Annotated in this window: 104 protein-coding genes and 7 tRNA genes (1 of these 111 cut by a window edge); 46 read left to right on the top strand and 65 right to left on the bottom strand. The window is 56.6% G+C overall.

Annotation, left to right across the window (positions count from 1 at the left end; all coding sequences use genetic code 11):
• Positions 1–404, bottom strand: partial view of a beta-galactosidase subunit alpha gene (ebgA, locus tag FHW74_RS13950; RefSeq protein WP_183170992.1) — the beginning only. Its footprint begins 2,689 nt before the window's first position; 404 of the gene's 3,093 nt are visible here — the first part of the coding sequence; it begins with the start codon at positions 402–404; its stop codon lies beyond the left edge, outside the window.
• A gap of 163 nt (positions 405–567) precedes the next feature.
• Complete coding sequence (gene ebgR, locus FHW74_RS13945) at positions 568–1,551, bottom strand: transcriptional regulator EbgR (protein ID WP_183170991.1); 984 nt, start codon at positions 1,549–1,551, stop codon at positions 568–570.
• 207 nt (positions 1,552–1,758) lie between these two features.
• On the opposite strand from ebgR, the gene FHW74_RS13940 reads away from it, so the two are divergent.
• The gene (locus FHW74_RS13940; protein WP_183170990.1) at positions 1,759–2,091 is read left to right on the top strand and encodes a tRNA-binding protein; all 333 of its coding nucleotides are present in this window, start codon (positions 1,759–1,761) and stop codon (positions 2,089–2,091) included.
• A 35-nt stretch (positions 2,092–2,126) separates the two neighbouring features.
• Here FHW74_RS13940 and fepC read toward each other — a convergent pair whose 3' ends face one another.
• The 3 genes from fepC to fepD are packed head-to-tail and all read right to left on the bottom strand — an operon-like array spanning position 2,127 to position 4,908.
• Entirely contained in the window at positions 2,127–2,918 is a 792-nt protein-coding gene (fepC, locus tag FHW74_RS13935; protein ID WP_183170989.1) for an iron-enterobactin ABC transporter ATP-binding protein, read from the bottom strand.
• Positions 2,915–3,904, bottom strand: coding sequence for an iron-enterobactin ABC transporter permease (fepG, locus tag FHW74_RS13930; RefSeq protein WP_183170988.1), 990 nt, complete (start codon positions 3,902–3,904; stop codon positions 2,915–2,917). Before fepG ends, fepC begins: the two co-directional genes overlap by 4 nt.
• On the bottom strand, positions 3,901–4,908 hold the full coding sequence (gene fepD, locus FHW74_RS13925) for a Fe(3+)-siderophore ABC transporter permease (RefSeq protein ID WP_183171023.1): 1,008 nt from the start codon (positions 4,906–4,908) through the stop codon (positions 3,901–3,903). The genes fepG and fepD overlap by 4 nt, the downstream gene beginning before the upstream one ends.
• Before the next feature lie 110 nt (positions 4,909–5,018).
• On the opposite strand from fepD, the gene entS reads away from it, so the two are divergent.
• The gene (gene entS, locus FHW74_RS13920; RefSeq protein ID WP_183170987.1) at positions 5,019–6,266 is read left to right on the top strand and encodes an enterobactin transporter EntS; all 1,248 of its coding nucleotides are present in this window, start codon (positions 5,019–5,021) and stop codon (positions 6,264–6,266) included.
• On the opposite strand, the gene fepB is transcribed toward entS, so the two are convergent.
• Entirely contained in the window at positions 6,261–7,217 is a 957-nt protein-coding gene (gene fepB, locus FHW74_RS13915) for a Fe2+-enterobactin ABC transporter substrate-binding protein (RefSeq protein WP_370528021.1), read from the bottom strand. The two genes, entS and fepB, sit on opposite strands and share 6 nt — an antisense overlap.
• A gap of 210 nt (positions 7,218–7,427) precedes the next feature.
• On the opposite strand from fepB, the gene entC reads away from it, so the two are divergent.
• The 6 genes from entC to FHW74_RS13885 all read left to right on the top strand — a co-directional run bounded on the left by entC (position 7,428) and on the right by FHW74_RS13885 (position 13,522).
• Positions 7,428–8,618 (top strand): isochorismate synthase EntC, encoded by a 1,191-nt coding sequence (gene entC, locus FHW74_RS13910; protein ID WP_183170985.1) that lies wholly within the window; start codon positions 7,428–7,430, stop codon positions 8,616–8,618.
• Positions 8,615–10,228: a (2,3-dihydroxybenzoyl)adenylate synthase gene (locus FHW74_RS13905; RefSeq protein WP_183170984.1), complete on the top strand. Its 1,614-nt coding sequence runs from the start codon at positions 8,615–8,617 to the stop codon at positions 10,226–10,228. The genes entC and FHW74_RS13905 overlap by 4 nt, the downstream gene beginning before the upstream one ends.
• Positions 10,229–10,239: 11 nt before the next feature.
• Positions 10,240–11,091: an isochorismatase gene (locus FHW74_RS13900; RefSeq protein ID WP_183170983.1), complete on the top strand. Its 852-nt coding sequence runs from the start codon at positions 10,240–10,242 to the stop codon at positions 11,089–11,091.
• On the top strand, positions 11,091–11,840 hold the full coding sequence (gene dhbA / locus FHW74_RS13895) for a 2,3-dihydro-2,3-dihydroxybenzoate dehydrogenase (RefSeq protein ID WP_183170982.1): 750 nt from the start codon (positions 11,091–11,093) through the stop codon (positions 11,838–11,840). The genes FHW74_RS13900 and dhbA overlap by 1 nt, the downstream gene beginning before the upstream one ends.
• Positions 11,841–12,254 carry a proofreading thioesterase EntH gene (gene entH, locus FHW74_RS13890; RefSeq protein ID WP_183170981.1) on the top strand — a complete coding sequence of 138 codons (414 nt, stop codon included), beginning with the start codon at positions 11,841–11,843 and terminating at the stop codon, positions 12,252–12,254.
• A 107-nt stretch (positions 12,255–12,361) separates the two neighbouring features.
• The gene (locus FHW74_RS13885; RefSeq protein WP_183170980.1) at positions 12,362–13,522 is read left to right on the top strand and encodes a pyridoxal phosphate-dependent aminotransferase; all 1,161 of its coding nucleotides are present in this window, start codon (positions 12,362–12,364) and stop codon (positions 13,520–13,522) included.
• A 7-nt stretch (positions 13,523–13,529) separates the two neighbouring features.
• On the opposite strand, the gene FHW74_RS13880 is transcribed toward FHW74_RS13885, so the two are convergent.
• Together FHW74_RS13880 and dsbG are read right to left on the bottom strand one after the other, a co-directional pair.
• Complete coding sequence (locus FHW74_RS13880; RefSeq protein WP_183170979.1) at positions 13,530–14,444, bottom strand: LysR family transcriptional regulator; 915 nt, start codon at positions 14,442–14,444, stop codon at positions 13,530–13,532.
• Between the two features lie 115 nt (positions 14,445–14,559).
• Positions 14,560–15,318 (bottom strand): thiol:disulfide interchange protein DsbG, encoded by a 759-nt coding sequence (gene dsbG, locus FHW74_RS13875; RefSeq protein ID WP_183170978.1) that lies wholly within the window; start codon positions 15,316–15,318, stop codon positions 14,560–14,562.
• Between the two features lie 381 nt (positions 15,319–15,699).
• Here dsbG and ahpC point away from each other — a divergent pair, with 381 nt between their 5' ends.
• Both ahpC and ahpF read left to right on the top strand, forming a co-directional pair.
• Positions 15,700–16,263 carry an alkyl hydroperoxide reductase subunit C gene (gene ahpC, locus FHW74_RS13870; RefSeq protein WP_183170977.1) on the top strand — a complete coding sequence of 188 codons (564 nt, stop codon included), beginning with the start codon at positions 15,700–15,702 and terminating at the stop codon, positions 16,261–16,263.
• A gap of 384 nt (positions 16,264–16,647) precedes the next feature.
• Positions 16,648–18,213, top strand: coding sequence for an alkyl hydroperoxide reductase subunit F (gene ahpF, locus FHW74_RS13865; RefSeq protein WP_183170976.1), 1,566 nt, complete (start codon positions 16,648–16,650; stop codon positions 18,211–18,213).
• Between the two features lie 67 nt (positions 18,214–18,280).
• Here the strand turns inward: ahpF and uspG are convergent, their stop codons facing one another.
• Positions 18,281–18,709 carry a universal stress protein UspG gene (gene uspG, locus FHW74_RS13860; protein WP_125294593.1) on the bottom strand — a complete coding sequence of 143 codons (429 nt, stop codon included), beginning with the start codon at positions 18,707–18,709 and terminating at the stop codon, positions 18,281–18,283.
• Between the two features lie 257 nt (positions 18,710–18,966).
• Between uspG and FHW74_RS13855 the strand changes: the two genes are divergently transcribed.
• Positions 18,967–20,208: a zinc-dependent alcohol dehydrogenase gene (locus FHW74_RS13855; protein WP_183170975.1), complete on the top strand. Its 1,242-nt coding sequence runs from the start codon at positions 18,967–18,969 to the stop codon at positions 20,206–20,208.
• Between the two features lie 39 nt (positions 20,209–20,247).
• Here FHW74_RS13855 and rnk read toward each other — a convergent pair whose 3' ends face one another.
• Positions 20,248–20,658 carry a nucleoside diphosphate kinase regulator gene (rnk, locus tag FHW74_RS13850; protein WP_183170974.1) on the bottom strand — a complete coding sequence of 137 codons (411 nt, stop codon included), beginning with the start codon at positions 20,656–20,658 and terminating at the stop codon, positions 20,248–20,250.
• A 272-nt stretch (positions 20,659–20,930) separates the two neighbouring features.
• Positions 20,931–22,307: a GntP family permease gene (locus FHW74_RS13845; protein ID WP_183170973.1), complete on the bottom strand. Its 1,377-nt coding sequence runs from the start codon at positions 22,305–22,307 to the stop codon at positions 20,931–20,933.
• Between the two features lie 344 nt (positions 22,308–22,651).
• Here FHW74_RS13845 and FHW74_RS13840 point away from each other — a divergent pair, with 344 nt between their 5' ends.
• Positions 22,652–23,482: an alpha/beta fold hydrolase gene (locus FHW74_RS13840; protein WP_183170972.1), complete on the top strand. Its 831-nt coding sequence runs from the start codon at positions 22,652–22,654 to the stop codon at positions 23,480–23,482.
• Positions 23,483–23,496: 14 nt separating this feature from the next.
• Here FHW74_RS13840 and rna read toward each other — a convergent pair whose 3' ends face one another.
• Together rna and dcuC are read right to left on the bottom strand one after the other, a co-directional pair.
• On the bottom strand, positions 23,497–24,303 hold the full coding sequence (rna, locus tag FHW74_RS13835; protein WP_183171022.1) for a ribonuclease I: 807 nt from the start codon (positions 24,301–24,303) through the stop codon (positions 23,497–23,499).
• A gap of 102 nt (positions 24,304–24,405) precedes the next feature.
• Positions 24,406–25,782 carry an anaerobic C4-dicarboxylate transporter DcuC gene (gene dcuC, locus FHW74_RS13830; RefSeq protein WP_161659709.1) on the bottom strand — a complete coding sequence of 459 codons (1,377 nt, stop codon included), beginning with the start codon at positions 25,780–25,782 and terminating at the stop codon, positions 24,406–24,408.
• Positions 25,783–26,485: 703 nt separating this feature from the next.
• Between dcuC and FHW74_RS13825 the strand changes: the two genes are divergently transcribed.
• The 8 genes from FHW74_RS13825 to cspE all read left to right on the top strand — a co-directional run bounded on the left by FHW74_RS13825 (position 26,486) and on the right by cspE (position 37,417).
• Positions 26,486–29,416, top strand: a complete 2,931-nt coding sequence (locus tag FHW74_RS13825; RefSeq protein WP_183170971.1) for an autotransporter outer membrane beta-barrel domain-containing protein — start codon at positions 26,486–26,488, stop codon at positions 29,414–29,416.
• Between the two features lie 243 nt (positions 29,417–29,659).
• Positions 29,660–30,067 carry a hypothetical protein gene (locus FHW74_RS13820; protein WP_255459918.1) on the top strand — a complete coding sequence of 136 codons (408 nt, stop codon included), beginning with the start codon at positions 29,660–29,662 and terminating at the stop codon, positions 30,065–30,067.
• A gap of 61 nt (positions 30,068–30,128) precedes the next feature.
• Positions 30,129–30,464: a copper-binding protein gene (locus FHW74_RS13815; protein WP_183170970.1), complete on the top strand. Its 336-nt coding sequence runs from the start codon at positions 30,129–30,131 to the stop codon at positions 30,462–30,464.
• An 11-nt stretch (positions 30,465–30,475) separates the two neighbouring features.
• The gene (locus FHW74_RS13810; RefSeq protein ID WP_183170969.1) at positions 30,476–31,735 is read left to right on the top strand and encodes a TolC family protein; all 1,260 of its coding nucleotides are present in this window, start codon (positions 30,476–30,478) and stop codon (positions 31,733–31,735) included.
• Positions 31,728–33,158: an efflux RND transporter periplasmic adaptor subunit gene (locus FHW74_RS13805; protein WP_183170968.1), complete on the top strand. Its 1,431-nt coding sequence runs from the start codon at positions 31,728–31,730 to the stop codon at positions 33,156–33,158. The genes FHW74_RS13810 and FHW74_RS13805 overlap by 8 nt, the downstream gene beginning before the upstream one ends.
• Positions 33,155–36,277 carry an efflux RND transporter permease subunit gene (locus FHW74_RS13800; RefSeq protein ID WP_183170967.1) on the top strand — a complete coding sequence of 1,041 codons (3,123 nt, stop codon included), beginning with the start codon at positions 33,155–33,157 and terminating at the stop codon, positions 36,275–36,277. The genes FHW74_RS13805 and FHW74_RS13800 overlap by 4 nt, the downstream gene beginning before the upstream one ends.
• Before the next feature lie 188 nt (positions 36,278–36,465).
• Positions 36,466–37,005 (top strand): lipid IV(A) palmitoyltransferase PagP, encoded by a 540-nt coding sequence (gene pagP / locus FHW74_RS13795; protein ID WP_269771839.1) that lies wholly within the window; start codon positions 36,466–36,468, stop codon positions 37,003–37,005.
• A 202-nt stretch (positions 37,006–37,207) separates the two neighbouring features.
• Complete coding sequence (gene cspE, locus FHW74_RS13790; protein ID WP_002436076.1) at positions 37,208–37,417, top strand: transcription antiterminator/RNA stability regulator CspE; 210 nt, start codon at positions 37,208–37,210, stop codon at positions 37,415–37,417.
• A 224-nt stretch (positions 37,418–37,641) separates the two neighbouring features.
• On the opposite strand, the gene crcB is transcribed toward cspE, so the two are convergent.
• Positions 37,642–38,025: a fluoride efflux transporter CrcB gene (crcB, locus tag FHW74_RS13785; RefSeq protein ID WP_183170965.1), complete on the bottom strand. Its 384-nt coding sequence runs from the start codon at positions 38,023–38,025 to the stop codon at positions 37,642–37,644.
• Between the two features lie 105 nt (positions 38,026–38,130).
• Between crcB and FHW74_RS13780 the strand changes: the two genes are divergently transcribed.
• Positions 38,131–38,919, top strand: coding sequence for a deaminated glutathione amidase (locus tag FHW74_RS13780; RefSeq protein WP_183170964.1), 789 nt, complete (start codon positions 38,131–38,133; stop codon positions 38,917–38,919).
• 126 nt (positions 38,920–39,045) lie between these two features.
• Entirely contained in the window at positions 39,046–39,249 is a 204-nt protein-coding gene (tatE, locus tag FHW74_RS13775; protein WP_183170963.1) for a twin-arginine translocase subunit TatE, read from the top strand.
• A gap of 86 nt (positions 39,250–39,335) precedes the next feature.
• Here tatE and lipA read toward each other — a convergent pair whose 3' ends face one another.
• The 10 genes from lipA to FHW74_RS13725 all read right to left on the bottom strand — a co-directional run bounded on the left by lipA (position 39,336) and on the right by FHW74_RS13725 (position 48,806).
• Positions 39,336–40,301, bottom strand: coding sequence for a lipoyl synthase (gene lipA / locus FHW74_RS13770; protein ID WP_183170962.1), 966 nt, complete (start codon positions 40,299–40,301; stop codon positions 39,336–39,338).
• Positions 40,302–40,499: 198 nt separating this feature from the next.
• Entirely contained in the window at positions 40,500–41,153 is a 654-nt protein-coding gene (gene lipB / locus FHW74_RS13765) for a lipoyl(octanoyl) transferase LipB (RefSeq protein ID WP_183170961.1), read from the bottom strand.
• Between the two features lie 97 nt (positions 41,154–41,250).
• Positions 41,251–41,514, bottom strand: coding sequence for a DUF493 family protein YbeD (gene ybeD, locus FHW74_RS13760; protein ID WP_183170960.1), 264 nt, complete (start codon positions 41,512–41,514; stop codon positions 41,251–41,253).
• Positions 41,515–41,618: 104 nt separating this feature from the next.
• Positions 41,619–42,830, bottom strand: a complete 1,212-nt coding sequence (dacA, locus tag FHW74_RS13755) for a D-alanyl-D-alanine carboxypeptidase DacA (protein WP_183170959.1) — start codon at positions 42,828–42,830, stop codon at positions 41,619–41,621.
• 140 nt (positions 42,831–42,970) lie between these two features.
• Positions 42,971–44,110, bottom strand: coding sequence for an endolytic peptidoglycan transglycosylase RlpA (gene rlpA / locus FHW74_RS13750; RefSeq protein WP_183170958.1), 1,140 nt, complete (start codon positions 44,108–44,110; stop codon positions 42,971–42,973).
• Between the two features lie 10 nt (positions 44,111–44,120).
• Positions 44,121–45,233: a peptidoglycan glycosyltransferase MrdB gene (gene mrdB, locus FHW74_RS13745; RefSeq protein WP_183170957.1), complete on the bottom strand. Its 1,113-nt coding sequence runs from the start codon at positions 45,231–45,233 to the stop codon at positions 44,121–44,123.
• Positions 45,233–47,131, bottom strand: coding sequence for a peptidoglycan DD-transpeptidase MrdA (gene mrdA / locus FHW74_RS13740; protein ID WP_183170956.1), 1,899 nt, complete (start codon positions 47,129–47,131; stop codon positions 45,233–45,235). The genes mrdB and mrdA overlap by 1 nt, the downstream gene beginning before the upstream one ends.
• A 26-nt stretch (positions 47,132–47,157) precedes the next feature.
• Complete coding sequence (gene rlmH, locus FHW74_RS13735; RefSeq protein ID WP_183170955.1) at positions 47,158–47,625, bottom strand: 23S rRNA (pseudouridine(1915)-N(3))-methyltransferase RlmH; 468 nt, start codon at positions 47,623–47,625, stop codon at positions 47,158–47,160.
• Positions 47,626–47,628: 3 nt separating this feature from the next.
• Positions 47,629–47,946: a ribosome silencing factor gene (gene rsfS / locus FHW74_RS13730; protein ID WP_125294564.1), complete on the bottom strand. Its 318-nt coding sequence runs from the start codon at positions 47,944–47,946 to the stop codon at positions 47,629–47,631.
• 239 nt (positions 47,947–48,185) lie between these two features.
• The gene (locus FHW74_RS13725) at positions 48,186–48,806 is read right to left on the bottom strand and encodes an adenosylcobalamin/alpha-ribazole phosphatase (RefSeq protein WP_183170954.1); all 621 of its coding nucleotides are present in this window, start codon (positions 48,804–48,806) and stop codon (positions 48,186–48,188) included.
• 96 nt (positions 48,807–48,902) lie between these two features.
• Here FHW74_RS13725 and cobD point away from each other — a divergent pair, with 96 nt between their 5' ends.
• A complete protein-coding gene (cobD, locus tag FHW74_RS13720) occupies positions 48,903–49,988 on the top strand; it encodes a threonine-phosphate decarboxylase CobD (protein WP_183170953.1) in 1,086 nt (361 codons plus the stop codon).
• On the opposite strand, the gene nadD is transcribed toward cobD, so the two are convergent.
• The 4 genes from nadD to leuS are packed head-to-tail and all read right to left on the bottom strand — an operon-like array spanning position 49,960 to position 54,818.
• Positions 49,960–50,607 (bottom strand): nicotinate-nucleotide adenylyltransferase, encoded by a 648-nt coding sequence (nadD, locus tag FHW74_RS13715; protein ID WP_183170952.1) that lies wholly within the window; start codon positions 50,605–50,607, stop codon positions 49,960–49,962. The two genes, cobD and nadD, sit on opposite strands and share 29 nt — an antisense overlap.
• Positions 50,600–51,631 (bottom strand): DNA polymerase III subunit delta, encoded by a 1,032-nt coding sequence (holA, locus tag FHW74_RS13710; protein WP_183170951.1) that lies wholly within the window; start codon positions 51,629–51,631, stop codon positions 50,600–50,602. Before holA ends, nadD begins: the two co-directional genes overlap by 8 nt.
• On the bottom strand, positions 51,631–52,221 hold the full coding sequence (gene lptE, locus FHW74_RS13705; RefSeq protein WP_183170950.1) for an LPS assembly lipoprotein LptE: 591 nt from the start codon (positions 52,219–52,221) through the stop codon (positions 51,631–51,633). Before lptE ends, holA begins: the two co-directional genes overlap by 1 nt.
• A gap of 14 nt (positions 52,222–52,235) precedes the next feature.
• Entirely contained in the window at positions 52,236–54,818 is a 2,583-nt protein-coding gene (gene leuS, locus FHW74_RS13700) for a leucine--tRNA ligase (RefSeq protein WP_183171020.1), read from the bottom strand.
• 228 nt (positions 54,819–55,046) lie between these two features.
• Here leuS and FHW74_RS13695 point away from each other — a divergent pair, with 228 nt between their 5' ends.
• Positions 55,047–55,529 (top strand): zinc ribbon-containing protein, encoded by a 483-nt coding sequence (locus FHW74_RS13695; protein WP_183170949.1) that lies wholly within the window; start codon positions 55,047–55,049, stop codon positions 55,527–55,529.
• Positions 55,530–55,578: 49 nt separating this feature from the next.
• Here the strand turns inward: FHW74_RS13695 and FHW74_RS13690 are convergent, their stop codons facing one another.
• From FHW74_RS13690 to miaB, 9 genes are all read right to left on the bottom strand, one after another.
• Positions 55,579–56,304 carry an amino acid ABC transporter ATP-binding protein gene (locus FHW74_RS13690; protein WP_183170948.1) on the bottom strand — a complete coding sequence of 242 codons (726 nt, stop codon included), beginning with the start codon at positions 56,302–56,304 and terminating at the stop codon, positions 55,579–55,581.
• Positions 56,304–56,978, bottom strand: a complete 675-nt coding sequence (gltK, locus tag FHW74_RS13685; RefSeq protein WP_183170947.1) for a glutamate/aspartate ABC transporter permease GltK — start codon at positions 56,976–56,978, stop codon at positions 56,304–56,306. The genes FHW74_RS13690 and gltK overlap by 1 nt, the downstream gene beginning before the upstream one ends.
• Positions 56,978–57,718, bottom strand: coding sequence for an amino acid ABC transporter permease (locus FHW74_RS13680; RefSeq protein ID WP_002436041.1), 741 nt, complete (start codon positions 57,716–57,718; stop codon positions 56,978–56,980). The genes gltK and FHW74_RS13680 overlap by 1 nt, the downstream gene beginning before the upstream one ends.
• 199 nt (positions 57,719–57,917) lie before the next feature.
• Complete coding sequence (locus FHW74_RS13675) at positions 57,918–58,838, bottom strand: amino acid ABC transporter substrate-binding protein (protein ID WP_183170946.1); 921 nt, start codon at positions 58,836–58,838, stop codon at positions 57,918–57,920.
• A 353-nt stretch (positions 58,839–59,191) separates the two neighbouring features.
• Positions 59,192–60,730, bottom strand: a complete 1,539-nt coding sequence (gene lnt, locus FHW74_RS13670) for an apolipoprotein N-acyltransferase (RefSeq protein WP_183170945.1) — start codon at positions 60,728–60,730, stop codon at positions 59,192–59,194.
• 4 nt (positions 60,731–60,734) lie between these two features.
• A complete protein-coding gene (gene corC / locus FHW74_RS13665) occupies positions 60,735–61,613 on the bottom strand; it encodes a CNNM family magnesium/cobalt transport protein CorC (protein ID WP_183170944.1) in 879 nt (292 codons plus the stop codon).
• A 96-nt stretch (positions 61,614–61,709) separates the two neighbouring features.
• A complete protein-coding gene (ybeY, locus tag FHW74_RS13660) occupies positions 61,710–62,177 on the bottom strand; it encodes an rRNA maturation RNase YbeY (RefSeq protein ID WP_125294550.1) in 468 nt (155 codons plus the stop codon).
• Entirely contained in the window at positions 62,174–63,235 is a 1,062-nt protein-coding gene (locus tag FHW74_RS13655) for a PhoH family protein (RefSeq protein WP_183170943.1), read from the bottom strand. Before FHW74_RS13655 ends, ybeY begins: the two co-directional genes overlap by 4 nt.
• A gap of 202 nt (positions 63,236–63,437) precedes the next feature.
• The gene (miaB, locus tag FHW74_RS13650; protein WP_183170942.1) at positions 63,438–64,862 is read right to left on the bottom strand and encodes a tRNA (N6-isopentenyl adenosine(37)-C2)-methylthiotransferase MiaB; all 1,425 of its coding nucleotides are present in this window, start codon (positions 64,860–64,862) and stop codon (positions 63,438–63,440) included.
• 147 nt (positions 64,863–65,009) lie between these two features.
• Between miaB and ubiF the strand changes: the two genes are divergently transcribed.
• Complete coding sequence (gene ubiF, locus FHW74_RS13645; protein ID WP_183170941.1) at positions 65,010–66,185, top strand: 3-demethoxyubiquinol 3-hydroxylase; 1,176 nt, start codon at positions 65,010–65,012, stop codon at positions 66,183–66,185.
• Between the two features lie 93 nt (positions 66,186–66,278).
• Here the strand turns inward: ubiF and FHW74_RS13640 are convergent.
• The 12 genes from FHW74_RS13640 to nagB all read right to left on the bottom strand — a co-directional run bounded on the left by FHW74_RS13640 (position 66,279) and on the right by nagB (position 73,165).
• Positions 66,279–66,353 (bottom strand) — tRNA-Gln (locus tag FHW74_RS13640).
• 38 nt (positions 66,354–66,391) lie between these two features.
• Positions 66,392–66,466 (bottom strand) — tRNA-Gln (locus FHW74_RS13635).
• A 5-nt stretch (positions 66,467–66,471) separates the two neighbouring features.
• A tRNA-Met gene (locus FHW74_RS13630) sits at positions 66,472–66,548 on the bottom strand.
• A 29-nt stretch (positions 66,549–66,577) separates the two neighbouring features.
• A tRNA-Gln gene (locus FHW74_RS13625) sits at positions 66,578–66,652 on the bottom strand.
• Between the two features lie 35 nt (positions 66,653–66,687).
• Positions 66,688–66,762 (bottom strand) — tRNA-Gln (locus tag FHW74_RS13620).
• Positions 66,763–66,782: 20 nt separating this feature from the next.
• Positions 66,783–66,867: transfer RNA gene (locus FHW74_RS13615), tRNA-Leu, on the bottom strand.
• Between the two features lie 7 nt (positions 66,868–66,874).
• Positions 66,875–66,951: transfer RNA gene (locus FHW74_RS13610), tRNA-Met, on the bottom strand.
• A 248-nt stretch (positions 66,952–67,199) separates the two neighbouring features.
• Positions 67,200–68,864: an asparagine synthase B gene (gene asnB, locus FHW74_RS13605; protein WP_125294546.1), complete on the bottom strand. Its 1,665-nt coding sequence runs from the start codon at positions 68,862–68,864 to the stop codon at positions 67,200–67,202.
• Positions 68,865–69,149: 285 nt separating this feature from the next.
• Positions 69,150–69,902: an HAD-IIA family hydrolase gene (locus FHW74_RS13600; RefSeq protein ID WP_183170940.1), complete on the bottom strand. Its 753-nt coding sequence runs from the start codon at positions 69,900–69,902 to the stop codon at positions 69,150–69,152.
• 61 nt (positions 69,903–69,963) lie between these two features.
• Positions 69,964–71,184 carry an N-acetylglucosamine repressor gene (locus FHW74_RS13595; RefSeq protein WP_183170939.1) on the bottom strand — a complete coding sequence of 407 codons (1,221 nt, stop codon included), beginning with the start codon at positions 71,182–71,184 and terminating at the stop codon, positions 69,964–69,966.
• 8 nt (positions 71,185–71,192) lie between these two features.
• Positions 71,193–72,341, bottom strand: a complete 1,149-nt coding sequence (nagA, locus tag FHW74_RS13590) for an N-acetylglucosamine-6-phosphate deacetylase (RefSeq protein WP_183170938.1) — start codon at positions 72,339–72,341, stop codon at positions 71,193–71,195.
• Between the two features lie 23 nt (positions 72,342–72,364).
• Positions 72,365–73,165 (bottom strand): glucosamine-6-phosphate deaminase, encoded by an 801-nt coding sequence (gene nagB / locus FHW74_RS13585; protein WP_183170937.1) that lies wholly within the window; start codon positions 73,163–73,165, stop codon positions 72,365–72,367.
• Positions 73,166–73,489: 324 nt separating this feature from the next.
• Between nagB and nagE the strand changes: the two genes are divergently transcribed.
• Both nagE and glnS read left to right on the top strand, forming a co-directional pair.
• On the top strand, positions 73,490–75,526 hold the full coding sequence (gene nagE, locus FHW74_RS13580) for an N-acetylglucosamine-specific PTS transporter subunit IIBC (RefSeq protein WP_183170936.1): 2,037 nt from the start codon (positions 73,490–73,492) through the stop codon (positions 75,524–75,526).
• Positions 75,527–75,702: 176 nt separating this feature from the next.
• Positions 75,703–77,370, top strand: coding sequence for a glutamine--tRNA ligase (glnS, locus tag FHW74_RS13575; protein WP_183170935.1), 1,668 nt, complete (start codon positions 75,703–75,705; stop codon positions 77,368–77,370).
• Between the two features lie 70 nt (positions 77,371–77,440).
• Here the strand turns inward: glnS and FHW74_RS13570 are convergent, their stop codons facing one another.
• The 5 genes from FHW74_RS13570 to ybfF form a co-directional block, all read right to left on the bottom strand.
• Positions 77,441–78,055 (bottom strand): helix-turn-helix domain-containing protein, encoded by a 615-nt coding sequence (locus FHW74_RS13570; protein ID WP_183170934.1) that lies wholly within the window; start codon positions 78,053–78,055, stop codon positions 77,441–77,443.
• A gap of 302 nt (positions 78,056–78,357) precedes the next feature.
• Complete coding sequence (gene fur / locus FHW74_RS13565) at positions 78,358–78,810, bottom strand: ferric iron uptake transcriptional regulator (protein ID WP_125294538.1); 453 nt, start codon at positions 78,808–78,810, stop codon at positions 78,358–78,360.
• Positions 78,811–79,102: 292 nt separating this feature from the next.
• The gene (gene fldA / locus FHW74_RS13560; RefSeq protein ID WP_167509311.1) at positions 79,103–79,633 is read right to left on the bottom strand and encodes a flavodoxin FldA; all 531 of its coding nucleotides are present in this window, start codon (positions 79,631–79,633) and stop codon (positions 79,103–79,105) included.
• Between the two features lie 150 nt (positions 79,634–79,783).
• Complete coding sequence (gene ybfE / locus FHW74_RS13555; protein ID WP_183170933.1) at positions 79,784–80,065, bottom strand: LexA regulated protein; 282 nt, start codon at positions 80,063–80,065, stop codon at positions 79,784–79,786.
• Positions 80,066–80,207: 142 nt separating this feature from the next.
• A complete protein-coding gene (gene ybfF, locus FHW74_RS13550; RefSeq protein ID WP_183170932.1) occupies positions 80,208–80,975 on the bottom strand; it encodes an esterase in 768 nt (255 codons plus the stop codon).
• A 181-nt stretch (positions 80,976–81,156) separates the two neighbouring features.
• Here ybfF and seqA point away from each other — a divergent pair, with 181 nt between their 5' ends.
• Both seqA and pgm read left to right on the top strand, forming a co-directional pair.
• Positions 81,157–81,699, top strand: a complete 543-nt coding sequence (gene seqA / locus FHW74_RS13545; RefSeq protein ID WP_183170931.1) for a replication initiation negative regulator SeqA — start codon at positions 81,157–81,159, stop codon at positions 81,697–81,699.
• A gap of 24 nt (positions 81,700–81,723) precedes the next feature.
• Complete coding sequence (pgm, locus tag FHW74_RS13540) at positions 81,724–83,364, top strand: phosphoglucomutase (alpha-D-glucose-1,6-bisphosphate-dependent) (protein ID WP_183170930.1); 1,641 nt, start codon at positions 81,724–81,726, stop codon at positions 83,362–83,364.
• Positions 83,365–83,420: 56 nt separating this feature from the next.
• On the opposite strand, the gene potE is transcribed toward pgm, so the two are convergent.
• The 10 genes from potE to kdpF all read right to left on the bottom strand — a co-directional run bounded on the left by potE (position 83,421) and on the right by kdpF (position 96,000).
• On the bottom strand, positions 83,421–84,734 hold the full coding sequence (gene potE, locus FHW74_RS13535; protein WP_183170929.1) for a putrescine-ornithine antiporter: 1,314 nt from the start codon (positions 84,732–84,734) through the stop codon (positions 83,421–83,423).
• Positions 84,731–86,929, bottom strand: a complete 2,199-nt coding sequence (gene speF, locus FHW74_RS13530) for an ornithine decarboxylase SpeF (RefSeq protein ID WP_183170928.1) — start codon at positions 86,927–86,929, stop codon at positions 84,731–84,733. Before speF ends, potE begins: the two co-directional genes overlap by 4 nt.
• A gap of 272 nt (positions 86,930–87,201) precedes the next feature.
• On the bottom strand, positions 87,202–87,306 hold the full coding sequence (speFL, locus tag FHW74_RS13525) for a leader peptide SpeFL (protein WP_106875989.1): 105 nt from the start codon (positions 87,304–87,306) through the stop codon (positions 87,202–87,204).
• A gap of 473 nt (positions 87,307–87,779) precedes the next feature.
• Complete coding sequence (locus FHW74_RS13520) at positions 87,780–88,175, bottom strand: cell envelope integrity protein TolA (RefSeq protein ID WP_183170927.1); 396 nt, start codon at positions 88,173–88,175, stop codon at positions 87,780–87,782.
• A 48-nt stretch (positions 88,176–88,223) separates the two neighbouring features.
• Complete coding sequence (gene kdpE, locus FHW74_RS13515; protein ID WP_183170926.1) at positions 88,224–88,901, bottom strand: two-component system response regulator KdpE; 678 nt, start codon at positions 88,899–88,901, stop codon at positions 88,224–88,226.
• Positions 88,898–91,582 (bottom strand): two-component system sensor histidine kinase KdpD, encoded by a 2,685-nt coding sequence (gene kdpD, locus FHW74_RS13510; protein ID WP_183170925.1) that lies wholly within the window; start codon positions 91,580–91,582, stop codon positions 88,898–88,900. The genes kdpE and kdpD overlap by 4 nt, the downstream gene beginning before the upstream one ends.
• Positions 91,583–91,584: 2 nt before the next feature.
• Positions 91,585–92,157: a potassium-transporting ATPase subunit KdpC gene (gene kdpC, locus FHW74_RS13505; protein ID WP_183170924.1), complete on the bottom strand. Its 573-nt coding sequence runs from the start codon at positions 92,155–92,157 to the stop codon at positions 91,585–91,587.
• Positions 92,158–92,167: 10 nt separating this feature from the next.
• Positions 92,168–94,216 (bottom strand): potassium-transporting ATPase subunit KdpB, encoded by a 2,049-nt coding sequence (gene kdpB / locus FHW74_RS13500; protein ID WP_183170923.1) that lies wholly within the window; start codon positions 94,214–94,216, stop codon positions 92,168–92,170.
• An 18-nt stretch (positions 94,217–94,234) separates the two neighbouring features.
• The gene (kdpA, locus tag FHW74_RS13495; protein WP_183170922.1) at positions 94,235–95,911 is read right to left on the bottom strand and encodes a potassium-transporting ATPase subunit KdpA; all 1,677 of its coding nucleotides are present in this window, start codon (positions 95,909–95,911) and stop codon (positions 94,235–94,237) included.
• Positions 95,911–96,000, bottom strand: coding sequence for a K(+)-transporting ATPase subunit F (gene kdpF, locus FHW74_RS13490; RefSeq protein ID WP_125294524.1), 90 nt, complete (start codon positions 95,998–96,000; stop codon positions 95,911–95,913). The genes kdpA and kdpF overlap by 1 nt, the downstream gene beginning before the upstream one ends.
• 302 nt (positions 96,001–96,302) lie before the next feature.
• Between kdpF and FHW74_RS13485 the strand changes: the two genes are divergently transcribed.
• The 9 genes from FHW74_RS13485 (at position 96,303) to nei (ending at position 103,635) form a co-directional block, all read left to right on the top strand.
• A complete protein-coding gene (locus FHW74_RS13485) occupies positions 96,303–96,509 on the top strand; it encodes a YbfA family protein (protein WP_125294523.1) in 207 nt (68 codons plus the stop codon).
• 292 nt (positions 96,510–96,801) lie between these two features.
• On the top strand, positions 96,802–97,302 hold the full coding sequence (tenpIN, locus tag FHW74_RS13480; RefSeq protein ID WP_203125035.1) for a type III toxin-antitoxin system TenpIN family toxin: 501 nt from the start codon (positions 96,802–96,804) through the stop codon (positions 97,300–97,302).
• 57 nt (positions 97,303–97,359) lie between these two features.
• Positions 97,360–98,316: a 2-thiouracil desulfurase family protein gene (locus FHW74_RS13475; RefSeq protein WP_183170921.1), complete on the top strand. Its 957-nt coding sequence runs from the start codon at positions 97,360–97,362 to the stop codon at positions 98,314–98,316.
• Positions 98,317–98,328: 12 nt separating this feature from the next.
• Positions 98,329–99,750 carry a deoxyribodipyrimidine photo-lyase gene (gene phrB / locus FHW74_RS13470; RefSeq protein WP_183170920.1) on the top strand — a complete coding sequence of 474 codons (1,422 nt, stop codon included), beginning with the start codon at positions 98,329–98,331 and terminating at the stop codon, positions 99,748–99,750.
• Between the two features lie 12 nt (positions 99,751–99,762).
• Positions 99,763–100,506, top strand: a complete 744-nt coding sequence (locus FHW74_RS13465) for a type 2 GTP cyclohydrolase I (RefSeq protein ID WP_183170919.1) — start codon at positions 99,763–99,765, stop codon at positions 100,504–100,506.
• Between the two features lie 14 nt (positions 100,507–100,520).
• On the top strand, positions 100,521–101,177 hold the full coding sequence (pxpB, locus tag FHW74_RS13460; RefSeq protein WP_183170918.1) for a 5-oxoprolinase subunit PxpB: 657 nt from the start codon (positions 100,521–100,523) through the stop codon (positions 101,175–101,177).
• On the top strand, positions 101,171–102,103 hold the full coding sequence (gene pxpC, locus FHW74_RS13455) for a 5-oxoprolinase subunit PxpC (protein WP_183170917.1): 933 nt from the start codon (positions 101,171–101,173) through the stop codon (positions 102,101–102,103). The genes pxpB and pxpC overlap by 7 nt, the downstream gene beginning before the upstream one ends.
• Complete coding sequence (pxpA, locus tag FHW74_RS13450; protein WP_183170916.1) at positions 102,093–102,830, top strand: 5-oxoprolinase subunit PxpA; 738 nt, start codon at positions 102,093–102,095, stop codon at positions 102,828–102,830. The genes pxpC and pxpA overlap by 11 nt, the downstream gene beginning before the upstream one ends.
• A 13-nt stretch (positions 102,831–102,843) precedes the next feature.
• Positions 102,844–103,635: an endonuclease VIII gene (gene nei / locus FHW74_RS13445; RefSeq protein WP_183170915.1), complete on the top strand. Its 792-nt coding sequence runs from the start codon at positions 102,844–102,846 to the stop codon at positions 103,633–103,635.
• A gap of 41 nt (positions 103,636–103,676) precedes the next feature.
• Here the strand turns inward: nei and FHW74_RS13440 are convergent, their stop codons facing one another.
• Positions 103,677–104,963, bottom strand: coding sequence for a citrate synthase (locus tag FHW74_RS13440; RefSeq protein ID WP_183170914.1), 1,287 nt, complete (start codon positions 104,961–104,963; stop codon positions 103,677–103,679).
• A gap of 639 nt (positions 104,964–105,602) precedes the next feature.
• On the opposite strand from FHW74_RS13440, the gene sdhC reads away from it, so the two are divergent.
• The 8 genes from sdhC (at position 105,603) to sucD (ending at position 115,265) form a co-directional block, all read left to right on the top strand.
• Positions 105,603–106,007 carry a succinate dehydrogenase cytochrome b556 subunit gene (gene sdhC, locus FHW74_RS13435; RefSeq protein WP_183170913.1) on the top strand — a complete coding sequence of 135 codons (405 nt, stop codon included), beginning with the start codon at positions 105,603–105,605 and terminating at the stop codon, positions 106,005–106,007.
• Positions 106,001–106,348: a succinate dehydrogenase membrane anchor subunit gene (sdhD, locus tag FHW74_RS13430; protein WP_183170912.1), complete on the top strand. Its 348-nt coding sequence runs from the start codon at positions 106,001–106,003 to the stop codon at positions 106,346–106,348. The genes sdhC and sdhD overlap by 7 nt, the downstream gene beginning before the upstream one ends.
• Positions 106,348–108,114 (top strand): succinate dehydrogenase flavoprotein subunit, encoded by a 1,767-nt coding sequence (gene sdhA, locus FHW74_RS13425; RefSeq protein WP_183170911.1) that lies wholly within the window; start codon positions 106,348–106,350, stop codon positions 108,112–108,114. The genes sdhD and sdhA overlap by 1 nt, the downstream gene beginning before the upstream one ends.
• Before the next feature lie 16 nt (positions 108,115–108,130).
• Complete coding sequence (locus FHW74_RS13420; protein ID WP_183170910.1) at positions 108,131–108,847, top strand: succinate dehydrogenase iron-sulfur subunit; 717 nt, start codon at positions 108,131–108,133, stop codon at positions 108,845–108,847.
• A 221-nt stretch (positions 108,848–109,068) separates the two neighbouring features.
• Entirely contained in the window at positions 109,069–111,876 is a 2,808-nt protein-coding gene (gene sucA / locus FHW74_RS13415) for a 2-oxoglutarate dehydrogenase E1 component (protein WP_183170909.1), read from the top strand.
• Between the two features lie 14 nt (positions 111,877–111,890).
• Positions 111,891–113,123, top strand: a complete 1,233-nt coding sequence (gene odhB, locus FHW74_RS13410) for a 2-oxoglutarate dehydrogenase complex dihydrolipoyllysine-residue succinyltransferase (RefSeq protein WP_183170908.1) — start codon at positions 111,891–111,893, stop codon at positions 113,121–113,123.
• Between the two features lie 109 nt (positions 113,124–113,232).
• Entirely contained in the window at positions 113,233–114,399 is a 1,167-nt protein-coding gene (gene sucC / locus FHW74_RS13405; RefSeq protein WP_125294508.1) for an ADP-forming succinate--CoA ligase subunit beta, read from the top strand.
• Complete coding sequence (sucD, locus tag FHW74_RS13400; protein ID WP_002435969.1) at positions 114,399–115,265, top strand: succinate--CoA ligase subunit alpha; 867 nt, start codon at positions 114,399–114,401, stop codon at positions 115,263–115,265. Before sucC ends, sucD begins: the two co-directional genes overlap by 1 nt.
• Positions 115,266–115,343: the final 78 nt, after the last annotated feature.

Here is a 115,343-nt window from a genome sequence, read left to right as displayed (position 1 = left end):
ACGCCGTCGAATTTAATAATCGTCTGTTTACCCTGCCAGTTGTCGCCGAGGGTAAAAGTGCGCTGATAGGCCCCGGTGGGGTTGTCGGTTGGCACAAATGGCACATCAATCGGGAACGGGAAACCTTCATCGGTGTACTGCAATTTTCCGTGGCCTTCCATCTGCCACATGCCCGGCACGGTGATCGAACCCCAGTCGTTAAGGTATTCCGAGGTAAAGTTTTCCGGCACCCGCAGCGGATGAGTGAAAAAACGGAAATTCCACTGCCCGCTGAGCGACAAAAAGCGGCTGCTGGTTTCACGTGCGAAGGTGCGAGCCTGCGCCAGCGAATCGTACGAGAAAAAGTACGCGCGCGGCGGCAGCCGGTTTTCATGAGTCAGTTGAAGATTTTCCCAGCGATTCATATCGCCTCCCTGAACGGCCTAAGTTATTGCTTGGTATTTTAGTAAAAGTTTTACTAAATAAAACCGTCAGGAATGATTTACTTTAACTCGATCACAGAATGCGTTTGCGGAGGGAACAGCAAAGCCGCCGGAAAAGCGCACGCTTTCCGGCGGGAAAGGGGGGTTAGCGGGTGGTGCCGCGCAGCTTCAGAACGCTTGGCACAAATACGGTCAGCGGCAACGCGCGGCCATCGCGGGCTTTTTCTACCAGCAGATTAACGCCCTGGCTTCCCATCATTTCTGAATGGATGCGCACCGTGGACAGCGGTGGGAAAGTAAACCGCGCGGTGGGAATATCGTTAACGCTAATCAGCGAGATATCCTGCGGAATGGCAAGCCCGCGCTCGTGGATGGCGCGCAGTACGCCGATGGCAATGGAGTCGGACGCGACAAACAGCGCCGGCGGAAAGTCCGGTTTTGCCAGCATGGTTTTCGCCAGTTCATAGCCGGAGGAGCTGGAAAAGCCGCCGCGCCAGATATCATCCGGGGATACCACGCCCTTCAACTGGCCATATTCGACAAACGCCCGTTCGCGGATATCGGCTTTGCCCGGCTCATCCTGGCCGCCGATAAACCCGATCCGGGACGCGCCCTGGCTGATAAAGAAATCGACCACTTCTTTGGCGATGCGCACCAGGTCGATATCCACCGCGTCATAGCTGCTGCCCGGCTCGTGGAAATCGATAAAGCAGATGTTATCGGTGTGCGCCGTGAGGGTTTCACGCAGGGTGCGGGCGGGCTTGCCGACAATCAAGACACCGCTAATTTTTTTTAAATCCGGCAAGCTGTTATTGAGATAACAATTGGTTAGCTCAATGCCCAGCTTTTCGCACTGCGTCTCGACCCCGTGGCGGATCGCCAGATAATAGGGGTCGTTAATTTCCAGCTCCTGCTGGTAGCTGTACAGCGCCAGAATATGGTGATGGCCCACGGCTGGCGCCTGGGTTTTACGCGACGTCGTGCTCTTGTATTCCAGCTTCTCCGCGATCTCAAGGATGCGGTGTTTGGTCTCTTCTTTGACGTTTAACGACGGATCGTCGTTTAAAACCCGTGAAACCGTCGCCAGTGAGACGCCCGCTTCGGCAGCGATATCTTTCAGTGTGGCCATCATTTTCCTTATCTGACGTTGCCCCTTTTCGCCCGCTCATTGTAAAGCAAGCCGCCATTCCTGCATCTGTTTTCAGTAAATAACCGTGCGGTTATTCATCACCGCAGGGCAATTGAAACCGTGATCGGATTAACACTTTTACCGGCAAATCGCGGGTTGGGGAAATTATGCTGGTATATTTTACTAAATTTTTACTAAGGAGGAACGATGGATACGGTAGCTTATGATGATTTTGCGAAGCTGGAGATGCGCACCGGCAAAGTGGTTGGGGTGAAGCGTCACGCCAATGCCGACAAGCTATACATAGCGCAGATTGACGTAGGTGAACGCACGCTGCAAACGGTGACCAGCCTGGTGCCGTATTACAGCGAGCAGGAACTGCTGGGTAAAACGGTGGTGGTGCTGTGCAACCTGGCGAAAGCAAAGATGCGCGGGGAAACTTCGGAGTGCATGTTGCTGTGCGCGGAAACCGACGACGGCAGTGAAAGTGTGCTGCTGACGCCGGAGCGCCTGATGCCCGCAGGTGTGCGGATCGTTTGATATAGGGCCCTCTGTACCCGGAGGGCCAAAGCAATTTATGCGCGCCGTCCCAGCGGCACCACCAGCGGCGTGCCCGCCACCGGATCGTCAATAATCATGCAGCGCATCCCGTAGATGCGTTCGATCAGATCCGCCGTGACAATCTCTTTCGGATCGCCTTGCGCCACAATCACTCCTTCGCGCAGCGCGATAATATGATTCGCATAGCGGCACGCCTGGTTGAGATCGTGCAGTACCGCCGCCAGGGTAAAACCCTGCTCTTTATTCAGCGCGCTCAACAGTTCCAGCAGATCGATTTGATGGCTGATGTCCAGCCAGGTGGTGGGTTCATCCAGCAGCAGAATCGAGGTTTCCTGCGCCAGCACCATGGCGATCCAGGCGCGCTGGCGCTGGCCGCCGGACAGGGTATCTACGCTCTGGCTGGCGAGGGCTTCAATACCGGTGGCCTGCATGGCGCGGCTTACGGCGCGCTGGTCCTCTTCGCGCCAGCGGGTAAACAGCGGCTGGTGTGGGTAACGGCCACGGCTTACCAGTTCCTGCACCGTAATATCGCCGGGGGCGCTGGCGTTTTGCGCCAGTAAGCCAATGCGCCGCGCCACGTCTTTGGTGGCGTAGCGTTCGATTTGCTCGCCGTCGAGCCACACCTGGCCGTTCAGCGGCTTCATCAGGCGGCTTAAGGTGCGCAGCAGCGTCGATTTGCCGCAGCCGTTCGGGCCGATAATGGCGGTAAATTTGCCATCGGGGATCGATACATTAAGCGACTCGGCAATGATTTTTTTGCCATAGCCGAGCGTCAGTGTTGCGCCATGCAGGCGGGACGGGATCATCTCTTACGGGACTCCTGAATCAACAAGGCGATAAGATAAATACCGCCGATACTGACGGTGACAACGCCCACGGGAAGCTGGTAGGGGGTAAACAGACGCTGGGCGCATAAATCAGCAGCCAGTAACAGGGTGCCGCCGCACAGCGCCGACTGCAATAAGCCAAAGCGCGAGGTCAGGCTTAAGCGCCGGGCGATATGCGGCGCGACCAGCGCGATAAATGAAATCGGGCCCGCCAGCGCGGTGGCGGCGGCGGTGAGCGTTACGGCGGTGAGCATCAGTAGCAAACGCGAACGTTCCACCGCCACGCCCAGCGCGCAGGCGCTGTCGTCGCCCATCTCCAGCAGCCGCATCCGGCGCACCAGCAGGGCTGCCGCCAGCATGGCGATAGCAATCAGCGGCACCGCCGGGAAGGTTTTGCTCCAGGTCAGGCCGTTAAGCGACCCGGCATTCCACATCTCGGCAGACAACGCGGTCTCCAGCGACGCCTGCAACAGCAGCCAGGTATTGAACGCCACCAGCATGGCGCGCATACCGATGCCGATAATAATCAGCCGGAAGGTGTCGATGCCGTTGCGCCAGGCCAGCGCCCACACCAGCAGCGAGGTCACGATGCCGCCGCCGAGCGCCGCCAGGGTGATGGCGCTTAAGCTCTGGCCGAACAGCACCATGGCGATCAGTACTCCGCTCCACGCGCCCATGTTAAAGCCCATCACGTCCGGGCTGCCCAGCGGGTTGCGCATCAGGGACTGGAAGATTGCGCCGCTGACGCCCAGCGCCGCGCCAATCACCAGCGCCATTAAGACCCGCGGCAATCGCCATTCCACGACCACTAACGCGATCTGGCGCGGGCCGTCGCCCAGCAGCGCACTAATCACCTGCGAGGCGGAAAGCGGCAGAGCACCGCTGGATAAACTCCAGACTGACATCGCCGCGGCCACCAGGCAAAACAGCGCCAGCACGATCAACAGGCGAGGGGAGAGGCTCATAGCGTCACTCCATTACGCCGACGGCGCACCAGATAAATCAGCACCGGCGCGCCGATAAAGGCGCTGACCACCGAGACACGAATTTCGCCCGGTACGATGACGCGGCCAATAATATCCGCCAGCAACAATAACAGCGGCGTCGCCAGCAGCGTGGCGGGCAGTGACCAGCGGTGATTCTGCCCCACCAGCCAGCGCGACAGGTGCGGCATCATCAGACCTATAAAGGCGATCGGGCCGACTAACGCGGTGGCGCTGCCGCACAGCAGGGTTATCGCCACCAGGCCGAACAGTTGGGTGCGGGCGACGCGGCTGCCCAGCGCGGTGGCGGTATCGCTGCCCATACTCAGGCTGTTTAACGGCCTGGCCAGCAGCAGGGCGATTAACAGGCCAGCCAGCACCGGGGCCAGCACCACTTTCAGGGTCATCAGGGTGCGGATATCCAGCGAGCCAGACTGCCAGAAACGCAACTGGTCATACACCACCGGGTTTAACAGCGCGATCCCGCTGGACAGCCCTTCCAGCACCGCCGCCAGCGCCACGCCCGCCAGCGTCAGGCGCACCGGGCTAAGCTGCCCGCCGCCTGCGCTGCCGGTAAAGGCGACGACCAGCGACGCCGCCATCGCGCCGCCAAAGGCAAGGGCCAACAGCATCATTGGGGAGGAGAGGCCTAACAGTGCGGTGCCCACCACGATGGCGAAGCTGGCACCCGAGTTAACGCCCAGCAGGCCGGGGTCGGCGAGGGGATTGCGGGTCAGCGTTTGCATTAGCGCGCCCGACACGCCCAGCGCGCAGCCCGCCAGTAATCCCGCCAGGGTGCGGGGGAGGCGCACATCGCGCACGATGGTGCAGTCGGGGCTTTGACACTGGCCGCTTAGCGCGTCCAGCACAACGGAGAATTCAATGGGCTTCGCGCCAATCGACAGGCTTAACGCCGCCATCAGCAGCAGCAAAATGAGCAGGCCCAACAGCGCAGCCGTGCGCCCTGGTAACCGGAAAAGCGACATCACAAATATTCCACAATTGGTAATGATAGTTATTATCACTCTTATTGGGGCTATGTTAGCATGACGCCCCCGTGATTCGGTAAGAAAAAATTCCGCTCTAAGGCCATGTAATGAACCAACATTCGCTGTTGCTAAATCTTTCCCTGCTGAAAACTAACCCGGCTTTCCGGGCGGTGTTTCTGGCGCGCTTTATTTCCATTGTTTCTCTGGGGCTACTGGGTGTGGCCGTGCCGGTGCAGATCCAAACGCTGACCGGCTCGCCGTGGCTGGTGGGGCTGGCGGTCACCCTGACCGGCGGGGCGATGTTTATCGGATTGATTTCCGGCGGCGTGCTGGCGGACCGCCACGAACGTAAGCGGCTGATCCTGATTGCCCGCTCCACCTGCGGCGTCGGGTTTATCGGGCTGTTTATCAACACCCTGCTGCCGGAACCTTCGTTAATGGCGATTTATTTGCTGGGATTGTGGGACGGCTTTTTCGGCGCGATTGGCGTCACGGCGCTGTTGGCCGCCACGCCGGGGCTGGTCGGGCGCGAGAACGTGATGCAGGCGGGGGCGATCACCATGCTGACGGTGCGGCTGGGTTCGGTCATCGCCCCGATGCTGGGCGGGCTGCTGCTGGCGAGCGGCGGCGTAGCGTGGAACTTTGGTCTGGCGGCGATGGGCACCTTTATCACGCTCATCCCGCTATTCAGCCTGCCGCGTATGTCCGCGCCGCAGATGCAGCGCGAACACCCGCTGCGCGCACTGTTGCAGGCGTTGCGTTTTCTGCTGAGTAACCCATTGATCGGCGGCGTGGCGCTGGTGGGCGCGTTATTGACCATGGCGAGCGCGGTGCGGGTGCTGTATCCGGCGCTGGCCAATCACTGGCAGATGTCCGCCAGCCAGATTGGGTTTTTATATGCCGCCGTTCCGCTCGGCGCGGCGCTGGGAGCGCTGACCAGCGGGCGCATCGCCCATAGTGCGATGCCGGGCAGAGTCATGCTGGCGACCACGGTTGCCGCCTTCCTGGCGGTGGGCGCGTTTGGCGTGATGCCGCTGTGGGGGCTGGCGGTGGTGTGCCTGGCGCTGTTCGGCTATCTCAGCGCCATCAGTTCGCTATTACAGTACACCCTGATCCAGACCCAAACGCCGGACGACATGCTGGGGCGCATCAACGGGCTGTGGACGGCGCAGAACGTGACCGGCGATGCCATCGGCGCGGCGCTGCTGGGGGCGTTCGGGACGCTGTTAACCCCTGCCGCCTCGGCGAGCGTCAGCGGTCTGGGGCTGGCGGTGATGGGGGTGCTGCTGGCGCTGTTGCTCAACGAACTGCGCCGCTTCCGTCAACCTGCGCCGCAAGCGGCGCAGTCATCATGATTTAAACAGCTGCGTCAGCCGGGTCAACAACTGGCTGGCGCTGTAGTAATCGAGACGGAAAGTTTCGGTGCCCAGCGGGTAGACGCGATGTTGCTGTACCGCGGGTAGATGTTTTAACAGCGGATTATCCGCCAGCGCTTTGGCGTCCCGCTCATCCCCGGCGAACAGAAACAGCGTCTCGCCATTTAATCCCGCCGCCAGATTTTCGCCGCCAAGCTGAATGATGTCATGGCGTTTGCCCTGCGACTGACTGGTTTGCAGATTAGCGGGCAGGGCGGCCTGGGTAAAACCGAGCTGCTGCAACAATTTCCCCTGCGCCGATTCCGGCGTCCAGAGATTCGCGCCGTGCGCCGCCGGGTTGTACACCAGCGCGCTCACGGGCTGCGGCGGCAGGGTGATCTGCGCTTTGGCTTCGGCTAATTGCTTATCGAAACTGGCGATACGCTCAGCGGCCTGTTTTTCGTGGCCGGTGATTTCACCGAGCTGGGTTAACAGCTGCTGCCAGCTTTTATCGTCGTAATTGATAATTAACGTCGGCGCGATGGCGGAGAGCTGATCGTAAAGGGTAATCGCCGAATCGCCGCCGGTGGCGCTGATCAAAATCAGGTCCGGCATCTGCGCCGCTACCGCTTCGGCATTGGCTTCGCCGATATACAGCCGCTGCACGTTACGCTGCTTCGCCACTTCGCCCCACTGTTTCAGAAAGCCCTGGGCATCCGCCACCCGGTTGCCTGGCGAAGTCGCGCCGCTGGCGACCACCGGCGCGTCAATCGCCAGCAGCGAGCCGGTCAGCGTGACGCTGGTGGAGACAATGCGCTGGGGCATCTGCTCAAGCGTGTGCGTGCCCCGGCTGTCCTGGATCTGGCGCGGCCAGTCGGCGGCATGGGTAAGTGAGGAAAATCCGAAAGCGAGCAGGGAGAGCAGCAGCCCAAAGGTGAAGCGTGATTTCACGGCGTAAAGTCCCACGTCAAGGGTTAGTAATGCTTCTCATTTTCAACATTGCCCGGTCCGGTTGCAAGCGTTGTGAACAACAATTGCCGCTGGCTTTATGCCCGAAATCGCTCGCGCTGCATTGACAATCAGGCGCTTTGCCCTTAGGTTACGCCACCAAACGCAAATGATAATAATTATTAAACACCTTATCATTCTATGGAGGAGCGTATGGAGGCGTCTTTGGCAGAGGAATCCCAACAGCACGCTGTCACCCTTTCATCTGACAGCTTTTTCTTTATGTCGCCGCATCGCAATCTGGTGACATCCGGCTGCCTGTCCCGGCTGACCACACCGGCCGCTGATGGCGAAGATCTTAACGGCGAATTCCAGCAGCAGCTGCGCGCCACCTTCGCCGCCGCCCGTGAGAGCGGCTGTTCAAGGCCGATTGTCGTCGGCGCAATCCCGTTTGATACCCGTAAACCCTCGGCACTGTTTGTACCGCGCGACTATCAGGCGTTTTCCCGCCGCGCGATGTTAGCCCGTGCGCGTACCGCCGCGCCGCCGCAACTACGGCTGACGGCGCAACAGGCTATCCCGGAAAAACCTCAGTTCATGACCATGGTGGAGCGCGCCGCCGCGCTGACCGCCACGCCCAAAGTCAGCAAAGTGGTGCTGTCGCGGCTGATTGATATCACCACCGCTGACGCGCCTGATCGCAATCAACTGCTGAACCGGCTGGTGGCGCTTAACCCCGCCAGCTACAACTTTCACGTTCCGCTGGCAGACGGCAGTGCGCTAATCGGCGCCAGCCCGGAGCTGCTACTGCGTAAACAGCAAAACCAGTTTTACTCGCTGCCGCTGGCAGGGTCCGCGCGCCGTCACCCTGACAGCACCGAAGATAAGCGGGTGGGGGATCGCCTACTCAATTCCAGTAAAGATCGCCATGAACACCAGTTGGTCACTCAGGCGATGCGCCAGATCCTTCATGGCCGCAGCCAACGCCTGCGGGTGCCGGAAACGCCCGAACTCATCACGACCCCGACGCTGTGGCATCTGGCGACCGCCATCACTGGCGAAACCTGCGCCGAACAGGAAAATGCGCTGTCGCTGGCCTGCTTGCTGCATCCGACGCCCGCGTTGAGCGGCTTCCCGCATACCGTCGCCCGTCAACTGATCGCCGAGCTGGAGCCGTTCGATCGCGAGCTGTTTGGCGGGATCGTCGGCTGGTGCGATGACGAAGGCAACGGCGAGTGGGTGGTGGCGATCCGCTGTGCGCGGTTAAACGATAAGCAGATCCGCTGTTTCGCTGGCGCGGGGATCGTCCCGGCGTCGGTGGCGGAATCGGAATGGCATGAAACGGGCGTCAAGCTCTCCACCATGCTCAACGTATTTGGCCTGAACGACAGGAGCGCGTCATGATTATTCCCTATACCCGTTGGCCGGATGATTTCGCCGCTCGCTACCGCGAGAAGGGCTACTGGCTCGATTTGCCGCTGAGCGACATTTTGCAGCGCCACGCCGACAACGACGCGGTGGCGCTGATCGACGGCGAGCGCGCACTCAGTTACCGTGCGCTTAACCAGGCCGCAAACCGCCTGGCGGCAGCGCTGTCGCGGCGCGGTTTACGCCGTGGCGAAACCGCGCTGGTGCAGTTGGGCAATGTGGCCGAGTTTTATATCGTCTTTTTTGCCCTGCTAAAAATCGGCGTCGCGCCGGTGAATGCCCTGTTCAGCCACCAGCGCACCGAGCTGGAAGCCTACGCCCGGCAAATCGAACCGGCGCTGTTAATTGCCGATCGCGCGCACGGGCTCTTCGCCAGCGATGATTATCTGGCGCAACTGCGTGAAGCGAACCCGTCAATCCGCCACGTTTTCCTTAACCGCGATGGCGGCGAGCTAAGCCTGACGCGGCCACTCGACGAACCGGCTGATGGCTTTATCGCCACCCCGACACCGGCGGATGAAGTGGCCTTTTTCCAGCTCTCCGGCGGCAGTACCGGCACGCCGAAGCTGATTCCGCGCACCCATAACGATTACGAATACAGCATCCGCCGCAGTAACGAAATCTGTCGGTTTGCTGCCGATACCCGCTATCTGTGCGCCCTGCCAGCGGCCCACAACTACCCGATGAGTTCGCCGGGCGCGCTGGGGGTGTATCTGGCAGGCGGAACGGTGGTGCTGGCTAATGATCCCAGCGCCAGCCACTGCTTCCCGCTGATCGCCCGGCATCAGATTAACGTCACCGCGCTGGTGCCGCCTGCGGTCAGCCTGTGGCTACAGGCGCTGATGGAAGGCGAAGATCGCGCGCAACTGGCTTCCCTGCGGCTATTGCAGGTCGGCGGCGCGCGCCTGTCGAATTCGCTGGCGGCGCGCATTCCCGCTGAGATCGGCTGCCAGTTGCAGCAGGTTTTTGGCATGGCGGAAGGGCTGGTGAACTACACCCGCCTGGATGACAGCGATGAGCGTATTTTCACTACCCAAGGGCGCCCCATGTGCCCGGACGATGAAGTCTGGGTGGCAGATGAAAATGGCGACCCGCTGCCTGCCGGGCAGGTTGGACGGCTGATGACGCGCGGCCCGTACACCTTCCGGGGCTATTACCAGAGCCCGGAGCACAATGCCCAGGCGTTCGATGCCGACGGCTTCTACTGCTCCGGCGATCTGATCGCCATTGACGAAGACGGCTACATCACCGTGCAGGGGCGAGAGAAAGATCAGATCAACCGGGGCGGTGAGAAGATCGCCGCCGAAGAGATCGAAAACCTGCTGCTGCGCCACGAGGCGATTATCCAGGCGGCGCTGGTGTCGATGGAAGACAGCCTGATGGGCGAGAAGAGCTGCGCGTTCCTGGTCACCCGCCGGGCGCTGAAAGCGGTGGAGATCCGCCGTTACCTGCGCGAGCTCGGCGTCGCCGATTTTAAACTGCCGGACCGGGTGGAAAGCGTGGCCGAACTGCCGCTCACGCCGGTGGGCAAAGTCGATAAAAAACAGTTGCGTCAACGGCTGGCGGAACGCCAGTCGGCATCATAAAGGAGAACACCGTGGCGATCCCTAAACTTAACGCGTACAGCCTGCCGGGCGCGGCAGATATTCCAGACAACAAAGTGCAGTGGGCTTTTGAACCGGCGCGCGCCGCGCTGTTAATCCATGATATGCAGGATTATTTCGTCAATTTCTGGGGCGAGAACTGCCCGATGATGGCCCAGGTGATCGCCAACATCGCCGCGCTGCGCCGCTACTGCAAACAGCAGGGCATTCCGGTGTATTACACCGCGCAGCCGCAGAACCAGAGCCCGGAAGATCGCGCACTGCTGAACGATATGTGGGGACCGGGGCTGAACAATCACCCGGAACAACAGCGCGTGGTGGCGGCACTGGCTCCTGACAATGACGACACGGTGCTGGTGAAGTGGCGTTACAGCGCGTTTCACCGTTCGCCGCTGGAGCAGGCGCTGAAAGAGTCGGGCCGCGACCAGCTGCTGATTTGCGGTGTTTACGCCCACATCGGCTGCATGACCACCGCCACCGATGCGTTTATGCGTGATATCCAGCCGTTTATGGTGGCCGATGCGCTGGCGGATTTCAGCCGCGAAGAGCACATGATGGCGCTGAAATACGTCGCGGGCCGCGCCGGGCGCGTGGTGATGACCGCAGATTTGCTGCCGACGCCGCAAAGTAAACAACATCTGCGCGCGCTGGTGCTGCCATTGCTGGATGAATCCGACGAGCCGGAAGATGACGAAAACCTGATCGACTACGGGCTGGATTCGGTGCGCATGATGGCGCTGGCTTCGCGCTGGCGCCAGGCGTATCCGGATATCGACTTCGTGATGCTGGCGAAAAAGCCGACTATCGACGCGTGGTGGGCGCTGCTGTCCAGGGACGCACGCTAATGGCCGGGATGTTTGACGGCAAAACGGTGTGGGTCACCGGCGCGGGTAAGGGCATCGGTTACGCCGCCGCGCTGGCGTTTCATCAACAGGGCGCGACGGTCATCGGTTTTGATGTGGCGTTTAACGGCGATTACCCGTTCGCGACGGAACAACTGGACATTGCCGACGCCGGGCAGGTCGCTGAGGTTTGTGAGCGGGTACTGGCAGCGCAACCGCGCCTCGATGTGTTGGTTAACGCGGCAGGGATTTTGCGTATGGGGCCGACCGATACGCTATCGCTGGCCGACTGGCAGCAGACTTTTGCGGTCAATGTGGGCGGCGCGTTTAATCTCTATCAGCGGCTGATGCCGGTATTGCGCGCGCAACAGGGCGGGGCGATCGTGACCGTGGCGTCAGACGCGGCGCACACGCCGCGCCTGGGGATGTCGGCGTATGGCGCGTCTAAAGCGGCGCTGAAAAGCCTGACGCTCACCGTCGGGCTGGAGCTGGCGTCCTTTGGCGTGCGGGTGAATCTGGTCTCGCCGGGCTCGACCGATACCGATATGCAGCGCACCCTGTGGATAACGGACGATGCCGAACAGCGGCGCATCGCCGGGTTCGCCGAACAGTTTAAGCTCGGCATTCCGCTGGGTAAAATCGCCAAACCGCAGGAAATCGCCAGCGCCATTCTGTTTCTTGCCTCCGATCAGGCCAGCCATATCACGCTACAGGATATTGTGATTGATGGCGGATCGACCCTGGGAGCCTGAATGATCTGGAAACGTGAAATCACACTTGATGAACTGAACGCCATGGGTGAGGGCACGCTGGTGGCCCACCTGGGCATTGTGTTTACCGAAATCGGCGCCCAGTCGCTGGTGGCGGAAATGCCGGTAGACAGCCGCACGCTTCAACCGTTTGGTCTGCTGCACGGCGGCGCGTCGGCGGCGCTGGCGGAAACCCTCGGCTCGATGGCGGGCTTTCTGACCACGAAAGAGGGGCAGAGCGTGGTGGGCACCGAGCTTAACGCTACTCACCATCGGCCCATCTTCGAAGGCAAAGTGCGCGGCGTTTGCCGGGCCATCCACCCGGGGCGGCAAAGCCAGTGCTGGGAAATCGTCATTTACGATGCCGACGGGCGGCGCTGCTGCACCAGCCGGTTAAGCACCATGGTGATGGGCTAAGGCAAACTCTGCGCAGGGAAGCGCATTTAGCCATCTAAGCGTCTTGATTGCCAAAGAGGGGCGTCGTGCTATAGTGGAATGATATTTTTCCCGCAGAGCACGCTACGATGAGCAATACTCCTTTGATTCCTCAGAGCAAACTTCCTTCACTCGGCACCACGATCTTCACCCGGATGAGCGCGCTGGCGCAGCAGCATCAGGCGATAAACCTCTCCCAGGGTTTCCCGGATTTTGACGGACCGCGCTTTTTGCAGCAACGGCTGGCGTTTCACGTCGCCGCCGGAGCGAATCAATACGCCCCCATGACCGGCGCGCAGCCGCTGCGCGAGGCAATAGCCGATAAAACCGCCGCGCTGTATGGTCATCGTCCCGACGCCAATAGCGAGATCACCGTCACGGCGGGCGCGACCGAAGCGCTGTACGCCGCCATTACCGCGCTGGTGCGCCCCGGCGATGAAGTTATCTGTTTTGACCCGAGCTATGACAGCTACGCCCCCGCCGTAACGTTAAGCGGCGGCGAGCTAACGCGGCTGGCGCTCCAGCCGCCGCATTTCCGCGTTGACTGGCAGCAGTTTGCCGACGCGCTATCGCCGCGCACCCGGCTGGTTATCCTGAATACGCCGCACAACCCTACCGCCACGGTCTGGCAAAAAAGCGATTTTGATGCGCTGTGGCAGGCGATTGCCGATCGGGAAATCTATGTGATCAGCGATGAGGTGTATGAGCACATCTGTTTTGCCGCCGACGGCCATGCCAGCGTGCTGGCCCATCCGCAGTTGCGCGAGCGGGCGGTGGCGGTCTCGTCATTCGGCAAAACCTATCATATGACCGGCTGGAAAGTGGGATACTGCGTCGCGCCTGCGGCCATCAGCGCGGAACTGCGCAAAGTGCACCAGTACTTAACCTTTTCGGTCAATACCCCGGCGCAACTGGCCCTGGCGGATATGCTGCGCGAAGAGCCGGCGCATTATCAGCAGTTGCCGGAATTTTACCGCGCCAAACGCGATCGCTTTGTGGATGCGCTCTCCGCCAGCCGTTTAAAACTGCTGCCCTGTGAGGGCACCTACTTTTTGCTGGCGGATTACAGCGCGATTAGCGACAGGGACGACGTGAGTTTTTGCCAGTGGTTGACTGAAGAAGTGGGCGTCGCCGCGATTCCGCTGTCGGTATTTTGCGCCGCGCCGTTCCCGCACCAATTAATCCGCCTGTGCTTTGCCAAACAGGACGCGACGCTGGATGCGGCGGCGGCGCGGCTGGTCGCGCTGTAAACGTGCTTTAAACCAGCGTGGCGAGCCGCTGGTTGATATTTTCCAGCAGCAGTTTGAAAGCGCTGCTTTGCAACGAAAAGCGGTTGTACATCAAATAAAATTCCAGCGTCGGTAAGTCCATCGGCGTGTCGACGCGCTTCAAATTGAACACCTCTTTAAACCGCTCATAACCGCGCTCGCCGATAATGCCTAACAATTCGCTTTGACCCACTGCCGACATAACAGTAATCGGCGAGTCGCTTTGAAAGACCACTTCACGTTCAGGAAAGGCTTCGGACGATTTAACCTGATACTGACGTAAGCCTTGTTCAATGCCGGTAATTCTGGCGAATTTTTCTTTTTGCAGATCTTCCAGGGTCGCGCTGTCGCCTATGCGAGGGTGATCCTTGCTGCATATCAGCGTCGGTTTGGTGATCAAAAACGGCGTACAAATAACGGAGTGGTTAATGACCGGCGTATTGCCGATAATCAAATCCGCTTTGCGGTAAGTCAGCAAGTCTTCAGCGGAATTGGGGGCAACAGCCATATCATAGTGCACCAGTTCATACCCTAACTGACGGCAAAACTTTTCCGCCAGCGGCGATAAAAATTCAAACCCCATAAAGGTTGAGCAGTAAACAATAAAGTTTTTACGCTGGGGCGCGCCCTGCACGACGCGAATGGTCTGCTCCAGCTGTTGCAGATTATCCTCAAGGTAAATATGCAGATTATCGGCAACGGTGGTAGGGCTGATGCCCTTGCCTTCACGCAGAAACAGCGGGTCATTCAACTGGTTGCGCAGTCGCTGGATCGACTGGCTGATGGCGGAGGGTGTCAGGAACAGCGCCTCAGCGGCTTTGCTGACGCTACGGTGTAAATAAACGCATTCGAAGATAACCAGCAGATTAAGATCGAATTTTTTCAGATCCTGAAGATTGGCCATCATTAACCCCGTTGCGCTAATAGCTCATGATTATGATATTAAATCAAATAATAGGCGGGGCAAATAAAATAGCAGCCATTTTTATGACTGCTATGACAAATATTTAAAGATAGTTTTAGTTTTTCTTGATCTCTCCGCCCATCATAACCGCCAGTTTCTCTGCATCGGGTAGGCCGACCACCTGCTGCAATTCATTAGCGTCATTCATGTAATAAATCGCCGGTGTGGCGTTGGCGCCTAATTCATCCATCAATTTCTGATTCACATTGAGGGCTTTCGCCTGCTCCGGGGCGAGAGTGGCGGGAATATTCAGCGCCATTTTTCCGCCGGACTGCTCAAAGTCGCGCCAGGTTTTTGCTGGATCCTTCGCGCCCATGATCGCCGCCGCGGTAGCCCGGCTTTCTGGTTTAATTACGCCAACCATCAGAGTGCGGATCTGCACCTTGCCGGCATCAACCCAGGGGCGCGACTGCTGCCAGAACTGGTGGCAGTAAGGGCAGAACGGATCGGCAAACACATAAATGGTGCGCGGCGCATCGGCCTTGCCATCCTGTATCCAGCTGGCTTTTTCCATCTGTTTCCACAACTCCCGGCCTGCGGGCGCATAAATCTCCTGGGCGATCAGTTTTTCGCTCAGGTTGGTGCCCTGTTCATCGTACAGATAGCCGGAAATGGCATGCTTGCCGTCCGGCGTCACGTAAATGGTGACGCCCATCTCCTGGAATTTGCCCAGATAACCGGTCATCCCGTTGGGACCGGGAAATGATTTGATAATGGTGATGCCTTGCTGCTCAAGCGCCTTTACCGGGGCAGGGAGGTCGCTGGCGTGAAGAAAGAAGGGCGCGAGGGCCAGCAGAAGTAAGCGTTTCGTCATGTCTGATCCTGAAATTGTCGGATGTTCGATAAAACCTATCGCAACCATCGGAAAGAGGGGCGGTTCAATGGATTGCCGTAATGGATCGGCAATGGTCTAATCAGGGCGCTGATACGACCCTGGTAAAGGTAAAGTAAAGCGCAACGCATTGCCAGTTTACTGGCGCTGGAACGCCTGCGGGCGCTTCAGGTAAGGAGGCCACCCAACCGGGTGGCCTTTTTATATGGCGGGTCGTAAAGACGCGTACTGCAGATGTTCAGCACAAAAAGGTCTAAGCTGGGTTGTTAGTTATTGCTTATTGATTTGATAACGCCAACCCATTAGCGCCGATTGTTCAGATTCGTTAACTTACACCTCAACGAAAACACGGAGGAAGTACAGATGTCCTTAATTAATACCAAGATTAAACCTTTTAAAAACCAGGCGTTCAAAAACGGTGAATTCGTAGAAGTTACCGAGAAAGATACCGAAGGCCGCTGGAGTGTGTTCTTCTTCTATCCGGCAGACTTCACCTTCGTTTGCCCGACTGAACTGGGCGACGTGGCTGACCATTACGACGAGTTCCAGAAGCTGGGCGTAGACATTTACTCTGTTTCTACCGATACCCACTTCACTCACAAAGCATGGCACAGCAGCTCCGACACCATCGCTAAAATCAAATACGCGATGATCGGCGACCCGACTGGCGCCCTGACCCGTAACTTCGACAACATGCGTGAAGACCAGGGTCTGGCTGACCGCGGTACCTTCATCGTTGACCCGCAGGGCATCATCCAGGCGGTTGAAGTTACCGCTGAAGGCATCGGCCGCGACGCATCTGACCTGCTGCGTAAAGTGAAAGCGGCTCAGTACGTGGCTTCTCACCCAGGCGAAGTGTGCCCGGCTAAATGGAAAGAAGGCGACGCGACGTTAGCCCCGTCTTTAGACCTGGTTGGCAAAATCTAAATTTCCGTCGTCTTTCGCGCCATAGCGGCGTTGGCGTCGCCTGCTCACCCCGGTCACTTACTGATGTAAGCTCCCGGGGATTCACAGGCTAGCCGCCTTGCTCTGACGCGAAATCCTTAGGAAATTACCCCTGATAAACGGGTGCTCAGGCACCCGATTCTTTAACCACCGTTTACGCAATCTCATTTAAGTCGCATCGCGGCGGCAACTGAGTGACAAATTCGTCGGGAACGAATTTGACCAGCCTCAGGCTGGCCTCCGGTGAGAGACAGGATGTCTCTCATTAATCCCCGAGAGCTTACTGATGTAAGCTCTCGGGGTGAGTGAAGGCAGCCAACAAAGAGGCGGCTTAAATGAGGAAGCGTAAAGCCCAGGAGATAACTCATGCTCGACACTAATATGAAAACACAGCTTAAGGCTTACCTTGAGCGACTGACAAAGCCTGTTGAGTTGGTTGCCACGCTGGATGACAGCGCGAAATCGGCAGAAATCAAGGAACTGCTGGCTGAAATTGAACAACTGTCAGACAAAGTCTCTTACCGTGAAGACAATGCGCTGCCGGTACGTAAACCGTCATTCCTGATCACCAACCCGGGCTCCAGCCAGGGGCCGCGCTTCGCCGGTTCGCCGCTGGGCCACGAATTCACTTCGCTGGTGTTAGCGCTGCTGTGGACCGGTGGTCATCCGGCCAAAGAAGCGCAGGAGCTGCTGGAGCAGATCCGCGATCTGGACGGCGATTTTGAATTCGAAACCTATTATTCGCTCTCCTGCCACAACTGCCCGGATGTCGTGCAGGCGCTGAACCTGATGGCGGTGCTGAACCCGCGCATCAAACATACCGCGATTGATGGCGGCGCGTTCCAGAATGAAATCACCGATCGCGGCGTGATGGGCGTTCCGGCGGTATTCGTTAATGGCAAAGAGTTTGGCCAGGGCCGTATGACGCTGGCGGAAATCGTCGCGAAAGTTGACAGCGGCGCGGAAAAACGCGCGGCGGATGCGCTGAATAAACGCGACGCCTACGATGTGCTGATTGTCGGCTCCGGCCCGGCGGGCGCGGCGGCGGCGGTTTACTCTGCCCGTAAAGGCATTCGCACCGGTTTGATGGGCGAGCGCTTCGGCGGCCAGGTGCTGGATACCGTCGACATTGAAAACTACATTTCCGTGCCGAAAACAGAAGGCCAGAAACTGGCGGGCGCGCTGAAAGCTCATGTTGACGATTACGATGTGGATGTGATTGACACCCAGAGCGCCACCAGACTGGTTCCGGCGGCGGTGGAAGGCGGTCTGCATCAGATTGAAACCGCGTCTGGCGCGGTACTGAAAGCGCGCAGCATTATCATTGCCACCGGCGCAAAATGGCGCAACATGAACGTGCCGGGCGAAGAGCAGTATCGCACCAAAGGCGTCACCTATTGCCCGCACTGCGACGGCCCGCTGTTCAAAGGCAAGCGCGTGGCGGTGATCGGCGGCGGTAACTCCGGCGTGGAAGCGGCCATTGATCTGGCCGGTATTGTTGAGCACGTCACGCTGCTGGAATTCGCGCCGGAAATGAAAGCCGACCAGGTGTTGCAGGATAAAGTGCGCAGCCTGAAAAACGTCGACATTATTCTCAACGCCCAGACCACCGAAGTGAAGGGCGACGGGACTAAACTGACCGGTCTGGAATACCGCGATCGCGTCAGCGGCGATGTGCATCACCTCGACCTGGCAGGGATTTTCGTGCAGATTGGTTTGCTGCCGAACACCAACTGGCTGGAAGGCGCGATTGAGCGCAACCGCATGGGTGAGATCATGATCGACGCCAAATGTGAAACCAGCGTCAAAGGCGTGTTCGCGGCGGGCGACTGCACCACCGTGCCGTACAAGCAAATTATCATCGCAACCGGTGAAGGGGCGAAAGCGTCGTTAAGCGCGTTCGATTACCTGATTCGCACCAAAACCGCGTAACAAAAGAAAGTAAGACACCTGCAAAAAAATCAAAGCCACCGAAAGGTGGCTTTTTTTGTTTAGGCGGTTAGCGGATCACAAATACCGGGATATGGGCATGGCGGATCACGCTGGAGGCGTTAGAGCCTAACAGGTGCGTGGTGATGGACGGATTGCGTGAGCCGATCACCACGACGTCCGCGTCCAGCTCATTCGCCAGGGTGTTGACGCAGTCGCGCACGCTGCCGAAGCGCACATGGGTTTTGATCCGCTCGGGCGAAATATTGAAATGGTCGGTCATCGAGGCCAGGCGCGTTTGCGCTTCCTGAAGCAGATGCTCCTCAAACCGGCGCACGTCCATGGCGAAACGGTGCATGCTGAGGTTGCCTGAACTGGGCAATACATGCATCAGGTGAATGATTCCCTTCTCCTGGGCCAGGAATTCTGCGTGACGCACCGCTTTGTCGCTCAGCTCCATTTCAAATACGTCAACCGGCATAATAATCGTGTTGTACATACTCACTCCTCCTTGGATTATGAAGTCAACGCCATCTTAAACCCATAAACCAAATAAATAGTTGCGCTGGGTTGGTAAAACGCGATTTTGGTCTTGATCAGGCGGGCGAAGCGGGAGAAACAGCGCTAAAAACTCCAGGATTGCTCTTAAAGTTTCCAGAAAATCTCTGCCGGGCAAAGGGGCGGCCTGAAGGTTGCTAACCTTGGTAAAGAGTCACTTTTCCTGCCCTTTCCCCTTTTCCCCCTTTGGAGGTCAGCATGAGAGCTTTGACGTACCATGGCGCGCACTCCGTTCGCGTTGATAATGTTCCCGACCCTGCCATTGAACAACCTGACGACATCATTCTGCGCGTAACCGCCACGGCGATTTGCGGCTCCGACCTGCATCTCTATCGCGGCAAAATCCCCCAGGTGAAGCATGGCGATATTTTTGGCCATGAATTTATGGGGGAAGTGGTGGAAACGGGCAGTGGGGTGAAAAACATTCAGCGCGGCGACCGGGTGGTGATCCCGTTTGTGATTGCCTGCGGTGACTGCTTTTTTTGTAAACTGCATCAATACTCGGCCTGTGAAAACACCAACACCGGCCCTGGCGCATCGTTAAATAAAAAACAGATCCCGCCGCCGGCGGCGCTGTTTGGCTACAGCCACCTGTATGGCGGCATTCCCGGCGGCCAGGCGGAATATGTGCGGGTGCCGAAAGGCAACGTCGGGCCGTTTAAAGTCCCGCCGGTGCTTTCAGACGACAAAGCGCTGTTTCTCTCAGACATTCTGCCCACAGCCTGGCAGGCCGTGAAAAACGCCGAAGTGACCAAAGGTTCCAGCGTGGCGATTTACGGCGCGGGCCCGGTGGGCTTACTGACTGCCGCCTGCGCGCGCTATCTCGGCGCGGAGCAGATCTTTATTGTCGATCATCATCCCTATCGGCTGGAATTCGCGCAGCAGCGTTACGGCGCGATCCCGATTAACTTCGATAAGGATGACGATCCGGCGGCGCTGATTATCGAGCAAACCGCAGGCAATCGCGGCGTAGACGCGGTGATCGACGCCATCGGCTTTGAGGCCAAAGGCAGTACCACGGAGACGGTGTTAACCACCCTGAAGCTGGAAGGCAGCAGCGGTAAAGCGTTGCGCCAGTGTATTGCCGCAGTACGCCGCGGTGGGATTGTCAGCGTGCCGGGCGTCTATGCCGGATTTATCCACGCCTTTATGTTCGGCGATGCGTTTGATAAGGGGATTTCATTCCGCATGGGCCAGACCCACGTCCACGCGTGGTTGCCGGAACTGCTGCCGCTGGTGGAGCAGAGGCTGCTGCGCCCGGAAGAGATCGTCACCCACTATCTGCCGCTGGAAGACGCCGCGCGCGGGTATGAAGTGTTTGAGAAGCGCCAGGAGGATTGCCGCAAAATCATCCTGGTGCCGGGCGCGGAATCCCCGGAGACGGCTCGGGAAAAAGTAACCGGCGCAGGGATTGTGAATAACGTGGTTCTGCCGGAATAAAACAAAAAGAGGGCGCATCGCGCCCTCTGTCTTTAGTGATTAGCGAAGGTACTCGCCCGCCGCTTCCGGCTGATACAGCAGTTCCAGCACTTCCAGGTGGGTCTCGTTGCCGTTAGGCAGCGTCCAGTGGATGGTATTGCCGACGCGCAAGCCCAGCAGCGCTGCGCCCACCGGGGCCATCACCGACAGCTCTTCCGCGCTGTCGCGCATCTGGGCCGGATAGACCAGGGTGCGGATATACTCTTCGTTGGTCGCCAGATCGCGAAAGCGCACCTTGCTGTTCATGGTCACCACATCGGCAGGCATCTCCTCCGGGCGGCACATTTGCGCGCGATCCAACTCTTCATTCAACGCGTCGGCCACCGGCAAACTGGCGAATGCCGGTTGCTCCAGCAGGCGGTCGATGCGTTCGGCATCAAGGTCATTAATAATAATGGCAGGTCTGGACATCGTTTACTCCATGTCATTGGCGCGCCATATCGCGCGGCACGAATTTTTCCAAAGAAAAACCCCCACCGTCAAAAGCGATGAGGGTTAACTAAGAGGATGATACTTATCCGGGCCGAACTAATGAAGTGATATTTCCCCGTCATACTTCAAATTGCGGGGGCGTTGGCATTCCTCGCTCACCCCGGTCACTTACTGTTGTAAGCTCCCGGGGATTCGCTGCGTCGCCGCCTGCCCGCCATTCGAATTATTCGGGCAAAACTCACGAATTCGGCTTACAGGATCATACTTCCCACGGCAGCCAGCAGGAAGGCGATGGTGCCCAGCAGGGTTTCCATCACGGTCCAGGTTTTCAGGGTGGTTTTCTCGTCCATTTCCAGGAAGCGGCCAACCAGCCAGAAGCCGGAGTCGTTCACGTGTGACAGCACCGTTGCGCCGCCCGCGATGGCGATAACAATGAAGCACAGGTCAAACTGGCTGAGCCCCGGGGTTGCCTGCACCATCGGCGCAATCAGCGCGGCGGTGGTGGTCAGCGCCACGGTGGCGGAACCTTGCGCCACGCGCAGTGCGGTAGAGATCACGAACGCCGCTACGATAATCGGTAAGCCGGTATCCGCCAGCACGCCAGCCAGCGCGTCGCCGATGCCGCTGGCACGCAGTACACCGCCGAACATGCCGCCTGCGCCGGTCACCAGGATGATGCCGCAGATCGGGCCCAGCGCGCCTTCACAGATTTTTTCCAGATGTTGACGCGTGTGGTTCTTGCTGAACACCGCCAGCGCGAAGAACACGGTGATCAGCAGCGCGACCGGCGTTTTACCCAGCATACGCAGGAAGTTCACCACGGTGTTGTCTGCACTGACCCAGCCCAGCACTTTGGCGGTGTTCAGGCCGGTATCAAGGAAAATCAGCACCAGCGGCAGCAGCAGGATGGTCAGTACCATGCCGAATGACGGCGGCTGGTGGTCGGCGTCAACTTCCACGTCGCCCAGGAAAGACTTAGGCAGTTTAACGTCGAATTTTTTACCGGCGTACAGGCCAAACAGGTAGCCGCCAAAGTACCAGGTCGGGATCGCGATCACCAGACCCAGCAGTACCAGCAGACCGATGTTGGCGCCGAGCAGTTCGCTCGCGGCAACCGGGCCCGGGTGCGGTGGTACCAGAGCATGCATCACCGCGAAAGCGCCTGCCGCAGGCAGGGCGTATTTCAGGGTTGAGCCGCCAAACTGTTTTGCCACGCTAAAGATAATCGGCAGCATCACCACCAGACCGGCATCAAAGAAGATCGGGAAGCCGAACAGCAGTGAAGCGATACCCAGCGCAAACGGCGCGCGGTGAGAGCCAAATTTATTAATCAGGGTATCCGCCAGCACTTTCGCGCCGCCAGAGACTTCCAGCAAACGTCCAATCATCGCGCCCAGGCCAACCAGCAGGGCGACGCCCGCCAGGGTGCTGCCGAAGCCGCTCAAAATGGTCGGGACAATTTTGTCGAACGGCACTTTGGTGACCAGCGCGACCACAATGCTCACCACCGTCAGGGCCAAAAAGGCGTGCACGCGAAAGCGCATGATCAACACCAGCAGCAGCGCAACGGCCCCTGCGGCGATACCAAGCAGCGTTCCCGCGCCGTATGCGTATGTCATTTCTGTCATCATCAATTTCCTCTGCATTCAATTCAGGGAGAAGGCAGGATGAGCGCCGTGTTCCTCACTGATACCGGTAACATGATACTGGTAACATCGGTAGGGATGTAAATAACTCTGGCGTGTTTATTAACATTTTGAGAGCGACATCAAACATCTGTAATAAATGCAATTCGCCGTATTCATTCACGAAACAAGATAAAACCAATTCAACATATTGATTTTAGACATCATCGCGAAACCTGCTTCAGCACCGTAAGCGAAAAGTATTTTTAACGACCTCGCTGCGTCATCCGGTAGCTATCCTTAAGGAGTTTGTCTGGCCAGTCATCACAACCTCCTGAGGAGTTCCCATGAGCGATATTGATAAAATCACGTTGAGCGACGGCAGTTATCTTTACTTCAAAGACTGGGGATCGGGGCAGCCGATCGTGTTCAGCCATGGCTGGCCGCTGACGGCGGATGCGTTTGAGGATCAGATGCTGTTTTTAGGGCAGCAGGGCTACCGCGTGATCGCGCACGACCGGCGCGGTCATGGGCGATCTTCCCAACCCTGGGAGGGGCACAATATGGATCGCTACGCGGATGATTTAGCGGAACTGACAGCGCATCTCGATTTGCAGGACGCGATCCACGTCGGGCATTCGACCGGCGGCGGCGAAGTGGCGCGCTATATCGGGCGGCACGGCACCTCGCGGGTGGCAAAAGCGGTATTAATCGGCGCGGTGACGCCGATTATGATCAACACCGATTTTAATCCGAATGGCGTACCGAAGTCGGTGTTTGACGGCATTCGCGACGGCGTCATCAGTGATCGCGCGGCGTTTTTTAAAGAGCTGACGCTGGCGTTTTATGGCTACAACCGCGACGGCGCTCAGGTGTCTGAAGAGGTGCGCAATAGCTTTGTTCGCCAGGGCATGCAGGGGTCGATTAAGGCGCTTTATGACTGTATTAAAGCCTTTTCGGAAACCGATTTGCGGGAAGATTTGCGTAAAATGACGATACCGACGCTGGTGATCCATGGCGACGACGATCAGATTGTCCCCTTCGAAACCTGCGGTAAAGTGGCGGCGGAACTCTTGCCTGACGCCACCCTTAAGGTTTACGAAGGGGGATCGCACGGGATCTGCACCACCCACAAACAGCAAATTAACCAGGATTTGCTGGAATTTATTAGCCGTTAACGGTAACACTGTCTTTAATACCCGACTTCATCCAGGCGAAACTGCTTGCCGCAATTGCCGGGATGGGGTTGGGGGCTAAACGAGGCGGGGCTCAGCGGCGCATTGATGGCGGCGGCGTTCAGCGAAATCTGCATCTCGGTAAGATAAGCCGGGTTGCCGCTGCATATCAGCTTAAAGGCCTGAACGTTCTGTTTGCCGAACGACGTTGCCACCGCATTATCAAACGCTTTGCGCGAAATGGTTTCCCCATAGTGGGCAGCGATAAACGCGCCCAGCGGGCTCTGTTTCACTTCGCTGTTCATGCGCACCATGGTAGTAAAATAGGCGTCCGGGTCGAAGCCGAAGCAGACGCCGTGTTTGGCGAACTCATAACGTTCCAGGCAGGAGGTGCCGCCTGCGGCTGGCATCACGCTGCTGAGTTTGGCGGCGGCTTCCAGCGACATACCGGTTTCGGCGGCGGCGCATTTCTGTCCGATGCGGGCCTCCGGCATATTCGGCACCGGGCGGGTGGCGCAACCGAAGCGCATCCAGCGCTTTTCGTCGACGCCGCGTGCGGAGATTGACTTCGGCAGGCCCGGCCACAGCCCGTGCACGGTTAAAAAGGCGCGCTTATCGTCCTGCTCTTTTTGCAGCCGGCATTCATCGGTTTCATTGCGGTTACGGTCGTGCTGATCCTGGCAAAAACCGGTCTGCCAGGAAAGCGCCAGCACGTAGCGATCAAAATCGCCGTAGCGTTGCGCCACCAGCGGCGCTGTTTGCGCGGCGGCGAAAGGGGAGATCAGCACGCTGCAAACCAGTGCGGCGGCTGCGCTGTTCATCATTTTTAGCATTAATGTATTCTTTGATTTCATTTAGTCACGGTATTAAACCATAAAAAAAGCGCCGAACCGGCGCTTTTTCACTGTGACAAGCCGGTAACGGCGTTACGGCAGCAGTGCCGCCGATGGCACCAGAATTTCGGTGGCGATAATCACCACAATCAGGCCGACCAGCACGGGCACCGATGTGCGTTTTACCACTTCAAACGGGGAAATTTTCGCCATCCCTGCGACGGCCACTACCACGCCGGAAACTGGCGAGATGGTACGGCCCAGGTTGGAGGCCTGCAACATCGGAATCGTCAGATAAGCCGGGTTAATGCCGGAGCTGTGCGCCAGTTTCGGGATCATCTCAACGAAGGCGTAGAACGGCGCGTTACCGGAGCCGGTGGTCATGGCTGCCAGCATGGTGAGGATCACCAGCACCAACATCAGGATAATGCTGGCCGAACCAAACGAGGTGGCGATGGAGATCAGCCCCTGGATAAAGCCGATGGTGCTCAGGCCCTGGGCGAACACCCCGGCGGCGACCAGCAGCATGACGACGTTGGCAAACGCATCCGCCATGCCGCGATACGCCACTTCCAGCCCGGAGTAAACTTTCTGGGTGTTAAATCCGCGCACAAATTCAATCACCGCCGCCAGCGCAATGCAGATCACCAGAATGGTGATGATATGCAGTTGCGGGCCCCATTTACCGTCAAAAATCAGCACCCCGATGATGGGGGTAAAGGGCAGGATGGCGTAAAACGACGGCGCTGTGGTCTGGATTTCGCTGACGTCGAGCATTTCATGGCTCACCTGCTCTTTATTATCCAGATAGCGCTGCCAGAAATAGTGGGCAATCGCCATGGCGATAATCGCGGCGATGGAGATCGGCAGGGTGGTTTTGAAGGCAAAATCGATCAGCGGCATCTCTGCGGCCTGGGCTGCCAGCACCACATCGCCGGATGTCGGTGAAAGGATGATGGCCGCCGGAGAGGCGCAAATCGCTGCCGCCGCGCCGCGGCTGATCCCGACGTTAACCATGACCGGGAACAGCGTCGCCATCAACAGTACGCCAAGGCCGGTTGCCGACGACACCGCCAGCGACATCAGGCAGGCCACGAAGTAGGCGGCAATCATCAGGATATACGGGGAGTTGATATAGCGTAGCGGTTTCGATGCCAGCTTAACCACCATATCGTTAGCGCCAATATGGGTCATATAGGCCGCGAAGCCGCACAGCATCATGATCATCATGCCGAGATCGCCGCCGCGGCTCATCAGCAGAATTTTGATGTACTCAAAAATATCGGTGGCGGTGTAACCAGTGGACGTGGCGCTGGACGGTAGCACCTTGTGGCCCATCAGGGCGCTTACGATTAACAGCGCCAGACCGCCGACAAACAGCACGCCGGTGGCCGAATAGCCTTTAATAATATAGCGCGCGACGCCAATAATAACGACCAGTCCAATCAGAAGTTCTAAAAAGGTCAGCATAAAGCCCTCAAATTTCGACAGCAAAGTGATATGTGGCCGAAACACACAGGTCGGAGTAATGGAAGGTTTCCAGGGTCAAACGTGCGGATTGTGATGACTTGCTGAAAAAGCATTCTGATTAATATCAAAAAATTGCAAAATATTATTTATTTATAATTTGTGTTTATGATATTGCCGGATTTTTCACTTGTTAACGGTGTATATAACAGCAATTGTTAACGGCGTGTCGTCGGAGAGTGGGGTGTTTTTAACAAAAAGCGCTCACTTAATTAACGATTTTTGGGGATGTGTCTTGTCGTACCTCCCATAAACAAAACCGATTAATTAATATGTTTAATTATATGAATTATTGTTTTCCATTTCTTTCTGATGATAGATGCAAATAAAACGATCATTCCTGTGTCAATAATCGGTAGCGGGCCTTTATCTTAATTTCATTGTTCCATTCCGAAATCAGCATAAAAAAACAAGTTTTCCGTTATGGTGGACGTTAGTTTTTGATCACTATTCATCCAGGGTTTTGCAAGTGATTGCAATAAGTCTTCTCATTTCAGAATAAGGCTGTAAAACAATGAAAGTTTGCCTGAGAAATAATGACCTGTTGACTCGCGGTAATGTCTTTAATCGCATCGAATCCATAAATAGAGCCAATAAATCACGGGGCGCAAAAAAAAACAAAGTATCGCCTTTATCGTTTGCGGTCATGTTTGCGTTAAGTACATTTCCTGATAGCGGACTGGCAACGCAGCATGAGGCGATTAAAGTCACTGATGGCAGCACCGTTACCGTTGAAGGCAGTGCGGATGACCCCATCGAGTTCCCTGATTTTGACACCATCAGCTTAGCCACCGTTAATAAAAACAGCACCATTAATGCCGATTTTATTAAAATCACCACCTCCGGAGACAGAATGACGGACAGTTTGTCCGCGCAGGATGGCGGAATATTAAATATAGATCATATGATTATTAATAATTCCACTAACGGCTCTCTGGGTGAATTTGCTGGCGCGGAAACCACGGTGACTATCAAGAATTCAACCATGACGGGGAATTCAGGTTTCAGAATTGACGATGGCGCTACCGTTTCCCTTGCCGATTCCAGCGTGGATGTTAACCAGGGGGCAGTACATATCGCAGGTGAAGGGAGCAATTTCGAAGCGACCAATACCGACTTCATTCTTAATGACAGTGATATTCAATCGCCTTTACCGGTTATTGATATTAGCGAAAATAGTCATGTGACCCTGAAAGGCGGCAGCGTTGTTGCCTATGGGCATGGCTCACGCGTCGTAGATGGCATTCGGTTGATGGGCAGCTCACCGCAGGAAATGGCGACGTTGACCATGGACGGCACCGTGGTCACTGTGGGGACCGCGGACAATCCGATTAAAGGGATTGCCGTTGATATCAACCAAAACGCCCATGCCGATATTACGGGTTCCACATTGACCACCTGGGGCGCCGGTAACGGCAGCAGCGCCATTTGGTTACCCGACGATAGCGGCAGCGTTAGCGTGGCGAACTCCACGCTGGAAACCCACGGTGCCGGGGCGACTGGGATTGAAATTTATGATAACGGCCAGGCGGAAATCCGCGACAGTACGGTAAAAGTGTACGGCGATAATACCTATGGTTTGTATAACAACGGCGCGGATTCCCTGATGAGCGCCACGGGCGTTGATATATTGACTTACGGTGTGAAAGGCGTTGGTGCGGCCAGTTTTGGCGGCCAGTTAGAGATCGCCGACAGCCGGATCGCCACCAGCGGGAAAAACGGCTATGGCGTCTATGTTCAGAATGAGACCACCCAGGCCACGCTGGATAACACCCAGGTTATCACTAGCGGGGAGTCTGCCGACGCGGTGGTGATAGGCAACGGCGCGAATATCGCTATCGCAGACAGCGACCTGGAAACCACGGGCAACGGCGCAGCCGGCTTGCGCTTTTTCAATAACCCAGCCAACCCTGACAACCCGACGACGGTTAGCCGCAGCACGGTGGATGCGAAAAACGGCGCGGCGATCAACGTTCAAAGCGGTGGGCTGGATTTGGTGCTAACGGACTCAACCGTCGTTGGGGAAAGCGGCGTGTTATTGCAAGTGGGTGATTCCGCTAACGTGTCTGACAGCACAGTAAACCTCACAGCGGATCAGAGTTACCTCTCGGGCGATGTGGTTATCAACGCGGCAAATAGCCACGGGACCATCGCCTTGCAAAACCAGTCCCTGTGGAAAGGCGCCAGCGAGTCCGACATCGACGTCAGCATCGACGCTTCGAGCGAATGGCAGGTGGTGGACGATTCGAGCATCTCCAGCCTGGAAAACAGCGGCACCCTGCGTTTTGCCAGTACGGATACCGCCTCTCCGTTCAGCACGTTGACGGTGAACGGTGATTACGTGGGCAATAACGGCACGATAGTGTTTAACAGCGATCTGGGCGACGATACGTCCCCTGCCGATAAAATGGTCGTGACGGGTGATACGTCAGGCAACACGTATGTTCAGGTAGTTAATCTGCATGGCGCGGGTGCGCAGACCACGGCGGATGGCATTGAACTGATTGACGTGGGCGGCAGTTCTGACGGCACTTTCGCCCTCCAGGGACGCGCAGTCGCCGGTAGTTATGAATATTCGCTGTGGCAGGGCGGCGTGACGAACCCGGATGACGGTGACTGGTATCTGCGGTCGCAAAAAACGCCCGATCCCACGCCCGACCCGGAATTCCGTCCGGAACCCGGCGCTTATCTGGGCAACCGCTTCGTGGCGGAAAACATGTTTAATCACAGCTACTACGATCGGCAACAGGCCACCTGGTCACAGCCTTCCGATAACGCGTGGCCGCTATGGATGAGAACCGTCGCCAATGAAACCAAACTGGATGCGGCGCAGGGCGAAATCAGCGATACCATCGATCAGACGCTTATTCAGCTTGGCGCCGATTTGCTGACCTTTGACGGGCCTCAGCAACGTTTCCAGGCAGGAATTATGGCGGGTTACGGCTATGGGCGCACCGAATCCCGCGCCGCTGATAATCACTATTCGGCGACGGGGCATGTCAATGGTTACGACGTGGGCCTCTATGCCACCTGGCTGGAGCAAGGCCATGCGCCTGGCGGCGCGTATATTGATAGCTGGCTCCAGTACGGCTGGTACGACAATGATGTGAAAGGCGATGATCTCCCCAGTGAAAACTATGACAGCACCAACCTGTCGGCTTCCATGGAGGCCGGTTACGGTTTTACTTTCGATAGCAAGCTGATGCTGGAGCCGCAAATGCAGGTGATCGTCAATCGCTACGAGTCTGACGATCACCAGGAAGAAAACGGCACCCTGGTGCGTAGCGCCGAACACAACGGCGTGAAAACCCGGCTGGGCCTGCGGATAGCCGCGTTGCAAAGCCCTTTACAACCCTGGATGACGATGAACTGGTGGTATGACGACAGCAATAACGCGATGGATTTTGATGCCATCCGTGTGGGTACCGATGCGCCACGCCATCGCGCTGAAATCAAGGCGGGCCTTCAGACAGAAGTCGCGAAAGATTTACAGTTTTGGGGGGCGGTAGGCCTTCAGAGCGGCGATCATAACTATTCCCAGTATGGCGGTATGGTGGGTGTGAAATATAAATGGTAAGTCGCGTCATCATTATTTGACACGGTTTAACGCCCCGGTGCACTGGATTTCACCCCGGGGCGTTTTTTATGTCAGTCAGACACGTGACGTTAATAAAAGGTGGTGATAAAAAAATATGTTTCACTAGCCATTTACTTTGTTTTCACAAATAACCCCGACAAATGTAAAGCAGTCAAAATCCTCTTTATTTCTTTTTTTTTCACCGCTTATACTCGGCCCACTCCAGGCTCTGATAAGACCAATATGAATCGCCGCTCCCTGATGAAAACAGTACGCGTATTACGTCAGCATCTTTGGATGCTGGCGATGGCGTTGGGTTTTCTGCTGGTGGCGGGCCAGACGGCGCAGGCATCCCACGGTTGCCCGCTGGATCTTGAAGGCCAGGTAGTCAGCGTTCAGCATCAGGATCACCTGATGGGCCATGACGCTTCACCCTCGCACTCTACCGCATCGCCGCTTTGCGAAAAGCACTGCGTCCCTGACGTGATGCAAAAAGAGAGCCCGCAAAATAATCTGGTGGCGCTGCCGGTGGTGGAGACCCTGGCGGTGATTGAACCGCAGTGCGTTCAACACACCGATAGCCACTGGTCTTTAACTCCTCCCGCAGCAGGACCGCCGGCAACCATCCGGTTTTGCCGGTTCCGGGAATAACTCCCACATCGTCGATCGTTTTTTACCCGTTTATTTTTTCGACTTTGTTGGAGTAACGATAATGGCTTTTATTTCACGACTGCTGCCGGTTGCAGCATTGCTGTTCACCTTTTCTGCTTTTTCCGCCGCGGATGACACCGCCCATCACCATCACGCCATGAACACGTCTGCCGAACAACCGGTATGGCAAAGCGAAGGTGTGGTGAAAAAGGTTACCGACCGCCAGATCACTATTTCTCATCAGGCTATCGGGGCGCTTAACTGGCCGCCGATGACCATGGCTTTTGACCGTCCTGCTCAGCAGGAAATCACGGTACAGCCGGGTGACAAGGTGGCGTTCTCCTTCACCCAGACCGACAGCGGCTACCAGCTCGTTCGCATAACGCCTGCGCAATAACCGGAGGCGTTATGAAGCAAACCACCCTGAGCCTCTGGCTCGGCGGGGTTTTGCTCATCCTGACCAGCGCGGCCGCCCAGGCGGCGGCGCTGAGTCTTGAGCAGACCCTTGAAGTGGCGGAGCGCTACTCCGCCCAGCTTTCCGCCAACCGCAACCAGGTGCGCGCCTTTGGCGCGATGGCCGATTCGGCGCGCCAGTTGCCCGACCCGGAACTGAAATTCGGTATCGAAAACCTGCCCGTACAGGGCAGCAACGCCCATCGTTTTACCCGTGAAGGGATGACCATGCAGCGCGTCGGCGTGATGCAGAAGTATGTGAGCGCCGACAAACGTGACCGCAAGGCCGACACGCTGCTGGCGCAGTCTGCCAGCGCCAGCGCTCAGGCGCAGGTGATCCGCGCGCAGCTACAGCGGGATACCGCCCAGGCGTGGCTGGATCTGGCGCTGTCGGAGAAAGCCGTCGAGGCGGCGCGGCAGCTATTACTGGAAACCGAAAAGCAGATCCCGGTGCAGCGCAGCGGCGTGGCCAGCGGTTCGGCGTCCGCGTCCGGGGCGCTGGCACTGCAAACCACGCTCTCCGCCCTGCGCGATAACCTGACGCTGGCGGAGCGCGACGTCAGGCTGGCGCAAACCCGTTTGTACCAGCTTACCGGTGAAAATATCGATCACGTCAGCGGAGCGCTGCCGCGCTATCAGCGGCTGCCCGCTGATGAGCAGGTGCTCGAACAGGGCGTGGCGGCCCATCCGGAAGTGATAGCCGCCGCCCGGGAAGCCGACGTGGCGAAAGCCCGTTCGGCGCAGTCGGCGGTGGCGTCAAAGCCCGACGTCGGCGTGGAGGTCTACTACGCCCGCCGCGCCGAGGAGTATGGCGATTTGGCCGGGGTGATGTTCACCGTGGATATGCCGCTGTTCCAGTCCCATCGACAGGATAAAGACTATGCCGCCGATGTGTCGCGGGCCATGGAAGCCAACGATCAGCTGGCGCAGGCCACACGCGACCGGGTGGCGCTGGTGCGCAGTCTGGTGGCGGAATACCAGGCGGCGCAAACCCTGTGGAGCCGCAAGCAGCAGGAGATCGTGCCGCTTAATCAACAGCGCCTGAAGGTGATCAATGCCGAATACCGTTCCGGGCAGGCGTCGCTGGAGGCGGTGCTTGAGGCGCGGCGCGGCCTGCTGGACGCACAACTTGGCGCGATAAACGCCGAAAAAGAGATGGCGCAGCGCTGGGCCGCCGTCCGATATCTGACGGTGCAAGGAGCCGCCCATGAATAGCAAATCCCTTTCACTTATCGCGCTGGTGGTCGGCGCGGCGCTGGCCGGCGGCTACTGGCTGGGGCAACAGCATCACGCCACACCGACAGCCACCGACCAGCCGCAGCGCAAAGTGCTTTACTGGTACGACCCGATGGTGCCAGGCCAGCGCTTTGATAAGCCGGGCAAATCGCCGTTTATGGATATGGAGTTGCAACCGCGTTACGCCGATGAAGCGGCTGACCCATCGGGCGTGTCGATAAGCGCCCGCCAGCAGCAGAACCTCGGCATCCGCACCGCCAGAGCGGAGAGGCGCGAGTTGGTTGCCCCGTTTACTGCGTATGCCACGGTGCAAAACGATGAGCGCAGCAGCGAAATTATCCCGGCCCCGGCGTCGGGCGTGGTGGAAAAACTGTATGTGCGTGCGCCGCTACAGGCGGTGAAAAAGGGCGAGCCGCTGGCGCAGCTCTGGATACCCGAGTGGACCGCCGCCCAGCAGGAGTACCTCGCGGTACGGTTGTTGGGGGATAGCGCATTAACCGCCGCCGCGCGCGAGCGGCTGGCATTGCAGTTTATGCCAGAAGAGATTATTCGCCGCGTGGAGCGCAGCGGGAAACCGCAAACCCGGCTGGTGCTACGCGCCGGGCGCGACGGCTATGTGGCGAAGCTGGAAACTCGCGCCGGGGCGCAGGTCAGCGCGACCGCGCCGCTGTTTGAGCTGGCAAGCCTCGACCCGGTGTGGGTCGTGGTGGATTATCCGCAATCCCAGGCTCAGTCGCTGCGCCAGGGTGCGACGGTCACGGCCAGCACCGAAAGCTATCCCGGCGAAGCCTTCAACGGCAAGGTCAGTGAATTGCTGCCCGCGCTGGAAAGCACCACCCGCACCCTTCAGGCGCGCATTGTCATCGCCAACCCTGACCAGAAGCTCAGGCCGGGCATGTATCTGGCGATCAACCGGGACGCGCAACACGCTGACGCACCGCGCCTGGCCATCCCGGAAGAGTCGTTAATTGAAACCGGCAGCGCCAACCGGGTATTGGTGGCGGAAGAGGACGGCTTCTTCCGGGCGGTGAACGTGAAAACCGGGATGCGCGGCGACGGCTGGGTCGAGGTCATCTCCGGGCTGGATGAGGGGATGAAAGTAGTGACATCCGGGCAATTCCTGATCGACTCGGAAGCCAGCCTGCGCAGCGCGCTGCCGTCCGGGGCGATGGAAACCGAGTATCAGGGCACCGGCGTGGTGGAAGCGTTGCAAAACGACAGCGTAACGCTGTCCCACGGCCCGATCCCAGCGCTGAAATGGGGAGCGATGACCATGGACTTCGCCCTGAAAACGGCGCAGCCCGGCGTAAAACCCGGCGATAAGGTGCAATTCTCTTTCACCATGAATGACGACGGCGCGGTGATAACCCATCTGGCGCCGCTTAAGGCAGGTGCCCAATGATTGCCGCCATTATTCGAGGCTCATTGAAAAACCGCTTCCTGGTGTTGATCGCCGCGCTGATGATGGCGGCGTGGGGCATCTGGGCGCTGATGCGCGCCCCGGTGGATGCGTTGCCGGACCTGTCGGACGTGCAGGTGATTGTGCGCGTCGCTTATCCCGGCAAAGCACCGCAGGTGGTGGAGGATCAGGTGACATATCCACTGACCACCACCATGCTGTCAGTGCCGGGGGCGAAAACCGTGCGCGGGTTTTCGATGTTTGGCGAAACCTACGTCTATATCCTGTTTGAGGACGGTACCGATCCGTACTGGGCGCGCTCCAGAGTGCTGGAGTATTTAAGCCAGGTGCAGTCGCAACTGCCTGTGGAAGCGAAAGCGTCGCTGGGGCCGGACGCCACCGGCGTCGGCTGGGTTTATGAATACGCGCTGATCGACCGTTCAGGCAAACACAGCCTGGCGGATCTGCGCGCCTTACAGGACTGGACGCTCAAGTTTGAGCTGAAAACGGTGCCCAACGTGGCGGAGGTGGCGAGCGTCGGCGGCATGGTGCGCCAGTACCAAATCCTGCTGCAACCCGAGCGGCTGCGGGCGCTGAATATCACTCATCAGCAGGTGGTGGACGCGGTCGGCCAGGCCAATCAGGAGAGCGGCGGCTCGCTGCTGGAGATGGGCGAAGCGGAGTATATGGTGCGCACCACCGGCTATCTGGCCAGCCTGGAGGATTTCCGCAATGTGGTTATCGCTAATCGCAACGGCGTGCCGGTGCTGCTGTCCGATGTGGCGACGGTGCGCCTCGGGCCGGAAATCCGGCGCGGCGTGGCGGAGTACAACGGTGAAGGGGAGGTGACCGGCGGGATTATCGTGATGCGTTACGGTAAAAACGCGCTGGAAACCATCAACGCCGTGAAAGCCAAACTCAATGAAATACAGCGCACCCTGCCAGCGGGCGTGGAAATTGTGCCGGTTTACGATCGCTCAAACCTGATCGAACACGCCATTGAAAACCTCACCCATAAGCTGATTGAAGAGTTTGTGGTGGTGGCGCTGGTTTGCGTGCTGTTTCTGTTCCACTTCCGCTCGGCGCTGGTGGCGATTATTTCGCTGCCGCTGGGGATTCTGGGCGCGTTTATCATCATGCATTACCAGGGGATCAACGCCAATATCATGTCGCTGGGCGGGATCGCTATCGCCATCGGCGCCATGGTGGATGCGGCGATCGTGATGATCGAAAACATGCACAAGGTGCTGGAGCAGTGGCGCCATGATCGCGACGGCAAAACCCCCAGCGGGGCGGAGTACTGGAAAATTGCCGAACAGGCGGCAGTGGAAGTGGGGCCAGCGCTATTTTGCAGCCTGTTGATCATCACCCTGTCGTTTATCCCGGTATTTGCGCTGGAAGCCCAGGAGGGCCGGATGTTCTCGCCGCTCGCCTTCACCAAAACCTGGGCGATGGCGGTATCCGCCGGGCTGGGCATCACGCTGATCCCGGTGCTAATGGGGGCGTTTATTCGCGGGCGCATCCCTGCCGAACAGGATAACCCACTGAACCGCTGGTTGATCCGCGCCTACGAGCCGCTGCTGGATAAGGTGCTGAACTGGCCGAAAACGACAGTGACGCTGGCATTGATCCTGCTGGTGGCGACGCTGTGGCCGCTGAGCCGCCTGGGCAGCGAGTTTATGCCGCCGCTCGACGAAGGCGACCTGCTGTATATGCCCTCGACCTTGCCGGGTATTTCGGCGCGCGAGGCGGCGAAGCTGCTCCAGCAAACCGACCGGTTAATTAAAACCGTGCCGGAAGTGGAGAGCGTGTTTGGCAAGGCCGGGCGCGCCGAAACCGCCACCGATCCTGCGCCGCTCGCCATGCTGGAAACCACCATCCGCTTTAAACCCCACGACCAGTGGCGGCCAGGCATGACCATGGACAAACTGGTGGAAGAGCTGGACGCGCGGGTGAAAGTACCGGGCATCGCCAACGTCTGGGTGCCGCCGATCCGCAACCGGCTCGATATGCTGGCGACCGGTATCAAAAGCCCGGTAGGGATTAAGGTCAACGGTAGCCGGCTTGAGGACATCGAACGGGTGGCCGGTGAAATCGAACAACTGGTGAAGTCGGTGCCAGGGGTGACGTCGGCGCTGGCGGAGCGGCTGGCGGGCGGGCGCTATGTGGATATCGTCATCGACCGGCGCAAAGCGGCGCGCTATGGCGTGTCGGTCAGTGAGTTGCAGTCGATGGTCGCCACGCTGGTGGGCGGACAGAATATCGGCGAAACCATCGAGGGACGCGAGCGTTATCCGATTAACGTGCGCTATCCGCGCGAATGGCGCGACAACATCCAGAAGCTGCGGGCCTTACCGGTGGTTACCGCCAGCGGAAGCCAGGTCTCGCTTGCGGAGCTGGCGGAAATCACCGTCGCCGACGGGCCGCCGATGCTGAAGAGCGAAAACGCGCGGCTGTCGAACTGGATTTACGTTGATTTGCGCGGGCGGGATTTAAAATCCGCCGTAGAGGACATGCAGCAAATCGTCGCGGCGAATGTCACGCTACCTCAGGGGGTGACGCTCTCCTGGTCCGGGCAATTTGAATATCTGGAGCGCGCCACCGCGACGTTAAAAATCGTGCTGCCGTTTACTCTGCTGATTATTTTCATTCTGCTGTATATCACCTTCCAGCGTTTCAGCGAGGCGCTGTTAATTATGGGTACGCTGCCGTTCGCCTTAATTGGCGGCGTCTGGCTGCTTTGGCTGCTGGATTATCACCTCTCGGTGGCGGGAGCGGTGGGCTTTATTGCGCTGGCGGGTGTGGCGGCGGAATTCGGCGTTATTATGGTGCTGTATTTAAATCAGGCGTGGCAGCGCAAGCGGCTTGAGCCTGGCGGCGAGCAAACGCCACAGCTGTTGCAGGCCATTCATGAGGGCGCGGTGCTGCGCGTACGCCCGAAAGTGATGACGGTGGCGACCATCATGGCCGGTTTAATGCCGATTATGTGGGGAAGCGGCAGCGGTTCAGAAGTCATGAGCCGCATCGCCGCGCCGATGATTGGCGGCATGATCACCGCGCCGCTGCTGTCGATGCTGGTGATCCCGGCGCTGTACCTGTTAATCAAAAAACCCAGGCGATAAATCACCCTGACTATCAATGCCGCCGGGAATATTGGGAATCATCTGAATATTTTCGGCGTGTTGGGGATTTTTCAGGAAATACCCGAGAGACCGTTTAGGGTTGATTAAAATATCCTTTATTAGACTTTTAAAAGTTTAAAAAGGGTATTTATGACGTGACGGTATTTCAAAAAATTGTTGTTATTTTTATCTTTCTGGCCCCGTTGGTGAGCAACACAGCGACGGCGGCCAAATTACTCGACCACATCGACGCGGGATACACCACGTTGCGCGATAACGTGGTGGAAACCTGGGACAATCCGCAGCATTACGATTTGTATGTGCCGGTGATCACCTGGCATGCCCGTTACGCTTACGACCATGACAAAGCAAAATCCTACAATGAACGCCCCTGGGGCGCGGGATTCGGCCAGTCCCGCTGGGATGAAAAAGGGAACTGGCACAGTTTATACGTGATGGCGTTTAAAGATTCGTTCAACAAGTGGGAACCCATTGCCGGTTACGGCTGGGAAGCCACCTGGCGGCCGCTGGAGGACGATAAATTTCATGCCGGCCTGGGGTATACCGTCGGCATGACTGCGCGCGATAACTGGCACTATATCCCCGTTCCGGTACTGTTGCCGATGGCATCGATCGGCTATGGCCCGGCGAATTTCCAGATGACCTATATCCCTGGCACCTATGGAAACGGCAACGTTTACTTCGCCTGGCTACGATTTCAGTTCTGAAAGTGTAAATAAAGACTATAATAGAAGAGGTGGCGTTAGCGTTGAAAACAAAGGGATAAATTGCGTTCCTACCTCTTTCTGATGAAAAGAACGCGACTTTTATCACTTTTTATTAAAGTTCGACTGGACAAATGTCACCACAATTGTTGTACTGATGCCCGACACAGCATTTGTGTCGTTTTTTCATGTAAAGGTAATTTTGATGTCTAAGATTAAAGGTAACGTTAAGTGGTTTAATGAGTCCAAAGGATTCGGTTTCATTACTCCGGAAGACGGCAGCAAAGACGTGTTCGTACACTTCTCTGCGATCCAGAGCAATGGTTTCAAAACTCTGGCTGAAGGTCAGCGTGTAGAGTTCGAAATCACTAACGGTGCCAAAGGCCCTTCTGCTGCTAACGTAATCGCTATCTGATTCGGCGTTCAGCAAGAATACAAAACCCGCTTAAGTGCGGGTTTTTTTTGCGTCCGATTTGGGCGATCAGTAAAACAGATAGATTTTCAGAAAGCTCGCCACCACTAACGCTGTAAACAGCAGCGCGCTACCGCTTTGTACATACTCTCTCATCACATTTCCTCACAACGGGCTTTTGCGCCATCGTTGCAGGGAAAGATTAAGCCAATATTAAGACGGCGGCGTTAGCGGGCGCTAAGTTGAGAAAATAACCAAAATGCGACGGCGGTCATCATAAATGACCCCAACAGATTCACCACCACGTTAAGCGCCGCCCAGCCGAATCGCCCGTCCTGGAGCAAAAACACCACTTCCGCCGAAAAGGTGGAAAAGGTGGTTAATCCGCCGCAAAAGCCAGTGGTAATCAGCAATTTCCACATCGGATCGATATGGCTCATGCGGTTAAACCAGGCGAGGCCCGCGCCGATGATAAAGGCGCCAATCAGGTTAGCCGTCAGGGTGCCGATGGGGATCGCGTGATGCATGGGGTTCAGGCGTAAACTGAGTAACCAACGGGCAAGGCTGCCCAACCCGCCGCCAAGAAAAACTGCAATGGCAATATTAATCACATGAATGCCTTGTATCGTTTGGATCAAAGCAAAGAGTGTACCGCTGAGGGCATACTTATGGCTATGATTGTGAGAGCAATCACGCTAACCCTTCAGGAGCGCACGATGAAAGTAGCGGCGGGGCAGTTTGCAGTCACCTCCGACAGCGTCAAAAATGTCGGGATCTGCATCGACTATATGCATCAGGCGCAGGCGGCGGGCGTTGAGCTGCTGGTACTGCCGGAAGCGCTGCTGGCGCGGGATGACAACGACCCGGACATGTCGGTCAATTCCGCGCAGGCGCTGGACGGGAGCTTCGTTAGCGCGCTGTGCCAGGCGAGCCTTGGCAACGAAATGACCACGTTTCTCACGATTCATGTGCCGACCACCGCCGGGCGCGCGGCGAACACCCAAATCGCATTGCGAAATGGGGAGATTGTCGCGGTTTACCAAAAGATTCATCTGTATGATGCATTCTCGATGCAGGAATCGCGTCTGGTGGATGCAGGGGCAGCAGTCGGGCCGCTGGTGGAAGTGGCCGGTATGAAGGTCGGCATGATGACCTGCTACGATCTGCGCTTCCCGGAAATGGCCCTGAGCCTGGCGCTAGCCGGTGCCGAAGTATTGGTTCTGCCAACCGCATGGGTGCGCGGCGCGTTAAAAGAGCACCACTGGTCAACGCTGTTGGCCGCCCGCGCCCTGGACAGCACGTGCTATGTGGTTGCCGCCGGGGAGTGCGGCAACAAGAATATTGGTCAAAGCCGGGTGATTGATCCGCTTGGCGTGACCATCGCCGCCGGGGCGGAAAGCCCGGCGCTGATTGTAACAGACGTGACAGCTGAACGTTTAAAGGAAGCGCGCGATAAACTGCCGGTCCTGAAGCATCGCCGCTTCGCGCCGCCGACGCTATTGTGACGATTTTTTAGACAAAGCTTGATTCACCTTGTTACAGATTGCTATTGTACGTCCGGCTCAAATAACCGTTAATTGAGTCTGGCTTTTCGGCTGCCATTCCGGCGCCTGTTTATTAAGAAGGTAAGTATGGGTGAGATTAGTATTACCAAACTGCTGGTAGTTGCCGCACTGGTGGTTCTGCTGTTTGGAACCAAAAAGTTACGTACGCTGGGTGGTGACCTGGGTGCAGCCATCAAAGGCTTCAAAAAAGCCATGAACGATGATGAAAACGCGGCGAAAACCACTGCTGCCAACGACGCGACCGGCGAACGCATTGCTCATAAAGACTAATTGCAGCGACCAGACGTTATGGTAGAAAAAAACCGGCTCAAAGAAGCCGGTTTTTTATGGTCTGCAGATTCTAACGTAACAAACTGTTACTTCACTTCTTCGCCTTTGGCCTGCATATCCGCATGATAAGACGAGCGGACGAACGGACCGCAGGCGGCATGGGTAAAGCCCATCGCCATCGCTTCGGCTTTCATCTCATCAAACTCATCAGGGCTGACGTAGCGCTGCACCGGCAGGTGGTGGCGGCTTGGCTGCAAGTACTGGCCCAGCGTCAACATGGTGACGCCGTGGCGGCGCAAATCGCGCATTACTTCGATGATTTCTGCGTTGGTTTCACCCAGACCAACCATCAAACCGGATTTGGTCGGGATGTCCGGATGCGCCTCTTTAAACCGCTCCAGCAGCTTCAGCGACCAGTTGTAATCCGCGCCCGGACGCACCTGGCGGTAGATACGCGGCACGTTCTCCAGGTTGTGGTTGAACACATCCGGCGGCGTGGCGTTAAGAATATCGAGCGCCTTGTCCATACGACCACGGAAGTCGGGCACCAGGGTCTCGATTTTAATGTTCGGGCTTTTCTCGCGGATTGCGGTAATGCAATCGGCAAAATGCTGCGCGCCGCCGTCACGTAAATCGTCACGGTCAACGGAGGTGATCACCACATAACGCAGCGCCATATCGGCAATAGTCTGCGCCAGTTTTTGCGGTTCGTTCGCATCTGGGGCCATCGGGCGGCCATGGGCCACGTCGCAGAACGGGCAGCGACGGGTGCAGATAGCGCCCAGGATCATAAAGGTGGCGGTACCGTGGTTAAAGCATTCGGCGAGGTTAGGGCAGGAAGCCTCTTCACACACCGAATGCAGGCCGTTTTTACGCATGGCTGCTTTGATGCCCTGAATACGCGTTGAGTCAGCAGGAAGTTTGATTTTCATCCATTCCGGCTTTCTTAACAGCGCTTCTCGCTCTGTCGCCACGTTTTTTACCGGGATAAGGGCCATTTTGTCGGCGTCGCGGTATTTAACGCCGCGTTCCATCACGATGGGTTTACTCATAGCATGCGTGTTCCAGTTGCGGATAACGAAGGAAAGCGTCTCAATTCAAGTAAGTGTTGTATTTATCAACTATTTTTGAATTAACACTACGCAGTATATCATTACTCTCTGCGGTAAAGCAGCCTCACCGCAGGTAAAAAGGGAACAGAATTGTAAAATGGTTGTTATTTTGTGCCCTTGCACAGGTTACAGCCCTGTTTATTTGCGCAGCGGCTCGTTGACCATTTCCACCGGCGGGTTCCCCAGCAGCGCCAGGGCATGCTTCAGCAGCAACGGATTAACGGTATCGATCGTCGCGCCGTCACGGTAAGCGCTTACCTGGGTCATCTCCATACCCGCATAGCCGCACGGGTTGATGCGCAGAAACGGCGCTAAATCCATATTGATGTTCAGCGCCAGGCCGTGGAACGAGCAGCCTTTACGGATGCGTAAGCCCAGCGAGCAGATTTTCTTCGCGCCAACATAAACTCCAGGTGCATCGGCGCGGGGATGGGCTTCGATATCCAGCTCGCCCAGGGTGTTAACCACGGTTTGTTCCAGCAGGGTGACCAGATCGCGTACCCCCAGCTTGCGGCGCTTCAGATTGAGCATTACGTACATCACCTGTTGCCCTGGCCCGTGATAGGTGACCTGGCCGCCGCGATCGCTTTGGATCACCGGGATATCGCCCGGCATTAAAACATGTTCCGCCTTACCGGCCTGTCCCTGGGTAAACACCGGCTGATGCTCAACCAGCCAGATTTCATCAGGCGTGTCGGCGTCGCGGTTGTCGGTAAAATCATGCATTGCCTGCGAAATGGGCTCGTAGGGCTGCAAACCCAGTTGGCGGATAAGAATGGTTTCCTGAAACAAGACTGCGTCTCCGGAGGGAAAAGGTGGCGGGGAGTATAACACAGCAGGGCCGGATGGACCTGAAGACAACAAACCCGGCCAGAGGCCGGGTCGGGGATTACAGCACCATACGCACGATTTCGAGATTGCCTAACTCTTCGTACAGGGTTTCTACCTGCTCAATGTGCGTGGCGTTAATGGTGATAGAAACGGAGTGGTAGTTTCCCTTGCTGCTTGGTTTTACCTGCGGCGTGTAATCACCAGGCGCATGGCGCTGAACTACCTCAACGACCATATCAACCAACTCCGGCTTCGCCAGACCCATCACTTTGTAAGTAAAGGGCGTCGGGAATTCAAGCAGCTCGTTAAGTTTGGTTTTCATGTCAGCTCCAGCATTGGATAAAAAATAATAACTCCCGCCTGAGCGGGAGTTGTTTTGATACCTAGTATATGGGGACGTAAATCACACTTTCAAGTGTTCAATTTTTATCCAAACCAGTGATGGAACATCAGCTTGATGTAATCAATGATTTTGCCGAAGAAATTGCCTTCTTCAATCTGCTCCAGCACCACCAGCGGACGCTGCTCGATGGTTTTGCCGTCCAGCTGGAAGTTGATGGTGCCGACCACCTGGTTTTTCGCCAGCGGCGCGTGCAACTCGCTGTTGTTCAGCACGTAGCTGGCCTTCAGATCTTTCATGCGGCCACGCGGAATGGTCAGGTAGACGTCTTTGTCAACGCCCAGCGACGCGCGATCGTGATCGCCAAACCAGGCGGGCTCGGAGGCGAATTCTTTACCGGCTTTAATCGGGTTCACGGTTTCAAAGAAACGGAAGCCCCAGGTCAGCAGCTTTTTGCTTTCCGCTTCGCGGCCTTTAAAGGTGCGGCCGCCCATCACGGCGGAGATCAGACGCATCTGGCCTTCGGTGGCAGACGCGACCAGGTTGTAGCCCGCTTTGTCAGTATGGCCGGTTTTGATGCCGTCCACGTTCAGGCTATTGTCCCACAGCAGACCGTTGCGGTTGGTCTGGCGGATGCCGTTAAAGGTGAACTCTTTTTCTTTGTAGATGGTGTATTCGTTCGGCACGTCGCGGATCAGTGCCTGGCCGATCAGCGCCATATCGCGCGCGGAGCTGAACTGGCCATCGGCATCCAGGCCGTGAACAGTCTGGAAGTGGGTGTTTTTCAGGTTCAGCGCGTTAACGTAATTGTTCATCAGCCCGACGAACGCGTCCTGGCTGCCCGCAACGTAATCCGCCATCGCCACGCAGGCGTCGTTGCCGGATTGCAGGTTGATGCCGCGGATCAGCTGAGAAACCGGAACCTGCATGCCAGGTTTCAGGAACATCAGCGAGGAGCCTTTAAATACCGGGTTACCGGTGGCCCATGCGTCGTTGCCAATGGTCACCAGGTCAGATTCTTTGAATTTTCCTGCCTTCATCGCCTGGCCGATGACGTAGCTGGTCATCATTTTGGTCAGGCTTGCAGGGTCGCGGCGCACATCCGCGTTTTGCTCCGCCAGCACTTTGCCAGAGTTGTAATCAATCAGGATGTAGGACTCGGCATCGATTTGCGGAACGCCTGGGATCATCGTTTTAATATTCAGGTCGTCGGCATGAGCGGTGGAGAGTGCCGCAACGGCCAGCGCTGTGGTGAGCGCGATGCGCTTAGCGAAACGTACGGAGAGAGTGGTCTTCATGGTAAAACAACGACATCCGTGATGAAGTGAAAAAAAAGTGCCTTACTATAGCAAATGGCGGTTGGGCTGGCATCCGACTTTGCGAATGACTTTGTTAGCGGTTTTTACGCGCCAACGCCGCTTCAGCCAGCCCCGACGCGTTACTGCGCGCCGCCGTTTGTTATGAATGACTGTAATTGTGCCTCGTTGCTCAGACGTTGCTGGATCGCGGCGGCTTGGGATTTACTGCTGAACGGCCCAAGCTGAACGCGATACACCGCGCCGTTCGGCGTTACGCGCCCCGGCACGCCAAACTGCTGGCTGAGCTTTTGCTGCCACTGGCTGGCGCGCGCGCTGTCGCTGACCGCGCCGACCTGAACCACGTAGCTACCGGTCGCGGCAGCGGCAGCTACAGGGGCATTGACGCTGCCCTGGACTGAGCCCGGCGCTGTCACCGGTGCCGGAGCGGCGGCTGGCGAGGTTTGCGGCGCGCTAACTGGCGCGCTAACCGGAGCCGGAGCAGGGGTGTCACTTTCGATCACGCCGCTGTTAAGTGGTGTCGGTGCGCCTAAGAACCCGCTGCTGCGGACCGGCGCGCCGGTGGTATCGTCGCTTTGCAGGGTATCATTGCTGATGGCGCGCACATCGCCGGCGGGTTGCGCCTGCGGCACGGACGACGCGCTGCCCAGGCCGGTATTCAGATCAGGGCGCGCGGGCAGGGCGTAGGTCTGTTTAGCCACTGTGGTACATGCCATTCCCGGGCCGGACAGGGAGCCGTCCGGCGCAACGATAATCGGGTCGACGCGCACTTTGGTGTTATTCGACGTGTTCAGACGGTCGGCGGACGCGCGGGACAGCGAAATAATACGGTCGTTGCCATACGGGCCACGATCGTTAATGCGCACCACAATCATGCGGCCATTCGCCAGGTTGGTCACGCGCGCATAGCTTGGTATCGGCAGCGTTGGGTGCGCGGCGGTCAACTGCATCGGATCAAAGGTTTCGCCCGACGCGGTCAGATTGCTGCCCGGCTCGGCGTCATAAATCGCGGCAAGCCCGGCCTGGCTGAAGCCAGAGGCATCCTGAACGATTTTGTAGCTTTTACCGTCGCGCTGATAATCCTGATTCACTGAAGGGTTCAGCGACTCATAGCGCGGCTCCGCGCCGCCAATCTCCACAACCGGGCCGTTACATACGGCAGGCTGTGGAGCCACGGTGGTGGGCGCCTGACCGTCATCATTTGAACTACAGGCCGCCAGCAATCCTGCTGCGACGCAGACTCCAAGCCACTGCTTACGCATTGCGTTCCCCTTATACGCTTTTAGACAGCATTTTTCGGTGGGTATGTATCGACATCACGATACCAAACCCGGCCATCAGTACGATCAAAGCCGAGCCCCCATAACTCACCAGAGGCAGCGGCACCCCAACCACGGGCAAAATACCACTTACCATACCAATATTCACAAACACATAAACGAACAAAATCAACATCAAACCGCCCGCCATGACCCGGCCAAAGGTGGTTTGCGCCCGGGCCGCTATCCACAGTCCGCGCATAATCAGCAGAATGTACAGCGCCAGTAAAATCAGTACGCCCACCAGGCCTAACTCCTCCGCCAGCACCGCGAAGATAAAGTCGGTATGGCGCTCGGGCAAAAACTCCAGTTGCGACTGGGTGCCGTGCAGCCAGCCTTTACCGCGCAAACCGCCCGAGCCAATAGCAATTTTAGACTGAATAATATGATAGCCCGCGCCGAGAGGGTCGGATTCCGGGTCGAGTAGCATCATCACGCGCTGACGCTGATAGTCATGCATCAGGAAGAACCACAGGATCGGGATAAACGCCGCCACCAGCAGCACGGCGATTAAAATCAGCCGCCAGCTCAGGCCGGATAAAAACAGCACGAACAGGCCGGAAAGCGCCACCAGAATCGAGGTGCCGAGGTCCGGCTGCGCCGCCACCAGCAGCGTTGGCATAAAGATGAGCACCAGCGCGATACCGGTATTCTTCAGGCTGGGCGGGCAGACATCACGGTTAATAAAGCGCGCCACCATCAGCGGCACCGCGATTTTAGCGATTTCCGAGGGCTGGAAGCGAACGACGCCCAAATCCAGCCAGCGCTGCGCCCCTTTGGAGATGGCCCCGAAAGCGTCCACCGCCACCAGCAAAATAATACACACGATGTACAAATAGGGCGCCCAGCCTTCATACACGCGCGGGGGGATTTGCGCCATCACCACCATCACCACCAGCCCCATCAGGATCTGGCCGATTTTACGTTCGGTCATATCCAGGTCCTGGCCGCTGGCGCTCCAGATAACCAGGGCGCTGTAGGTTAACAGCGCCAGGATGATCAGCATAAAGGTGGGATCGAGATGGATTTTATCCCAGATGGTTTTTTTATTCGGATTATCGGTCATTAGTCCTCCGCCGCGGCCACAGCCGGATTTTCAGCGGGCAGTTCGGTGTTGTTATCCCCGAGCATGATATGGTCGAGGATCTGGCGCATGATGGTCCCTACCGCCGGGCCAGCGCCGCCGTTCTCAAGGATCATGGCGACCGCGACCTGCGGATTATCGTACGGGGCAAACGCGGTCATCAGTTTGTGGTCGCGCAGACGCTCGGCGATGCGATGGGCGTTATAGGTTTCGTTGGCTTTCAGGCCGAAAACCTGCGCGGTACCCGACTTGGCGGCGATTTTATACGGCGCGCTGGCGAAATATTTGTGTCCGGTGCCGTTGGCGCGGTTCGCCACGCCATACATCCCGTCTTTGGCGATTTCCCAGTAGCCGGAGTGGATATCGCCCACCGGCGGCTGCTCCGGTTGCACCCAGGGCTGCTGTTTGCCGTCGATAGTGGTGCTCATCAGCAGATGCGGCACTTTCACCACGCCATCGTTAATCAGGATCATCATCGCTTTATTCATCTGCAACGGCGTTGAGGTCCAGTAACCCTGGCCGATACCCACCGGAATGGTATCACCCTGATACCATGGCTTCTTAAAGCGCTTCAGCTTCCACTCGCGGGTCGGCATGTTTCCGGAGCGCTCTTCCGCGAGATCGATACCGGTGTAATGGCCATAGCCGAATTTGCCCATCCATTCCGAGAGCCGGTCGATGCCCATGTCATAGGCGACCTGATAGAAGAAGGTATCCGCCGATTCTTCCAGCGACTTCGTAATGTTCAGGCGCCCATGGCCCCATTTTTTCCAGTCACGGTAGCGTTTTTCCGAGCCAGGCAACTGCCACCAGCCGGGGTCGAATAGCGTGGTATTGCGGGTAATCACCCCCGAGCTTAACGCCGACACAGCGACATAAGGCTTCACGGTAGAGGCTGGCGGGTAAATCCCCTGGGTGGCGCGGTTGACCAGCGGGGTGTTCGGATCGTTCAGCAGCGCCGAGTAATCCTTGCTGGAGATGCCGTCGACGAACAGGTTAGGGTTATAGCTTGGAGTGGACACCATCGCCAGCACGCCGCCGGTGCGCGGATCGGTAACCACCACCGCCGCGCGGCTGCCCTGCAACAGGGTCTCGATATAGGCCTGTAGCTGTAAATCAATGGTCAGATGAATATCGTGCCCGGCCTGCGGCGGCACTTCTTTCAGTTGGCGGATAACCCGGCCACGGTTATTAACTTCGACCTCTTCATAACCGGTCTGGCCGTGCAGCACGTCTTCGTAGTAGCGCTCAATGCCCAGCTTGCCGATATCGTGGGTTGCGGCATAGTTCGCCAGCTTGCCGTCTTTGTCGAGGCGCTCCACGTCTTTATCGTTGATTTTCGACACGTAGCCGATAACGTGAGTCAGGGCGGAACCATAGGGGTAGTAGCGGCGTTTATAGCCTTTTACTTCCACGCCGGGAAAGCGGTACTGGTTCACGGCGAAACGCGCCACCTGAACTTCCGTCAGGTTGGTTTTCACCGGAATCGACGTAAAGCGATGGGAGCGGGAGCGCTCTTTTTTGAACGCCGCGATATCGTCATCCGTCAGAGCCACCACGCCGCGCAGCGCCTCGAGCGTCTGCTGCACGTTATCGACTTTTTCCGGCATCATCTCGATTTGGTAGATGGTGCGGTTAAGGGCCAGCGGGATGCCGTTGCGGTCGTAAATAATGCCGCGGCTCGGCGGGATCGGCACCAGCTTGATGCGGTTTTCGTTAGAACGCGTCTGGTAATCAGTAAAACGCAGGATCTGCAAATTATAGAGATTCGCGATCAGTATGCCGGTAAGCAGTAATATCCCTGAAAAGGCGACCAGAGCCCGACGCACAAAAAGCGCGGACTCAGCCGTATAGTCGCGAAAAGAATTCTGTAATTTCATCCGCTGCTTAATCTACCTGGTAGCGTTTACTCACGATGGTAAGGGTGGTTGGTGGTGATACTCCACGCCCGATAAAGGCTTTCTGCGACCAGAACACGCACTAGCGGGTGCGGCAGCGTCAGCGCAGAAAGCGACCAGCTCTGTTCGGCAGCGGCTTTACAGGCTGGAGATAACCCTTCCGGGCCGCCAATAAGCAGACTCACGTCCCGGCCATCCAGTTTCCAGCGCTCCAGCTCACTGGCGAGCTGCGGGGTATCCCACGGACGGCCTGGAATATCGAGCGTGACGATGCGATTTTTGCCTGCTGCGGCCAACATCAGTTCACCCTCTTTATCGAGGATGCGTTTAATGTCGGCGTTTTTGCCCCGCTTTCCCGCCGGGATTTCGATGAGTTCGAACGGCATATCTTTCGGAAAGCGGCGCAGATATTCGGTAAAACCGGTTTGCACCCAGTCAGGCATTTTGGTGCCAACGGCGACCAGTTGCAGTTTCACGCCTTAACTCCAGAGCTTTTCGAGTTCGTACAGACGACGGCTCTCTTCCTGCATGACATGCACAATCACATCACCCAGGTCGACAACGATCCAGTCTGCCGCGTTCTGGCCTTCAACGCCGAGCGGCATCAGGCCGGCGTGGCGGGATTCGCTCAACACGTGGTCGGCGATGGACATCACGTGGCGCGTGGACGTACCGGTACAGATGATCATGCAATCCGTGATGCTGGATTTACCCTGAACGTCGATGGCAACGATATCCTGACCTTTCAGATCGTCGATTTTATCAATAACAAAATCCTGGAGTGCTTTACCCTGCAAGTGTTCCCCCTGGGAATATAAACGCTGATGATGCCGCCGGGAGCGCATCAAACTCAATGAGATAACAGCGGCGACACGCCTGCTGTATAAAGTGGGCTATCATCCCACCGCTGACATGAGTTTGCATCGCCATTTTTGTAAAACAATTTAGAAAATGGCCATCGGCGGGAGAAAGTCTGGCAGCGGAGGATATCAGCCTTATATAACCTGTCAATACGCAACGGTTCGCCAGAAGAAAATCAGAACTCTCCAGCCGGGTGAATAACGGCCGCCGCCCGGTTATTCAGGGTGCGCAGCGTGACAAAATCCTGCTGGATTTCCACCATGCTCCAACTGCCTTGTTCGATCATAAAGTGCCACAGGGACGGCGGCGGCATGCCCATCAGCGTGGCGATAAGCAGGCTCAGCACCCCCTGATGGCTGACCACCAGAATGTTTTCCTGCGGCATAGCGCGTAAATCCCGGGAAAGCGCCAAAACCCGCTGCGAGAAATTCTGAAAACCTTCGCCGTTGGTGGGAATGGTGTTTTGCCAGTCCCGGCACCAGGCGGCATAGGTAATGGCGTCTTCACGCTGTAAATCGCGATGATGGCGCATTTCCCAGTCGCCAAAATGCATTTCGTTGAGCAGCGGGTTGGTTTCAATGGCCTGGTCGCGGCCTTCCAGTACCAGATGAGCGGTATGCTGCGCCCGGCCCAGCGCGCTGCTCAGCACGCGGTCGAAGGGCACCGCCTGAAGCAGTTGCCCAACCTGCGTCGCCTGACGAATGCCCTGCTCGGTGAGTGCGGTTTCACTACGTCCGCTGTACAACCCGGCGACGTTCGCCTCGGTTTGTCCATGTCTTACCAGCCAGAGTTTCATGCATTGCTCCTTAATTCACCGCTATTGAGTCTACCATCAGTCGCAGCCAGACGCAGGCTTTGGGGTAAGATGGCGTTTTACGTTTTCGGAGGTGCTATGTTTACCAGCAATCACGGCGGCAATATTCGCGAAGCGGCGGCGCTGGCCGGGGTGGACCCGGCGCAGCTGATTGATTTCAGCGCTAATATCAATCCGCTCGGGATGCCCGCCACGCTGAGGCGCGCTATTGTTGAACATCTCGATGCGGCGCAGCGCTATCCGGATCCGGAATATCTGGCGCTGCACCAGGCGCTGGCGAAACATCTTAACGTGCCGACGAGCTGGCTGATGGCGGGTAATGGTGAAACCGAACTGATTTTCCAGCTATTGGCCCATCTCGCGCCCCGTCACGCCCTGCTGCTGACGCCGGGCTTTGCGGAATATCGTCGGGCGTTAAGCCGGGTGGGGTGCCGCATTACCGACTATCCGTTAACCGAAGCCGATGGCTGGCAGCCGGATAGCCGGTTGCTGGCTGCCCTGACGCCCGATCTTGACTGCCTGGTGCTCTGTACGCCTAACAATCCCACCGGTTTAATGCCGGATCGCGGATTGATGAAAGCGATCGTTTCCCGTTGCGCTGAACTTAACATTGCGCTGGTGATCGACGAGGCGTTTATCGATTTTATGCCCGACGCCGCCGGTTGCGCCGGCTGGCTTGCTGAGCATCCCCAGTTGTGGATTTTGCGCTCTCTGACCAAATTCTATGCCATTCCCGGCCTGCGGCTGGGCTACGTCATCAATAGCGACGCGTCGCGCGTGGCGGCATTGCGCGCCAGTCGCGAGCCATGGACCATTAACGCCTTTGCCGCTCTGGCGGGGGAGATCGTGCTGGATGACGCCGCGTATCAACAAGCGACCTTTCAGTGGCTGGAAACGGAACGGCCCTGGTTATGGCAGTCGCTAAACGAATTGCCGGATTTGACCCTGTGGCCAGGGGAAGCGAACTACCTGTTTTTCCGCTACGACGGCGAAGAGGATTTGCAGCGCCGGTTGCTGGCGCAGCAGATTTTGATCCGCAGTTGCGCGAATTATCCGGGGCTGGACAAGCGTTATTTCCGGGTGGCGGTGAAAAGCAGGAGCGATAACGAGGCGCTGATCGCCGCGTTAACGGCAATCAGTCGCGATACAAACCGTGGCGCGTAATGTAATCCATCACCGGGCCGGGAACGAGATCGTCGCACGGCTGGCCGTTTTCCAGACGTTGGCGGATCCCGGTGGCCGAGATCGCTAAGAGTGGGGTGTCGGCGAGGAAAATTTTCCCGGCAGGCAGGGTGTGGAGCTCGCCTGCATCGCTTGCCAGATGTTGTTCCAGCCAGCGCTGCTGCTCGGCGTCGGGCATGGTGAGGGGATAACCCGGCCGGCGGCACACCAGCAGGTGGCAGTTGGCGAGAATATCGGCATAGCGATGCCAGGTTTGAAACCCCAGCAGCGAGTCCTGGCCAATGATAAACCCCAGCGGCTGCGCAGGGCCCTGTTCAGCACGCAGCGCGTCCATGGTGTCCGCGGTCCAGGAGGGCATCGCGCGTTGTAATTCCCGGTCATCGAGTTCAAACAGCGCATTGTTGTGGATCGCCGCTTCAATCATTGCCTTACGCTGGGCGCTGCTGGCCTCGGGCTGAGGACGGTGGGGCGGCACGTTATTGGGGATTATCACCACTTTATGCAGACCGACCTGGCGCGCGAGCGCTTCTACCGGTTTGATATGCCCAAAGTGAATGGGATCGAATGTCCCGCCGTAATAAGCAAGCAGCGGCTTAGCCATGAATAAACACATCCGGTAAGGCTTTATGGCACAGCAGCAGGGATAACCCTTCCAGCTCCTGCCACACCGATTGGCCATAATCCTGTTTTAGCGTCAGCTCGATCTGCGCGAGCAGGCTGACCGCCTGGCGCAGCTGATCGTCGCTCAGCCGGGTTAGCGCATCGCTGAGCAGAGTCCGGCGGTTTTGCCAGACCCGATGCTGATCGAACAAATTGCGCAGCGGCGTATGTTGCGACTGACGTTTAAGCGTGACCATCAGCAACAGTTCGCGCTGTACGGTACGCAGCAGGATCACCGGTTCGCTGCCTTCCAGCCGCAGCTGTTGCAGAATGTGCAGCGCGCGTTTGCTTTTCCCGGCCAGCAGCGCATCCACCCAGTGGAACGGCGTGAAATGCGCGGCGTCGTTAACCGCCTGCTCCACGCGGGGCAGAGTGAGTTTGCCGTCGGGCCACAGCAGCGCCAGCCGATCCAGCGCCTGGGCCAGCGCCAGCAGGTTACCTTCGTAGCAGTAGCACAGCAGTTGGCTGGCCGCGTCATCCAGCGTTAGCTGACGGCTTTTTGCCCGGTTAGCCACCCAGCGCGGCAGTTGCGCCTGCTCGGGCGTCTGGCAGTTGACCATCACGCCGCGGCTGGACAGGGCAGTAAACCAGCCGGCATTTTCCTGGGCTTTGGTGAGCTTCACTGCACGCACCACCAGCAGCAGATCCTCATGCAGCAGGTTGACCAGTTCGGCTAACTTATCGTTAATCGCCGCATTGGGGCCATTGTCGGGCAGGATCAGCAGCAGCGTCTGGCGGCTGGCAAACAGGCTTAACGCGCGGGTCACCGAGAAAATCTCTTCCCAGTCGGTTTGCGCGTCAATCTGGCGGGTATGGTGTTCGTCGAACCCTTGCTGTTGGGCGGCCTGACGGATGGCGTCCTGGCTTTCCTGTAGCAACAGCGGATCGTTTCCGGTCAGCAGATACGCCGCGCGCAGCCCTTCTTTGAGCTGCGCGCGGAGTTGTTCAGGCCAAACTCTGACCATTACTGAGCAGAAAGCGTGGTGGAAACGCGGCCCGACGAGGTCGTCGTGCTGCTCTGCTGGGTAGTCGGCGCTTCAGATTTGGTGGCTTCTAAATCTTTCACCTGTACCGACATCAGCTTACGGATCAGCTGTTCCGCCGCGCGGTCATACATTTCCTGGATAATGATGTCCTGTTCGGCATCTTTCGCCAGCGCAGTGAGCGGGTTGTCAAAGAACGAACGGAACACTTTGGTGCTGATGGGGTAGATATCGTGGCCCGGGATCAGCACCGTGGCGCTTACCGTCATCACCATCTGATACTCCGCCGTGCGGCCATCCTGGAATACCGACGCGGTATCCTGCGAGATAGACGCCGCGCCAAGACGCAGAGACGGAATGTCTTTACGCACTTTACTCGGCTCAACAATTTCCACGCCGTTCAGACGCAGCTGCTTACGCACCGCGCGGCTTAATGGGCCATACGGGTCACCCGAATCCAGGATCAGCGTATGCATTTGCTCGGGCACCTGGGTGGTGCTGCGCAAGTGCCAGCCACATCCGGCGGTCACCAGCACCGCCAGGCTCACTATCAGAGTGATGAGATATCGCACGCTTCCTCCTGTGCTTAGCCAACAACCAGGTTAAGCAGTTTACCCGGTACGTAAATCACTTTACGCACAGTTACGCCTTCAAGATACTTCGCCACCAGATGTTCCTGAGCCGCACGCTCGCGCACCTGTTCTTCAGTGGCATCGGCCGGAACGGTGATTTTACCGCGCACTTTGCCGTTAACCTGCACCACCACCAGACGGGAATCTTCCACCATGGCGCTTTCGTCAGCCTGCGGCCACGGCGCGTTATCGATATCGCCTTCGCCGTTCAGTTCCTGCCACAGTTTGAAGCTGACGTGCGGGGTGAACGGATACAGCATACGCACCACGGCCAGCAGGGCTTCACGCATTAATGCGCGGTCCTGATCGCTTTCCTGCGCCGCTTTCACCAGCTTGTTCATCAGTTCCATGATAGCGGCGATAGCGGTGTTGAAGGTCTGGCGGCGGCCGATATCATCCGTCACTTTCGCGATGGTTTTATGGATATCGCGACGCAACGCTTTTTGATCTTCGGTCAGCGCGGCAACGTCCAGCGCGCTGGCGGCGCCCTGCGCAGTGTGCTCGTAAACCAGTCGCCAGACGCGTTTCAGGAAGCGGTTAGCCCCTTCAACGCCGGATTCCTGCCATTCCAGCGTCATATCTGCCGGAGAGGCGAACATCATAAACAGACGCACGGTATCCGCGCCGTAACGCTCTACCATCACCTGCGGGTCGATGCCGTTGTTTTTCGACTTCGACATTTTGCTCATGCCAGCATAGACCAGTTCATGGCCCGCTGCGTCGGTAGCTTTAACAATACGGCCTTTATCGTCACGCTCAACAATGGCGTCTACCGGGGAAACCCAGTTGCGCTCGCCGCTCGCGCCTACGTAGTAGAACGCGTCCGCCAGCACCATGCCCTGGCAGAGCAGCTGTTTGGCTGGCTCGTTGGAGGTCACCATACCGGCATCGCGCATCAGCTTGTGGAAGAAGCGGAAGTACAGCAGGTGCATGATGGCGTGTTCAATACCACCGATATAAATATCCACCGGCAGCCAGTAGTTGGCGGCGTTAGAATCGAGCATGCCTTTGTCGTACTGCGGGCAGGTGTAGCGCGCATAGTACCAGGAGGACTCCATAAAGGTGTCGAAGGTGTCGGTTTCACGCAGCGCAGGCTGACCATTAACAGTGGTTTTCGCCCATTCCGGGTCGGCTTTGATCGGGCTGGTGATGCCATCCATTACCACATCTTCCGGCAGGATCACCGGCAACTGGTCTTCCGGGGTCGGCATCACGGTGCCGTCTTCCAGGGTTACCATCGGGATAGGCGCGCCCCAGTAACGCTGACGGGAAACGCCCCAGTCGCGCAGACGGTAGTTAATTTTGCGCTCGCCGACGCCTTTAGCGGCCAGTTTGTCGGCAATGGCGTTAAACGCTTCTTCAAACGGCAGGCCGTCGAACTCACCAGAGTTGAACAGCACGCCTTTTTCCGTCAACGCCTGCTGCGACAGATCCGGCTCGGAGCCGTCCTGCGCCAGGATAACCGGTTTGATCGCAAGATGGTATTTGGTGGCGAATTCCCAGTCGCGCTGGTCGTGGCCCGGTACGGCCATCACGGCGCCGGTGCCGTATTCCATCAGCACGAAGTTCGCGACCCAAACCGGTACAGTTTCGCCGGTCAGCGGGTGGATGGCGTTAAAACCGGTCGCCATGCCTTTTTTCTCCATCGTCGCCATGTCGGCTTCGGCAACTTTGGTGTTACGGCATTCGGCAATGAAATCGCCCAGCGCCGGGTTGGACGCCGCGGCAGCCTGCGCCAGCGGATGGCCCGCCGCCACGGCCAGATAGGTCACGCCCATAAAGGTGTCCGGGCGGGTGGTGTAAACCGTCAGTTTGTCAGCGCGGTTTTCCACGTCGAAGGTGATCTCTACGCCTTCGGAGCGGCCAATCCAGTTACGCTGCATGGTTTTAACGGTGTCTGGCCACTGATCCAGATTATCCAGATCGTTCAGCAACTCATCAGCGTAAGCGGTGATTTTGATAAACCACTGCGGGATTTCTTTACGCTCGACTTTGGTGTCGCAGCGCCAGCAACAGCCGTCAATCACCTGCTCGTTCGCCAGTACGGTCTGGTCGTTCGGGCACCAGTTCACTGCGGAGGTTTTCTTGTAGACCAGCCCTTTTTTATACAGCTCGGTAAAGAACTTCTGCTCCCAACGGTAGTATTCCGGGGTACAGGTCGCCAGCTCGCGGCTCCAGTCGTAACCGAAGCCCAGCATTTTGAGCTGGTTCTTCATGTAATTGATATTGTCGTAGGTCCAGGGGGCCGGCGCGGTGTTGTTTTTCACCGCTGCGCCCTCGGCTGGCAGACCGAATGCATCCCAGCCGATCGGCTGAAGCACATTTTTGCCCAGCATACGCTGGTAACGGGCAATCACGTCGCCGATGGTGTAGTTGCGAACGTGACCCATGTGTAGTCGACCAGAAGGATAGGGAAGCATCGACAGGCAGTAATACTTCTCTTTGCTCTCGTCTTCAGTCACTTCGAATGTGCGCTTCTCATCCCAGTGATGCTGTACGTGGGATTCAATCTCTTCCGGGCGATATTGCTCTTGCATGGCAGCCAGTGGTCCTGTTTTCATTGCCGCTACGTCTGTAGCATGTATGAGTGTGATTAAGATCGGCATAGCATAGCCGATTCGACTGCGGCAAAACAGCCTTTGATTGGTTTCCCTGTCGCCGCCAACCTTTGCATTCCTTTACCTGTGATGTGCGTCGGCTAACAAAGCCTGCCGGGATTAACGTCTATTATTAGAAGACGTTACCCGACCAGGAGAAGTGCCGAAATGAACAAGGTTGCTCAATTTTATCGTGAACTGGTGGCGTCATTAACCGAACGTTTACGCAACGGTGAGCGGGATATCGATGCGCTGGTAGCCAGCGCGCGCCAGCAGATGGCGCAAACCGGTGAGCTCACCCGCACAGAAGCTGAAGAGGTAACGCGCGCGGTGCGGCGCGATTTAGAGGAGTTTGCCCGTAGTTACGGTGAAAGCCAGGAGGAGTTTACCGACAGCGTATTTATGCGGGTAATTAAAGAGAGTATCTGGCAGGAGCTGGCGGACATCACGGACAAGACCCAGCTGGAATGGCGCGAAGTGTTTCAGGATTTAAACCACCATGGCGTCTATCACAGCGGAGAAGTGGTGGGGCTTGGCAATCTGGTGTGTGAAAAATGCCATCACCATCTGGCGTTTTACACCCCGGAACCGCTGCCGCTGTGCCCGAAATGCGGTCACGATCAGTTCCAGCGCAGGCCGTTTGAGCCGTAATAAACATTAAAAAGGAGCAGCCTGGCTGCTCCTTTTGGTTTGTGGACGATCAATGCAGGATTTTCGCCAGGAAGTCTTTGGCGCGTTCCGATTTAGGGTTGGCGAAGAACGCTTCTTTCGGCGAATCCTCGACGATTTTCCCTTCATCCATAAAGATCACCCGGTTAGCCACTTTACGGGCAAAGCCCATTTCGTGGGTCACCACCATCATGGTCATCCCTTCATTAGCCAGCTCCACCATCACGTCCAGCACTTCGTTGATCATTTCCGGGTCGAGCGCGGAGGTGGGTTCATCAAACAGCATTGCCACCGGATCCATGCACAGCGCACGGGCAATCGCCACACGCTGCTGCTGGCCGCCGGAAAGCTGTGCCGGATATTTCTCGCCGTGCGCCGACAAGCCGACGCGCTCCAGCAGTTTCACTGCTTTCTGACGCGCCGCTGCTTTATCACGCTTCAACACTTTCACCTGCGCCAGGGTCAGGTTTTCGATAATCGACAGGTGCGGGAACAGTTCAAAGTGCTGGAACACCATGCCTACGTGGGAGCGCAGCTCCGCGAGGTTGGTTTTCTTGTCATTGACTTTGGTGCCGTTAACGATGATTTCACCTTTCTGAACCGGCTCAAGGCCGTTCACCGTTTTAATCAGCGTGGATTTTCCGGAGCCGGACGGCCCGCACACCACCACCACTTCGCCTTTGGTCACTTCGGTTGAACAGTCGGTCAACACCTGAAACTGACCATACCATTTAGAAACATTTTTCAGGGAAATCATTATACCGTCCTTTTCTTCAGCCAACTGACCAGCAGCGACGCACTTAAACTAATGATGAAATATACGCCACCTGCAAACAGGATCATTTCGACCTGAGTCCCGTCGCGCTCGCCGATGGTGGAGGCGGTACGGAAGAAGTCTGCGAGGCTTAATACGTAAACCAGCGAGGTGTCCTGGAACAACACGATGCCCTGGGTTAACAGCAGCGGCACCATGGCGCGGAACGCCTGCGGCAGAATAATCAGCTTCATGGATTGCCAGTGGGTCATGCCCAGCGCAAGGGCAGCGTTGGATTGCCCACGGGAGATACTCTGAATACCGGCGCGGATAATTTCCGAATAATAGGCGGCTTCAAACATCGAAAACGCCACCATGGCGGAGATCAAGCGAATATCGGTTTTCGGGGATAATCCCAGCACGTTTTGCAGGAAACCCGGTACGATCAGGTAAAACCACAGCAGCACCATCACCAGCGGTATCGAGCGGAACACGTTCACATAGCTGGTGGCGAACCAGGCGATGGGTTTAAAGCTCGACAGGCGCATAACCGCCAGCAGGGTGCCCCAGATAATGCCGATAATCACCGCGGTGATGGTGATTTTCAGCGTGATGACCAGGCCATCGAGCAAATAGGGTAAGGAGGGAACAATCGAGCTCCAGTCAAATTCGTACATTATTTGCTCCCCAGATTGCCGGGCAGGCGGATTTTGCGCTCTACCACATTCATTACCAGCATAATCAGGGTGTTAATCAACACATATGCTAACGTAATCGCCGTAAAGGATTCCCAGGCGTGCGCCGAGTAATCCAGCAGTTTGCCAGCCTGTGCTGCCATATCCACCAGCCCGATGGTCGAGGCAATGGCGGAGTTTTTCACCAGGTTCATCATTTCCGAGGTCATCGGCGGGACGATTACGCGATAGGCGTTTGGCAACAGCACATAGCGGTAGGCCTGCGGCAGCGTGAGACCCATCGCCAGGGCGGCATTTTTCTGGCCGCGCGGCAGCGACTGGATCGCGGCGCGCACCTGCTCGCACACGCGGGCGGCGGTGAACAGGCCAAGGCAGATCATCGATGACAGGAAAAACTGCACGTTTGGATCGAGCTCAGCTTTAAACCACATCCCCAGATCTTCCGGCAAGAGTTCCGGCACGACCAGATACCAGGTAAAGAACTGAACGATCAGCGGAACGTTACGGAAAAGTTCGACATAGCAGGTGCCGATCCCGGAGAGGAAACGGTTAGGAACGGTACGCAGGATGCCAAACAGGGAGCCGACGAGGAAGGCAATAATCCAGGCCGTGATCGACAGCGCGACGGTAACCTGAAAACCACTCCACAGCCAGCCCAGATAGGTGGTGTTGCCGAACGGGGCGGGCTGTAAAAAAATACCCCAGTTCCAGTCTATAGACATACGTTACTCCAAAAAAAATAAGGGTAGCCTGGCTACCCTCGAAGATTGCTACGAAGCCTTCTCCGCTGTTTCCTTTTTTGACTCGCTGGAAACGAGGGGAGTGTTCACGCCGGATGGGGAACGGCCATCCGACGCAGAGTCTGTCCGGGCAGTCGCAACAATCGAGAGGGCAGGATGTCCCGCCCCTTAATGGTTGTAATTAGTTCAATGCTTTATCGTTAGGCTCTTTGAACAGCGCTTTCATCTCATCGGAGAGTTCAAAGTTCAGGTTCAGGTTTTTCGGTGGGATCGGGTTCTTAAACCACTTGTCGAACCATTTTTCCGCTTCGCCGGAGGTCTGCGCCTGGGCAATAGTGTCGTCCATCAGCTTTTTGAATTCCGGATCGTCTTTACGCAGCATACAGCCGTAAGCTTCCTCGGATTGCGCTTTACCGACGATTTCCCACTGATCCGGTTTCTTCGCTTTAGCGCGTTCGCCAGCCAGCAGGGCGTCATCCATCATAAACGCCACCGCGCGGCCACTTTCCAGGGTGCGGAACGAGTCGCCGTGGTCTTTGGCGCTGATGATGCGCATATCCATTTTCTGTTCATCGTTCAGTTTGTGCAGCAGAACTTCAGAAGTGGTGCCGGAGGTGACGACCACCGCTTTGCCTTTCAGATCCGGGAAGTCTTTAATATCGCCGCCTTTCTTGGCCAGCAGACGGGTACCCACGACAAAAATAGTATCGGAGAAGGCCGCTTGTTTCTGGCGCTCCAGGTTGTTAGTGGTGGAGCCGCATTCGAAGTCGAAAGTGCCGTTTTGCAGCAGCGGGATACGGTTCTGGGAGGTAATTGGGATCAGTTTAACCTGCAGGTCCGGCTTGTTCAGTTTCTTCTTCACCGCTTCAACGATAGCGTTGGAGTAATCCTGGGAATAGCCGACCACTTTTTGCTGATTATCGTAATAGGAAAACGGTACGGAAGATTCGCGATGGCCCACGACGATAACGCCATTCTTCGCGATTTTGGCCAGCGTACCTTGCTGGGCGGCAGCGTCAGCGGTTTTTGCCTCTTCGGCGTGGGCGAAACCTGCGCCCAAACCCATGACTAACATTGCTGCGGCCAGTTTACGTAATTGCATATCCAACTCCTTATCGTAGCGCCATCAGCGCCAGTGATAACCCATGTGAGTGTTTGTGTTGTTTTTATTGTTGCGCTACTGCGCAACATTGTGTCTGCTTGTTAACATTTAGCCTGGCTGAATGTAAAGGTTTTGCTATTTATTTGTTTATTTTTGCGAAGTGCGCCGCACCATTTAAAGGCAAATCTCATGCGTTGCACCGATGTAGTGCTTTGGTTGATCCTTCATGGTGCAACCCGGTTTCACACGCTTCGTCCGAAAGGGAAATTCGCAAAGTACCTGATTACATTAAGCAATCACCGTGCCAGAAATAAAAAAGGCCAGCAGAGCTGGCCTTAAACGGATAGAGCGAATCACAGATTTCTGCGGCGCAACGCGACAATCAGCGCCATAAAACTCATCACGCCGGTGAGCAGCCACAGCGGCCAGTGGCCGAAGCGGGCGTAGGGGGTGATGCCGCGAGTGGGTGTTACCTCGGCGGTGAGCACTTCGCGGGTAAACTGCGGGATCATCTTCTGCACATCGCCGGTTGGGCTAATCACAGCGGTGACGCCGTTATTGGTGCTACGCAGCAATGGGCGCGCCAGCTCCAGCGCACGCATCCGCGCCATCTGGAAGTGCTGCCACGGACCGATGGAGCGGCCAAACCAGGCGTCGTTGGAAATGGTCAGCAGGAAATCGGTGTCCGGGCGGAAGTTATCGCGTACCTGCTCGCCAAGGATGATTTCATAGCAAATCGCCGCGGTCATCTTATAGCCGTGGGCCAGTAGTTGCGGTTGCTGATACGGGCCGCGGCTGAACGACGACATCGGCAAATCAAAGAACGGCGCCAGCGGGCGCAGGATCGATTCCAGCGGCACAAATTCACCGAACGGCACCAGATGATTCTTGTTGTAGCGGTTCGGCGAGTTGTAGTTATACGGATTATCCGCGCCCAGAGTGATAATGGTGTTGTAAGTGTCGTAGCGATTCTGCTTGTTGAGACGCGCGTCCACCAGGCCGGTAATCAGGCTGGTGTTATGCTCGCGCAACATGCCGTCCAGTTCGGTCAAAAAGCGCTGCTGATTGATTTCCAGATCGGGGATCGCCGACTCCGGCCAGATAATCAGCTGGGACTGGCCCATTTTCGGTTCGGAGGCGTTGAGATAGATGCGCAGCGTATTCAGCAGTTCGCCTTCATCCCACTTCAGCGACTGCGGAATGTTCCCCTGCACCAGCGAGACGTTAAGCTGGCGTTCCGGCAGCAGTTGATACCACTGGATATAGCGCAGCGGGAAGGGCAGCGCGAACAGCACCACGGCGATGATGGCTGGCGTAATATGGCGACGCGCCAGCGCCAGTACCATCAAACCGCTGACCATCATCAGCAGGAAGTTGATACCTTCCACACCGGTAACCGGCGCCAGGCCTTTGAGTGGGCCATCCACCTGGCTATAGCCGAACTGCAGCCACGGGAATCCCGTCAGCACCCAGCCGCGCAAAAACTCCGTAACCTGCCAGACCACCGGCGCGGCAACCGCCACGCGCCAGGCGTTGGTTTTCGGCCACAGCTTGCTGAGCACGCCTGCGAACAAACCGGTATACAGTGACAAATACGCGGCGAGCAGCACCACCAGAAACACATTGATCGGCCCAGGCATCCCGCCAAACTGCGCGATACTGACGTAAACCCAGTTAATACCGGTGCCAAACAGGCCCAGCCCCCAGAAAAAACCAATCCAGGCGCTTTGCAGCGGGCGGCGGTTGAGCGTCAGGCCCTGTAAGCCGATCAGCGAGATCAGCGCGGCAGGCCAGAAGTCATAAGGAGAAAAAGCCAGCGTTCCGCTGGCTCCCGTTAATAGCGCCAGCAGCAAGCGCACGCGCTGGCGTTCAAACAATGTAGAAAAGCGCATTCCATTACTCTTCAATTTTAGGTGAAGGCGAGTCGTCCGGAATTTTTACATGAACCTGAATAATGCGTCGGCTATCCGACATGGCGACCTTAAACTGGTAGCCGTCGATTTCTACGGTTTCGCCGCGCGCCGGTAAATGGCCGAACGCCTGCATCACCAGGCCGCCAATGGTATCGACCTCTTCATCGCTGAACTGGGTGCCGAAGGTTTCGTTGAAATCTTCGATTGGCGCCAGGGCGCGAACGGTCCAGGTATGGCGACTCAGTTGACGAAAATCGAGATCCTCTTCTTCGTCATATTCGTCTTCAATTTCACCCACAATGAGTTCCAGAATGTCTTCGATGGTGACCAGGCCGGAGACCCCGCCAAACTCATCAATGACAATCGCCATGTGGTAACGCTGAGAACGGAACTCTTTAAGCATGCGGTCAACCCGCTTGCTTTCCGGCACAACCACCGCCGGGCGTAACACTTTTTCCATACTGAACGGCTCGGCATCGCTGCGCATAAACGGCAGCAGATCTTTCGCCATCAGAATCCCTTCAATGTGATCTTTGTCTTCGCTGATGACCGGGAAACGCGAGTGGGCGGATTCGATAATCACATCGAGACATTCGTCCAGGCTCTGGTTGCGTTTAACGGTGACCATCTGCGAGCGCGGGATCATGATGTCGCGGACCCGTTGGTCAGCGATATCCATTACCCCTTCAAGCATATCGCGGGTATCCAGGTCGATAAGCTCGTTTTGTTCGGAATCACGGATCAGTGCCAGTAACTCTTCACGGTTTTTCGGTTCGCCGTGGAAAAGCTGGCTCAGTAAAAGGGAGAAGAATCCCTTCTTGCTGTTAAGCGTGTCACTACTGTGTGAATTATCGTCGCTCATGGCGTCTGGTACAGGACCTCATGTTGGTTTTGATTGTGCCGTCGCCGGAAAACGCACGGCGGCGGCTTGGGTGCAGGGGCATTATTGCCTCACTGCTTACTCTTTCTCGGAAATGTACGGATCGCTAAAGCCCAGAGCAAGCATTATCTCTGTTTCCAGCCCTTCCATTTCTTCGGCTTCGTCATCTTCGATATGGTCATAGCCCAGCAGATGCAGGCTACCGTGGATAACCATATGCGCCCAGTGGGCGTCCAGCGGCTTCACCTGCTCAATCGCTTCGCGCTCCACCACCTGGCGGCAAATGATTAAATCACCTAACAGCGGCAGTTCAATGCCCGGCGGTGCTTCAAAAGGAAACGAGAGCACATTGGTGGGTTTGTCTTTGCCGCGATAAGTCAGGTTCAGGTTGTGGCTTTCCGCTTCGTCCACCAGACGAATGGTCACCTCGGCCTCTTCCTGAAACTGAGGAAGCACCGCTTCAAGCCACGCCTGAAACTGTGCTTCATCCGGTAAACCGGTGGTGTCTTCACAGGCCAGTTGTAAATCCAGAATCACCTGGCTCATGGTTGCTCCTGCTGGCCGGCAGCCTGCGCCAGCGCTTCGCGCTTGCGTTCCGCCGCCTGTTCCGCTTTACGTTTCTGATCCGCTTCTTCCCAGGCTTCATAGGCGTTAACGATGCGCGCGACCACCGGGTGGCGCACCACGTCTTCGCTGTGGAAGAAGTTAAAGCTGATCTCTTCCACTTCGTTCAGCACTTCAATGGCATGGCGCAAACCGGATTTCATATTGCGCGGCAAGTCGATTTGCGTCACGTCGCCGGTTATCACCGCCTTCGAGTTAAAGCCGATACGCGTCAGGAACATCTTCATCTGTTCGATGGTGGTGTTCTGGCTTTCGTCTAGGATGATAAAAGCGTCATTCAGGGTACGGCCACGCATATAGGCCAGCGGAGCCACTTCAATCACGTTCCGCTCCATCAGCTTCTCGACGCGCTCAAAGCCGAGCATTTCGAACAGCGCATCGTAAAGCGGGCGCAGATACGGGTCGACTTTCTGGCTGAGATCCCCTGGCAGGAAGCCGAGTTTCTCACCCGCTTCTACCGCCGGACGGGTCAGCAGAATGCGGCGAATTTCCTGGCGCTCCAGCGCGTCAACTGCCGCCGCGACCGCCAGGTAGGTTTTACCGGTCCCCGCCGGGCCGACGCCGAAGGTGATGTCGTGGTCGAGAATATTGGCGATGTACTGCGCCTGGTTAGGCGTGCGCGGTTTAATCACGCCGCGCTTGGTCTGAATGTTGACCGCTTTGCCATAGTCCGGCACGCTTTCCGCGTTCTGCTCCAGCACGCGAAACTCTTTAATCGCCAGGTGGATTTGTTCAGGTTCAATGTCCTTAATTTTGCCGCGCATCGGCGCCGTATCCACATACAGATGGCGAAGAATATCCGCCGCAGCGCTGACGCTCAGGCTACGGCCGGTGAGTTTGAAGTGGTTGTCACGACGATTAATTTCGATGCCGAGGCGCCGTTCGAGCTGTTTGATATTGTCGTCAAACGGTCCGCAAAGGCTAAGCAGACGTTCGTTATCTGCAGGTTCCAGGGTGAATTCACGTGTTTCGATATTCAAACTTATCCTCTTGGTCACACAGGGCCAGTTAGGTGAACAATAATGCGTGCTGATTTTCTCAGGCTTAAGGAAATTATTCACGGCGTGGGAAAAAGGCGCAAGCTTCAGGCCTGATATTTGGGTAACAGCGTGCAATTACAAGGGCAGGGCAGTGCAAATGCAACGATATGCTGCGCCAGACGCAGCATATCGTCGAGGAGGATTACGGCTGGTAGATACCTACGCCGATTTCATTCTCTTTACGGGTGCGGGCAATCACCGATTCCGGGGATTCGACGATACGTAAACCCATCTCTTCTTCGGTGCGAACTACCGTACCGCGCAGCGAGTTCGGGAACACGTCGGTGATTTCCACATCGACGAATTTACCCACCATATCCGGCGTGCCTTCGAAGTTGACCACGCGGTTGTTCTCGGTGCGGCCAGAGAGCTCCATAATGCTTTTACGCGAGGTGCCTTCCACCAGGATACGCTGAACGGTGCCTAACATGCGGCGGCTCCAGGCCATCGCCTGCTGGTTAATACGCTCCTGGAGAATATACAGACGCTGTTTTTTCTCCTCTTCCGGCACATCGTCCACCATATCGGCAGCAGGCGTACCCGGACGCGCGGAGAAAATAAAGCTGTAGCTCATGTCGAAGTTGACCTCGGCAATCAGCTTCATGGTCTGCTCGAAGTCCTGCTGGCTTTCGCCCGGGAACCCGACGATAAAGTCAGAGCTAATCTGAATATCCGGGCGCGCCGCGCGCAGTTTGCGGATAATGGCTTTGTATTCCAGTGCAGTGTGGGTGCGGCCCATCAGATTCAGGACGCGGTCTGAACCGCTCTGTACCGGCAGGTGCAGGAAGCTCACCAGCTCCGGGGTATCGCGGTACACTTCCACGATGTCATCGGTAAACTCAATCGGATGGCTGGTGGTGAAGCGAATACGGTCGATGCCGTCGATGGCCGCCACCAGACGCAGCAGGTCGGCAAAGCTGCCCTGGGTGCCGTCGTAGTTTTCCCCGCGCCAGGCGTTTACGTTCTGGCCCAGCAGGTTGACTTCACGCACGCCCTGCGCCGCCAGTTGGGCGATTTCAAACAGGATATCGTCGCACGGACGGCTGACTTCTTCGCCGCGGGTGTACGGCACCACACAGTAGGTGCAGTACTTATTGCAACCTTCCATGATCGACACAAACGCCGTTGGGCCATCGGCGCGCGGTTCAGGCAGACGGTCGAACTTTTCGATTTCCGGGAAACTGATGTCCACCACCGGGCTGCGATCGCCACGTACGCGGTTGATCATTTCCGGTAAACGGTGCAGGGTCTGCGGTCCAAAAATAATGTCTACATAGTGGGCGCGCTGGCGAATGTGATCGCCTTCCTGCGACGCCACGCAACCGCCGACGCCGATAATCAGTTCCGGGTTCTTTTCCTTAAGCGCTCTCCAGCGACCCAGCTGATGGAAGACTTTTTCCTGAGCCTTTTCACGGATTGAGCAGGTGTTGAGCAGCAACACATCCGCTTCTTCCGCCACGTCGGTCAGTTGATAGCCGTGGGTGGCATCCAGCAGATCGGCCATCTTCGATGAATCGTATTCGTTCATCTGACAGCCCCAGGTTTTGATATGGAGTTTTTTTGTCATCGACATGCTCATTGCTTAAGTTAACCGCCGTAATGCAGGGCGCGTATTGTAATGCTTTGACGCTGCCGTGACCAGTGGCGAGGATTGCGACGCCAGCTACCCGAAAATCCGGTAAACTGAATTAACTGGGTTTAAGGATAAATGACCATGGCAAATCAACCAACTGAAGTCGCCGTTATCGGCGCAGGCATGGTGGGCGCCGCAATCGCACTGGGGCTCGCGCAAAACGGTTTTCAGGTCAGCGTGATTGAGCACGCGCCGCCCGCGGAATTTGACCCGGCGTCGCCGCCTGACGTGCGTATTTCGGCGATAAGCGCCGCATCCGTGGCGCTGTTGAAGCAGCTTGGGGTATGGGATGAGATTCTCGGCATGCGCGCCCATGCCTGGCGACGGCTGGAAACCTGGGAGTGGGAAGCCTCCCACGTGGCGTTTGACGCCTCTGAGCTGAAGCTGCCGGAACTGGGCTTTATGGTGGAAAACCAGGTGCTGCAACGCGCGCTGTGGCAGGCGCTGGCGCAGCATCCCTGCGTCACGCTGCGCTGCCCGGCGGCGCTTACCCAGATGCATCGGCGCAATGACGTCCATGAACTGACCTTTGAAGACGGCAGCATTCTGGAGGCGAAGCTGGTGATCGGGGCCGACGGGGCGAATTCACGGATCCGTGAGTGGGCCGGTATCGGCATTCACGCCTGGAACTACCCGCAGTCTTGCCTGTTGATTTCGGTGCGTTGCGCCAACGATCCCGGCGATAGCACCTGGCAGCAGTTTACCCCGGATGGTCCGCGCGCTTTCCTGCCGCTGTACGATAACTGGGCGTCGCTGGTGTGGTACGACAAACCGGCGCGTATTCGCCAACTGCAAAGTATGTCGATGGAACAACTGGGCCGCGAGATCGCGCTGCATTTCCCGCAGCGTGTCGGTAACGTCACCCCGCAAGCCTGCGGCGCCTTTCAACTGACCCGCCGCCACGCGCTGCGCTACGCCCAACCGGGCCTGGCGCTGGTGGGCGATGCGGCGCATACCATCCATCCGCTGGCGGGGCAGGGCGTCAACCTGGGCTATCGCGATGTGGACGCCTTGTTGGACGTGCTGGTACGCGCCCGCAGCCATGGCGAGCCCTGGGCGAGCTATGACGTATTGCGCCGTTATCAGATGCGTCGCCAGGGCGACAATTTCCTGATGCAAAGCGGTATGGATTTGTTCTACGCCGGGTTCAGCAACGATTTGCCGCCGGTGAAGCTGCTGCGCAATATTGGCCTGATGGCGGCTGAACGCGCGGGCGTGCTGAAGCGCCAGGCGCTCAAGTATGCGTTAGGGCTGTAAAGCGCGCTACGCCGTCCTTAGTGAACCTAAGGACGGCGAATTGAGGGGATCGCAGAAAACAAAAAAGCTCGCCGAAGCGAGCTTTTTTAAGAGTGGCTGGGGTACGAGGATTCGAACCTCGGGATGGTGGAATCAGAATCCACTGCCTTACCGCTTGGCGATACCCCAACAGGGTGCGGCTGCTGACGCAATCCGTCTTTTTAAATTGGCTGGGGTACGAGGATTCGAACCTCGGAATGGTGGAATCAGAATCCACTGCCTTACCGCTTGGCGATACCCCAAAAGGTGGTGGCTACGACGGGAATCGAACCTGTGACCCCAGCATTATGAGTGCTGTGCTCTAACCAGCTGAGCTACGTAGCCAAATTGTGTTTCGACCAGCCAAAACTGACTGGCTGGGGTACCTGGATTCGAACCAGGGAATGCCGGTATCAAAAACCGGTGCCTTACCGCTTGGCGATACCCCAATGACACCGTGCATAAGCACAATCGTCAGAAAAGGTGGCTGGGGTACCTGGATTCGAACCAGGGAATGCCGGTATCAAAAACCGGTGCCTTACCGCTTGGCGATACCCCATCCGTGCAACGGGAAGATAATGGTGCGGGAGGCGAGACTTGAACTCGCACACCTTGCGGCGCCAGAACCTAAATCTGGTGCGTCTACCAATTTCGCCACTCCCGCAAAAAGATGGTGGCTACGACGGGAATCGAACCTGTGACCCCATCATTATGAGTGATGTGCTCTAACCAGCTGAGCTACGTAGCCATCTTTTTTTTGCGTTACCTTATCGGCGTTGCGGGGCGCATTATGCGTATTGGGCCTTGCAGCGTCAACACATTTTTTCCCGAAAAGCGCCTGATAATCGTTGTTTGACTAGCTTGCGAACAGCTTGACGAAATATTCAGCAGTTATTGGTTATTTAACGCGTGGATAGCTGATAATTAACGTTTTCAGCATGGGTTACGCCCAGTAAAAAAGGAGCCCGCAGGCTCCTGTTTCACGGTTGTTACCGTTTATTTGTAGGCGGACTGATGCACGCCTACCGCACGGCCAGACGGATCGTTCATGGTTTTGAACGCTTCGTCCCATTCAATTGCTTTGGCGGAAGAGCAAGCCACTGACGGGCCGCCAGGTACACACTCTGCCGCGCTCGGCACCGGGAACAGCTCTTCGAAGATTTCACGGTACAGGTACGCTTCTTTGGAAGACGGCGTGTTGTACGGGAAACGGAAGCGCGCGGTTTCGAGTTGCTGGTCGCTCACCTGCTGGGCCGCCACTTCTTTTAAGGTGTCGATCCAGCTGTAGCCGACGCCGTCAGAGAACTGCTCTTTCTGACGCCATGCCACGCTTGCCGGCAGATAAGATTCAAAGCATTCGCGCAGCACGTGTTTTTCCATCTTGCCGTTGCCGCACATTTTATCCTGCGGGTTGATGCGCATCGCCACGTCGAGGAATTTTTTATCCAGGAACGGCACGCGGGCTTCCACGCCCCAGGCGGACATCGCTTTGTTGGCGCGGGCGCAGTCAAACATATGCAGCGCTTGCAGCTTACGCACGGTTTCTTCATGCAGCTCTTTAGCATCCGGCGCTTTATGGAAGTAGAGATAGCCGCCGAACACTTCATCGGAACCTTCGCCGGACAGCACCATTTTGATGCCCATGGCCTTGATTTTACGCGACATCAAATACATCGGCGTTGAGGCGCGAATGGTGGTCACGTCATAGGTTTCAATGTGATAAATCACATCGCGGATGGCATCCAGCCCTTCCTGCACGGTGAAGTGAATTTCATGGTGCACGGTGCCCAGGTGGTTCGCCACTTCCTGCGCGGCTTTCAGATCCGGCGCGCCTTTCAGGCCGACGGCAAAAGAGTGCAACTGCGGCCACCAGGCTTCGCTGCGCTCTTCATCTTCCACGCGGCGTGCGGCGAATTTTTTGGTGATAGCGGAGATCACCGAGGAGTCCAGGCCGCCGGAAAGCAGCACGCCGTAAGGCACGTCAGACATCAAATGGCTTTTAACGGAATCTTCCAGCGCCTGGCGCAGAGCGTTTTTGTCGGTGACGTTGTCTTTAACCGCATCGTACTCAAACCAGTCGCGCTGATAGTAAGAACGGATTTCGCCGTCCTGGCTCCACAGGTAGCTGCCAGCCGGGAATTCTTTGATGGTGCGGCATACTGGCACCAGCGCTTTCATTTCTGACGCGACATAGAAGTTGCCGTGTTCATCGTGGCCCATATACAGCGGGATGATGCCGATATGGTCGCGGCCAATCAGGTAAGCGTCTTTTTCGCTGTCATACAGTACGAACGCGAACATGCCCTGCAGATCGTCGAGGAATTCCGGGCCTTTTTCCTGATACAGCGCCAGGATCACTTCACAGTCAGAACCGGTCTGGAACTGATAGCGGTCGCCGTATTCGGCGCGCAGGGCCTGATGGTTGTAGATCTCACCGTTCACCGCCAGCGCGTGGGTTTTGGCTTCGTTGTACAGCGGCTGTGCACCGGCGTTGACATCAACAATTGACAGACGCTCGTGGGCGAGGATGGCTTTATCGCTGGCGTAAACGCCAGACCAGTCCGGGCCGCGGTGGCGCATCAGGCGAGACAGTTCCAGCGCTTTTTTACGCAGCTCGCCTGCGTCAGTTTTAATATCCAGCACACCAAAAATCGAACACATAGACTTCTCCATTAACCTGGCGGTGATGTTGTTTGTCGGCGCACGGCGCGCTTTACAGAGCCGAGTGCGTTGCTATGTCTAAGAAAATGCCGCATACCAGGCCGTTGTGGCAAGGTTTTTCCGCCTGCTTAAGTGAAAAGTTCAATGGTCGTTGCGGATTGCTAAAAAAAGGACAAGATTTAAGCATCATTATTGATGAATCCTCAATAAAATCGCTTTTTAATTAGATGGAGCTTTTTGATATGGCGGTAAAAATAACGAAGCCACGATATACGTGGCTTCGGCTCAGATAACGTCGATTTCCGCGACGGAGGGGTAAATCCATGAAGGCCGGAACGGCATGGCGTCGATATCATTTAAGGTGGAGACCCCGGAGAGCACCAGAATCGTTTCCAGACCGGCCTGGAAGCCCGCCAGAATATCGGTACGCAGGTTATCGCCGACAATCACCGTCTGTTCGGAATGGGCCTGCATCTTATTCAGCGCGGCGCGGATAATCCACGGGCTTGGTTTCCCGACGTAAAACGGTTTACGCCCGGAGATCTTTTCAATCCCGGCGCACAGCGCGCCGCAGGCCGGGTAGAAGCCGCGACCATGCGTATCGGGGTTAGTGGCGATAAAGCGCGCGCCGTTCGCCACGAAGAACGCGGCCTTATGCATCATTTCCCAGTTATAGGAACGAGTTTCTCCCACGATCACAAAGTCCGGGTTGATATCGGTAATGGTAAAGCCAGCTTTGTACAGCTCGTGGATTAACGCGCCTTCGCCCACCACATAGGCTTTTTTGCCTTCCTGGCGGCGCAGAAAATCGGCGGTAGCCATGGCGGAGGTATAAAACACGCTGTCCGGCACATTGATGCCCGCAGAGGCAAAACGGTTAGCGAGATCCTGGCCGGTTTGCGACGGATAGTTGGTCAGCAGCACCAGCGGCAAGCCTTTCTCCAGAATACGGGACAGAAATTCGCTCGCGCCGGGCACGGCCACGTTGTCGTGCATCAGCACGCCGTCAATATCACAAATTACGTTCTGAATGGTCATGGACTACTCTGGTCTGCCTGAAAGATAAGAAGTAACTATAACGGAAATGGCACTGGCGATTTCAACTTTCCAGCAAGCGCTGTAACAGTATCCCGTTAAGCATCGCGCGTTTAACCAGGGCGAATGCGCCAATGGCGGAGCGATCGTTGAGGGATGAGCGTACCACCGGCAGGTTTTTGCGAAACGCCTTGAGCACCTGGGTATTGATGCAGCCTTCGATAGCGGGCAGCAGCACTTTTTCTGCGCTGATGATTTCCCCGGCGATGACCACTTTCTGCGGGTTGAATAAATTTATCGCGATTGCTACAGCCTTGCCGAGATGACGCCCGACATGCTCAATCACTTCGCTGGCCAGCGGATCGCCACGATTAGCGGCTTTGCAGATGGCTTCAATATTACAGTCGTCAACGGTGAGACGGCTCTGGTAACCCCGCTCCAGCAGATGGCGTACTCGCGCTTCAATGGCGGCATTAGCGGCAATGGTTTCCAGACAGCCAAAGTTGCCGCAATGGCAGCGTTCGCCCAGCGGATCTACCTGGATATGACCGATTTCACCGACGTTGCCGTTACGGCCAATAAAGATCCGCCCATTGGAGATGATGCCTGCGCCAGTGCCGCGGTGTACGCGCACCAGAATAGAGTCTTCACAGTCGCGGGTTGCACCGAAATAGTGCTCAGCCAGCGCCAGGCTACGGATATCGTGGCCCACGAAGCAGGGGAGGTTAAAGCGTTTTTCCAGTTTGTCGACCAGCGGCCAGTCTTCCACGTCGATATGCGGCATATAGCGCACCACGCCGGTATCCGGGTCGACCAGGCCTGGCAGGATGACAGAGATGGCGATCAGTTCGCGGATTTTACGCAGGTTGTTTTCGCGAAATTGCGCGATGGCGTTGAACAGCGCGTGCTCCAGCGTCTGCTGGGTGCGTTCGGGCAGGGCGAAATGCTCTTCCGCCAGTGCTTTGCTGCTGAGATCGAACAGTGTCAGCGTGGCGTCATGGCGACCCAGCCGTACGCCAATAGCCTGGAAACCGCGGGTTTCGGTAATGATCGAGATAGCGCGGCGGCCCCCGGTGGAGGCCTGCTGATCGACTTCTTTGATCAACCCGCGCTCAATTAACTGACGAGTGATTTTGGTGACGCTGGCGGGTGCGAGCTGGCTCTGTTCGGCAATCTGAATGCGCGAAATCGGTCCGTGTTGATCGATAAGGCGATATACCGCCGCGCTGTTCAGTTGTTTTACCAGATCAACATTACCAATTTGAGCCTGTCCGCCAGTTGTCATGCCTTTTCTTACTCTGTGACGACCTCGTTGCCATTAACGATGGTCTTGATAATTTTGTAATCGCGGGTAAAGGCGGTCAGGTTGGCCACTTTCCCGGCTTCGATTGTGCCGAGGTCTTTATCCACGCCCATTGCGCGAGCCGGGTAGAGCGACGCCATGCGCAGCGCTTCATCCAGCGCGATGCCAACATGCTCGACGAGATTATGCACGCCTTCGATCATGGTCAATGCAGAACCGCTGAGGGTGCCGTTCTCATCCACACACAGCCCGTTGCGGTAGTATATTGTTTTACCGGCAAAAATGAACTGATCGATATCAGCACCAGCCGGGGCTGTGGCATCGGTGACAAGGCAAAGTTTATCGCCCTTGATCTGCTTCGCAATACGGACATTGGCGTAGTCAACATGCAGGCCATCACCGATAATGCCGCAATAAAGATCCGGTTCATCAAAAATCGCGCCCACCAGGCCCGGTTCGCGCCCGGTGATATACGGCATGGCGTTAAATAAGTGGGTCGCAAAGCCGATACCCGCACGAAAGCCGATTTTGGCTTCTTTATAGGTAGCGTTGGAATGCCCTGCGGAAACGATAATGCCTGCCGCCACCAGTTGGCGAATAAACTGCGGATCGACTTGCTCTGGCGCCAGGGTGACTTTGGTAATGACATCGGCGTTTTCACACAGGAAATCAACCAGTTCAGCATCAGGCTTACGGACGTAATCGGGATTATGGGTGCCTTTTTTCACCAGATTCAGCCACGGGCCTTCAAGATGAAGACCCAGCGCCTGGTTCGGGTGCTTCACCAGATATTCGCGCATCACGCGAATGCCTTGTTTCATTAATTCGTCGCTGCTGGTAATCAGCGTGGGAAGATAACTGGTGCAGCCGGATTTTTCATTGGCGGACTGCATAATCTCCAGCGTCTTCACCGTGACGGCGTCGGCGGTATCGTTAAATTGAACGCCGCCGCAGCCGTTGAGCTGCACATCAATAAAACCGGGGGCAATGATGGCGCCGCCGACGTCGCGCTGTTCGATGCCGGATGGTAATTCGGCAACAGGACAAACGCGTTCAATCAGGCCATTCGCGATAACAATCGCGTGGTCGTCCAGAACTTCATGGCCGGTATAAATGCGGCCGTGGATTAGTGCGTACATAGTGACCCCCGGTAAATACTGACTTAAAGACCTTTAATATTTTCTGCTTCGAGTTCGGTGAAGTATCTCAGCGTCTTCACTTTGAGCTCCATGGTAGACGGCTCATCACAAACAATCACCGCTTTCGGATGCAACTGGAGGCAACTGATGGTCCACATATGGTTGACGTTACCTTCAACCGCCGCCTGCAGCGCCAGCGCTTTCACATGGCCGAGCACCAGAATCATCACTTCTTCAGCATCCAGCAGGGTGCCTACGCCCACGGTCAGGGCATATTTCGGCACCTGGTTCACATCACCGTCAAAGAAACGGGAGTTCGCCACACGGGTGTCATGCGTCAGGGTTTTAATACGGGTGCGGGAAGCCAGCGACGATGCCGGTTCGTTAAACGCGATATGGCCATCATTGCCTACGCCGCCCATAAACAGGTGAATTTTGCCATAGGAGCGAATTTTTTCTTCATACTGACGGCATTCTGCGTCAATATCCGGCGCGTTGCCATCCAGCAAGTTGATGTTTTCAGCCGGGATATCAACGTGGTCGAAGAAATTGCGGTGCATAAAGCTGTGATAGCTTTCCGGGTGCTCTTTCGGCAGGCCGACGTATTCATCCATGTTAAAGGTGACAACATGTTTGAAGCTCACCTGGCCCGCTTTATGCATCTCCACCAGGGCTTTGTACGCTTCCAGCGGCGTGCCGCCGGTTGGCAAGCCCAGCACGAAAGGACGATCCGCAGTCGGTTTGAACGCGTTAATGCGATTCACAATATGGCGCGCTGCCCATTTACCGACCTGCTGTGCCGTTGCCAGGGGAATCAGTCTCATCATTCACCTCAATTAGTTAATTTAAAACAGACGGGCGGAACATACATTTAGTGTAAAACGGTTCCCTTTATACTGCCTGGCAGGAACGTTCCGTCTTGATTTTTTGAATCATAAAATAAGTTTTGAGAGTTAGCCAGTGTGACAGGAGGTGTATAGCGATATTTGGTGATAAATCTCACAAAAAATGCGTGTTTAATTTGCGATACGAATTAATTTTTCACACACTTGCGGTGTGATGCGCAACGTCACCGCATTTTTCAAGGTTGGTTACACAATAAAAAAACGGCTTTGAAAGAGCCTTATCAGGTCTCATAGGGGGATAAAGTGAGTATTCTAGGTTATTTGCAACGAGTAGGCCGGGCGCTAATGGTGCCGGTTGCTACCCTACCTGCAGCAGCAATTTTAATGGGGGTAGGTTACTGGATTGACCCGGTTGGCTGGGGTGGAGATAACGCGCTTGCGGCATTCTTCATAAAGTCTGGTTCTGCCATTATTGATAACATGTCTGTTCTGTTCGCCATCGGTGTGGCGTACGGGATGTCTAAAGATAAAGACGGTGCGGCGGCGCTCACCGGTTTTGTCGGCTTCTTAGTGTTAACGACCCTCTGCTCGCCGGCAGCGGTCTCGATGATCCAAAAAATCCCTGCCGATCAAGTCCCTGCGGCGTTTGGTAAAATCAACAACCAGTTCGTTGGTATCCTGGTGGGGATTATCTCTGCGGAACTGTACAACCGCTTCAGCGGCGTTGAACTGCCGAAAGCGCTGTCATTCTTCAGCGGCCGTCGTCTGGTGCCGATCCTGACTTCCTTTGTGATGATTGTGGTGGCGTTTGCCCTGATGTACGTCTGGCCGATGATTTTTAATGGCCTGGTGACATTTGGCGAACATATCCAGAAACTGGGTTCCGTGGGCGCGGGCGTTTATGCCTTCTTTAACCGTCTGCTGATTCCGGTCGGCCTGCACCACGCGTTGAACTCCGTGTTCTGGTTCGACGTCGCGGGCATCAACGATATTCCTAACTTCCTGGGCGGCGCACAGTCTATCGAATCCGGTAAAGGCATTGTGGGTATCACAGGCCGTTATCAGGCTGGCTTCTTCCCAATCATGATGTTTGGTCTGCCTGGCGCGGCGCTGGCGATTTACCACTGCGCGCGTCCGGAAAACAAAGCGAAAGTACTGGGTATCATGATGGCGGGCGCGTTTGCGGCCTTCTTCACCGGTATCACCGAACCGCTGGAATTCTCCTTCATGTTCGTGGCGCCGGTGCTGTATGTGATCCACGCCATTCTGACCGGTATTTCGGTATTCATCGCGGCCAGCATGCACTGGATTGCCGGCTTCGGCTTCAGCGCCGGTCTGGTGGATATGGTGCTGTCTACCCGTAACCCGCTGGCGACGCAGTGGTACATGCTGATCGTTCAGGGGCTGGTGTTCTTCGTTATCTACTACGTGGTGTTCCGTCTGGTTATCACCAAATTCAACCTGATGACTCCGGGTCGTGAACTGGCCGTTGCCGGTAGCGAAGCAGATGGTCAGGATGTAAACGTCAGCGGCACCAAAGAGCAGGATGTCACTGGCCTTGCGCGTCAGTACGTGGCGGCAGTAGGCGGCTCCGATAACCTGACCGGTATCGACGCCTGTATTACCCGTCTGCGTCTGTCTGTTAAAGACTCTTCCCGCGTTAACGAAGCCCTGGCGAAACGCCTTGGCGCAACCGGCGTTATTCGTCTCAATAAAACCGGCGTACAGATTATCGTTGGCTTTATGGCGGAAAAAATCGCCGATGCGATGAAAACTGTCGGCAACGTCCCTGCCGCCGCGCCGGCTGCCGGTGAAACTGTACCCGCCGCTGCGCCGGTTTCGACGGCGAAACCGCAGGCTACGCCGAATACCACCGCCACTATCGCAACGCTGGTTGCGCCGGTGACCGGTGAGGTGGTCGCGCTGGACGCTGTGCCGGACGAAGCTTTCGCCAGCAAAGCGGTTGGCGACGGCGTGGCGATTAAACCGACGGCGAAAACCGTGGTTGCGCCAGCCGCAGGCACCATCGTTAAGATCTTTAACACCAACCACGCATTTTGCCTGGAAACTGAAAACGGCGCTGAAATCGTTGTCCATATGGGGATTGATACAGTGGCGTTGAACGGTCAGGGCTTTAGCCGCCTGGTGGAAGAGGGTGCTGAAGTGACTGCGGGCCAACCGGTACTGGAAATGGATCTGGACTTCCTGAATGCCAATGCGCGTTCCATGGTAAGCCCGGTGGTTTGCAGCAATATCGACGACTTTAGCGGCCTGGTGATTAAGGCGCAGGGTCAGGTTATTGCCGGTCAGACCCCACTGTATGAGATTAAAGGCAAATAATCGCTCCTGAGTAACAGGTTGCCTTAAGCGGCGGAAGAGAATTCCGCCGCTTTTTTTATGCAAAATCGCCGCAACGCAGCGGTAATTGTGTTTTTGTGCAACTAAGGGTTGTGTCCCGTCTTAGGTTATAAGATCATTCACCGTTATCTATTTTGCGAAGCTTTGAGGAATGTGCGATGAGTGAGGCTGAAGCCCGCCCGACTAACTTTATTCGCCAAATCATTGATGAAGATTTGGCCAGTGGAAAACACTCCACTGTTTATACCCGTTTCCCGCCTGAGCCGAACGGTTATTTGCATATTGGCCATGCAAAATCGATCTGCCTGAACTTTGGCATCGCCAAAGATTATCAGGGCCAGTGCAATCTGCGTTTCGATGACACTAACCCGGTAAAAGAAGATATCGAATACGTTGATTCCATCAAGAACGACGTCCAGTGGTTAGGTTTCCAGTGGTCAGGAGACGTGCGTTATTCCTCTGACTATTTCGACGCGCTGCATCAGTATGCCGTTGAGCTGATCAACAAAGGCCTGGCCTATGTTGACGAACTCTCACCAGAGCAAATTCGTGAATATCGCGGCACTCTGACGCAGCCGGGTAAAAATAGCCCGTTCCGCGATCGCAGCGTGGAAGAAAACCTCGCGCTGTTCGAAAAAATGCGTACCGGTGGCTTTGAAGAAGGGAAAGCCTGCCTGCGCGCGAAAATCGATATGGCGTCGCCGTTTATCGTGATGCGCGACCCGGTGATTTACCGGATTAAATTTGCCGACCATCACCAGACCGGCAGCAAGTGGTGCATCTACCCGATGTACGACTTTACCCACTGCATCTCTGATGCGCTGGAAGGTATCACCCATTCGCTGTGTACCCTGGAATTCCAGGACAACCGCCGCCTGTATGACTGGGTACTGGATAACATCACCATCCCGGTTCATCCGCGTCAGTACGAGTTTTCTCGCCTGAATCTTGAGTATGCGATCATGTCCAAGCGCAAACTCAATCTGCTGGTGACGGAAAAGATCGTCGAAGGCTGGGATGACCCGCGTATGCCTACCATTTCAGGTCTGCGTCGCCGCGGTTATACCGCTGCCTCTATCCGTGAATTCTGCAAACGCATCGGCGTGACCAAGCAGGACAACACGGTAGAAATGGCTGCGCTGGAAGCCTGCATCCGCGAAGATCTCAACGAGAACGCCCCGCGCGCGATGGCGGTTATCGACCCGGTGAAACTGGTGATCGAGAACTACCCGCAAGGCCAGAGTGAAATCGTTGCGATGCCGAACCACCCGAACAAGCCGGAAATGGGCAGCCGCGACGTGCCGTTCAGTGGCGAAGTGTGGATCGACCGCGCTGACTTCCGTGAAGAAGCCAACAAGCAGTACAAGCGTCTGGTGCTGGGTAAAGAAGTGCGCCTGCGTAATGCTTATGTCATCAAAGCTGAGCGTGTAGAGAAAGATGCTGAAGGCAATATCACCACTATCTTCTGTAGCTACGACGCGGAAACGCTGAGCAAAGATCCGGCGGATGGCCGTAAAGTGAAAGGCGTGATCCACTGGGTAAGCGCCAGCCATGCGCTGCCGATTGAAATTCGTTTGTACGATCGTCTGTTTAGCGTGCCGAACCCTGGCGCAGCGGAAGATTTCCTGTCGACCATTAATCCGGAATCGCTGGTCATCAAACAGGGCTTTGGTGAGCCGAGCCTGCAAAATGCGGAGATGGGCAAGGCGCTGCAGTTTGAGCGTGAAGGATATTTCTGCCTCGACAGCAAGTATTCCACCTCTGAGCATTTGGTATTCAACCGTACCGTAGGGTTACGCGATACCTGGGCGAAAATCGGGGAATAACCTGTCATGAAAAACGCCGCGTAATGCGGCGTTTTTTTTGGAGGAAATCCGTAGGAGATGACTGCCTGTATCAACTTAATTTTTCTGGCAACTGATTGACCGACAGCAATTTGCCTCTTTTAACGTCAATGTGATTTTTAGCGCGCATCGCGGATAACACTTTCATGACGATACTGCGAGATAAATTGGTTCGTTTGACGATAAAATCCGCCACGTTGATTTTTGCCCGCATAAACTCATCCAGTTGATTAAGGTGCTGAATGTTTCCCTTAATCATTTGATAGCTATTTCGGCCCATCATCATCTCATCCCGATAAAGTAAGCATTCAATATGCCAGGACAAAATGGAGGGAATTAAGTTCAGCGCTTGATGCTCTTCAAGGCGCTGCATAAAGTTATCCAGAGGCACTAATTGGAAGTGGCACTGTGTATCGGCATAAATACGCAGGTAGGACAAACTACGGGGGTTGCCGCTTAACCCATATAGCGCCGGGGCTGTTTGCTTTTCCAGTAATAGTCTGTCGCTGCTGCGAATGATTGAGAACTGCCCGCCATGAATTAGCGTAACGGTATGCGATTTTATCGGTATTAAGGTATATCTTTCAACGCGTGTAAGTTTGTTATAGTCAGTGAATAAATCCGCTAAGCGATATAATTCAGCGAGAGGTTTCTGCGGTAATGTCATAGCGGTTAACCAGATTTATCTTATCGAATGTGATGTTGCTCACTATTTTAAAGGATGGTTTTTTTAAACCGCAATCAAACAAACAGGTCATCTTGATAATTGGCGGGAAAATATATTATAACCAGTTGATTTAAATGCTTTTTGATATATTCTTAAAACATAATTTCCTTATTTTAGTCATTACAGGATTTACTTAAATGATCCTTTATTTAGCAAGAATTGATAATTACTTTATTGGAATTTGAGACATAAAAAAACCGACATTAGTCGGCTTTTACTGGAATTCATGATTCTGGAAAAATTTATTTTTCCGCGATCTCATGCGCATTTTCGTCTTCGCGGCAATCGCCTTCAGCACAATGCCCATACAGATACAGGCTATGATTCGTTAAGCGAATACCATGGCGGGACGCAATTTCACGCTGGCGCGCTTCGATTGAATCATCGCTAAATTCAATCACTTTGCCGCAATCCAGGCAAATGAGGTGATCATGATGATGCTGTTGGGTCAGTTCGAAAACCGATTTACCGCCTTCGAAATTATGACGCGTGACGATGCCAGCATCATCGAACTGGTTCAGCACACGGTAAACCGTCGCTAAACCAATCTCTTCGCCCATGTCGATCAAGCGCTTGTATAAATCTTCCGCACTGACATGGTGGTTGTCCGGCCCCTGCAACACTTCGAGGATTTTTAACCTCGGAAGCGTGACTTTCAGGCCAGCTTTCTTCAATGCGGTATTGTTGTCAGTCATGCGGAATTTGTCCTGTTACGTAACGATTCGCTCCTCAGGGAGCAAGAGATCGAATGCAAGGCATTATGCGTTTCATTATAGAACTGCCATGCCTAAATGAAAACTGCAACAGCCTTGCTAAAAAATGCCCAAAATCGTGGCGCGGCCTGCATTTGTTGCAAAATCACCCGATGCGTAAGGCATGTATTGTACAGGTCTGTAGGCAAAAGTTAAAAATTTGTAGCAATTATTTTTATCGCTTTTGCCTATCAATGGCAGAAAAAAGCGCTAACGCATTTAGCGCCCGGGTTCATCAGGCGTTGATGATGTCCTGCAGATGCAGCTCTTCAGAAACCTGTTTGACCCATTTTTCAACGCGTTCGGCGGTGAGTTCTGGCTGGCGATCTTCATCGATAGCTAAACCCAGGAAGTGATCGTCATCCGCCAGACCTTTAGAGGCTTCAAAGTGGTAACCTTCGGTCGGCCAGTGGCCAACAATGGTTGCGCCGCGCGGTTCGATAATGTCGCGCATGGTGCCCAGCGCATCACAGAAATATTCCGCGTAGTCTTCCTGATCGCCACAGCCAAACAGGGCCACCAGTTTATTATTGAAATCGATCTCTTCGAGGGTAGGGAAGAAGTCATCCCAGTCGCACTGCGCTTCGCCGTAGTACCAGGTCGGGATGCCTAACAGCAGAATATCAAAACTTTCGAGGTCTTCTTTGCTGCTTTTAGCAATATCACGCACTTCAGCCACATCTTTACCAAGCTGTTTTTGAATCATTTTTGCGATATTTTCAGTATTGCCGGTATCGCTGCCGAAGAAAATGCCTACGATTGCCATGAGTAAAATAACCTCTTGAAACTTAATGAGATGGTTGAGGCAAAAAGCCTACAGATAGGGCAATCATAGCAGAACAGACTAGCAGGCGGAAATCTCTATCACGGCCATGTGCACAGTCTGCTACATCGCGCCGTTTTTTTTAGATAACTCTCAGTCCTTGAGGGCGGCGAGCTGGGACAGCAGAATATCTTCGATTAATTCGCTGCGGCTAATATTGCGGGCTTCCGCCAGCATGTTGAGCGCCTCAACCGCTTCAGCGTTAAGTTTGAGCTCAACGCGCTTGAGCCCACGCACTTTGTCACGCTTTAACTGGTTACGCTTATTGATGCGTAGCTGTTCGTCGCGTGACAGCGGGTTAGTTTTGGGTCTGCCCGGGCGGCGTTCGTCCGAGAACAGATCTAATGTCGTACGGTCCGTTTGTTCTTTGGCCATAATGCGCGTTTTGACAGGGAAAACAGGGTGCAGGAGCGGGGCTCGGATGCAGTTAAGCGCGCCATCATACATGAGGGAATCCGGCGCGCCAACGCGTTAACGGCACTCTCACTTATCAGCCGCTCTCTTTTTAACCAGCTTGTCACTCGGCATCGAGGTAGCGGCGGATGGCCCGCACCACGGCCTGCGGTTTTTCAGCATGAACCCAGTGACCCGCGCCAGCCACCACGTGCGCTCGCGCCTGGGGGAATTGAGCCAGCAGCGCGTCGCGATGGGTTTCATCCACATACGGCGAATTGCCACCGCGAATAAACAGCGCGGGATGATCCCAGGCGGGCACCGTTTCCCAGCCGACAATATGTGAATATTGATCCCACAGGACCGGCACGTTGAAGCGCCATTCGCCCGAGGCGAATGACTTTAACAGGAACTGAATCACACCGTCTTCCGGGATATGCTCGCGCATCAGCGCCGTCGCCTCCTGGCGCGAGGTAATGCCTGCGTCAGTGACCGCATTGATCGCAGCGAAAATCTCATCGTGCCGCCGCACCTGGTAATCTACGGGCGCAATATCGATCGCCACCAGTTTATCGATGCGTTGCGGCGCGATGTTGGTTGCCGCCATTACCGCTTTGCCCCCCATGGAGTGGCCGATAAAGGTGGCTTTGTCGATACTCAGTGCATCAAGTGTATCAATCAGATCCTGGGCCATGGCCGGATAAGTCATGACATCGCTGCGCGGCGATAACCCGTGGTTGCGCATATCCACCTGGACAACGTCAAAATCGCCGATCAGTTCGCGCGCCAGCACGCCAAGGTTATCGAGGCTGCCGAACAGACCGTGAACCAGCACGATCGGTGAGGTGTTATGCGATTGTTGTGCAGATTGCACTCGGGTATGTAATTTCATGGCAAAGTTCTTTTTTTGCAGGTGTCAGGTTAGGGTATTATGTTGAACATTCTGCCGCCCGGTCGCAAGATCCAGTTAAATCTGACTTTTGCCGCCACCCTGGCTTGACGCTATCCGCTGTTGGGGTTTGATCCTATACTCCCAACGATTTGTATTCAGAAAGACATCGCACTGGATTAAAATGAAAACGATTGAAGTTGATGACGACCTTTATCGCTATATCGCGAGCCACACCCAGCACATTGGTGAAAGCGCGTCCGACATTTTGCGTCGCATGCTGAAATTCAACCCCGCGCAACCGCAGGCCGAAAAACCGGCAAAAGAGAGCAGCGCGACCGTCGCCGTGATGGAACAGAACCCCGCCAACAACCCCAAAGATCGTGTACGCGCTGTGCGCGAGCTGCTGCTTTCTGACGAATACGCGGAGCAGAAGCGTGCCGTCAACCGTTTCATGCTGGTGCTGTCTACACTCTATACACTGGATCCAAAAGCGTTCGCCGATGCCACCGAGTCGTTGCATGGCCGCACCCGCGTCTATTTTGCGGGCGATCAGCAAACGCTTTTGCAGAGCGGTAATCAAACCAAACCCAAACATGTGCCAGGTACGCCATACTGGGTGATTACCAACACCAATACCGGTCGTAAATGCAGCATGATTGAACACATCATGCAGTCAATGCAGTTCCCGGCGGAATTGATTGAAAAGGTTTGCGGCACCATTTAACTAATGCGTCAAAAGGACCAGGCCATGGCAATTCATAACCGTGCGGGGCAGCCTGCACAACAGCGTGATTTGATTAATGTTGCCCAACTCACGGCACAATATTACGTGCTGAAACCGCAGCCGGGGAACAGTGAGCATGCGGTGAAATTCGGGACTTCCGGCCACCGCGGTAGCGCGGCGCGCCATAGCTTCAACGAGCCGCATATCCTGGCGATCGCCCAGGCCATTGCCGAAGAGCGCGCCAAAAATGGCGTTACCGGTCCCTGCTTTGTGGGTAAAGACACCCACGCGCTTTCCGAACCGGCGTTTATCTCGGTACTGGAAGTGCTGGCCGCTAATGGCGTGGATGTGATCGTTCAGGAAGATAACGGCTATACCCCGACTCCGGCGGTGTCTAACGCCATTCTGGTGCACAACCGCCAGGGCGGAAAACAGGCCGATGGGATTGTGATCACCCCGTCCCATAACCCGCCGGAAGATGGCGGCATCAAATACAATCCGCCCAACGGTGGCCCGGCTGATACCAACGTCACCAAAGTGGTGGAAGATCGTGCCAATGCGCTGCTGGCGGAAGGCCTGGCGTCGGTGAAGCGCGTTTCGCTGGATGAAGCCTGGGCCAGCGGCCACATCACCGCCAAAGATCTGGTGCAGCCTTTTGTTGAAGGACTGGCGGATATCGTCGACATGGCGGCCATTCAGAAAGCGGGCCTGACGCTGGGCGTCGATCCTCTGGGCGGTTCCGGTATCGAATACTGGAAACGCATCGCCGAACACTACAATTTAAACCTGACCATCGTTAACGATCACGTCGATCAGACTTTCCGCTTTATGCATCTGGATAAAGACGGCGCGATCCGCATGGACTGCTCCTCCGAATGCGCGATGGCGGGCCTGCTGGCGCTGCGTGACAAATTCGATCTGGCGTTTGCTAACGACCCGGATTATGACCGTCACGGTATTGTCACGCCGGCAGGGCTGATGAATCCGAACCATTATCTGGCCGTCGCCATTAACTATCTGTTCCAGCATCGTCCGCAGTGGGGCAAAGAGGTCGCGGTGGGCAAAACCCTGGTCTCCTCCGCAATGATCGACCGCGTGGTCAACGACTTGGGCCGCAAACTGGTTGAAGTGCCGGTGGGCTTTAAGTGGTTCGTTGATGGCCTGTTTGACGGCAGCTTCGGCTTTGGCGGCGAAGAGAGCGCCGGCGCGTCGTTCCTGCGCTTCGACGGCACCCCGTGGTCCACCGATAAAGACGGCATCATCATGTGCCTGCTGGCGGCGGAAATCACCGCCGTCACCGGTAAAAACCCGCAGCAGCACTATGACGAACTGGCTGCGCGCTTCGGCGCGCCGAGCTACAACCGTCTACAGGCGTCCGCGACTTCCGCGCAGAAAGCCGCGCTGTCTAAACTCTCTCCAGAGATGGTCAGCGCCAGCACCCTGGCAGGCGATCCGATCACCGCGCGTTTAACTGCCGCGCCGGGCAATGGCGCATCGATTGGCGGCCTGAAGGTGATGACCGACAACGGCTGGTTCGCAGCGCGTCCTTCCGGAACGGAAGATGCCTACAAAATCTACTGTGAAAGCTTCCTCGGCGCAGAACACCGCGCGCAGATCGAAAAAGAAGCGGTGGAAATTGTCAGCGAAGTTCTGAAAAACGCCTGAAATTAAGTCAACAGAAAAGGGAGCCTCGGCTCCCTTTTTTACTGCGGCAAATTCAACTAGCTATGTTTATTAGTCAGTTCAAAGCGCGGAGATACCAGCCCGTACAGCGTCCAGCCCATAAAGGTCACGATAGCGCCATACAGCATCGCTTCGGAACCAGAGGAGTAGAGCGCGTAGAAGCTGTAAATCGCCCCAATCAGCGCCACAAAGTTCGCCATTTTCGCCTTGCCTGGATCGACTTTCGCTACCTTCTGGATAATCACCAGCGCCGCCATCGACAGGATGTACGGAATGATGTTGGTGACAACCGCCAGGTTTACCAGCACGTTGAACTGGTTATTCAACGACGGGCTGATGGTCATCAGCGCCAGCACGCTCTGGAAGATCACGATAGTCAGCATGCCTTTAACCGGCGCATCGGCTTTAGACACTTTTGAGAAGATTTTCGGGAAGTAACCTTCATCCGCCGAAGATTTAAACACCTGGGCAATGGTAAATTGCCAGCCAAGCAGCGAGCCGCAGCAGGACATGACCATCAGGCCCATGATGACTTTACCCACGGTCGGGGTAAACATTTGCGCAAAGGCCAGCCCGAACGGCGCGGTGGAGTGTGCCAGGTCCATGTTCGGCACAATCCCGGCGATTACGTTGGTCGAGACGATGTAGATCACCGCCGCGCCCAGCGTCCCGCCCAGTACCGCGATCGGCACGTTGCGTTCCGGGTTTTCCACCACTTCGGTGTTAGCACAGGCAGATTCCAGCCCTAAAAATGCCCACAACGTCATGGCGATGGACGAGCCCACGGCATCAAAGAACGGCACGTTGTGCGGGTTCCACGATTCGGTATACATCGACGGGCTGAACCAGAACCAGCCAATCACCGACAGACCGACCACCGGAATGATCACGCCCCACACGGTAATGCCGCTGATTTGCCCGGTGATGCGCGCGCCGCCGAAGTTGGCGACGGTGCAAATCCACAGCACGCAGATAGTGGCGATACCGATCTGTACCGGGCTGAGCGTTGCGCCGAACAGTTCGCTACCATAACCCACTGCGGAAATCGCAATCGCCACGTTAGCGATCAGCAGCGACACCCCGTAGGTATAGTTAGCCATAAAGTTGCCAGATTTACCGAACGCGTATTCGGCATACCCGCCCATACCACCGGATTTGCGGCTGAACATCCCGCATTTGGCAAAGGCCCAGGCCAGCGCCATCGACCCTAACGCCGTCACCAGCCAGGAGATAATCGAAATCGTTCCCACTTCGGCCAGCTTGGTGGGCAGCATGATGATGCCGGAGCCCATCATGTTCACCATGGTCAATATTGTGAGCGGCACCACGCCCATCTTATTGGATTTACTCATAATCTGATTTCCTTTTGTACTGACGCTTTCACCACGGGCTGCTTGATAACGTGGCACCACACCTGTTTACGACCGTCATGCTCCTCGACATACACGCCCTGCAACTCCGGCGCGAAGCCCGGCAGCAGGTTGATGCCTTCTTCCAGCGCCTGGAAGTAGCGCAACACTGCACCGCCCCAGATCTCGCCCGGCACCACGCACAGCACTCCCGGCGGGTAAGGCAGCGCGCCTTCCGCCGCCACGCGGCCTTCGGCATCGCTGAGTTTCACCAGCTCGGTTTGCCCACGGATAAAGGCGTAGTTGGCGTCCTGCGGGTTCATCACCACGCGCGGGAAGTACTCCTTGCGGAACATCTCTTTCTGGAGCTGCTTCACGTTGTGGCTGGCGTAGAAGTCATGCATTTCCTGGCACAGTTGACGCAGGGTGTACTCGCCGTAGCGATCCTGATGCTGTTTCCAGAGCGACGGCAGCACTTCACTCAGCGGTGCGTCGTGTTCCAGTAACTGCTCGAAACGTACCAACAGCGCGACCAGTTGCTGCATTTTGCCCATCTCTTCAGCCGGGGTGAGCAGGAACAGGATCGAGTTGAGGTCGCATTTCTCTGGTACCACACCGTTCTCACGCAGGAAGTTGGCGAGGATCGTGGCCGGCACGCCGAAGGTGTCATACTCGCCAGTGGCGGCATTGATGCCCGGCGTGGTCAGCAGCAGTTTGCAGGGGTCGACGAAGTACTGGTGCTCCGCATAGCCCTCAAACGCATGCCATTTGTCGCCTGGAACAAAGTGGAAGAAGCGCAGATCGCGGGCGATCTGTTGGGTATCCCAGCTTTCCCATGCTTTGCCGTCAACGGTAGCAGGCACGAACGGACGGATATGGTGGCAGTTGTTGAGGATCAGCTTACGGGTATCGATCCCCACTTCCACGCAGTTCATCCACATCTGCTTGCCGCCTTCGCCTTCATGCATACGGGCGTTAACGTCAAGCGCCGCAAACAGCGGATAGAAAGGGCTGGTGGAGGCGTGCATCATAAACGCGTTGTTCATGCGCTTATGGGAAACATAGCGATCCTGCCCTTTGATATGGCTGTCTTTTTTGTGGATTTGCGAGGTCTGGGAGAACCCGGCCTGCTGCTTATGCACCGACTGCGTCACCAGAATGCCCGGATCGTTTTCGTTAAGCTCCAGCAGCAGCGGCGAACAGTCCGCCATCATCGGAATAAACTGCTCATAGCCCACCCACGCGGAGTCGAACAGGATGTAGTCACACAGATGACCAATCTTATCCACGACCTGACGCGCGTTATAAATGGTGCCGTCGTAGGTGCCTAACTGGATCACTGCCAGACGGAACGGACGGGCGTCCTGGGCGCGATCGGCGGCGACTTCGCGGATGCTGTCGCGCAGATAACGCTCTTCAAAGCAATGCGCGTCAATCCCGCCGATAAAGCCGTACGGGTTACGCGCCGTTTCCAGGTAAACCGGCGTCGCGCCTGCCTGCAACAGCGCGCCGTGGTGGTTCGACTTATGGTTGTTGCGGTCGAACAACACCAGGTCGCCCGGTGCCAGCAGGGCATTCAGTACCACTTTGTTAGAGGAAGAAGTACCATTAAGTACAAAATAGGTTTTATCGGCGTTAAACACTTTAGCAGCATGTTTTTGTGCCGTGCATGGCGCGCCTTCGTGGATCAGCAAATCGCCCATCGCCACGTCCGCATTACATAAATCGGAACGGAACAGGGTTTCGCCAAAGAAATTCACGAACTGATTGCCGGTGGGGTGGCGGCGGAAGAACTGGCCGCCCTGATGGCCGGGGCAATCGAACGCGCTGTTGCCTTGTTTGACATAATCCACCAGGGCACGGAAGAACGGCGGTTTCAGGCTGGTTTCGTATTTCGCTGCGGCGGCCTCAAGCTGGCGGCCATAGAATTCTGAACGAGACTCGCTGATTTCAAACACGCCGTTGATACGCGCTAACCAGTGTTCGGGCACGCGTTCATTATTATGGGTGGCGATAAAAATCGGCAGACCAAATCCGGTACGCTCGATTTTATCAATAATACCGTTATCGATATCGGCTAGCGCCACGACGGCGGCAGCGACATCAATAAAATCGGTATCCATAATTGAAACGACTTCCCGTTGGGTATTAACGCAGTCCGGACAGATGCGGCTAACCGCAATTTTTAACTTTTGCATAGTAATCCTGAAATTTAAGCAATACTTTCCCGCAATTTCTTTATTGAAGAAATTGAATGGCACCGGAAATTAAGCAAAGGAATATTGTGCAGCCAAACGGCAGCAAAATAATCGACGCTATTTTTTTAGGATGAATAAAGCCCGTCAATCCGGCGATTGAAGTAAAAAAATTGGCTTTATCAGAGATCAGACGCGAACGCGCGCAGGCATTAAGCCCCAGGTAAACATGGGCGTGAAGAGGCCTGTGCTACGGCGCACCTGCCAGGACGTGACTATCGGGCGTTGAAGAAGTGGAAGTCAAAGCTGTTACGGTGGGCAAACATCATTATATGTGTGGTTCGCCTTATATGCGGCATTAACCGATTGTTGTTTTCCATAATTAAATCCTTTTCTAAATAAAGGCGAGGCTATTTTATCTCCGGGAAAAGGATAAACCGTGATGGGTATCAATAAAACGAATTAGTTTTACGACATAACACCATTAGAGGAAATTAATGCAGAGGAATTCTCTGTTGTTGGCGGGTTATTAGCCTATTTATTTGGTTAACAATTCCCAGTGAAATTAATTAACAAAACCATGTTAACTTACGTTTAATATTAAATTAAATATTGGCTAATTATTCAAATTATAATCTTCATTATTCAGCGAGCCGCGCGATGCCGATACGGCTGGCGCACATTAAAAAAGACAGGGATGCGCAATTGATAAATTCTGAATTCTTGCCAAACTGCATAAAAATGCACACTAATGAATAGCGTCAATTGTTAATGCAGACAAACGCTCAGAAGCGACCATCGCGGGCTTTGTTAACAAAAAGGTTCAGGATCCCAGCGCATTGCCTGAAAATTCTCATTTTGGAATCAAATCAATGACCAACCCCTGTTGGAGACGATCAACCATCGCGGTGGGCGGCGGTGGCAGCTGATGCAATTGCGTGGCGGCCGCCATTACCCGGTCGCACCAGCGGGTATCGCCGCCCAGACGTGTGACGTCAAGAATGACGCCTTCTGCATCAGTGGTAACGCGCAGGGTGCAAAGCTTACCGGCGTAGCTGCTGGTATCGCTAATCTGGTTGTAAATCTCCTGGGTGATGACGTGTGCATAGGAATCATCATTGGGCGCCGTTCGCTGGCCAACAGGAAACGAAACGCCCGCGCCCACACCCACACTGGGAAAACCTGTGCCCACACCCACGCCTAACTGCGTACCCGAGCAAGCGCTGAGGGCCAGAATTGTCGTCGTCAAAACAAGAACGTTTTTCATCACAGATACCCTCAACATCAGTAAACGTGCTTACAGCATAAACCGATAGCCAATTCCGGTTTCGGTGAGTAAATGCCGGGGACGCGCCGGGTCGGCTTCCAGTTTCTGGCGCAAGTGACCCATATAAATGCGCAGATAGTGGCTGTGTTCCACCGCATTCGGGCCCCATACCTGGTTTAATAGCTGGCGCTGGGTCAGCACTTTTCCATGATGGTTCAACAACAGCGCCAGTAAACGGAATTCGATGGGGGTAAGGTGGATCTCCTCGCCATCACGCGTAATATGCCGCGCGGGAATATCCACACGAATACCGGAAAACTGATAAACCGCGTCGCCCTCAGGCCGCGTTTGCTGGCGGCGTAGCGCCACGCGTAGCCGCGCCTGCAACTCGCCAATGCCGAAGGGTTTGCTCAGGTAATCATCCGCGCCAGCGTCCAGTGCGGTGATTTTATCGGTCTCTTCACTGCGTGCCGACAGCACGATAATCGGCACCTGGCTCCACTGGCGGAATTCCTGAATAAAGCGGGTGCCGTCGCCATCCGGCAGGCCCAGATCGAGGATCACCAGATCGGGCTTGCGGGTGGCGGCCTCAATCAGCCCACGTTGCAGCGTTTCCGCGTCATAAACGCGCAGGGAATCCGCTTCCAGCGCGGTACGCAGAAAACGGCGGATCTCTTTTTCATCTTCAATAATCAGAACGGTAGTCACAGAGCCTCGTGAATATCCGCCAAATCCGGCGGTGTGGGTAACGGCAACTGAATATGAAAGCTGGCACCGCCTTCGGGACGATTACCGGCGACGATGATCCCGCCATGGACATCAACAATAGCCTGGCATATTGCCAGCCCAAGCCCAACTCCCGGGATCGCCGATTCTTTATCTCCGCGCGAAAATTTCTCGAAAATCGCCTGTTCCTGACCAGAAGGAATGCCTGGCCCGGTATCCCACACCTCAATATCCAGCCAGTCAGGCTGCGCCTTGCTGCGAATGCCGATCTGCGCGGTGCTGCCGGCATATTTGACGGCGTTTTCCAGCAGATTGATCAGCACGCGCTCAAACAGCGGGCCATCGACATATATCAGCTGCAACGGGTCGGGAAGATCCAGCGCAATCTGCCGCCCGGCCAGACCGGGCTCCAGCATATTCAGCGCGCTACCCACCACTTCTTCCAGCGTGAGCCATTCGCGTTGCAGATTAAACCCGCCGGACTGAATACGCGCCATATCCAGCAGATTATTGACCAGCCGGGTGGTATTGAGCACATGCTGGCGGATGTCGCTGGCCTGACGGGCATGAGCGGAACCTTCGCTTGCCAGATCGAGGGTCAAGATTTCCGCCTGGCCGAACAGCACCGTGAGCGGGGTGCGTAAATCGTGTGACAGCGCCGCCAGCAGGGAGTTACGCAGTTGCTCGCGCTCGCTGGTCAGCCGCGCCTGCTCTTCGCTTCGGGTCAGGGCCAGCCGCTCCAGCGCGTTCGCCGCCAGCAAAGTAAAGGTTTCCAGCAGGCGCTGCTGCTCAGGGATCATCAGCAGCCGCAGGTTCGCAGGTTCGACAATCACCAGCCCAACGGTTTTGCCCGCCGCGCGCAACGGCACAATCTGATAGGGCACGCCGGGGAGCGTATCGGTCCCGGCGCCTGCGGGCTGGCCGTTATCAAAACTCCAGCGGGCAATGGCCTCATCCCAGAACGGCGTCACGCTCTCGTCAGGCTGCGGTTTTAACGCCCCGTGCTCGTTGGGCAACAACAGCTGGCTGCGGGCAAAAAACGTGGTATCGATAAACTGGCTGCTGGTGGCGGCGATATCTTGTGTCGTGCGGCCCACCGCCAGGGATTTGGATAACTCATACAATGAACGGGTGCGCTGCTCGCGATAGCGGGCGACACGCGCCTGGTAACGCACACCGGCGGTAAGATTACCGATAACCAGCCCCACGGTCAGCATCACGCCGAAGGTGAGCAGATATTGCATATCCGACACCGCCAGCGTGCCGCGCGGATTGACGAAAAACAGATCAAAGCTCAACACGTTGATGACCGTCGCCAGCACCGAGGGCCAGCGTCCGTAGAACAGCGCCACGATCACCACCCCCAGCAGATAGAGCATCACCAGGTTCGCTGCTTCAAAGGCGATTAACCAGCGGCTCGCCAGCAGGGTGATTAACGCACAGAGCGCCACCGCCACTGCGCAACCTTTAAGCTGGACGCGCCAGCGCTCGCTGAAACTGCGGCTATCGTCAGGTTTGGCTGCCGACGGAGCGGGAGCGTCTTCCAGCGCCACCACCAGCACATCAAGGTCCGGCGCATAGCGGTTGAGGCGATCGGCAAAGGTATCACGCCAGAACAGGCGACGCGGGCGTTTGCCGATCACGATTTTGCCGAGATTGTGCTCCCGGGCGTAGCGCGCCACCGCTTTTTCTTCCGCCGATTCCGCAAGGGTGGCGGTTTGCGCGCCCAGCTCCTGCGCCAGGCTCAGCGCCTGCAAAATGGCGCGGCGTTCGGCCTCCGGCAGGCGATGCAGGCGTGGGGTTTCAACATAAACGGCGTGCCAGACGCTGCCGAGTTTTGCCGCCAGCCGGGCGGCGGCGCGCACCAGCTTTTCATGGCCGCTGCCGCGCCCGATGCACAGCAAAATCGCATCCCGGGTATGCCAGACCTTTTCCTGGCCGGGATTATCGCGCCAGGCGCGCATCTGATCGTCCACCCGATCGGCGGTACGCCGCAACGCCAGCTCGCGCAGGGCGATTAAATTGCCTTTACGGAAGAAATGTTCGATGGCGCGTTCCGCCTGGCCCGCGATATAGACTTTGCCTTCATGCAGCCGCTGGCGCAGATCGTCCGCCGGGAGATCCACCAGCACCACGTCGTCGGCGGCATCGAAAATTGGATCGGGTACGGTTTCACGCACCTGGATCCCGGTGACGCCGCCCACCACATCGTTCAGGCTTTCAAGATGCTGAACGTTGACGGTGGTGAACACATCGATGCCCGCCGCCAGCAGCTCTTCCACATCCTGCCAGCGTTTAGGATGACGGGAGCCCGGCGCGTTGCTGTGGGCCAGTTCATCCATCAGGATCAACGCCGGATGGCGCGCCAGCGCGCCGTCCAGGTCAAATTCCGCTACCAGGCGACCACGATGCGCCAGCCGCTTTAACGGCAGCATCGGCAAGCCCTCCGCCAGCGCGGCGGTTTCCTGGCGTCCGTGGGTTTCAACGACGCCCACCAGCACGTCCAGCCCCTGCGCGCGCAGACGCCGCGCCTCGGCCAGCATGGCGTAAGTTTTACCGACACCCGCGCAGGCGCCAAAGAAAATCTTCAGCTTGCCGCGGTGTTGCCCGCTGGCGCGCGCCAGCAGGCGATCCGGATTGGGGCGCGAGGGCTCCTCAGTCATCTTCAGTCCTTATTGGCATCCAGCGCCAGGTTGAGCTCCAGCACGTTGACAACCGGTTTGCCGAGAAACCCGATCAGCGGTGTTGAGGTATGGGCCTCCACCAGCCGGGCGACGGTTTCCGCGCTCAACTGGCGGGCCGCCGCGATGCGGGGGATCTGCCAGCTTGCCGCCTCGGGTGAAATCCCGTAATCCAGTCCGCTGGCCGAGGCGGTAACCAGATCGACCGGCACCGCCGGGCTGGCGTTCGGGTTAGCGGCGCGTAAGGCCGCCACGCGCGCGGCAATCTGTTTATCCAGTTCCGGGTTGCTGGCGGCAAGATTACTGCCCCCCGATGCCAGAGGATTATAGGGCGTTTCTGCGGTGGCAGAAGGGCGGCCCTGAAAATATCCCGGCTGGGTGAAATCCTGGCCGATCAACCGGGAACCACGCAGCCGATCATGTTGATAAATCAACGACCCTGCCGCTTTATCGGCAAACCACCATTGTCCCAGCAGGGTGGTTAACAGCGGATAAACGCCGCCAGTGATAAGCGTAAGCAACAACAGTAAAAGAATACCCGGACGTAATATCGACATACTTTTCTCCTTATACCAGGCCGAGCGCCGTCAACACGACATCAATTAACTTAATGCCGATAAACGGCACCAGCAGCCCGCCCAGCCCGTAAATCCACAAATTGCGGCGCAGCATCGCGGCGGCGCTGAGCGGTTTATAACTCACCCCTTTCAGCGCCAGCGGGATCAGGAAAATAATGATCAGGGCGTTGAAAATCACCGCGCTGAGAATAGCCGAGGCGGGGGAGTGCAGATGCATCACGTTAAGCGCGTTGAGTTGCGGATAGGTCACGGCAAAGGCCGCCGGAATAATCGCAAAATATTTGGCGACGTCGTTGGCGATACTGAACGTGGTGAGCGAGCCACGGGTCATCAGCATCTGCTTGCCGATATGCACTACTTCAATCAATTTGGTGGGGTTGGAATCGAGGTCCACCATATTGCCCGCTTCCTTCGCCGCCTGGGTGCCGGAGTTCATGGCTACCGCCACGTCGGCTTGCGCCAGCGCCGGGGCGTCGTTAGTGCCATCGCCGGTCATCGCGACCAGACGGCCCTGGCTCTGGTACTGGCGGATCAGCGACAGCTTGGCTTCCGGCGTCGCTTCCGCCAGGAAGTCATCAACCCCCGCTTCCGCAGCGATCGCGGCGGCGGTCAGCCGGTTATCCCCGGTGATCATCACGGTTTTAATGCCCATTTTGCGCAGCTCGGCAAAGCGCTCTTTGATGCCGCCTTTGACGATATCTTTCAGGGCGATAACGCCAAGCACGTTGGCGTTTTCCGCGACCACCAGCGGCGTACCGCCGGTACGCGCCACGTTTTCCACCAGGCTTTCCACCGCCGCCGGGAACTGCCCGCCGTTGACTTCAACATGACGGCGCACCGCGTCCACTGAGCCTTTGCGGATCATCCGCTGCTGGAAGTTAATCCCGCTCATGCGGGTCTGGGCGGTAAAGGGCACAAAAGTGGCTTGCAGGGTTTGGACGTCGCGCTCGCGCAGATTAAAGCGCTGCTTGGCGAGGACCACAATGCTGCGGCCTTCCGGGGTTTCGTCCGCCAGCGACGCCAGTTGCGCCGCATCGGCCAGGGTATGTTCATCAACGCCCGGCGCAGGAAGAAATGCCGACGCCTGACGGTTGCCTAGCGTGATAGTGCCGGTTTTATCCAGCAGCAGAACGTCCACGTCGCCTGCCGCTTCTACCGCGCGCCCGCTGGTGGCGATCACATTCGCACCCAGCATTCGGCTCATCCCGGCGACGCCAATCGCCGACAGCAGCCCGCCGATGGTGGTCGGGATCAGGCACACCAGCAGCGCCACCAGCACGGTGACGCTCACGGCATTGCCCGCCCAGGCCGAGAACGGCCACAGGGTGGCGGTTGCCAGCAAAAACACCAGTGTCAGCGCCACCAGTAAAATGGTCAGCGCAATCTCGTTGGGCGTTTTGCGGCGCTGCGCGCCTTCAACCATGGCGATCATCCGGTCAAGGAAGGTTTCCCCGGGATTAACGCTGCACTCAATCACCAGCCAGTCGGAAAGAATGCGCGTCCCCCCCGTGACCGAAGCGAAATCGCCGCCGGATTCACGGATAACCGGCGCGGACTCGCCGGTTATCGCGCTCTCATCCACCGACGCGCCGCCTTCCACTACTTCGCCGTCGCAGGGGATAATATCGCCGGCTTCCACGTACACCAGATCGCCTTTACGCAGTTCGGCGGCAGGGATTTTATCGCGCTGCGCGTCATGGTGCGGTGCCCGCAGTTTGCGGGCCCAGGCGGTTTTCTGCACCCCTTTGAGGCTGTTCGCCTGGGCTTTGCTGCGGCCTTCCGCCAGCGCTTCCGCCACGTTGGCGAACAGCACGGTAAACCACAGCCACAGGCTGATGATCCCGGTAAACCCGGCGCTGCCGTTGAGCACGCCCGCGGCCATCGCCACCGCCAGCACGGTGGTTAACAGACTTCCCAGCCAGACGATAAACATCACCGGATTGCGCCACTGGGCGCGCGGGTTAAGCTTGATAACGGCGTCAATCATGGCCTGGCGAAGCAGTGCGCCATCGAACAGGGCCAGCGTCTTACGACTCATGAATCGCTCTCCGCAAGATTATTGAATAAAGTGATCCGCCACCGGGCCGAGGGCCAGGGCAGGGATAAAGGTCAACGCGCCCACCAGTAGCACGGTGCCGGTCAGCAAACCGATAAACAGCGCGCCGTGCGTGGGCAGGGTGCCGATGCTGGCCGGCTGGGATTTTTTCTCCACCAGCGAACCGGCAATCGCCATCACCGGGATAATCACCAGGAAACGGCCCAGCCACATACAGGCGGCGAGCAGCAGGTTCCAGAACGGGGTATTGGCGCTCAGCCCGGCAAAGGCGCTGCCGTTGTTGTTAGCGGCGGAGGAGACGGCGTACAGCACCTCGCTGAACCCGTGCGGGCCGGGGTTAAGCATGGCGCTGCGTCCGGCCTCGGTCATCATCGCCAGCGCGCTGCCGAGCAGCACCAGCGCGGGCGTCACCAGAATCGCCAGCGCGGTGAGCTTCATCTCTGGCACGTCGATTTTTTTGCCCAAATATTCCGGCGTGCGGCCAATCATCAGCCCGGCGATAAACACCGCCAGCAGCACGAACAGCAGCATGCCGTACAACCCGGAGCCCACGCCGCCGAACACCACTTCGCCAATCTGCATCAGCCACATCGGCACCATACCGCCCAGCGCGGTGAGCGAGTCGTGCATCGCGTTTACCGCTCCGCAGGACGCCGCCGTGGTCACCACCGCATACAGGCTGCTGGCGAGAATGCCGAAGCGGCTCTCTTTGCCTTCCATATTGATGGCGCTGTCGGCTCCGAGCGCCGTCAGGTGTGGGTTACCCTGGGTTTCCGCCCACATCACGACTGCGGCGCACACCACAAAGATCAATGCCATCGTGCCGAGGATCGCCCGGCCCTGGCGGCGATCGCCCACCGCTTCGCCAAACGCCAGGCACAGCGCCGCCGGGATCAGAAAAATCGCCAGCATCTGGGCAAAGTTGGTTAATGCGGTTGGGTTTTCAAACGGATGAGAGGAGTTGGCGTTAAAGAAGCCGCCGCCGTTAGTGCCCAGCAGTTTGATTGCTTCCTGGGAAGCCACCGGCCCCATCGGCAAAACGTGCTGTACGCCTTCCAGCGACGTCATCGGTAAATAGTCGGAGACGTTCTGGATCACGCCCAGCTGGATAAACAGCAGCGCCAGCACCAACGACAGCGGCAGCAGCACCCACAGCGTAATGCGGGTGAGATCCTGCCATGCGTTGCCCAGCAGCGTGGTGGAATGCCGCGAGAACGCGCGGATCAAGGCGAACACCACCGCAATACCGCTGGCGGCAGAGAGGAAGTTTTGCACCGTCAGGCCAGCCATCTGGCTTAAATAGCTGAGCGAACTCTCTCCGGCATACGCCTGCCAGTTGGTATTGGCGACAAAGCTGACGGCGGTATTCAGCGCCAGATCCCATGACATTCCCGGAAAGCCCTGCGGGTTTAACGGCAGATGGCCCTGCATCATTAACAATGCAAACAGCACGGCCAGCCCGAACAGGTTAAACGCCAGGATCGCCAGCAGGTACTGCCGCCAGTTCATCTCCTCGTCACGAATGCCGCACAGCGGCCACAATATCGATTCGACCCGGCCCAACACCGGCAACGGTTGCCCGTCAATCAATCTGGCGAGCAGGGCCGATAACGGTTTCGCCAGCGCCAGCAGCACGACGATAAACCCGGCAATCAGTAAAAACGCGCTGGAAGCCATCAGAATGCCTCCGCGTTAATCAGGGCATAAATCAGATAGCCGATTAACAGAAAGACCAGCACCACGCCGGCAATTACACCTGCACTCACGATCCACCTCCATTGGGGAAACAGGAATGCAACAAGGGTAAAAATAGGCGTGCAAAGATGTTGTAAAAAACCGACCCGGCAGGTGTAAAAAAAGTATAAAAATCCTAAAGACCTTTATTTAACTAATGGTTAGTAAAAATTTAACCATTATGTAACTTAATTACGGCGCGAAGTGTAAAGATCGGTGTTTTGGGTAAATTAAGTGGTCGGAGGAGTAGTAAAATTACAGCCAAAACGGTAATATTTTCGACAGATACAGATTCCCGGTGAAGATTACCGGTCAGCAAAAAGGGGAGAAACTTATGTCTTTATACAAAAAATATCCTGCGCATCAGGTCTTCCTGCGTCGCGCCCTGGTTATCGTGGCAGGCATTGTGGCGCTGCCGGTGATGCTGCTGTGGAAAGACCGCGCGCGCTTCTACAGCTACCTGCACCGCGTCTGGTCGAAAACCAGTGAAAAACCGGTATGGATGGCCCAGTCCGAAGCCGCCGCCAGCGATTTTTATTAATCGTTGGGTAAGTGAGAAAACCGCCGATTACCCGGCGGTTTTTTTATCGGCGATGACAAAAAAAACCTCTAAGCGTCTGCCTAAAATTCCGTTTGGTGGAACGCCATAACATTGACTGTTGCGCATATTTTAGTAGCATTAACCAGGTAGTTTGTGGCGGTAGGAACATCCCCACGTTAAAAACATAAATTCCTTGTTATTGTTGTGGCGGTAGGAACATCCCCACGTTAAAAACCTAAATTCCTTGTATCAACTACCTTAAAAACCCCGGCGAAAGCTGGGGTTTTTTCGTATGGGATCTTCAGAGATGGAACTCAAAAAATTAGACAAGTCATTCTATCTGGCTAATCCGGTGCTCGTTCAGGCGCTGGACTTCGATATGGCGACCAATACCTGGTTTAACAACGGAAAAGTACGCGGGCACGGGGTCGTCCAGATTCGCCTAAATGAATTAACATTTGCCATCCCCGTTCGCTCAACTATCCAACATAGCGAAAGTTTTATTCTGGAAATCAATCGCGGACCGGACAAACGCAACAAGGGTATGGGGCTTGATTATTCAAAAGCCGTATTATTGCGTGAGAGCAACCATATCAGCTCAGACATTTTTCTTCTGCGAAGTAAGGTGGCTGGTAAAAAATTACTGGGGAAGCAAGCGCATATCACCCGAAAATTTGCCCACTATGTTGAACGTTACATTAAGGCTGTTCAGAAGCAGGATCGAAATATTTTAAACAGCATCGGTTATCGGCACACCACCCTGGTTAACTATCATCCAGAATTAGGTTTGTGATTCAGTTGAACCAGACTTCATTGCTACACTTACTTTACGCATCAGTAAGGAGTAGCTATGGACGAGAAAATCCCGGTTGGCATCAGCGCCTGTTTGTCCGGGGAAAAAGTGCGTTTCGACGGTGGTCATAAACGGCTCGCTTTCGCGGTAGAGGATCTCTCCCCCTGGGTTCGTTATGAACCCGTCTGCCCGGAGATGGCGATTGGCTTGCCGGTGCCGCGCCCCGCGCTGCGGTTGGTCAAAGACGATGATGGTGCCGTATCGCTGCGCTTCAGCGATAAGCGCGAAGGGGATTTAACCGCCGATATGGCGGAATTTTCCCATCAGCGTATCGCGCGCCTTTCCCACCTTTGCGGCTACATTGTCTGCGCCAAATCACCGAGCTGCGGGATGGAGCGGGTGCGGGTCTATGACAAAGATGGTAAAAACAACCGCAAAGCCGGGCGTGGGATCTTTACTGACATCCTGATGACGACCTTTCCCTGGCTGCCGGTGGAAGAAGACGGGCGGCTGCACGACCCGGCGATCCGCGAAAATTTCGTCGAGCGCATTTACGCGCTGCACGAACTGAACCAACTGCGTACCCAGGGCCTGACGCGCGGCGCGCTGATCGCCTTCCACAGCCGCTATAAGCTTCTGCTGCTGGCCCATTCGCAGCAGCAATATCGCGAGCTGGGGCGCTTCGTGGCTGTTATCGATCAATGGGACGATCTGGAGCTGTACTTCAATGAGTATCGTCAGCGCTTGATGACGCTGATGTCCCACCACGCCACAAGGCGTAACCACACTAACGTGCTGATGCACGTGCAGGGCTATTTCCGCCCGCATCTCAATGGCCGTCAGCGCCAGGAGCTGGCAGAGTTGATTGACCGCTATCGTCAGGGCACCCAGCCGCTGTTAGCGCCCGTCACTCTGTTAAAACATTATCTGGCGGAATATCCCGACGGCTATCTGGAACAGCAGCGCTATTTCGACCCTTTCCCGGAGGCGTTGCGCCTGCGCTATGGCAATTAACTCAGGAGCTTTATGACCACCCATCTGGTCTGGTTTCGCGCCGATCTCCGCGTGAATGATAATCTTGCGCTCGCGGCGGCCTGCCGTCGCCCGGAGGCCAGGGTGATTGGCCTGTTTATCGCCACCCCGCAGCAGTGGCGCGATCACCATCTCGCGCCGCGCCAGGCGGCGTGGATACAGGCGCACCTCCACTCCCTGCAACAATCGCTGGCGCAAAGGGGCATTCCTCTGACGGTGCTTGAAGTGGATGACTTTGCCGCCTCGGTAGAGGCGCTGGAAAACTTTTGCGATGAGCACAACGTTGATGCGCTGTTCTACAACTACCAGTACGAACTGAACGAACGCCTGCGCGACGCCGCGATGGAAAAGCGTCTCGGGGATACCCTGGTGTGTCAGGGATTTGACGATTACGTGCTTCTCGCGCCGGGCAGCGTTACCACCGGCAATCATGAGATGTATAAAGTCTTTACACCCTTCAGCCGCGCGTTTATCAAACGGTTGCATGAGGGGCTGCCGGAGTGTGTTAACGCGCCTGCCGTGCGGCAAAGCGGGCCGCTTGCAACGCCCGATCCGTTTAAACCGTTCGATTACCCGCAAACCGAGCTGGACCCGGCGTTATTCCCGGTGGGCGAAGCCGCCGCGCTCAACCGCCTGCGCCAGTTTTGCCGCCAGCCAGTGGCGGACTATGATAAAAAACGGGACTATCCCGCCATCGATGGCACCAGCCGCGTGTCACCCTGGCTGGCGATTGGCGTGCTCTCGCCGCGTCAGTGCCTGCATCGCCTGCTGCGCGAGCATCCTGACGCGCTGTCTGGCGGAACCGGCGCGGTATGGCTTAACGAGCTGATCTGGCGCGAATTTTATCTGCATGTTCTCGCCTTCTGGCCCGCGCTGTGCCGCTATAAGCCGTTTATTCCCTGGACCGACCGGGTGCAGTGGAACAACGACGAGGCGCAGTTCACCGCCTGGTGCGAGGGGAAAACCGGCTACCCGATTGTCGATGCCGCCATGCGCCAGATGAACACCACCGGCTGGATGCATAACCGCTTACGGATGATTGTCGGCAGCTTTTTGGTGAAGGACTTGCTTATCGACTGGCGCAGAGGGGAACGTTATTTTATGTCGCAGTTGGTGGATGGGATGCTGGCGGCCAATAATGGCGGCTGGCAATGGGTGGCCTCGACGGGGCATGATGCGGCACCCTGGTTTCGCATTTTTAACCCGACCACCCAGGGCGAACGCTTCGACCCGCAGGGCGATTTTGTGCGCCAGTGGCTGCCGGAACTCAACGATATTCCCGGTAAAGCGGTGCATCAGCCGTGGCAATGGGCGCAGAAGCAGGGGGTGACGATTGATTACCCACAACCGATTGTCGAACACAAACAGGCGCGAGTCGCCACGCTCGCGGCATATGAAGCGGCGCGCAAACAGTAACAGGGAGCCATCATGAAGAATACCGAACTGGAAAGCCTGATCAATCAGCAGCTTAATAGCGCGGCCTTTAACGACTATGCGCCAAACGGCTTGCAGGTCGAAGGGCGCGAAACCGTGCAGAAAATTATCACCGGCGTGACGGCAAGCCAGGCGCTGCTCGACGAGGCGGTTCGCCAGCAGGCGGATGCGGTAATTGTTCACCACGGCTATTTCTGGAAGGGCGAGTCGCCCGTCATTCGCGGCATGAAGCGCCAGCGCCTGAAAACGTTGCTGGCGAACGATATCAACCTTTATGGCTGGCATCTGCCGCTGGATGCCCACCCGCAGTTGGGCAATAACGCCCAGCTCGCCGCGCTATTAGGCATTGAGGTCAAAGGCGAGATTGAACCGCTGGTGCCCTGGGGCGAACTGTCGATGCCGGTGCCGGGGCTGGAACTGGCTTCGTGGATTGAGGCGCGGCTGGGTCGCCGTCCGCTGTGGTGCGGCGATACCGGGCCTGCCGACGTGAAACGCGTCGCCTGGTGTACCGGCGGCGGCCAGAGCTTTATCGACAGCGCCGCGCGCTTTGGCGTTGATGCGTTTATCACCGGGGAAGTCTCCGAACAAACCATCCATTCAGCGCGCGAGCAGGGGCTGCATTTCTATGCCGCAGGCCATCACGCCACCGAGCGCGGCGGCATTCGCGCCCTGAGCGAGTGGTTGAACGAAACCACCGATCTGGATGTGACATTTATCGACATCCCTAATCCAGCTTGAGTAAAGGTGAAACAGTGCAGCGAGCGCGGTGTTATCTGTTAGGAGAAAGCGCGGTGGTTCTGGAACTGGAACCGCCAGTCACTCTTGAAAGCCAGCAGCGGATCTGGGGCCTGGTGCAGCGTCTGGCGGACGTACCGGCGGTAGTGGAAGTGATCCCGGGGATGAATAATATCACCGTGACGTTACGCGATCCGGCCGCCTCGGCACTGAACGCCATTGAGCGCTTGCAGCGCTGGTGGGAAGAGAGTGAGGCGGTGACGCTGGAATCACGGCTGATTGAGATCCCGGTGATCTACGGCGGCGAACAGGGCCCGGATCTCGCTGAAGTGGCGCGCCACACCGGGCTCAGCGAGCGCCAGGTGGTAGAACGCCATGCGAACGCGGATTATATCGTCTACTTTATCGGCTTCCAGCCGGGGTTCCCGTATCTCGGTGGGCTGCCCGCCAGCCTCGCCACGCCGCGTCGCGCCGAACCGCGTCTTGAGGTGCCTGCCGGATCGGTGGGGATCGGCGGTAGCCAGACCGGGATCTATCCGTTGCCCACCCCCGGCGGCTGGCAACTTATTGGCCGTACCGATCTGCGGTTGTTCGATCCGCAACGTCAGCCTGCCACGTTATTACAGCCCGGCGACCGGGTGCGTTTTGTGCCGTCTAAGGAGGGCGTGTGTTAGAGATTATTCGCGCAGGGATAAGCACCACGGTGCAGGACGGCGGACGGCACGGCTTACGCCAGGCGGGCATTAGCCGCTGCGGCGCGATGGACACCCCCGCGCTGCGCATCGCCAATTTACTGGTGGGCAATGAGCCGGATATGGCGGCGCTGGAAATGACTCTCGGGCAATGCACTGTCGCCTTTCATCAGGACGGCTGGTTCGCGTTAACCGGCGCGGCCTGCGGCGCAACCCTTGACGGCCACTCCGTGTGGACCGGCTGGCGCTTGCCGGTACGTGCGGGCCAGCAGTTAAAACTGGCGCTGCCGAAGCGCGGTATGCGCAGCTATCTGGCGGTTGCCGGCGGCATCGACGTGCCGAAAATCATGGGGTCGTACAGTACCGATTTAAAAGCCGGTTTCGGCGGGTTTGAAGGGCGCAGGCTTCAGGATGGCGATCGCCTGCCGTTGCGCCCGGCGACGCGCAAATTCCTGCAAAGCCGCGGGGTGCATCAGCTGCTGTGGGGCAACCGCATTCGCGCCTTGCCGGGGCCGGAATATCACGAATTTTCGCCTGCCGCCCGGGAGGCGTTCTGGCGCGCGCCCTGGAAGCTCAGCCCGCAAAGCAACCGCATGGGTTACCGGCTCAACGGCCATGTGCTCGAGCGGACAGAATCCCGCGAACTGGTTTCTCACGGCCTGCTGCCCGGCGTGGTACAGGTGCCGCATAACGGCCAGCCCATTGTGCTGATGAATGACGCCCAGACCACCGGCGGCTACCCGCGTATCGCCTGCGTGATCGAGGCGGACATGTACAACCTGGCGCAGCTGCGTCTTGGCGAGCCGCTGCATTTCGATCGTTGCACGCTTGAAGAAGCGCTGGAAGCGCGGACGCATCAACAACGCTACTTTGAACAACTGGAATGGCGGCTGGCGAATGAAGATTGATTTAAACGCCGATCTTGGCGAAGGCTGCGGCAATGACGCGGCGCTGCTGAAACTGGTGTCATCCGCCAATATCGCTACTGGCTTCCATGCCGGGGATGCGTTGACCATGCAACAAAGCGTACGGCTGGCGCTGGAAAACGGTGTGGCCATCGGCGCGCATCCTTCTTTCCCCGATCGCGATAATTTTGGGCGTAGCGCCATGGCGTTGCCGCCGGACACGGTTTACGCCCAAATGTTGTATCAGCTTGGCGCGCTGGATGCGATAACCCGCGCCCAGGGCGGGCGGATGACGCACGTCAAACCGCATGGGATGTTGTACAACCAGGCAGCCCGCGATCCGCAGCTTGCCGACGCCATTGCCCGCGCAACCCGCGATTTTAATCCCGCGTTGCGGCTGGTGGGGCTGGCGGGCAGCGAGCTGATTTTCGCCGCCCGGCGTTATGGTTTACGCGCGCGCCAGGAAGTGTTCGCCGACCGGAGGTATCGCGCCGACGGGACACTGGCGCCGCGCAGCGAGCCGGACGCATTAATTGATAATCAAGATGATGCGCTGACCCAAACGCTGGCGATGGTGGAGCAGGGGAGCGTGGTTGCCCGCGACGGTACCCGGGTAGCGGTACAGGCCGAGACGGTCTGTATTCATGGCGATGGCGCGCACGCGTTAGCGTTCGCCCGCAGGCTGCGTGAGGTATTTTTAGCGCGCAACATTGCTATTACCGCTGAGTAGCTAAGGAATCTTTATGCCAGAAGGGCCGGAGATCCGCCGCGCGGCGGATACCCTGGAGGCAGCAATCCAGGGCAAACCGTTAACCGCAGCCTGGTTTGCGTTCCCCGAATTACAACCTTTTCAGGCGAGCTTGATCGGTCAACATGTGGTGCGGATGCAAACCTGTGGCAAAGCGCTGCTCACTCATTTTTCCGGCGGGCTGGTACTGTATAGCCACAACCAACTTTACGGCGTCTGGCGGGTGGTAAAAGCGGGCGCGCAGCCGAAAACCACACGTATTTTACGGGTTCGGTTGGAAACCGCGGATAAAGCGATTTTGTTATACAGTGCGTCGGATATTGCGATACTGACCCCGGAGCAGGTGGCGCAGCATCCTTTCCTGACCCGTATTGGCCCGGACGTGCTGGATATGACCCTGACGGCGGACGAGGTAAAAGCGCGGCTGTTGAGCCCGCGTTTTAACCGCCGGCAGTTCAGCGGTTTGCTGCTGGACCAGGCGTTTCTGGCGGGGCTGGGCAACTATCTGCGGGTAGAAATCCTCTGGCAGGCCCAGCTCGCGCCGCGCCACAAAGCCGCTGAGTTAACGGAGCCGCAACTGGACAGGCTCGCCACCGCCTGTCTGTCCATTCCGCGCCTTTCTTACCAGACGCGCGGACAGGTGGACGAGAACACGCACCACGGGGCGCTGTTCCGCTTTGAAGTGTTTCACCGTGCCGGGAAAAAATGCCGGCGCTGCGGGGGGATCATTGAGAAAACCACGCTCTCGTCGCGACCGTTTTACTGGTGCCCTGGCTGTCAGCAATAAAAAAACGCGCCCTGAGGCGCGTTTTTTCACATCGGCAAGAATTAACGTTTTTCCAAATCGGATTTGAAATCGCGTTGGGTGTAGCCGGTATAAAGCTGACGCGGACGGGCAATTTTAATGCCGTCGTCATGCATCTCGTTCCAGTGCGCAATCCAACCCACGGTACGCGCCATCGCGAAGATCACGGTAAACATGGAGGACGGAATGCCCATAGCTTTCAGGATGATGCCGGAGTAGAAATCGACGTTCGGGTACAGCTTACGTTCGATGAAGTACGGGTCGTTGAGCGCGATATGCTCAAGCTCCATCGCCACTTCCAGCAGATCGTCTTTGGTGCCCAGCTCTTTCAGCACTTCGTGGCAGGTTTCACGCATCACGGTTGCGCGCGGGTCATAGTTCTTGTAGACACGGTGACCGAAGCCCATCAGACGGAACGAATCGTTTTTGTCTTTGGCGCGGCGGATGAATTCCGGGATGTGTTTCACGGAGCTGATCTCTTCCAGCATCTTCAGCGCAGCTTCGTTTGCGCCGCCGTGCGCCGGTCCCCACAGGGATGCGATACCCGCAGCGATACAGGCAAACGGGTTAGCGCCCGACGAGCCAGCGGTACGCACGGTTGAGGTCGACGCGTTCTGCTCGTGGTCGGCGTGCAGGATCAGGATACGGTCCATGGCGCGCTCAAGCACCGGGTTCACCTCGTAAGGCTCGCACGGCGTGGAGAACATCATGTTAAGGAAATTGCCGGCGTAGGAGAGGTCGTTGCGCGGGTAAACGAAAGGCTGGCCGATCGAATACTTGTAACACATCGCCGCCATGGTCGGCATTTTCGACAGCAGACGGAACGCCGCGATTTCGCGGTGACGCGGGTTATTCACGTCCAGAGAATCGTGGTAGAACGCCGCCAGCGCGCCGGTGATACCGCACATTACCGCCATCGGATGGGAATCGCGACGGAACGCATGGAACAGACGGGTGATCTGCTCATGGATCATGGTGTGGCGGGTCACGGTGGTTTTGAATTCCTGGTACTCTTGCTGGGTCGGTTTTTCGCCGTACAGTAGGATGTAGCAGACTTCAAGATAGGTGGAATCGGTGGCTAACTGGTCAATCGGGAAACCGCGATGCAGCAGGATACCTTCGTCACCATCAATAAAAGTGATTTTGGATTCGCAAGATGCGGTGGAGGTAAAACCCGGGTCGTACGTGAAAACACCTTTAGAACCAAGACTACGGATATCAATTACATCCTGACCGAGTGTGCCTTTTAGCACATCCAGTTCAATAGCAGCGTCACCGTTATAGGTGATGTTCGCTTTTTTGTCAGCCATTTACGGTCTCCTTAGCGCCTTATTGCTTAAGACCGCTACTCAACCTCATTACCTTCATCCCTGACCGTCATGTTGTCGGTTTGTTGTATGGCGCACAGCTCTGTTTCAGAGGGAGAAACCAGGGTACAGAGCGCTCAGCGGCTTGCAGACAACGGTTCAGTCCAGGGCGAATTTACAGTAAATCAGGAAGTTAGCGGTCAGTATTCATAAATTCTATATATCACTAATACCTGGCTAAATTACTCCGGTCAATACTGATCACTGTTACATAACTTATTCTCAGGTGAAAGTATGACCTCATAACTTTTGCGAATTATATGACTTCTTCGGTGATGGTTGTAACAATTTTGTTTAATATTTGTCAAATCAGATGATTAAAATTTAAAATAATGTTTGTATCGTGATCATGGTCACTGTTTCGACTAAAACCCGACAAACTGTATGTAGGTTAATTGTAATGATTTTGTGAACAACCTATACTGCCGCCAGGTCTCCGGAAACCCCTGCACCGAGAGCCACCCAGCGTAGTAACCCGTCGTTTTAAAACAGGAAGTTGATGTTTTTGCATGACGCAGAGTTATAGAAAGGCACGCTGTCTGACCCGCCTGCAGACCCGGAGGAAGGAATAATAAGAACAGCATGTGGGCGCTATTCATGATAAAAAACGCGAAAAAACAAAGACCTGTTAACCTGGATCTGCGAACGATCCGGTTTCCTGTTACCGCAATCGCTTCCATCCTCCATCGCGTATCCGGCGTGATCACATTCGTGGCTGTCGGCATTCTGCTCTGGTTGCTGGGCGTCTCGCTCTCCTCTGTGGAAGGCTTCCAGACGGCATCAGCCATCATGGATAGCTTTTTTGTTAAATTCATCATGTGGGGCATTCTCACCGCGCTGGCGTATCACGTCGTCGGCGGCATTCGCCACATGCTGATGGATGTCGGCTACCTGGAAGAGACATTCGAGACCGGTAAGCGTACCGCAAACATTTCTTTCATCATTACTGTCGTGCTTTCACTTCTCGCAGGAGTTCTCGTATGGTAAGCAACGCCTCCGCATTGGGACGCAATGGCGTACATGACTTCATTCTGGTTCGTGCGACTGCCATCGTCCTGACGCTGTATATCATCTACATGATCGGGTTCTTCGCCGTAACCGGCGACCTGACCTGGGAGATCTGGACCGGCTTTTTCTCTTCCGCTTTCACCAAAGTGTTCACCCTGCTGGCGCTGTTTTCAGTCTTGATCCATGCCTGGATTGGCATGTGGCAGGTGTTGACCGACTACGTTAAACCTCTGGCGCTGCGCATGCTGTTGCAGCTGGCGATTGTGGTCGCCTTGTTGGTTTACGTTATTTATGGATTCGTTGTGGTGTGGGGTGTCTAATGAATTTGCCAGTCAGAGAATTTGATGCAGTTGTGATTGGTGCTGGCGGCGCAGGTATGCGCGCGGCGCTGCAAATTTCCCAGAGCGGCCAGACCTGTGCGCTGCTCTCCAAAGTTTTCCCGACCCGATCGCACACCGTCTCCGCGCAGGGCGGCATTACCGTTGCGCTCGGCAACACCCATGAAGATAACTGGGAATGGCACATGTACGATACCGTCAAAGGTTCCGACTATATCGGCGACCAGGACGCGATCGAATATATGTGTAAGACTGGCCCGGAAGCGATTCTTGAGCTGGAGCATATGGGCCTGCCATTCTCCCGCCTGGACGATGGCCGTATTTATCAACGTCCGTTTGGCGGCCAGTCGAAAAACTTCGGCGGCGAGCAGGCGGCACGTACCGCAGCGGCGGCTGACCGTACCGGTCACGCGCTGTTGCACACCCTGTATCAGCAGAACCTGAAAAACCACACCACTATTTTCTCCGAATGGTATGCGCTGGACCTGGTGAAAAACCAGGATGGCGCGGTAGTGGGTTGTACCGCCCTGTGTATCGAAACCGGCGAAGTGGTTTACTTCAAAGCCCGCGCCACCGTGCTGGCGACCGGCGGCGCAGGTCGTATTTATCAGTCCACCACTAACGCTCACATCAATACCGGCGACGGCGTTGGCATGGCGTTGCGCGCAGGCGTGCCGGTGCAGGATATGGAAATGTGGCAGTTCCACCCGACCGGCATCGCGGGCGCGGGGGTTCTGGTGACCGAAGGCTGCCGTGGTGAAGGCGGCTACCTGCTGAACAAACATGGCGAACGCTTTATGGAGCGTTATGCGCCGAACGCCAAAGACCTGGCGGGCCGTGATGTGGTGGCGCGTTCCATCATGATTGAAATCCGTGAAGGCCGCGGCTGCGATGGTCCATGGGGCCCACACGCCAAACTGAAACTCGACCACCTGGGTAAAGAGGTACTGGAATCCCGTCTGCCGGGCATTCTGGAACTGTCGCGCACCTTTGCGCACGTCGACCCGGTTAAAGAGCCGATCCCGGTTATCCCGACCTGCCACTACATGATGGGCGGTATTCCGACCAAAGTGACCGGCCAGGCGCTGACCGTTAACGCGCAGGGCGAAGATGTGGTGATCCCGGGCCTGTTCGCGGTCGGCGAAATCGCCTGCGTATCGGTACACGGCGCTAACCGCCTGGGCGGCAACTCGTTGCTGGACCTGGTGGTGTTTGGCCGCGCGGCGGGCCTGCATTTGCAGGAATCCATCGCCGAGCAGGGCGCGCTGCGCGATGCCAGCGACTCTGACATCGACGCCTCCCTGACGCGTCTGAACCGCTGGAACAACAACCGCAGTGGTGAAGACCCGGTGGTGATCCGTAAAGCGCTTCAGGAGTGTATGCAGCATAACTTCTCGGTATTCCGCGAAGGGGATGCTATGGCGAAAGGCCTGGAGCAGTTGAAAGCGATCCGCGAACGTCTGCAAAACGCCCGTCTGGATGACACGTCCAGCGAATTCAACACCCAGCGCGTTGAGTGCCTGGAGCTGGATAACCTGATGGAAACCGCGTATGCGACAGCGGTATCTGCGAATTTCCGCACCGAGAGCCGTGGCGCGCACAGCCGTTTCGATTATCCAGAGCGTGATGATGAAAACTGGTTGTGCCACAGCTTGTACTTGCCAGAGACGGAATCCATGACGCGCCGTAGCGTCAATATGGAACCGAAACTGCGCCCGGCGTTCCCGCCGAAAGTGCGTTCCTACTAATCGCGGAGACAGGCAGATGAAACTTGAATTTTCCATTTACCGCTACAACCCGGATGTAGACGACGCGCCGCGTATGCAGGATTACACCCTGGAAGGGGAAGAAGGGCGCGACATGATGCTGCTGGATGCGCTTATCCAACTGAAAGAAAAAGATCCGACGCTTGCGTTCCGCCGCTCCTGCCGTGAAGGGGTATGCGGTTCTGATGGTCTGAACATGAACGGCAAAAACGGTCTGGCGTGCATCACGCCGATCTCCGCGCTGGGTAACGGAAAACAGAAGATTGTGATCCGTCCCCTGCCGGGTTTGCCGGTGGTGCGTGATTTGGTGGTAGACATGGGGCAATTCTATACTCAATATGAGAAGATTAAGCCTTACTTGTTGAATAATGGACAAAATCCACCCGCTCGCGAACATTTGCAGACGCCGGATCAGCGCGAAAAACTGGATGGACTCTACGAGTGTATTCTGTGCGCTTGTTGCTCCACGTCCTGCCCATCGTTCTGGTGGAACCCGGATAAGTTTATCGGCCCGGCAGGCCTGCTTGCCGCGTATCGCTTCCTGATTGACAGCCGCGATACCGAAACCGCTAACCGTCTGGATAATCTGAGCGATGCTTTCAGCGTATTCCGCTGCCACAGCATTATGAATTGCGTCAGTGTCTGCCCGAAAGGGCTGAACCCGACCAAAGCGATCGGTCATATCAAGACCATGCTGTTGCAACGCAGCGCGTAACAACACCCGCCCGGTAAGCGGTGTTTACCGGGCAAATTGGGCGGTTAGCGCTAAGCTTTCCGCCCGTGCAGGAAACCTTTAAAAACTGCCGCGTTGACAGTTTTTAAAGGTTCCTTACCGGGCCACCAAGAGCCCAAAAAGTGAACCCTGGTACTACGTACTCCCTAAGTACGTTGTAGTTATCCATGGCGAAATAAGCATAAGATGCTTAAGGGATCACGATGCAGAACGGCGCAATGAAAGCCTGGCTGGACTCTTCTTATCTCTCTGGTGCAAACCAAAGTTGGATAGAACAGCTCTATGAAGACTTCTTAACCGATCCTGATTCAGTGGACGCCCACTGGCGCTCCATGTTCCAGCAACTGCCTGGCACCGGGGCTAAACCGGATCAATTCCATTCCAAAACACGTGATTATTTCCGCCGTCTGGCGAAGGATGCCTCACGTTATACCTCCTCAGTCGCCGACCCTGACGCCGGCGCGAAACAGGTCAAAGTCCTGCAGCTGATTAACGCCTGGCGTTTCAGAGGCCATCAACACGCCAACCTCGATCCACTGGGATTGTGGCAGCAAGAACGTGTGGCGGACCTGGAGCCTGCTTTCCATAATCTGAGCGAAGCGGATTTACAGGAAACCTTTAACGTCGGCTCTTTTGCTGGCGGTAAAGAGACCATGAAGCTCGCCGATTTGATCGACGCCCTGAAACAGACCTACGGCGGCTCAATTGGCGCGGAGTATATGCATATTACGTCAACGGAAGAGAAGCGTTGGATCCAGCAGCGCATCGAATCCGTGATTGGCCACGCCAGCTTTAAAGCCGAAGAGAAGAAGCGCTTCCTGAGCGAACTGACCGCAGCCGAAGGCCTTGAGCGCTACCTGGGCGCGAAATTCCCGGGGGCGAAACGCTTCTCGCTGGAAGGCGGCGACGCGCTGATCCCGATGCTGAAAGAGATGATTCGCCACGCGGGCAACAGCGGCACGCGTGAAGTGGTGCTGGGTATGGCGCACCGCGGTCGTCTTAACGTGCTGGTTAACGTGCTGGGTAAAAAACCGCAGGACCTGTTTGATGAGTTCGCGGGCAAACACAAAGAACACCTCGGCACCGGCGACGTGAAGTACCACATGGGCTTCTCGTCGGATATCGAAACCGAAGGCGGCCTGGTACACCTGGCGCTGGCGTTTAACCCGTCGCACCTGGAAATCGTTAGCCCTGTTGTCATCGGTTCGGTACGCGCCCGTCTGGATCGTCTGGACGAGCCGAGCAGCAACAAAGTACTGCCGATCACCATTCACGGCGACGCCGCGGTGACCGGTCAGGGCGTGGTTCAGGAAACCCTGAACATGTCCAAAGCGCGCGGTTACGAAGTGGGCGGTACCGTTCGCATTGTGATCAACAACCAGGTGGGCTTTACCACGTCCAACCCGCTGGACGCGCGTTCTACCCCGTATTGCACCGACATCGGCAAGATGGTGCAGGCGCCGATTTTCCACGTTAACGCGGATGACCCGGAAGCCGTGGCTTTCGTTACCCGTCTGGCGCTGGATTTCCGTAATACCTTCAAACGCGATGTGTTTATCGACCTGGTGTGCTACCGCCGTCACGGCCATAACGAAGCCGACGAGCCGAGCGCAACCCAGCCGCTGATGTACCAGAAAATCAAAAAGCACCCGACGCCGCGCAAAATCTACGCTGACAAGCTGGAGCAGGAAAAAGTCGCGACGCTGGAAGATGCGACCGAGATGGTCAACCTTTATCGCGATGCGCTGGATGCCGGCGAGTGCGTGGTGAAAGAGTGGCGTCCGATGAACATGCATTCTTTTACCTGGTCGCCGTACCTGAACCATGAGTGGGATGAAGCGTACCCGAACAAAGTGGAAATGAAGCGTTTGCAGGAGCTGGCAAAACGCATCAGCACTGTGCCGGACACCATTGAAATGCAGTCACGCGTGGCGAAAATCTACAGCGACCGCCAGCTGATGGCTAACGGTGAAAAACCGTTCGACTGGGGCGGGGCGGAAACTCTGGCCTACGCGACCTTGGTTGACGAAGGCATTCCGATTCGCCTGTCCGGTGAAGACTCAGGTCGCGGCACCTTCTTCCACCGCCACGCGGTGATCCACAACCAGACCAACGGTTCCACCTGGACCCCGCTGTCGCACGTGCATAACGGCCAGGGCCCGTTCCGTGTCTGGGACTCGGTGCTTTCTGAAGAAGCGGTGCTGGCGTTTGAATACGGTTACGCTACCGCAGAACCGCGCACGCTGACCATCTGGGAAGCCCAGTTCGGCGACTTCGCCAACGGCGCGCAGGTGGTGATCGACCAGTTCATCTCCTCCGGCGAGCAAAAATGGGGCCGTATGTGCGGCCTGGTGATGCTGCTGCCGCACGGTTACGAAGGCCAGGGTCCGGAGCACTCCTCCGCGCGTCTGGAGCGTTATCTGCAATTGTGCGCTGAACAAAACATGCAGGTCTGCGTCCCGTCTACCCCGGCCCAGGTGTACCACATGCTGCGTCGCCAGGCGCTGCGCGGTATGCGCCGTCCGCTGGTGGTGATGTCGCCGAAATCCCTGCTGCGTCACCCGCTGGCGGTATCGTCGCTTGACGAACTGGCCAACGGCGCGTTCCAGCCGGCAATTGGCGAAATTGACGAGCTGGACCCGAAAGCAGTCAAACGCGTGGTGCTCTGTTCAGGTAAAGTCTATTACGACTTACTGGAACAGCGCCGTAAGAACGATCAGAAAGATGTCGCCATTGTGCGTATCGAACAGCTTTATCCTTTCCCGAGCCAGGCGGTTCAGGAAGTATTGAAGCCTTACGCGCATGTACATGATTTTGTCTGGTGTCAGGAAGAGCCATTAAACCAGGGCGCCTGGTATTGCAGCCAGCACCATTTCCGCGAAGTGATTCCGTTTGGTTCTGCACTGCGTTACGCAGGCCGCCCGGCCTCCGCCTCTCCGGCGGTAGGATATATGTCCGTTCACCAGAAGCAGCAGCAAGATCTGGTCAATGACGCGCTGAACGTCGATTAATTAAAGGATAAATAATGAGTAGCGTAGATATTCTTGTCCCTGACCTGCCTGAATCCGTTGCCGATGCAACTGTCGCCACCTGGCATAAAAAACCGGGTGATGCGGTAACCCGCGACGAGGTTCTGGTAGAAATCGAAACTGACAAAGTGGTTCTGGAAGTTCCGGCATCGGCGGACGGCATTCTGGACACAGTACTGGAAGAAGAGGGCACCACCGTGACCTCTCGCCAGATCCTGGGTCGCCTGCGTGAAGGTAACAGCGCAGGTAAAGAGAGCGGCGCGAAAGCAGAAGCGAAGGAATCGACACCGGCCCAGCGTCAGCAGGCCTCGCTCGAAGAACAAAATAACGATGCGCTCAGCCCGGCGATCCGTCGCCTGCTGGCCGAGCACTCGCTGGAAGCCAGCGACATCAAAGGCACCGGCGTCGGTGGCCGTCTGACCCGTGAAGACGTGGAAAAACACCTGGCGAAAGCCGGTAAAGCTGACGCGCCGAAAGCCGCTGAACCGGCTGCCAGCGCGCAGCAACAGCCTCAGCCGCAACTGGCTGGCCGCTCTGAAAAACGCGTGCCGATGACCCGCCTGCGTAAACGTGTGGCCGAGCGTCTGCTGGAAGCCAAAAACTCCACTGCCATGCTCACCACCTTTAACGAAGTGAACATGAAGCCGATCATGGATCTGCGTAAGCAGTACGGCGACGCGTTTGAAAAACGTCACGGCATCCGCCTGGGCTTCATGTCCTTCTACGTGAAAGCGGTAGTGGAAGCGCTGAAACGCTACCCGGAAGTGAACGCCTCTATCGACGGCGATGACGTGGTGTATCACAACTACTTTGACGTCAGCATGGCGGTTTCCACGCCGCGCGGCCTGGTGACCCCGGTACTGCGTGACGTGGACGCGCTGGGCATGGCGGACATCGAAAAACGCATCAAGGAACTGGCGGTGAAAGGGCGCGACGGCAAACTGACCGTGGAAGACCTGACCGGCGGTAACTTCACCATCACCAACGGTGGCGTGTTCGGTTCGCTGATGTCTACCCCGATCATCAACCCGCCGCAGAGCGCGATCCTTGGCATGCACGCCATTAAAGATCGCCCGATGGCGGTTGACGGTAAAGTTGAGATCCTGCCGATGATGTACCTGGCGCTCTCTTACGATCACCGCCTGATCGATGGCCGCGAGTCCGTGGGCTTCCTGGTGGCGATTAAAGAGCTGCTGGAAGATCCGACCCGTCTGCTGTTAGACGTGTAGAGCCAATGCATAAGGCCCGCTGGTGTTGCTGGCGGGCTGATAAACATCACCTGCCCTGTGGTTGAACGTAGATTCAGCGACAGGTTTACCTGAAGGATGGATAGAACACATGAACTTACACGAATATCAGGCGAAACAACTGTTTGCCAGATCTGGCTTACCGGCACCGGTGGGTTACGCCTGTAATACCCCGCGTGAAGCAGAAGAGGCAGCGTCCAAAATCGGCGCAGGCCCGTGGGTAGTGAAATGCCAGGTGCACGCTGGCGGCCGCGGTAAAGCGGGCGGCGTAAAAGTGGTAAACAGCAAAGAAGAAATTCGCGCGTTTGCCGAGCAGTGGCTGGGCAAACGCCTGGTGACCTACCAAACAGACGCTAACGGCCAGCCGGTTAACCAGATCCTGGTTGAAGCCGCGACCGATATCGATAAAGAGCTGTATCTGGGCGCGGTTGTTGACCGCAGCACCCGTCGCGTGGTGTTCATGGCTTCCACCGAAGGCGGCGTGGAAATCGAAACTGTAGCGGAGAAAACCCCGCACCTGATCCACAAAATGCCGCTCGATCCGCTGACCGGCCCGATGCCGTATCAGGGACGCGAACTGGCGTTCAAACTGGGTCTGGAAGGCAAACAAATTCAGCAGTTCACCAAGATCTTTATGGGCCTGGCGAACATTTTCCTTGAGCGCGACCTGGCGCTGATCGAAATCAACCCGCTGGTGATCACTAAGCAGGGCGATCTGGTGTGCCTCGACGGCAAACTGGGCGCGGACGGCAACGCGCTGTTCCGCCAGCCGGATCTGCGTGAAATGCGCGACCACAGCCAGGAAGACGCCCGCGAAGCGCACGCTGCGCAGTGGGAACTGAACTACGTGGCGCTGGATGGCAACATCGGTTGCATGGTTAACGGCGCAGGCCTGGCGATGGGCACCATGGACATCGTTAAATTGCACGGCGGCGAACCGGCGAACTTCCTCGACGTCGGCGGCGGCGCGACCAAAGAGCGCGTCACCGAAGCGTTCAAAATCATCCTGTCTGATGAGAAAGTGAAAGCCGTTCTGGTGAACATTTTCGGCGGTATCGTCCGTTGCGACCTTATCGCCGACGGTATTATCGGCGCGGTAGAAGAAGTGGGCGTCAATGTGCCGGTGGTGGTTCGTCTGGAAGGGAACAATGCCGAGCTGGGCGCACAGCGTCTGGCTGACAGCGGCCTGAATATTATTGCAGCGAAAAGTCTGACGGATGCAGCTCAGCAGGTTGTTGCCGCAGTGGAGGGGAAATAATGTCTGTTTTAATCGATAAAAACACCAAGGTGATCTGCCAGGGCTTTACCGGCAGCCAGGGGACTTTCCACTCCGAGCAGGCGATTGCTTACGGCACCCAGATGGTTGGCGGCGTGACCCCAGGTAAAGGCGGCACCACCCACCTCGGCCTGCCGGTGTTCAACACCGTGCGTGAAGCGGTCGAAGCCACGGGCGCAACCGCCTCTGTGATCTACGTTCCGGCGCCGTTCTGTAAAGATTCCATCCTGGAAGCGATTGATGCAGGCATCAAGCTGATTATCACCATCACCGAAGGCATCCCGACGCTGGATATGCTGACCGTGAAAGTGAAGCTGGATGAAGCGGGCGTGCGCATGATCGGGCCGAACTGTCCGGGCGTGATCACGCCGGGCGAATGCAAAATCGGCATCATGCCGGGCCACATTCACAAGCCGGGCAAAGTGGGCATCGTGTCCCGTTCCGGCACCCTGACCTATGAAGCGGTTAAACAGACCACCGATTACGGCTTCGGCCAGTCCACCTGTGTGGGCATCGGCGGCGACCCGATTCCAGGCTCTAACTTCATCGATATCCTGAAACTGTTCCAGGAAGATCCGCAGACCGAAGCGATTGTGATGATCGGCGAGATCGGCGGAAGCGCGGAAGAAGAAGCGGCTGCCTACATCAAAGATCACGTGACCAAACCGGTTGTCGGCTATATCGCAGGCGTCACTGCGCCGAAAGGCAAGCGTATGGGCCACGCGGGCGCGATCATTGCCGGTGGGAAAGGTACAGCGGATGAGAAGTTCGCTGCGCTGGAAGCCGCGGGCGTGAAAACCGTGCGCAGCCTGGCTGACATCGGCGACGCGCTGAAGTCGATTCTGTAAAGCACCCTCATTTCCCCGTTTCGGCGGGGAAATTTGTAGAATAATAAGTACTTTTCGACATGGTTGGCCACCCTGGGG

It is taken from the genome of Atlantibacter sp. RC6 (assembly GCF_014193285.1).
In the GTDB taxonomy this organism is placed as follows: Bacteria; Pseudomonadota; Gammaproteobacteria; order Enterobacterales; family Enterobacteriaceae; genus Atlantibacter.
The sequence above is the reverse complement of the archived record's forward strand: the minus strand, read 5'-3'. Positions and strand labels throughout refer to the sequence as shown.

What these genes read in the sequence shown, in the direction of transcription:
- FHW74_RS13595 (WP_183170939.1), bottom strand. Translation starts at nt 71,184, where the DNA reads ATGACAACTGGCGGACAGGCTCAAATTGGTAATGTTGATCTGGTAAAA.
- FHW74_RS13805 (WP_183170968.1), top strand. Translation starts at nt 31,728, where the DNA reads ATGAATAGCAAATCCCTTTCACTTATCGCGCTGGTGGTCGGCGCGGCG.
- gltK (WP_183170947.1), bottom strand. Translation starts at nt 56,978, where the DNA reads ATGTACGAATTTGACTGGAGCTCGATTGTTCCCTCCTTACCCTATTTG.
- cspE (WP_002436076.1), top strand. Translation starts at nt 37,208, where the DNA reads ATGTCTAAGATTAAAGGTAACGTTAAGTGGTTTAATGAGTCCAAAGGA.
- rnk (WP_183170974.1), bottom strand. Translation starts at nt 20,658, where the DNA reads ATGTCCAGACCTGCCATTATTATTAATGACCTTGATGCCGAACGCATC.
- FHW74_RS13440 (WP_183170914.1), bottom strand. Translation starts at nt 104,963, where the DNA reads ATGGCTGACAAAAAAGCGAACATCACCTATAACGGTGACGCTGCTATT.
- uspG (WP_125294593.1), bottom strand. Translation starts at nt 18,709, where the DNA reads ATGTACAACACGATTATTATGCCGGTTGACGTATTTGAAATGGAGCTG.
- FHW74_RS13905 (WP_183170984.1), top strand. Translation starts at nt 8,615, where the DNA reads ATGATTATTCCCTATACCCGTTGGCCGGATGATTTCGCCGCTCGCTAC.
- kdpD (WP_183170925.1), bottom strand. Translation starts at nt 91,582, where the DNA reads ATGACTGAGGAGCCCTCGCGCCCCAATCCGGATCGCCTGCTGGCGCGC.
- fur (WP_125294538.1), bottom strand. Translation starts at nt 78,810, where the DNA reads ATGACTGACAACAATACCGCATTGAAGAAAGCTGGCCTGAAAGTCACG.
- FHW74_RS13855 (WP_183170975.1), top strand. Translation starts at nt 18,967, where the DNA reads ATGAGAGCTTTGACGTACCATGGCGCGCACTCCGTTCGCGTTGATAAT.
- FHW74_RS13420 (WP_183170910.1), top strand. Translation starts at nt 108,131, where the DNA reads ATGAAACTTGAATTTTCCATTTACCGCTACAACCCGGATGTAGACGAC.
- FHW74_RS13800 (WP_183170967.1), top strand. Translation starts at nt 33,155, where the DNA reads ATGATTGCCGCCATTATTCGAGGCTCATTGAAAAACCGCTTCCTGGTG.
- potE (WP_183170929.1), bottom strand. Translation starts at nt 84,734, where the DNA reads ATGAGTAAATCCAATAAGATGGGCGTGGTGCCGCTCACAATATTGACC.
- asnB (WP_125294546.1), bottom strand. Translation starts at nt 68,864, where the DNA reads ATGTGTTCGATTTTTGGTGTGCTGGATATTAAAACTGACGCAGGCGAG.
- FHW74_RS13475 (WP_183170921.1), top strand. Translation starts at nt 97,360, where the DNA reads ATGGACGAGAAAATCCCGGTTGGCATCAGCGCCTGTTTGTCCGGGGAA.
- FHW74_RS13810 (WP_183170969.1), top strand. Translation starts at nt 30,476, where the DNA reads ATGAAGCAAACCACCCTGAGCCTCTGGCTCGGCGGGGTTTTGCTCATC.
- sucC (WP_125294508.1), top strand. Translation starts at nt 113,233, where the DNA reads ATGAACTTACACGAATATCAGGCGAAACAACTGTTTGCCAGATCTGGC.
- ahpC (WP_183170977.1), top strand. Translation starts at nt 15,700, where the DNA reads ATGTCCTTAATTAATACCAAGATTAAACCTTTTAAAAACCAGGCGTTC.
- speF (WP_183170928.1), bottom strand. Translation starts at nt 86,929, where the DNA reads ATGCAAAAGTTAAAAATTGCGGTTAGCCGCATCTGTCCGGACTGCGTT.
- sucD (WP_002435969.1), top strand. Translation starts at nt 114,399, where the DNA reads ATGTCTGTTTTAATCGATAAAAACACCAAGGTGATCTGCCAGGGCTTT.
- corC (WP_183170944.1), bottom strand. Translation starts at nt 61,613, where the DNA reads ATGAGCGACGATAATTCACACAGTAGTGACACGCTTAACAGCAAGAAG.
- FHW74_RS13600 (WP_183170940.1), bottom strand. Translation starts at nt 69,902, where the DNA reads ATGACCATTCAGAACGTAATTTGTGATATTGACGGCGTGCTGATGCAC.
- mrdA (WP_183170956.1), bottom strand. Translation starts at nt 47,131, where the DNA reads ATGAAATTACAGAATTCTTTTCGCGACTATACGGCTGAGTCCGCGCTT.
- fepG (WP_183170988.1), bottom strand. Translation starts at nt 3,904, where the DNA reads ATGAGCCTCTCCCCTCGCCTGTTGATCGTGCTGGCGCTGTTTTGCCTG.
- dsbG (WP_183170978.1), bottom strand. Translation starts at nt 15,318, where the DNA reads ATGACGAAACGCTTACTTCTGCTGGCCCTCGCGCCCTTCTTTCTTCAC.
- holA (WP_183170951.1), bottom strand. Translation starts at nt 51,631, where the DNA reads ATGGTCAGAGTTTGGCCTGAACAACTCCGCGCGCAGCTCAAAGAAGGG.
- glnS (WP_183170935.1), top strand. Translation starts at nt 75,703, where the DNA reads ATGAGTGAGGCTGAAGCCCGCCCGACTAACTTTATTCGCCAAATCATT.
- FHW74_RS13690 (WP_183170948.1), bottom strand. Translation starts at nt 56,304, where the DNA reads ATGATTTCCCTGAAAAATGTTTCTAAATGGTATGGTCAGTTTCAGGTG.
- FHW74_RS13780 (WP_183170964.1), top strand. Translation starts at nt 38,131, where the DNA reads ATGAAAGTAGCGGCGGGGCAGTTTGCAGTCACCTCCGACAGCGTCAAA.
- speFL (WP_106875989.1), bottom strand. Translation starts at nt 87,306, where the DNA reads ATGGAAAACAACAATCGGTTAATGCCGCATATAAGGCGAACCACACAT.
- FHW74_RS13725 (WP_183170954.1), bottom strand. Translation starts at nt 48,806, where the DNA reads ATGAAACTCTGGCTGGTAAGACATGGACAAACCGAGGCGAACGTCGCC.
- FHW74_RS13485 (WP_125294523.1), top strand. Translation starts at nt 96,303, where the DNA reads ATGTCTTTATACAAAAAATATCCTGCGCATCAGGTCTTCCTGCGTCGC.
- ybfE (WP_183170933.1), bottom strand. Translation starts at nt 80,065, where the DNA reads ATGGCCAAAGAACAAACGGACCGTACGACATTAGATCTGTTCTCGGAC.
- seqA (WP_183170931.1), top strand. Translation starts at nt 81,157, where the DNA reads ATGAAAACGATTGAAGTTGATGACGACCTTTATCGCTATATCGCGAGC.
- FHW74_RS13880 (WP_183170979.1), bottom strand. Translation starts at nt 14,444, where the DNA reads ATGGCCAATCTTCAGGATCTGAAAAAATTCGATCTTAATCTGCTGGTT.
- dacA (WP_183170959.1), bottom strand. Translation starts at nt 42,830, where the DNA reads ATGAAGACCACTCTCTCCGTACGTTTCGCTAAGCGCATCGCGCTCACC.
- FHW74_RS13815 (WP_183170970.1), top strand. Translation starts at nt 30,129, where the DNA reads ATGGCTTTTATTTCACGACTGCTGCCGGTTGCAGCATTGCTGTTCACC.
- fepD (WP_183171023.1), bottom strand. Translation starts at nt 4,908, where the DNA reads ATGTCGCTTTTCCGGTTACCAGGGCGCACGGCTGCGCTGTTGGGCCTG.
- kdpB (WP_183170923.1), bottom strand. Translation starts at nt 94,216, where the DNA reads ATGAGTCGTAAGACGCTGGCCCTGTTCGATGGCGCACTGCTTCGCCAG.
- ybeD (WP_183170960.1), bottom strand. Translation starts at nt 41,514, where the DNA reads ATGAAAACCAAACTTAACGAGCTGCTTGAATTCCCGACGCCCTTTACT.
- entC (WP_183170985.1), top strand. Translation starts at nt 7,428, where the DNA reads ATGGAGGCGTCTTTGGCAGAGGAATCCCAACAGCACGCTGTCACCCTT.
- dcuC (WP_161659709.1), bottom strand. Translation starts at nt 25,782, where the DNA reads ATGCTGACCTTTTTAGAACTTCTGATTGGACTGGTCGTTATTATTGGC.
- sdhD (WP_183170912.1), top strand. Translation starts at nt 106,001, where the DNA reads ATGGTAAGCAACGCCTCCGCATTGGGACGCAATGGCGTACATGACTTC.
- miaB (WP_183170942.1), bottom strand. Translation starts at nt 64,862, where the DNA reads ATGACAAAAAAACTCCATATCAAAACCTGGGGCTGTCAGATGAACGAA.
- FHW74_RS13845 (WP_183170973.1), bottom strand. Translation starts at nt 22,307, where the DNA reads ATGACAGAAATGACATACGCATACGGCGCGGGAACGCTGCTTGGTATC.
- lipA (WP_183170962.1), bottom strand. Translation starts at nt 40,301, where the DNA reads ATGAGTAAACCCATCGTGATGGAACGCGGCGTTAAATACCGCGACGCC.
- FHW74_RS13570 (WP_183170934.1), bottom strand. Translation starts at nt 78,055, where the DNA reads ATGACATTACCGCAGAAACCTCTCGCTGAATTATATCGCTTAGCGGAT.
- phrB (WP_183170920.1), top strand. Translation starts at nt 98,329, where the DNA reads ATGACCACCCATCTGGTCTGGTTTCGCGCCGATCTCCGCGTGAATGAT.
- nagA (WP_183170938.1), bottom strand. Translation starts at nt 72,341, where the DNA reads ATGTACGCACTAATCCACGGCCGCATTTATACCGGCCATGAAGTTCTG.
- ahpF (WP_183170976.1), top strand. Translation starts at nt 16,648, where the DNA reads ATGCTCGACACTAATATGAAAACACAGCTTAAGGCTTACCTTGAGCGA.
- lnt (WP_183170945.1), bottom strand. Translation starts at nt 60,730, where the DNA reads ATGCGCTTTTCTACATTGTTTGAACGCCAGCGCGTGCGCTTGCTGCTG.
- FHW74_RS13820 (WP_255459918.1), top strand. Translation starts at nt 29,660, where the DNA reads ATGAATCGCCGCTCCCTGATGAAAACAGTACGCGTATTACGTCAGCAT.
- ebgR (WP_183170991.1), bottom strand. Translation starts at nt 1,551, where the DNA reads ATGGCCACACTGAAAGATATCGCTGCCGAAGCGGGCGTCTCACTGGCG.
- entS (WP_183170987.1), top strand. Translation starts at nt 5,019, where the DNA reads ATGAACCAACATTCGCTGTTGCTAAATCTTTCCCTGCTGAAAACTAAC.
- FHW74_RS13825 (WP_183170971.1), top strand. Translation starts at nt 26,486, where the DNA reads ATGTTTGCGTTAAGTACATTTCCTGATAGCGGACTGGCAACGCAGCAT.
- ubiF (WP_183170941.1), top strand. Translation starts at nt 65,010, where the DNA reads ATGGCAAATCAACCAACTGAAGTCGCCGTTATCGGCGCAGGCATGGTG.
- cobD (WP_183170953.1), top strand. Translation starts at nt 48,903, where the DNA reads ATGTTTACCAGCAATCACGGCGGCAATATTCGCGAAGCGGCGGCGCTG.
- entH (WP_183170981.1), top strand. Translation starts at nt 11,841, where the DNA reads ATGATCTGGAAACGTGAAATCACACTTGATGAACTGAACGCCATGGGT.
- rna (WP_183171022.1), bottom strand. Translation starts at nt 24,303, where the DNA reads ATGATGAACAGCGCAGCCGCCGCACTGGTTTGCAGCGTGCTGATCTCC.
- kdpA (WP_183170922.1), bottom strand. Translation starts at nt 95,911, where the DNA reads ATGGCTTCCAGCGCGTTTTTACTGATTGCCGGGTTTATCGTCGTGCTG.
- tatE (WP_183170963.1), top strand. Translation starts at nt 39,046, where the DNA reads ATGGGTGAGATTAGTATTACCAAACTGCTGGTAGTTGCCGCACTGGTG.
- FHW74_RS13675 (WP_183170946.1), bottom strand. Translation starts at nt 58,838, where the DNA reads ATGCAATTACGTAAACTGGCCGCAGCAATGTTAGTCATGGGTTTGGGC.
- rlpA (WP_183170958.1), bottom strand. Translation starts at nt 44,110, where the DNA reads ATGCGTAAGCAGTGGCTTGGAGTCTGCGTCGCAGCAGGATTGCTGGCG.
- nagB (WP_183170937.1), bottom strand. Translation starts at nt 73,165, where the DNA reads ATGAGACTGATTCCCCTGGCAACGGCACAGCAGGTCGGTAAATGGGCA.
- kdpC (WP_183170924.1), bottom strand. Translation starts at nt 92,157, where the DNA reads ATGTCGATATTACGTCCGGGTATTCTTTTACTGTTGTTGCTTACGCTT.
- fepC (WP_183170989.1), bottom strand. Translation starts at nt 2,918, where the DNA reads ATGATCCCGTCCCGCCTGCATGGCGCAACACTGACGCTCGGCTATGGC.
- FHW74_RS13840 (WP_183170972.1), top strand. Translation starts at nt 22,652, where the DNA reads ATGAGCGATATTGATAAAATCACGTTGAGCGACGGCAGTTATCTTTAC.
- pxpA (WP_183170916.1), top strand. Translation starts at nt 102,093, where the DNA reads ATGAAGATTGATTTAAACGCCGATCTTGGCGAAGGCTGCGGCAATGAC.
- sdhC (WP_183170913.1), top strand. Translation starts at nt 105,603, where the DNA reads ATGTGGGCGCTATTCATGATAAAAAACGCGAAAAAACAAAGACCTGTT.
- ybfF (WP_183170932.1), bottom strand. Translation starts at nt 80,975, where the DNA reads ATGAAATTACATACCCGAGTGCAATCTGCACAACAATCGCATAACACC.
- sdhA (WP_183170911.1), top strand. Translation starts at nt 106,348, where the DNA reads ATGAATTTGCCAGTCAGAGAATTTGATGCAGTTGTGATTGGTGCTGGC.
- FHW74_RS13680 (WP_002436041.1), bottom strand. Translation starts at nt 57,718, where the DNA reads ATGTCTATAGACTGGAACTGGGGTATTTTTTTACAGCCCGCCCCGTTC.
- FHW74_RS13940 (WP_183170990.1), top strand. Translation starts at nt 1,759, where the DNA reads ATGGATACGGTAGCTTATGATGATTTTGCGAAGCTGGAGATGCGCACC.
- tenpIN (WP_203125035.1), top strand. Translation starts at nt 96,802, where the DNA reads ATGGGATCTTCAGAGATGGAACTCAAAAAATTAGACAAGTCATTCTAT.
- FHW74_RS13465 (WP_183170919.1), top strand. Translation starts at nt 99,763, where the DNA reads ATGAAGAATACCGAACTGGAAAGCCTGATCAATCAGCAGCTTAATAGC.
- dhbA (WP_183170982.1), top strand. Translation starts at nt 11,091, where the DNA reads ATGGCCGGGATGTTTGACGGCAAAACGGTGTGGGTCACCGGCGCGGGT.
- FHW74_RS13885 (WP_183170980.1), top strand. Translation starts at nt 12,362, where the DNA reads ATGAGCAATACTCCTTTGATTCCTCAGAGCAAACTTCCTTCACTCGGC.
- FHW74_RS13695 (WP_183170949.1), top strand. Translation starts at nt 55,047, where the DNA reads ATGAACAAGGTTGCTCAATTTTATCGTGAACTGGTGGCGTCATTAACC.
- ybeY (WP_125294550.1), bottom strand. Translation starts at nt 62,177, where the DNA reads ATGAGCCAGGTGATTCTGGATTTACAACTGGCCTGTGAAGACACCACC.
- mrdB (WP_183170957.1), bottom strand. Translation starts at nt 45,233, where the DNA reads ATGACCGATAATCCGAATAAAAAAACCATCTGGGATAAAATCCATCTC.
- nadD (WP_183170952.1), bottom strand. Translation starts at nt 50,607, where the DNA reads ATGGCTAAGCCGCTGCTTGCTTATTACGGCGGGACATTCGATCCCATT.
- nei (WP_183170915.1), top strand. Translation starts at nt 102,844, where the DNA reads ATGCCAGAAGGGCCGGAGATCCGCCGCGCGGCGGATACCCTGGAGGCA.
- odhB (WP_183170908.1), top strand. Translation starts at nt 111,891, where the DNA reads ATGAGTAGCGTAGATATTCTTGTCCCTGACCTGCCTGAATCCGTTGCC.
- fldA (WP_167509311.1), bottom strand. Translation starts at nt 79,633, where the DNA reads ATGGCAATCGTAGGCATTTTCTTCGGCAGCGATACCGGCAATACTGAA.
- pgm (WP_183170930.1), top strand. Translation starts at nt 81,724, where the DNA reads ATGGCAATTCATAACCGTGCGGGGCAGCCTGCACAACAGCGTGATTTG.
- leuS (WP_183171020.1), bottom strand. Translation starts at nt 54,818, where the DNA reads ATGCAAGAGCAATATCGCCCGGAAGAGATTGAATCCCACGTACAGCAT.
- sucA (WP_183170909.1), top strand. Translation starts at nt 109,069, where the DNA reads ATGCAGAACGGCGCAATGAAAGCCTGGCTGGACTCTTCTTATCTCTCT.